Annotated in this window: 102 protein-coding genes and 1 tRNA gene (1 of these 103 running past the window's edge); 77 read left to right on the top strand and 26 right to left on the bottom strand. The window is 71.8% G+C overall.

Annotated features, from left to right (window positions below; all coding sequences use genetic code 11):
• The 4 genes in view from mltG to aroB are tightly spaced (at most 55 nt apart) and all read left to right on the top strand, a layout consistent with a single transcriptional unit that may run on beyond the window.
• A protein-coding gene (gene mltG, locus PIJ49_RS03170; RefSeq protein WP_235426335.1) for an endolytic transglycosylase MltG crosses the window boundary here: on the top strand, nt 1-736 show its 3' portion. The gene continues 854 nt to the left of window position 1, outside the view; the window shows 736 of its 1,590 coding nt (coding positions 855-1,590); the start codon falls outside the window, past its left edge; its stop codon occupies nt 734-736.
• A 55-nt stretch (nt 737-791) separates the two neighbouring features.
• Nucleotides 792-2,027 carry a chorismate synthase gene (gene aroC, locus PIJ49_RS03165; protein ID WP_066658306.1) on the top strand — a complete coding sequence of 412 codons (1,236 nt, stop codon included), beginning with the start codon at nt 792-794 and terminating at the stop codon, nt 2,025-2,027.
• Entirely contained in the window at nt 2,024-2,668 is a 645-nt protein-coding gene (locus tag PIJ49_RS03160) for a shikimate kinase (protein WP_400429041.1), read from the top strand. The genes aroC and PIJ49_RS03160 overlap by 4 nt, the downstream gene beginning before the upstream one ends.
• Complete coding sequence (gene aroB / locus PIJ49_RS03155; protein ID WP_442874590.1) at nt 2,665-3,762, top strand: 3-dehydroquinate synthase; 1,098 nt, start codon at nt 2,665-2,667, stop codon at nt 3,760-3,762. Before PIJ49_RS03160 ends, aroB begins: the two co-directional genes overlap by 4 nt.
• A 20-nt stretch (nt 3,763-3,782) precedes the next feature.
• Here aroB and PIJ49_RS03150 read toward each other — a convergent pair whose 3' ends face one another.
• Complete coding sequence (locus PIJ49_RS03150) at nt 3,783-4,283, bottom strand: hypothetical protein (RefSeq protein ID WP_271825765.1); 501 nt, start codon at nt 4,281-4,283, stop codon at nt 3,783-3,785.
• Between the two features lie 126 nt (nt 4,284-4,409).
• On the opposite strand from PIJ49_RS03150, the gene PIJ49_RS03145 reads away from it, so the two are divergent.
• The 16 genes from PIJ49_RS03145 (at nt 4,410) to PIJ49_RS03070 (ending at nt 23,186) form a co-directional block, all read left to right on the top strand.
• On the top strand, nt 4,410-6,098 hold the full coding sequence (locus PIJ49_RS03145; RefSeq protein ID WP_066654545.1) for an ABC1 kinase family protein: 1,689 nt from the start codon (nt 4,410-4,412) through the stop codon (nt 6,096-6,098).
• A gap of 171 nt (nt 6,099-6,269) precedes the next feature.
• Nucleotides 6,270-6,833: an elongation factor P gene (gene efp, locus PIJ49_RS03140; protein ID WP_058729119.1), complete on the top strand. Its 564-nt coding sequence runs from the start codon at nt 6,270-6,272 to the stop codon at nt 6,831-6,833.
• A gap of 11 nt (nt 6,834-6,844) precedes the next feature.
• Nucleotides 6,845-7,330 (top strand): transcription antitermination factor NusB, encoded by a 486-nt coding sequence (gene nusB / locus PIJ49_RS03135; RefSeq protein ID WP_066654543.1) that lies wholly within the window; start codon nt 6,845-6,847, stop codon nt 7,328-7,330.
• A 57-nt stretch (nt 7,331-7,387) separates the two neighbouring features.
• A complete protein-coding gene (gene pyrR / locus PIJ49_RS03130; RefSeq protein ID WP_066654541.1) occupies nt 7,388-7,981 on the top strand; it encodes a bifunctional pyr operon transcriptional regulator/uracil phosphoribosyltransferase PyrR in 594 nt (197 codons plus the stop codon).
• Nucleotides 7,978-8,940: an aspartate carbamoyltransferase catalytic subunit gene (locus PIJ49_RS03125; RefSeq protein WP_066654539.1), complete on the top strand. Its 963-nt coding sequence runs from the start codon at nt 7,978-7,980 to the stop codon at nt 8,938-8,940. The genes pyrR and PIJ49_RS03125 overlap by 4 nt, the downstream gene beginning before the upstream one ends.
• Complete coding sequence (locus tag PIJ49_RS03120; protein ID WP_271825758.1) at nt 8,937-10,310, top strand: dihydroorotase; 1,374 nt, start codon at nt 8,937-8,939, stop codon at nt 10,308-10,310. The genes PIJ49_RS03125 and PIJ49_RS03120 overlap by 4 nt, the downstream gene beginning before the upstream one ends.
• A 16-nt stretch (nt 10,311-10,326) precedes the next feature.
• Nucleotides 10,327-10,869 (top strand): PH-like domain-containing protein, encoded by a 543-nt coding sequence (locus PIJ49_RS03115; RefSeq protein WP_251155037.1) that lies wholly within the window; start codon nt 10,327-10,329, stop codon nt 10,867-10,869.
• Nucleotides 10,869-12,098 carry a glutamine-hydrolyzing carbamoyl-phosphate synthase small subunit gene (gene carA / locus PIJ49_RS03110; protein ID WP_209682459.1) on the top strand — a complete coding sequence of 410 codons (1,230 nt, stop codon included), beginning with the start codon at nt 10,869-10,871 and terminating at the stop codon, nt 12,096-12,098. The genes PIJ49_RS03115 and carA overlap by 1 nt, the downstream gene beginning before the upstream one ends.
• Nucleotides 12,098-15,376: a carbamoyl-phosphate synthase large subunit gene (gene carB, locus PIJ49_RS03105; protein ID WP_271825756.1), complete on the top strand. Its 3,279-nt coding sequence runs from the start codon at nt 12,098-12,100 to the stop codon at nt 15,374-15,376. The genes carA and carB overlap by 1 nt, the downstream gene beginning before the upstream one ends.
• Nucleotides 15,373-16,257, top strand: coding sequence for an orotidine-5'-phosphate decarboxylase (pyrF, locus tag PIJ49_RS03100; protein WP_081984888.1), 885 nt, complete (start codon nt 15,373-15,375; stop codon nt 16,255-16,257). Before carB ends, pyrF begins: the two co-directional genes overlap by 4 nt.
• Nucleotides 16,258-16,313: 56 nt before the next feature.
• A complete protein-coding gene (gmk, locus tag PIJ49_RS03095) occupies nt 16,314-17,207 on the top strand; it encodes a guanylate kinase (protein ID WP_066658295.1) in 894 nt (297 codons plus the stop codon).
• Nucleotides 17,208-17,322: 115 nt separating this feature from the next.
• Nucleotides 17,323-17,586 carry a DNA-directed RNA polymerase subunit omega gene (gene rpoZ / locus PIJ49_RS03090; protein WP_022906709.1) on the top strand — a complete coding sequence of 88 codons (264 nt, stop codon included), beginning with the start codon at nt 17,323-17,325 and terminating at the stop codon, nt 17,584-17,586.
• A gap of 5 nt (nt 17,587-17,591) precedes the next feature.
• Nucleotides 17,592-18,806 (top strand): methionine adenosyltransferase, encoded by a 1,215-nt coding sequence (gene metK, locus PIJ49_RS03085; RefSeq protein ID WP_271825751.1) that lies wholly within the window; start codon nt 17,592-17,594, stop codon nt 18,804-18,806.
• A 7-nt stretch (nt 18,807-18,813) separates the two neighbouring features.
• Nucleotides 18,814-20,796, top strand: coding sequence for a primosomal protein N' family DNA-binding protein (locus tag PIJ49_RS03080; RefSeq protein WP_271825749.1), 1,983 nt, complete (start codon nt 18,814-18,816; stop codon nt 20,794-20,796).
• Nucleotides 20,797-20,952: 156 nt separating this feature from the next.
• A complete protein-coding gene (gene tdh / locus PIJ49_RS03075; protein ID WP_066658292.1) occupies nt 20,953-22,005 on the top strand; it encodes an L-threonine 3-dehydrogenase in 1,053 nt (350 codons plus the stop codon).
• Entirely contained in the window at nt 22,005-23,186 is a 1,182-nt protein-coding gene (locus PIJ49_RS03070; protein ID WP_271825747.1) for a glycine C-acetyltransferase, read from the top strand. Before tdh ends, PIJ49_RS03070 begins: the two co-directional genes overlap by 1 nt.
• A 94-nt stretch (nt 23,187-23,280) precedes the next feature.
• Here the strand turns inward: PIJ49_RS03070 and PIJ49_RS03065 are convergent, their stop codons facing one another.
• The gene (locus PIJ49_RS03065) at nt 23,281-23,736 is read right to left on the bottom strand and encodes a DUF4383 domain-containing protein (protein ID WP_174234689.1); all 456 of its coding nucleotides are present in this window, start codon (nt 23,734-23,736) and stop codon (nt 23,281-23,283) included.
• A gap of 93 nt (nt 23,737-23,829) precedes the next feature.
• Here PIJ49_RS03065 and PIJ49_RS03060 point away from each other — a divergent pair, with 93 nt between their 5' ends.
• The 19 genes from PIJ49_RS03060 to PIJ49_RS02970 all read left to right on the top strand — a co-directional run bounded on the left by PIJ49_RS03060 (nt 23,830) and on the right by PIJ49_RS02970 (nt 46,547).
• Nucleotides 23,830-24,765, top strand: a complete 936-nt coding sequence (locus PIJ49_RS03060; RefSeq protein ID WP_271825744.1) for a methionyl-tRNA formyltransferase — start codon at nt 23,830-23,832, stop codon at nt 24,763-24,765.
• A complete protein-coding gene (locus PIJ49_RS03055) occupies nt 24,762-26,327 on the top strand; it encodes an RsmB/NOP family class I SAM-dependent RNA methyltransferase (RefSeq protein WP_271825743.1) in 1,566 nt (521 codons plus the stop codon). The genes PIJ49_RS03060 and PIJ49_RS03055 overlap by 4 nt, the downstream gene beginning before the upstream one ends.
• A gap of 207 nt (nt 26,328-26,534) precedes the next feature.
• The gene (locus PIJ49_RS03050) at nt 26,535-27,386 is read left to right on the top strand and encodes an Abi family protein (protein ID WP_271825741.1); all 852 of its coding nucleotides are present in this window, start codon (nt 26,535-26,537) and stop codon (nt 27,384-27,386) included.
• A gap of 9 nt (nt 27,387-27,395) precedes the next feature.
• Nucleotides 27,396-28,055, top strand: a complete 660-nt coding sequence (rpe, locus tag PIJ49_RS03045) for a ribulose-phosphate 3-epimerase (protein WP_066654514.1) — start codon at nt 27,396-27,398, stop codon at nt 28,053-28,055.
• A 92-nt stretch (nt 28,056-28,147) separates the two neighbouring features.
• Nucleotides 28,148-28,411, top strand: coding sequence for a phosphoribosyl-ATP diphosphatase (locus PIJ49_RS03040; protein ID WP_058726551.1), 264 nt, complete (start codon nt 28,148-28,150; stop codon nt 28,409-28,411).
• A gap of 75 nt (nt 28,412-28,486) precedes the next feature.
• Nucleotides 28,487-29,326 (top strand): ATP phosphoribosyltransferase, encoded by an 840-nt coding sequence (gene hisG, locus PIJ49_RS03035; protein WP_066654512.1) that lies wholly within the window; start codon nt 28,487-28,489, stop codon nt 29,324-29,326.
• A 20-nt stretch (nt 29,327-29,346) separates the two neighbouring features.
• Nucleotides 29,347-30,144, top strand: coding sequence for an imidazole glycerol phosphate synthase subunit HisF (gene hisF, locus PIJ49_RS03030; protein ID WP_066658289.1), 798 nt, complete (start codon nt 29,347-29,349; stop codon nt 30,142-30,144).
• A gap of 40 nt (nt 30,145-30,184) precedes the next feature.
• Nucleotides 30,185-30,634 (top strand): phosphoribosyl-AMP cyclohydrolase, encoded by a 450-nt coding sequence (hisI, locus tag PIJ49_RS03025; RefSeq protein ID WP_066654510.1) that lies wholly within the window; start codon nt 30,185-30,187, stop codon nt 30,632-30,634.
• The gene (locus tag PIJ49_RS03020; protein ID WP_066654508.1) at nt 30,631-32,175 is read left to right on the top strand and encodes an anthranilate synthase component I; all 1,545 of its coding nucleotides are present in this window, start codon (nt 30,631-30,633) and stop codon (nt 32,173-32,175) included. The genes hisI and PIJ49_RS03020 overlap by 4 nt, the downstream gene beginning before the upstream one ends.
• A complete protein-coding gene (locus PIJ49_RS03015) occupies nt 32,172-32,876 on the top strand; it encodes a Trp biosynthesis-associated membrane protein (RefSeq protein WP_271825735.1) in 705 nt (234 codons plus the stop codon). The genes PIJ49_RS03020 and PIJ49_RS03015 overlap by 4 nt, the downstream gene beginning before the upstream one ends.
• Entirely contained in the window at nt 32,873-33,112 is a 240-nt protein-coding gene (locus PIJ49_RS03010; RefSeq protein WP_066654504.1) for a DUF6704 family protein, read from the top strand. The genes PIJ49_RS03015 and PIJ49_RS03010 overlap by 4 nt, the downstream gene beginning before the upstream one ends.
• A gap of 13 nt (nt 33,113-33,125) precedes the next feature.
• Nucleotides 33,126-33,926, top strand: coding sequence for an indole-3-glycerol phosphate synthase TrpC (trpC, locus tag PIJ49_RS03005; protein WP_251159794.1), 801 nt, complete (start codon nt 33,126-33,128; stop codon nt 33,924-33,926).
• A gap of 62 nt (nt 33,927-33,988) precedes the next feature.
• Nucleotides 33,989-35,203 carry a tryptophan synthase subunit beta gene (trpB, locus tag PIJ49_RS03000; protein ID WP_066654498.1) on the top strand — a complete coding sequence of 405 codons (1,215 nt, stop codon included), beginning with the start codon at nt 33,989-33,991 and terminating at the stop codon, nt 35,201-35,203.
• Nucleotides 35,200-36,003 carry a tryptophan synthase subunit alpha gene (gene trpA, locus PIJ49_RS02995; protein ID WP_066654497.1) on the top strand — a complete coding sequence of 268 codons (804 nt, stop codon included), beginning with the start codon at nt 35,200-35,202 and terminating at the stop codon, nt 36,001-36,003. The genes trpB and trpA overlap by 4 nt, the downstream gene beginning before the upstream one ends.
• 202 nt (nt 36,004-36,205) lie before the next feature.
• Complete coding sequence (gene lgt / locus PIJ49_RS02990; protein ID WP_081984882.1) at nt 36,206-37,201, top strand: prolipoprotein diacylglyceryl transferase; 996 nt, start codon at nt 36,206-36,208, stop codon at nt 37,199-37,201.
• A gap of 215 nt (nt 37,202-37,416) precedes the next feature.
• A complete protein-coding gene (gene gltB / locus PIJ49_RS02985) occupies nt 37,417-42,024 on the top strand; it encodes a glutamate synthase large subunit (protein ID WP_271825733.1) in 4,608 nt (1,535 codons plus the stop codon).
• Between the two features lie 95 nt (nt 42,025-42,119).
• A complete protein-coding gene (locus tag PIJ49_RS02980; RefSeq protein WP_066654496.1) occupies nt 42,120-43,577 on the top strand; it encodes a glutamate synthase subunit beta in 1,458 nt (485 codons plus the stop codon).
• Nucleotides 43,578-43,716: 139 nt separating this feature from the next.
• Nucleotides 43,717-45,162, top strand: coding sequence for a pyruvate kinase (pyk, locus tag PIJ49_RS02975; protein ID WP_066654495.1), 1,446 nt, complete (start codon nt 43,717-43,719; stop codon nt 45,160-45,162).
• 308 nt (nt 45,163-45,470) lie between these two features.
• Nucleotides 45,471-46,547, top strand: a complete 1,077-nt coding sequence (locus tag PIJ49_RS02970; RefSeq protein ID WP_066654492.1) for a VIT1/CCC1 transporter family protein — start codon at nt 45,471-45,473, stop codon at nt 46,545-46,547.
• Nucleotides 46,548-46,635: 88 nt separating this feature from the next.
• Here PIJ49_RS02970 and PIJ49_RS02965 read toward each other — a convergent pair whose 3' ends face one another.
• Entirely contained in the window at nt 46,636-47,208 is a 573-nt protein-coding gene (locus tag PIJ49_RS02965; protein ID WP_158407755.1) for an HdeD family acid-resistance protein, read from the bottom strand.
• A 223-nt stretch (nt 47,209-47,431) separates the two neighbouring features.
• On the opposite strand from PIJ49_RS02965, the gene exaC reads away from it, so the two are divergent.
• From exaC to PIJ49_RS02950, 3 genes are read left to right on the top strand one after another with little or no spacing between them, the layout of a single operon-like run.
• Entirely contained in the window at nt 47,432-48,973 is a 1,542-nt protein-coding gene (exaC, locus tag PIJ49_RS02960; protein ID WP_271825731.1) for an acetaldehyde dehydrogenase ExaC, read from the top strand.
• On the top strand, nt 48,973-49,386 hold the full coding sequence (locus PIJ49_RS02955) for a DUF779 domain-containing protein (RefSeq protein ID WP_251155023.1): 414 nt from the start codon (nt 48,973-48,975) through the stop codon (nt 49,384-49,386). The genes exaC and PIJ49_RS02955 overlap by 1 nt, the downstream gene beginning before the upstream one ends.
• A 54-nt stretch (nt 49,387-49,440) precedes the next feature.
• On the top strand, nt 49,441-50,649 hold the full coding sequence (locus PIJ49_RS02950; RefSeq protein WP_066654484.1) for a GAF domain-containing protein: 1,209 nt from the start codon (nt 49,441-49,443) through the stop codon (nt 50,647-50,649).
• A gap of 84 nt (nt 50,650-50,733) precedes the next feature.
• Here the strand turns inward: PIJ49_RS02950 and PIJ49_RS02945 are convergent, their stop codons facing one another.
• Nucleotides 50,734-51,258: a hypothetical protein gene (locus PIJ49_RS02945; RefSeq protein ID WP_066654482.1), complete on the bottom strand. Its 525-nt coding sequence runs from the start codon at nt 51,256-51,258 to the stop codon at nt 50,734-50,736.
• 149 nt (nt 51,259-51,407) lie between these two features.
• On the opposite strand from PIJ49_RS02945, the gene PIJ49_RS02940 reads away from it, so the two are divergent.
• The 6 genes from PIJ49_RS02940 (at nt 51,408) to PIJ49_RS02915 (ending at nt 55,912) form a co-directional block, all read left to right on the top strand.
• Nucleotides 51,408-52,091 (top strand): response regulator transcription factor, encoded by a 684-nt coding sequence (locus tag PIJ49_RS02940; protein ID WP_235426333.1) that lies wholly within the window; start codon nt 51,408-51,410, stop codon nt 52,089-52,091.
• A complete protein-coding gene (locus PIJ49_RS02935; RefSeq protein ID WP_271825726.1) occupies nt 52,088-53,683 on the top strand; it encodes a sensor histidine kinase in 1,596 nt (531 codons plus the stop codon). The genes PIJ49_RS02940 and PIJ49_RS02935 overlap by 4 nt, the downstream gene beginning before the upstream one ends.
• Complete coding sequence (locus PIJ49_RS02930; protein WP_066654478.1) at nt 53,680-54,237, top strand: MOSC domain-containing protein; 558 nt, start codon at nt 53,680-53,682, stop codon at nt 54,235-54,237. Before PIJ49_RS02935 ends, PIJ49_RS02930 begins: the two co-directional genes overlap by 4 nt.
• Before the next feature lie 41 nt (nt 54,238-54,278).
• Nucleotides 54,279-54,359 (top strand) — tRNA-Leu (locus tag PIJ49_RS02925).
• Between the two features lie 231 nt (nt 54,360-54,590).
• Nucleotides 54,591-55,196, top strand: coding sequence for an ANTAR domain-containing response regulator (locus PIJ49_RS02920; RefSeq protein WP_022903868.1), 606 nt, complete (start codon nt 54,591-54,593; stop codon nt 55,194-55,196).
• A gap of 245 nt (nt 55,197-55,441) precedes the next feature.
• Entirely contained in the window at nt 55,442-55,912 is a 471-nt protein-coding gene (locus tag PIJ49_RS02915) for a GNAT family N-acetyltransferase (RefSeq protein ID WP_271825723.1), read from the top strand.
• A 4-nt stretch (nt 55,913-55,916) separates the two neighbouring features.
• Here PIJ49_RS02915 and PIJ49_RS02910 read toward each other — a convergent pair whose 3' ends face one another.
• A complete protein-coding gene (locus tag PIJ49_RS02910) occupies nt 55,917-56,342 on the bottom strand; it encodes a PaaI family thioesterase (RefSeq protein ID WP_066658268.1) in 426 nt (141 codons plus the stop codon).
• 55 nt (nt 56,343-56,397) lie between these two features.
• Between PIJ49_RS02910 and polA the strand changes: the two genes are divergently transcribed.
• The 15 genes from polA (at nt 56,398) to PIJ49_RS02835 (ending at nt 77,801) form a co-directional block, all read left to right on the top strand.
• A complete protein-coding gene (gene polA, locus PIJ49_RS02905; RefSeq protein ID WP_251155017.1) occupies nt 56,398-59,070 on the top strand; it encodes a DNA polymerase I in 2,673 nt (890 codons plus the stop codon).
• A 236-nt stretch (nt 59,071-59,306) separates the two neighbouring features.
• The gene (locus PIJ49_RS02900; RefSeq protein WP_271825720.1) at nt 59,307-60,986 is read left to right on the top strand and encodes a DUF885 domain-containing protein; all 1,680 of its coding nucleotides are present in this window, start codon (nt 59,307-59,309) and stop codon (nt 60,984-60,986) included.
• 249 nt (nt 60,987-61,235) lie between these two features.
• Nucleotides 61,236-62,717, top strand: a complete 1,482-nt coding sequence (rpsA, locus tag PIJ49_RS02895) for a 30S ribosomal protein S1 (RefSeq protein WP_271825719.1) — start codon at nt 61,236-61,238, stop codon at nt 62,715-62,717.
• Between the two features lie 89 nt (nt 62,718-62,806).
• Nucleotides 62,807-63,409, top strand: coding sequence for a dephospho-CoA kinase (gene coaE / locus PIJ49_RS02890; protein WP_271825716.1), 603 nt, complete (start codon nt 62,807-62,809; stop codon nt 63,407-63,409).
• 96 nt (nt 63,410-63,505) lie between these two features.
• Complete coding sequence (gene uvrB / locus PIJ49_RS02885) at nt 63,506-65,578, top strand: excinuclease ABC subunit UvrB (RefSeq protein ID WP_066658265.1); 2,073 nt, start codon at nt 63,506-63,508, stop codon at nt 65,576-65,578.
• Nucleotides 65,568-66,491, top strand: a complete 924-nt coding sequence (locus tag PIJ49_RS02880; RefSeq protein WP_271825714.1) for an SDR family NAD(P)-dependent oxidoreductase — start codon at nt 65,568-65,570, stop codon at nt 66,489-66,491. Before uvrB ends, PIJ49_RS02880 begins: the two co-directional genes overlap by 11 nt.
• A 49-nt stretch (nt 66,492-66,540) precedes the next feature.
• Complete coding sequence (gene uvrA / locus PIJ49_RS02875) at nt 66,541-69,576, top strand: excinuclease ABC subunit UvrA (RefSeq protein WP_271825711.1); 3,036 nt, start codon at nt 66,541-66,543, stop codon at nt 69,574-69,576.
• Entirely contained in the window at nt 69,577-71,685 is a 2,109-nt protein-coding gene (gene uvrC, locus PIJ49_RS02870) for an excinuclease ABC subunit UvrC (protein WP_271825709.1), read from the top strand. It begins immediately after the preceding gene.
• 108 nt (nt 71,686-71,793) lie between these two features.
• A complete protein-coding gene (gene rapZ, locus PIJ49_RS02865; RefSeq protein WP_066654437.1) occupies nt 71,794-72,705 on the top strand; it encodes an RNase adapter RapZ in 912 nt (303 codons plus the stop codon).
• A 76-nt stretch (nt 72,706-72,781) separates the two neighbouring features.
• The gene (gene whiA, locus PIJ49_RS02860) at nt 72,782-73,762 is read left to right on the top strand and encodes a DNA-binding protein WhiA (RefSeq protein WP_209682494.1); all 981 of its coding nucleotides are present in this window, start codon (nt 72,782-72,784) and stop codon (nt 73,760-73,762) included.
• A gap of 256 nt (nt 73,763-74,018) precedes the next feature.
• On the top strand, nt 74,019-75,029 hold the full coding sequence (gap, locus tag PIJ49_RS02855; RefSeq protein ID WP_058749583.1) for a type I glyceraldehyde-3-phosphate dehydrogenase: 1,011 nt from the start codon (nt 74,019-74,021) through the stop codon (nt 75,027-75,029).
• The gene (locus tag PIJ49_RS02850) at nt 75,026-76,243 is read left to right on the top strand and encodes a phosphoglycerate kinase (RefSeq protein ID WP_271825705.1); all 1,218 of its coding nucleotides are present in this window, start codon (nt 75,026-75,028) and stop codon (nt 76,241-76,243) included. Before gap ends, PIJ49_RS02850 begins: the two co-directional genes overlap by 4 nt.
• Nucleotides 76,244-76,286: 43 nt before the next feature.
• On the top strand, nt 76,287-77,066 hold the full coding sequence (gene tpiA, locus PIJ49_RS02845) for a triose-phosphate isomerase (RefSeq protein WP_066654426.1): 780 nt from the start codon (nt 76,287-76,289) through the stop codon (nt 77,064-77,066).
• A gap of 120 nt (nt 77,067-77,186) precedes the next feature.
• Nucleotides 77,187-77,438 carry a preprotein translocase subunit SecG gene (secG, locus tag PIJ49_RS02840; RefSeq protein WP_058727797.1) on the top strand — a complete coding sequence of 84 codons (252 nt, stop codon included), beginning with the start codon at nt 77,187-77,189 and terminating at the stop codon, nt 77,436-77,438.
• A 3-nt stretch (nt 77,439-77,441) separates the two neighbouring features.
• A complete protein-coding gene (locus PIJ49_RS02835) occupies nt 77,442-77,801 on the top strand; it encodes an RNA polymerase-binding protein RbpA (protein WP_058727798.1) in 360 nt (119 codons plus the stop codon).
• A 297-nt stretch (nt 77,802-78,098) separates the two neighbouring features.
• Here PIJ49_RS02835 and pgl read toward each other — a convergent pair whose 3' ends face one another.
• The 5 genes from pgl to tkt all read right to left on the bottom strand — a co-directional run bounded on the left by pgl (nt 78,099) and on the right by tkt (nt 85,009).
• Nucleotides 78,099-78,869, bottom strand: coding sequence for a 6-phosphogluconolactonase (gene pgl / locus PIJ49_RS02830; RefSeq protein ID WP_271825699.1), 771 nt, complete (start codon nt 78,867-78,869; stop codon nt 78,099-78,101).
• 106 nt (nt 78,870-78,975) lie between these two features.
• Nucleotides 78,976-79,920, bottom strand: coding sequence for a glucose-6-phosphate dehydrogenase assembly protein OpcA (locus tag PIJ49_RS02825; RefSeq protein ID WP_066654421.1), 945 nt, complete (start codon nt 79,918-79,920; stop codon nt 78,976-78,978).
• On the bottom strand, nt 79,917-81,455 hold the full coding sequence (gene zwf, locus PIJ49_RS02820) for a glucose-6-phosphate dehydrogenase (protein ID WP_271825696.1): 1,539 nt from the start codon (nt 81,453-81,455) through the stop codon (nt 79,917-79,919). The genes PIJ49_RS02825 and zwf overlap by 4 nt, the downstream gene beginning before the upstream one ends.
• A gap of 191 nt (nt 81,456-81,646) precedes the next feature.
• A complete protein-coding gene (gene tal, locus PIJ49_RS02815) occupies nt 81,647-82,759 on the bottom strand; it encodes a transaldolase (protein WP_066654417.1) in 1,113 nt (370 codons plus the stop codon).
• Between the two features lie 156 nt (nt 82,760-82,915).
• The gene (gene tkt, locus PIJ49_RS02810) at nt 82,916-85,009 is read right to left on the bottom strand and encodes a transketolase (RefSeq protein ID WP_209682499.1); all 2,094 of its coding nucleotides are present in this window, start codon (nt 85,007-85,009) and stop codon (nt 82,916-82,918) included.
• 373 nt (nt 85,010-85,382) lie between these two features.
• Here tkt and PIJ49_RS02805 point away from each other — a divergent pair, with 373 nt between their 5' ends.
• A complete protein-coding gene (locus PIJ49_RS02805) occupies nt 85,383-86,327 on the top strand; it encodes a heme o synthase (protein ID WP_066654411.1) in 945 nt (314 codons plus the stop codon).
• A gap of 596 nt (nt 86,328-86,923) precedes the next feature.
• Here the strand turns inward: PIJ49_RS02805 and PIJ49_RS02800 are convergent.
• Complete coding sequence (locus PIJ49_RS02800) at nt 86,924-87,910, bottom strand: COX15/CtaA family protein (RefSeq protein WP_251159784.1); 987 nt, start codon at nt 87,908-87,910, stop codon at nt 86,924-86,926.
• A gap of 250 nt (nt 87,911-88,160) precedes the next feature.
• Between PIJ49_RS02800 and sufB the strand changes: the two genes are divergently transcribed.
• The 5 genes from sufB (at nt 88,161) to PIJ49_RS02775 (ending at nt 92,399) form a co-directional block, all read left to right on the top strand.
• A complete protein-coding gene (gene sufB, locus PIJ49_RS02795; RefSeq protein ID WP_066654410.1) occupies nt 88,161-89,579 on the top strand; it encodes a Fe-S cluster assembly protein SufB in 1,419 nt (472 codons plus the stop codon).
• A complete protein-coding gene (gene sufD / locus PIJ49_RS02790) occupies nt 89,580-90,914 on the top strand; it encodes a Fe-S cluster assembly protein SufD (protein WP_081984872.1) in 1,335 nt (444 codons plus the stop codon).
• The gene (locus PIJ49_RS02785) at nt 90,914-91,240 is read left to right on the top strand and encodes a non-heme iron oxygenase ferredoxin subunit (protein ID WP_081984870.1); all 327 of its coding nucleotides are present in this window, start codon (nt 90,914-90,916) and stop codon (nt 91,238-91,240) included. Before sufD ends, PIJ49_RS02785 begins: the two co-directional genes overlap by 1 nt.
• A gap of 62 nt (nt 91,241-91,302) precedes the next feature.
• On the top strand, nt 91,303-92,070 hold the full coding sequence (sufC, locus tag PIJ49_RS02780; protein ID WP_066654406.1) for a Fe-S cluster assembly ATPase SufC: 768 nt from the start codon (nt 91,303-91,305) through the stop codon (nt 92,068-92,070).
• A complete protein-coding gene (locus PIJ49_RS02775) occupies nt 92,070-92,399 on the top strand; it encodes a metal-sulfur cluster assembly factor (RefSeq protein WP_022902786.1) in 330 nt (109 codons plus the stop codon). Before sufC ends, PIJ49_RS02775 begins: the two co-directional genes overlap by 1 nt.
• A 252-nt stretch (nt 92,400-92,651) precedes the next feature.
• Here PIJ49_RS02775 and PIJ49_RS02770 read toward each other — a convergent pair whose 3' ends face one another.
• Complete coding sequence (locus PIJ49_RS02770; RefSeq protein WP_308301845.1) at nt 92,652-93,293, bottom strand: biotin transporter BioY; 642 nt, start codon at nt 93,291-93,293, stop codon at nt 92,652-92,654.
• Between the two features lie 74 nt (nt 93,294-93,367).
• Between PIJ49_RS02770 and PIJ49_RS02765 the strand changes: the two genes are divergently transcribed.
• Entirely contained in the window at nt 93,368-94,966 is a 1,599-nt protein-coding gene (locus PIJ49_RS02765; protein ID WP_066654400.1) for an ABC-F family ATP-binding cassette domain-containing protein, read from the top strand.
• 134 nt (nt 94,967-95,100) lie between these two features.
• Here the strand turns inward: PIJ49_RS02765 and PIJ49_RS02760 are convergent, their stop codons facing one another.
• Genes PIJ49_RS02760 through PIJ49_RS02750 form a run of 3 tightly spaced genes read right to left on the bottom strand, consistent with a single transcriptional unit; the run spans nt 95,101 to nt 96,856 of the window.
• Nucleotides 95,101-96,060: an SURF1 family cytochrome oxidase biogenesis protein gene (locus PIJ49_RS02760; RefSeq protein WP_271825686.1), complete on the bottom strand. Its 960-nt coding sequence runs from the start codon at nt 96,058-96,060 to the stop codon at nt 95,101-95,103.
• Nucleotides 96,057-96,365: a hypothetical protein gene (locus tag PIJ49_RS02755; protein WP_081985298.1), complete on the bottom strand. Its 309-nt coding sequence runs from the start codon at nt 96,363-96,365 to the stop codon at nt 96,057-96,059. The genes PIJ49_RS02760 and PIJ49_RS02755 overlap by 4 nt, the downstream gene beginning before the upstream one ends.
• On the bottom strand, nt 96,365-96,856 hold the full coding sequence (locus tag PIJ49_RS02750; RefSeq protein ID WP_271825684.1) for a DUF3099 domain-containing protein: 492 nt from the start codon (nt 96,854-96,856) through the stop codon (nt 96,365-96,367). Before PIJ49_RS02750 ends, PIJ49_RS02755 begins: the two co-directional genes overlap by 1 nt.
• 164 nt (nt 96,857-97,020) lie before the next feature.
• Between PIJ49_RS02750 and fabG the strand changes: the two genes are divergently transcribed.
• Nucleotides 97,021-97,734 carry a 3-oxoacyl-ACP reductase FabG gene (gene fabG / locus PIJ49_RS02745; protein ID WP_066654398.1) on the top strand — a complete coding sequence of 238 codons (714 nt, stop codon included), beginning with the start codon at nt 97,021-97,023 and terminating at the stop codon, nt 97,732-97,734.
• Between the two features lie 124 nt (nt 97,735-97,858).
• Here fabG and serB read toward each other — a convergent pair whose 3' ends face one another.
• Both serB and glgC read right to left on the bottom strand, forming a co-directional pair.
• Entirely contained in the window at nt 97,859-98,497 is a 639-nt protein-coding gene (gene serB / locus PIJ49_RS02740; RefSeq protein ID WP_271825682.1) for a phosphoserine phosphatase SerB, read from the bottom strand.
• A gap of 213 nt (nt 98,498-98,710) precedes the next feature.
• Nucleotides 98,711-99,952 carry a glucose-1-phosphate adenylyltransferase gene (glgC, locus tag PIJ49_RS02735; RefSeq protein WP_209682509.1) on the bottom strand — a complete coding sequence of 414 codons (1,242 nt, stop codon included), beginning with the start codon at nt 99,950-99,952 and terminating at the stop codon, nt 98,711-98,713.
• Nucleotides 99,953-99,999: 47 nt separating this feature from the next.
• On the opposite strand from glgC, the gene glgA reads away from it, so the two are divergent.
• From glgA to PIJ49_RS02715, 4 genes are all read left to right on the top strand, one after another.
• Nucleotides 100,000-101,199 carry a glycogen synthase gene (glgA, locus tag PIJ49_RS02730; protein WP_066654393.1) on the top strand — a complete coding sequence of 400 codons (1,200 nt, stop codon included), beginning with the start codon at nt 100,000-100,002 and terminating at the stop codon, nt 101,197-101,199.
• A 9-nt stretch (nt 101,200-101,208) separates the two neighbouring features.
• Nucleotides 101,209-101,991, top strand: coding sequence for an ABC transporter ATP-binding protein (locus PIJ49_RS02725; RefSeq protein ID WP_066654391.1), 783 nt, complete (start codon nt 101,209-101,211; stop codon nt 101,989-101,991).
• 136 nt (nt 101,992-102,127) lie between these two features.
• Nucleotides 102,128-102,376 carry a type B 50S ribosomal protein L31 gene (locus PIJ49_RS02720; RefSeq protein ID WP_022905175.1) on the top strand — a complete coding sequence of 83 codons (249 nt, stop codon included), beginning with the start codon at nt 102,128-102,130 and terminating at the stop codon, nt 102,374-102,376.
• A 488-nt stretch (nt 102,377-102,864) separates the two neighbouring features.
• On the top strand, nt 102,865-103,884 hold the full coding sequence (locus tag PIJ49_RS02715) for a LacI family DNA-binding transcriptional regulator (RefSeq protein ID WP_271825680.1): 1,020 nt from the start codon (nt 102,865-102,867) through the stop codon (nt 103,882-103,884).
• Between the two features lie 166 nt (nt 103,885-104,050).
• On the opposite strand, the gene PIJ49_RS02710 is transcribed toward PIJ49_RS02715, so the two are convergent.
• The 4 genes from PIJ49_RS02710 to PIJ49_RS02695 all read right to left on the bottom strand — a co-directional run bounded on the left by PIJ49_RS02710 (nt 104,051) and on the right by PIJ49_RS02695 (nt 106,789).
• Nucleotides 104,051-104,722, bottom strand: coding sequence for a TrmH family RNA methyltransferase (locus tag PIJ49_RS02710; protein WP_442854643.1), 672 nt, complete (start codon nt 104,720-104,722; stop codon nt 104,051-104,053).
• A gap of 87 nt (nt 104,723-104,809) precedes the next feature.
• The gene (locus PIJ49_RS02705) at nt 104,810-105,121 is read right to left on the bottom strand and encodes a DUF4190 domain-containing protein (protein WP_066652049.1); all 312 of its coding nucleotides are present in this window, start codon (nt 105,119-105,121) and stop codon (nt 104,810-104,812) included.
• 58 nt (nt 105,122-105,179) lie between these two features.
• Nucleotides 105,180-106,046, bottom strand: coding sequence for a DUF3592 domain-containing protein (locus PIJ49_RS02700; protein WP_066652048.1), 867 nt, complete (start codon nt 106,044-106,046; stop codon nt 105,180-105,182).
• On the bottom strand, nt 106,043-106,789 hold the full coding sequence (locus tag PIJ49_RS02695) for a TetR/AcrR family transcriptional regulator (RefSeq protein ID WP_271825677.1): 747 nt from the start codon (nt 106,787-106,789) through the stop codon (nt 106,043-106,045). The genes PIJ49_RS02700 and PIJ49_RS02695 overlap by 4 nt, the downstream gene beginning before the upstream one ends.
• Nucleotides 106,790-106,926: 137 nt before the next feature.
• Here PIJ49_RS02695 and PIJ49_RS02690 point away from each other — a divergent pair, with 137 nt between their 5' ends.
• The gene (locus PIJ49_RS02690; RefSeq protein ID WP_058730132.1) at nt 106,927-107,724 is read left to right on the top strand and encodes an HAD-IIA family hydrolase; all 798 of its coding nucleotides are present in this window, start codon (nt 106,927-106,929) and stop codon (nt 107,722-107,724) included.
• A gap of 19 nt (nt 107,725-107,743) precedes the next feature.
• Here PIJ49_RS02690 and PIJ49_RS02685 read toward each other — a convergent pair whose 3' ends face one another.
• From PIJ49_RS02685 to PIJ49_RS02665, 5 genes are all read right to left on the bottom strand, one after another.
• The gene (locus tag PIJ49_RS02685; protein WP_271825673.1) at nt 107,744-109,195 is read right to left on the bottom strand and encodes a phytoene desaturase family protein; all 1,452 of its coding nucleotides are present in this window, start codon (nt 109,193-109,195) and stop codon (nt 107,744-107,746) included.
• Entirely contained in the window at nt 109,192-110,088 is an 897-nt protein-coding gene (locus PIJ49_RS02680; RefSeq protein ID WP_209684098.1) for a UbiA family prenyltransferase, read from the bottom strand. The genes PIJ49_RS02685 and PIJ49_RS02680 overlap by 4 nt, the downstream gene beginning before the upstream one ends.
• A gap of 29 nt (nt 110,089-110,117) precedes the next feature.
• On the bottom strand, nt 110,118-110,993 hold the full coding sequence (locus tag PIJ49_RS02675; protein WP_271825670.1) for a L,D-transpeptidase: 876 nt from the start codon (nt 110,991-110,993) through the stop codon (nt 110,118-110,120).
• Nucleotides 110,994-111,137: 144 nt separating this feature from the next.
• Nucleotides 111,138-112,913: a phosphatase PAP2 family protein gene (locus PIJ49_RS02670; protein WP_271825667.1), complete on the bottom strand. Its 1,776-nt coding sequence runs from the start codon at nt 112,911-112,913 to the stop codon at nt 111,138-111,140.
• Between the two features lie 237 nt (nt 112,914-113,150).
• The gene (locus PIJ49_RS02665) at nt 113,151-114,032 is read right to left on the bottom strand and encodes a CPBP family intramembrane glutamic endopeptidase (protein ID WP_271825666.1); all 882 of its coding nucleotides are present in this window, start codon (nt 114,030-114,032) and stop codon (nt 113,151-113,153) included.
• Nucleotides 114,033-114,116: 84 nt separating this feature from the next.
• Between PIJ49_RS02665 and PIJ49_RS02660 the strand changes: the two genes are divergently transcribed.
• Complete coding sequence (locus tag PIJ49_RS02660; protein WP_271825663.1) at nt 114,117-114,806, top strand: metal-dependent transcriptional regulator; 690 nt, start codon at nt 114,117-114,119, stop codon at nt 114,804-114,806.
• Nucleotides 114,807-115,343 lie beyond the last annotated feature (537 nt).

The raw sequence follows: 115,343 nt of genomic DNA, 5'->3' as shown, positions 1-115,343 counted from the left end.
GAAGGCCGCGCTCGACGCACTCAAGGACTCCGACAACCGCGTCCAGGCCTCGATCGTGATCCCCGAGGGGACCGCGCTGCAGGACATCGAGGCGGGGATGGTCTCGAAGGCGGGGCTGACCGAGGCCGAGGTCAGTGCAGCGGCGAAGGACGTGCAGGCGTACGGGCTCCCGTCCGGCGTGACGACGCTCGAGGGATGGCTCTTCCCGGCGACGTACCCGATCAACCCCGGGTGGACCGCGAAGCAGTACTTCCAGTCGATGGTCGACACGATGAAGGAGCACCTGGCCGCCGCCGGCGTGGCCGAGGGTGACCAGGAGCGGGTCGTCGTCTTCGCCTCGCTCGTGCAGAAGGAGGCCGGCCTGGCTGCCGACTACCCGAAGGTCGCGCGGGTGTTCCAGAACCGGCTCGACATCGACATGGCGCTGCAGTCGGACGCGACCGTCGCCTACGGGACGGGCAACACGCACAAGGTGACCACGACCGACGAGGAGCGAGCGGACGCGGGCAACGCGTACAACACCTACGTGCACAAGGGTCTGCCCCCGGCACCGATCTCGAACCCCGGCGACCTGGCCATCAAGGCCGTCACGAACATGGCCGACGGGAAGTGGCTCTACTTCGTGACGGTCGACCTCGACACGGGTGAGACCGTCTTCTCGGACACGTACGCGGAGCACCAGGTGGCCGTGAAGCAGTTCCAGGCCTGGCTCCGCGCACACCCCGAGTACCAGTAGGCCCGCGGCGGTCCGGTCGCGTCGCACGACCGGACCCTGTGGGAGGATGGTCGACATGCTTCGTTGGTTGACCGCTGGTGAGTCCCACGGACCCGAACTCATCGCGATGCTCGAGGGCCTGCCCGCGGGCGTCCCGGTGTCGTTCGAGTCCATCCGCGCCGACCTCGCGCGTCGGAAGCTCGGCTACGGGCGCGGGTCGCGGATGAAGTTCGAGCAGGACGAGCTCCACGTCTCGGGCGGGGTCCGCCACGGGTACTCGCTCGGCAGCCCGATCGCCATCCGCATCGGCAACACCGAGTGGCCCAAGTGGGTCGAGGTCATGAGCCCCGAGCCGGTCGAGTCGACCGAGATGTCCCGTGGTCGCAGCGCGCCCCTGACCCGACCGCGTCCCGGACACGCCGACCTGGTCGGCATGCAGAAGTACGGGTTCGACGAGGCCCGACCGATCCTCGAACGCGCGTCCGCTCGCGAGACGGCGGCGCGGGTCGCCCTCGGCGCGGTCGCGAAGTCCTTCCTGGCCGAGCTCGGCATCCGCTCGATCGCGCACACCCTGCAGGTCGGCACCGTCCGCGTGCCCGACGGCACGCCGCTGCCCCTGCCCGACGACGTCGACCGCCTGGACGAGGACCAGCTCCGCTGTGCCGACCCGGAGACCTCCGCGCGGATGGTCACCGAGGTCGAGGCGGCGAAGAAGGACGGCGACACCCTCGGCGGGGTCGTCGAGGTCCTGTTCTACGGCGTCCCGCCGGGGCTCGGCTCCCACGTGCACTGGGACCGTCGTCTCGACGCACGACTCGCCGCGGCGATCATGGGCATCCAGGCGATCAAGGGCGTCGAGGTCGGCGACGGGTTCGCCACCGCGGGACGCCGTGGGTCCGAGGCGCACGACGAGCTGTACCGCGAGGACGGCGAGATCGTCCGGACGAGCGACCGCGCCGGCGGGACCGAGGGCGGCATGTCCACCGGGACGGTGCTCCGTGTCCGCGCGGGCATGAAGCCCATCGCGACCGTGCCGCACGCCCTGCACACCATCGACGTCGCCACCGGCGAGGACGCGGCCGCCCACCACCAGCGCAGCGACGTCTGCGCGGTGCCGGCCTCGGGCGTCGTCGCCGAGGCCATGGTCGCGCTCGTGCTCGCCGATGCCGTGCTCGAGAAGTTCGGCGGCGACAGCCTGACCGAGACGAAGCGCAACCTCGACGCGTACCTGGCGGCCCTGCCGGAGACCCTGCGCACCCGCCGGACGGACGGCGCTGAGTCGCGCGCGGCCGAGCCCACGACCGTCCGGTGAGCGGCGCCGACGCGTCGACCACCGGCGGTCTCGCGGGCACCGGTGCGCCGGTCGTCGTGATCGGGCCGATGGGGGCCGGCAAGTCGAGCGTCGGCAAGCGCGTCGCCAAGGCCCTGGGCGTGCCGTTCACGGACACCGATCGCGTGATCGCGCGGGAGCACGGCCCGATCCCGGGGATCTTCGCCGACCGCGGTGAGCCGGCGTTCCGCGCGCTCGAGGCCGAGGCCGTGCGCGCAGCCGTCGCGACCGGCGGTGTGGTCTCCGTCGGTGGGGGAGCCGTGACGCACCCGGACACCCGTGCTGCGTTGCGTGGCGCCCGGGTCGTGCTGCTCACCGTGTCACCCGAGGCCGTCGCAGCCCGGATCGCGGGGACCGACCGGCCGCTCCTCGCGCAGGGCGGGATCGACGCGTGGCAGACCATCGCCGACGAGCGGGCGGCGACCTACGCCGAGCTCGCACACGCGACGTTCGACACGTCGCGCCGCCCGATGTCGCACGTCGTCCGGGACGTCGTCGCGTGGGTGACCGAGCAGCAGACCGGCTCCGGCGAGGAGCGCACCGGCTCCGCCGAGGAGCGCACCGACTCCGCTGAGGAGCACATCGGCTCCGACCAGGAGCACACCACCGGAGGGACACCGTGACCGCGTCGAACCTGCCCGAGGGCACCACCGAGATCCGGGTCGGCGGCGAGGGCGGGTCCCTCGTCGTGGTCGGCAACGACCTGTCCGGCTCGGTCCCGTCGCTGCTCGGACCCCGCGTTGCGAAGGTGCTCATCGTGCACGCACCGACCCTGGGAGCGCGGGCGAACGAGCTGCGTGCCGTCCTCGTCGAGGCCGGTCTCGACGCACTGATCGCCGAGGTCCCGGACGCCGAGGCCGCCAAGCGCGTCGAGGTCGCCGCGTTCTGCTGGCAGGTCATGGGGCAGGCGGACTTCACCCGGACCGACGCCGTCATCGGGCTCGGCGGGGGAGCCGTCACCGACCTCGCCGGGTTCGTCGCGGCGACGTGGCTCCGCGGGGTGCCGTTCCTGGCGATGCCGACGAGCGTGCTCGGGCTGGTCGACGCGAGCGTCGGCGGCAAGACCGGCATCAACACCAACGAGGGCAAGAACCTGGTCGGGGCGTTCCACCACCCGCGCGCGGTGGTCGCCGACCTCGACCTCGTCCGGACGCTGCCGAGGAACGACGTGCTCACCGGGTTCGCCGAGATCGTGAAGGCCGGCTTCATCGCCGTCCCCGAGATCCTGGACGTCATCGAGGCCGACGTCGCCCGCGTCACCGACCCGACGACGCCCGAGTTCCGCCGCGTGGTCGAGCTCGCGATCGCGCTGAAGGCCGAGGTGGTGTCGGAGGACTTCACCGAGCAGGGGCGTCGGGAGATCCTCAACTACGGGCACACTCTCGGGCACGCGATCGAGCACGCCGAGCGCTACCAGTGGCGACACGGCGCGGCGGTGTCCGTCGGCATGGTGTTCGCCGCGGAGCTCGCCCGGTTGACGGGCCACCTGGACGACGCCACCGTCGACCGGCACCGCTCGATCCTCGAGTCGCTGGAGCTGCCGACGACCTACGGCCTCGGTCGCTGGGAGGGCCTGCTCGCGACGATGCGGCGCGACAAGAAGGCACGAGTGGGCATGCTGCGCTTCATCATCCTCGACGGGGTCGGCAAGCCCGCCACCCTCGAGGGTCCGGAGGACCACCTGCTGTTCACCGCGTACCAGGAGGTCGGCGTCTAGCCCACCGGCGACCGGTCCGGTCAGCGGAGCTTGCGGCGTGTGCGACGCCACCACCACTTGACGCGGAGCGACACGGTGAGGACGTCGGTCCGCTTCCATTCGCGGAACTCGTCGACGGTGGCTCCGTTCACCCACGCGTAGTACTGCTCGCGCCCGTCGAGGTCGAGATCCGGTGCGTCAGGGAGTGGTCTCCGGAGCGGCATCTGATCCGGTCCTTCCGCGATGGTCGTCGTGGTGGGGTCGGGCTGGGCTTCGGCGGCGATGATGCGACGCAGCGCCTGGGTGGCGAGCCGCCGGTCCGGTTCGGACCACCACGCTACGTCTTCGAGTGCCACGAGCACACGTTTCGAGATGTCGTACTCCGGGCTGTCCCGTCGACGAGCGAGCGCCCAGACGAACCGTGTCCAGGCATGGTCGCGGTCCGCGGACCGTCGCGCCTGGAACGCGCCGAACCAGCTGACGACGGCTGCGGCGATCGACGCCGTCGCAGCGATCGCGGCGGTGGTGAGTGCAGTGTCCATGCCACGAGGGTCGTGCAGTGGACCTGACCTGACGCGTCCGGTCAGCCGACCTGTGGGCGGTGAACTGTGCCTCCCGGCTGTGCAGGGACGGGGCAGGCCCGCAGGCCCGGGGAGCAGACTGGGGCGGTGCCCACCCCGCCCCGCCTGAGCGACCTCGGCCAGCAGGACGTCGCCGCCGGCAGCCTGCGTACCCGTGCCCGACGCTTCGCCGAACTCCTGTCGATCGCCCGCCGCCACGAACTGGTGCCGTTCCGACGGCTCGACTTCTCACGCGACCCGGAGACGTCGGACCTGCGGCGGCGGCAGGCCGAGCACCTGCGTCGCGCCCTCGAGGAGGCGGGCGGCGGGTTCGTGAAGATGGGACAGCTCCTGTCGACGCGCGACGACCTGCTGCCGGACGAGTGGACCGAGGGGCTCGCGCACCTGCAGCGCAGCGTCCGCCCCGCCGACGCGGTCGAGGTCGCGGCGCTCCTCGAGGAGGAGCTGGGCGCGCCCGTCGACGAGGTGTTCGCGTCCTTCGACACCGAACCGGTCGCCGCTGCGTCCATCGCGCAGGTGCACCGGGCCACCCTCCGTGACGGCACCGTCGTCGCCGTGAAGGTCCAGCGACCCGGGATCGACGCCGCGGTCCGGCGCGACGTCGACATCGCGCTGCGGGTCGTCAGGTTCCTGGCCCGGACGAGCACCGAGGCACGACAGGTCGGCGTCGCGGACGTCGCGCAGCAGTACGCCGACGACCTCGTGCGGCAGGTGGACTTCACGTCGGAGATGCGGAACCTCACCGCACTGCGTGCGGCGCAGGCGCGGAGCGCCCGACCGGACGCGGTCGCCTACCCCGAGCCGTACCGCGACCTCTCCGGGCGTCGGGTGATGGTGATGGAGTTCCTCGAGGGCGAGACGCTCAGCGCGGTCCGGGCCGCCGGGGGCGGTCAGGACCTCGACGCCCCGATGCGGGCCGTCCTCGACGCCTTCCTCCGGCAGATCGTCTTCGACGGGATCTACCACGCTGACCTGCACCCGGGCAACGTCGTGCTGCTGCCCGACGGCCGTCCGGCCCTGATCGACTTCGGGTCCGTCGGTCGGCTCGACCCGGGCCTGCGGAGCACCGTGCAGGACCTGCTCGCCGGCTACATCCAGGACGACACCGAGCGGATCGCGGACGCGGTGATGCGCATGGCCCCGGTGCGCGACGTCGAGGACGAGCCGGACTTCCGCCGGGACATCGCCGCGTTCGTCGCGGACGAGCTCGGGCCCGGTGCACGGATCGGCGTCGAGACGGTGGACGACGCCGTCGCCGTGTTCGGGCGCTACCGGCTCAAGCCGCCGCCGGACTTCGTCGCCGCGGCCCGCGCGCTGGCGATCTTCGAGGGCACCCTGCGCAGCCTCGCGCCGTCGTTCGACCTGCTCGAGGAGTCCCGCGACCTGGCCAGGCGGCAGATCCGCGACCAGCTCCGACCGCGAGCGGTCCGGGACCTCGCGGTCCGTGAGCTCTTCGGCGTGGTGTCGGCCGCGCGCAAGCTGCCCCGGCGGGTCGACCGGATCACCGAGGCGCTCGAGACCGGCAGGTTCGCGGTGAACATCCGGCTGTTCTCGGACCGGCGGGACCGCGAGGTGGTCTCCGGTCTGGTCCGGCGCGTCCTGCTCGTCCTGCTCGGAGCGGGCGCCGGCGTGCTGGCGATCGTGTACCTCGCCTCGCCGGCGCGGCCGACCGCGGTGCTCTCGACCGGCGCCGCGGGCGGGATCCTGGGCGGTACCGCCGTGGTGCTGCTGGTGTGGGCCGCGATCGACGCGTGGCGGGCTCGACGCCGGCGGTGACCCACGGGTGGCCGGCCGGGCAGCCACGCCGCCGCCCGCACTGCGCCCCGCCCCGGCCGGTCCGTGCCCGTCCGCTACACTCGACGGGGCGTCGGCGCGGGCACACCCCGCCGTCGCCGGGACCGGACGCACGTCCGGGAGACCTTCACAACACCATCGAACGGAAGACCCATGGCGAGTACCACTGACATCAAGAACGGCGCCGTTCTCATCATCGACGGGCAGCTCTGGTCGGTCGTCGAGTTCCAGCACGTGAAGCCGGGCAAGGGCGGCGCCTTCGTCCGCACCAAGCTCAAGAACGTCGTCTCGGGCAAGGTCGTCGACCGCACGTTCAACGCCGGCGCGAAGATCGACACCGCGACCGTGGACCGCCGCGACTACCAGTACCTGTACCAGGACGGCGAGTCCTACGTCTTCATGGACACCGACACGTACGACCAGGTCCCCGTGTCGGAGACCGTCGTCGGCGACGCCAAGAACTACCTGCTCGAGTCCGCCATGGTCACCATCGCGATGAACGAGGGCAACCCGCTGTACATCGAGCTCCCGACGTCGATCGTCACCGAGGTCGAGACCGAGCCGGGCCTGCAGGGCGACCGTTCCTCCGGTGGCACGAAGGACGCGACCATCATCGCGACCGGTCACCGCATCCAGGTGCCGCTGTACCTGGAGAACGGCACCACCGTGAAGATCGACACGCGCGACGGCAGCTTCCTCGGCCGCGTCAACAACTAGGCGCCGACCACATGAGTGCTCGTTCGAAGGCCCGCAAGCGCGCCCTCGACATGCTCTACGTCGCCGAGGTGCGTGAGCTCCCGATCGCGGACGTCCTGGCGACCGAGACGGTACGGCACCTCGACCAGCCCGAGCGCGCCTCGAGCTGGGACTACGCCCGGCAGATCGTCACCGGCATCGACGACGACCGCGCGGCGATCGACAAGGTGATCGTCGAGCACGCGCAGGGGTGGTCCGTCGCCCGCATGCCCGTCCTCGACCGCTGCATCCTCCGGATGGGCGTCTGGGAGCTCCGGTACAACCCGGAGGTCCCGGACGCGGTCGCGATCGCCGAGGCGGTCGAGCTCGCGCAGTCGCTCTCGACGGAGGACTCGGCCGGCTTCGTGAACGGCGTCCTCGGCGCCGTCGCGGGCGGCCGTGCACCGTCCGGTCGGAGCGCCGACGAGGCTGCCGCACCGTCCGGTCGGACTGTCGCGGGGGACCAGGAGTCCGAGTAGGGTTGTCCACGTCAGCATCCTTTAAGTCCGTCCGGTGAGGCGGGGAAGGAGGTCGGCGTGGGCACCAGAACGGTCCTGCAACACCCCGACATCACGCGTGCTCTGACACGCATCGCGCACGAGATCCTCGAGGCCAACCACGGCGCCTCGGACCTCGTGCTCCTGGGCATCCCGACACGGGGTGCCGTCCTGGCCGAGCGGCTCGACCGCGTCCTGGCCGACATCGAACCCGAGTGGGCAGCGGACCGCGACCAGCGGCTCGGCACGCTCGACGTCACGATGCACCGGGACGACCTCGGCCACGGCATCGGTCGTGCGCCGCACCGCACGACGATCCCGACGAGCGGCATCGACGGCAAGGTCGTCGTGCTGGTCGACGACGTGCTCTACTCGGGTCGCACCGTGCGGGCAGCGCTCGACGCCCTGCAGGGCATCGGCCGGCCCCGGGCGGTGCGGCTCGCGGTGCTCGTCGACCGCGGCCACCGCGAACTGCCCATCCGGGCGGACCACGTCGGCAAGAACCTGCCGACGGCCGCCGACGAGCGGGTCACGCTGCGCCTGACCGAGACGGACGGCACCGACGAGGTCGTCATCGAGCAGCACGAGACGCCGCAGCACACGCCGCAGCACGAGCAGGGGGTCGCCCCGTGAAGCACCTGCTCTCCACCGCCGACCTGTCGCGCGCCGAGGCCGTCCGGATCCTCGACGTCGCCGAGGAGATGGCCGAGGTCAACACCCGCGAGGTCCGGAAGCTCCCGGCCCTCCGCGGCAAGACCGTCGTGAACCTGTTCTTCGAGGACTCGACCCGGACCCGCATCTCGTTCGAGGCAGCCGCCAAGCGGCTCTCCGCCGACGTCATCAACTTCGCGGCGAAGGGCTCCAGCGTCTCGAAGGGCGAGTCGCTGAAGGACACCGTGCAGACCCTCGGTGCGATGGGCATCGACGGCATCGTCATGCGCCACCCGGCGTCGGGAGCCCCGCGGGTCCTCGCCGAGGCCGACTGGATCGACGTCCCGGTCGTGAACGCCGGTGACGGGACGCACGAGCACCCGACGCAGGCCCTGCTCGACGCCTTCACGATGCGCCGACGGATCCACGGCACCGACAGCCGCGGCCGGGCGCTCGACGGCGTCCGCGTGGCGATCGTCGGTGACGTCCTGCACAGCCGTGTCGCCCGGAGCAACGCCTGGCTGCTGCGCACGCTCGGTGCCGAGGTGACCTTCGCCGCGCCGCCCACGCTGCTGCCCGCGGTCGACCGTCCGTTCGGCGCCGCCGTGCACCACGACCTGGACGCCGCCCTCGGGGAGGACCCGGACGTCGTGATGCTGCTCCGCATCCAGCAGGAGCGGATGAACGACGCGTTCTTCCCGAACCCGCGCGAGTACACGCGGCACTTCGGCCTGACGGCGGCACGGGCGGCGGCCCTCTCGGAGCGCACGCTGATCATGCACCCGGGCCCGATGAACCGCGGCCTGGAGATCGCCGGCGTCGCCGCCGACGACCCGCGCTCGACCGTCGTCGAGCAGGTCGCCAACGGCGTGTCGGTCCGCATGGCCGTCCTGTACCTCGCCCTGACCGGCGAGCACGAACCGAAGGAGCCCGTCGCATGACCGCCCACCTCATCCGCGGCGCCCAGCTGGTCGACGGCTCGCGTGCCGACATCCGCCTGGAGGGACGACGCATCACCGCGGTCGGCTCCGGTCTCGACACGGTCGGCGCGACGGTCGTGGACGCGGACGGTCTGCTCGCCCTGCCCGGGCTCGTGGACCTCCACACGCACCTCCGTGAGCCCGGCTCCGAGGAGTCGGAGACCGTCCTGACCGGCTCGCGGGCCGCGGCAGCCGGCGGCTTCACCGCGGTGAACGCGATGGCGAACTCGTCGCCGGTCGCCGACACCGCCGGTGTGGTCGAGCAGGTGCAGGCGCTCGGCGACGACGCCGGGTACGTGACGGTCCGCCCGATCGGCGCGGTGTCCCAGGGGCTGCAGGGCACGCACCTGTCCGAGATCGGCGCGATGGCGACCTCGCGCGCCCGGGTCCGGGTGTTCTCGGACGACGGCTCCTGCGTGTCGGACCCGCTCCTCATGCGCCGGGCGCTCGAGTACGTCAAGGGCTTCGGCGGTGTGCTCGCACAGCACGCGCAGGAGCCCCGGCTGACGATCGGCGCGCAGATGAACGAGGGCCGGCTCTCGTCGGAGCTCGGGCTCGCCGGGTGGCCGGCCGTCGCCGAGGAGGCGATCATCGCCCGCGACGTCCTGCTCGCCGACCACGTGGGCGCACGGCTGCACGTCTGCCACGTCTCGACCGCCGGCAGCGTCGAGGTGATCCGCTGGGCGAAGTCCCGCGGCATCGACGTCACCGCCGAGGTCACACCGCACCACCTGACCCTGACCGAGGACCTCATCGCGGGGATCGACGGCGCACCCGGGTACGACGCCCGGTACAAGGTGAACCCACCGTTGCGCTCCCGCGAGGACGTCGACGCGCTGCGCGGAGCACTGGCCGACGGCACGATCGACATCGTCGCGACCGACCACGCGCCGCACACCGCCGAGGCGAAGTGCTGCGAGTGGCCGGCCGCGGCGAACGGCATGGTCGGGCTCGAGTCCGCGCTGAGCGTCGTGCACGCCGCCGTGGTCGAGGACGGCCGGCTCGACTGGGCCGACGTCGCCCGCGTGCTGTCCGAGGCACCGGCGCGCATCGGCCAGGTCGAGGGGCACGGTCAGCGCATCGCCGAGGGTGCCCCCGCCGAGCTGACGCTGTACGACCCCGCGGCGGTGCGGGAGTTCTCGGTCGACGACCTGCACGGCCAGTCGCAGAACTCGCCGTACCTCGGCATGCGGCTGCCCGGCAGGGTGGTCGCGACCTTCCACCACGGCTACCCGACGCTGCTCGACGGCGTGCTCGTCGACACCGAGACCGTCGCCGCGGCCGCAGCCGCGACCCCGTCGGCGCGGTCGACGAAGGCGGCGTCCGCGTGAGCCGGGCGGTGACACGGTGAGCGGCGACGCGCTGCGCTGGCTGACCGGAGCGGCGATCCTGCTCCTGGTGGCCGCGCTGTTCGTCGCGATGGCGCGCACCTGGCGGACCCGGACCCGCGCGCAGACGGCAGCCGTGCCTCCGGTCCCGGTCCCGACCGGGCTGGGACCGGCGGTCGGGTCGTGGGACGGGTTCACGGTCGCGACGACCCGCGCCGACGCGCCGCTCGAGCGGATCACGGCAGGCGGTCTCGGGTTCCGGGGCCGCGGCGGCGTGACCGTGCACGACACCGGCGTGGTCCTGCACCACGCCGGAGCCGAGGACCGGTGGATCGCCGCGACCGCCGTCCGCGGCGCCGACCGGGCCACCGCGGCCATCGACCGCGTGGTCGAACCCGGGGGACTGGTCCGTCTGCGATGGACGGCGACCGGCGCCGCAGCAGCGACGGACCTCGACACCTACTTCCGGTTCCCGGAGGGCGGCGCAGCAGCACTCGCCGCCCTGCAGGGACTGACGACGACGCACGAACACCCGCACACCGCGGGCGAAGGGACGAACTGATGACACGCGAACGGGCCGTACTGGTCCTCGAGGACGGCACCCGCTACGACGGACGGGCGTACGGCGCCCGAGGCCGATCCCTGGGAGAGGTCGTCTTCGCCACCGGCATGACCGGCTACCAGGAGACGCTGACCGACCCGTCCTACGCCGGACAGATCGTGGTGCAGACCGCGCCGCACATCGGCAACACCGGTGTCAACGACGAGGACCCCGAGTCCCGTCGCATCTGGGTCGCCGGGTACGTGGTGCGCGACCCCAGCCGCGTCGTGTCGAACCACCGCGCGAACGCGACGCTGGACGACCACCTGGTGCGCGACGGCATCGTCGGCATCTCCGGGATCGACACGCGCGCGCTCACCCGCCGGATCCGCGACGCCGGCGCCATGAAGGGCGGCGTGTTCAGCGGCGCCGACGCGGACCTGTCCGCCGAGGAGCAGCTCCGGGCCGTGCGCGAGCAGGCCGCGATGACCGGCGCGAGCTTCTCGTCGATCGTGTCGACCCCGGAGACCTACGTGGTCCCCGCCGTCGGCGAGCAGATCGGCCGGCTCGCCGTGCTCGACCTCGGTGTCAAGGCCTCGACCACCCGCTACCTCGCCGAGCGCGGGTTCGAGGTGCACGTCGTGCCGCAGGACATCACGTCCGAGGCGCTGCAGCAGCTCGACCCGGACGCGCTGTTCTACTCGAACGGCCCGGGTGACCCCGCCGCGAGCGACGCGCAGGTGTCCCTGCTGCAGGAGTCCCTGCGGACCGGCCGCCCGTTCTTCGGCATCTGCTTCGGCAACCAGCTCCTCGGTCGCGCGCTCGGCTTCGGCACGTACAAGCTGCCGTTCGGCCACCGCGGCATCAACCAGCCCGTGCTCGACACCGCCACCGGCAAGGTCGAGATCACGAGCCAGAACCACGGCTTCGCGGTCGACGCGCCCCTGGGCGAGGTGCTCGAGTCGCCGGCCGGGTTCGGGCGGGTCGAGGTCTCGCACTACTCCCTGAACGACGACGTGGTCGAGGGCCTCCGCGCGCTCGACGTGCCCGCGTTCAGCGTGCAGTACCACCCCGAGGCGGCGGCCGGCCCGCACGACTCCATGTACCTGTTCGACCGGTTCGCGGACCTGGTCCGTGCGCGACGCGACGGGGAGCCGCTCGACGCGGCGACCGCCACCGCCACGACCCCCGCAGCCGACCCGACGACCGACGCCGGCGCGTCGGCCGCGCAGAACGAAAGCAGCAACTGATGCCGAAGCGCGCAGACATCAACTCCGTCCTCGTCATCGGCTCGGGCCCGATCGTCATCGGTCAGGCCGCCGAGTTCGACTACTCCGGCACCCAGGCGTGCCGCGTGCTCCGCGCCGAGGGCGTCCGGGTCATCCTCGTCAACCCGAACCCGGCGACGATCATGACCGACCCGGACTTCGCCGACGCGACGTACATCGAGCCGATCACCAGCGCCTCGCTCGAGGAGATCATCAAGATCGAGCGTCCGGACGCGGTCCTGCCGACGCTCGGCGGCCAGACGGCGCTCAACGCCGCGATCAAGCTCGACGCCGAGGGCATCCTCGCGAAGTACGACGTCGAGCTCATCGGTGCGAAGGTCGACGCGATCCAGCGCGGCGAGGACCGCCAGCTCTTCAAGGAGCTCGTGCTCGAGTCCGGCGCCGACGTCGCCCGCAGCCACATCGCGCACACGCTGGACGAGGCGAAGGCGTTCGCGCAGGACCTCGGCTACCCGCTCGTCGTCCGGCCGTCCTTCACCATGGGCGGTCTCGGCTCCGGCTTCGCGTACAACGAGGAGGAGCTCGTCCGCTTCGTCGGCGACGGCCTGCAGTCCAGCCCGACCACCGAGGTGCTCCTCGAGGAGTCCATCCTCGGTTGGAAGGAGTACGAGCTCGAGCTGATGCGGGACAACTTCGACAACACGGTCGTGATCTGCTCGATCGAGAACGTCGACCCGGTGGGCGTGCACACGGGTGACTCGATCACCGTCGCCCCCGCGCTGACGCTGACCGACCGTGAGTACCAGAACATGCGGAACATCGGCATCGACATCATCCGTCGCGTCGGTGTCGACACCGGTGGCTGCAACATCCAGTTCGCGGTCGACCCGTCGAACGGGCGCCTGATCGTCATCGAGATGAACCCGCGTGTCTCCCGCTCGTCCGCGCTCGCGTCGAAGGCGACCGGCTTCCCGATCGCGAAGATCGCCGCGAAGCTCGCGATCGGGTACCGCCTCGACGAGATCGAGAACGACATCACCCGGGTGACGCCGGCGAGCTTCGAGCCGACGCTCGACTACGTCGTCGTGAAGACCCCGCGGTTCGCGTTCGAGAAGTTCCCGGCGGCCGACGCCACGCTCACCACGACCATGAAGAGCGTCGGCGAGGCGATGGCCATCGGCCGCAACTACGCAACGGCGCTGCAGAAGTCCCTGCGGAGCCTCGAGAAGCGCGGGTCGAGCTTCCACTGGGACACCCCGGCGGCCGAGCTCGACAAGGACGCGCTGCTGTCGAGGGCCCAGGTGCCGACCGACGGTCGCATCGTGACCGTGCAGCAGGCCCTGGTCGCCGGCGCCACTGCGGACGAGGTGTTCGAGGCCACGAAGATCGACCCGTGGTTCATCGACCAGATCGTCCTCATCAACGAGGTCGCCGACGAGGTGCGTGCGGCGGAGACGCTCGACGCGGACACCCTGCGCTGGGCGAAGGAGCACGGCTTCAGCGACGCCCAGATCGCGTCCCTGCGCGGCATCTCCGAGCAGGAGGCACGCGACGCCCGTCACGCGCTCGGCATCCGCCCGGTCTTCAAGACGGTGGACACCTGCGCCGGTGAGTTCCCGGCCCTCACGCCGTACCACTACTCGTCGTACGACGCGGAGACCGAGGTCGCCCCGAGCGACCGGAAGAAGGTCGTCATCCTCGGCTCCGGCCCGAACCGCATCGGTCAGGGCGTCGAGTTCGACTACTCGTGCGTGCACGCCTCGTTCGCACTGAGCGACGCCGGCTACGAGACGATCATGATCAACTGCAACCCCGAGACGGTCTCCACCGACTACGACACCTCGGACCGGCTCTACTTCGAGCCGCTCACCACCGAGGACGTCCTCGAGGTCATCGAGGCCGAGGCGGCCTCCGGTGAGCTGGTCGGCGTCGTCGTCCAGCTCGGCGGGCAGACCGCCCTCGGCCTGGCGAAGCCCCTCGAGGCCGCCGGCATCCCGATCCTCGGCACGACCCCGAGCGCGATCGACTCCGCCGAGGAGCGTGGCCAGTTCGCCGCGATCCTCGAGCAGGCCGGGCTGCTCGCACCGCGGAACGGCACGGCCCACGACCTCGCGAGCGCGACCGCGGTCGCCGAGGAGATCGGCTACCCGGTCCTCGTCCGCCCGTCCTTCGTGCTCGGCGGACGCGGCATGGAGATCGTCTACGACCCGGCCGCCCTGGCGGACTACTTCGACCGGATGGCCGACCAGGCGATCATCGGTCCGGACCTGCCGCTGCTGGTCGACCGGTTCCTCGACGACGCGGTGGAGATCGACGTCGACGCGCTCTTCGACGGCGAGCGGCTCTACGTCGGCGGCATCATGGAGCACATCGAGGAGGCCGGCATCCACTCCGGCGACTCGGCCTGCACCCTGCCGCCGGTCGGACTCGGCAAGGCGGAGATCCGCGGCGTGGTCGAGGCCACCGAGAAGATCGCCCGCGGCATCGGCGTGCAGGGCCTGCTGAACGTGCAGTTCGCGATCGGTGCGGGCGTGCTCTACGTCCTCGAGGCGAACCCGCGCGCCAGCCGCACGGTCCCGTTCGTGTCGAAGGCACTCGGCATCCCGCTCGCCAAGGCGGCCTCCCGCGTGATGACCGGCACCTCGATCGACGCGCTCGTCGCCGAGGGGATGCTGCCGGAGCGGGACGGCTCCTCGGTGCCGCCGCAGGCACCGGTCGCCGTCAAGGAGGCCGTGCTGCCCTTCCGCCGCTTCCGCACCCACGACGGCCAGGTCGTCGACTCGGTGCTCAGCCCCGAGATGCGCTCCACGGGCGAGGTGATGGGCATCGACCGCGACTTCCCGCGGGCGTTCCTCAAGTCGCAGGACGCCGCGTACGGCGGCCTGCCGACGAGCGGCACGGTCTTCGTGAGCGTCGCGGACACCGACAAGCGCCAGGTCGTCCTGCCCGTGCACCGCCTGCAGCAGCTCGGCTTCACGATCACCGCGACCGAGGGGACCGCCGAGGTCCTGCGCCGCAACGGCATCGAGGTCACCCTGGTCGGCAAGTACAGCGAGGGCGGTGAGAGCGTGGTCGACCTGCTCGCCCGCGACGCGGTCGACATCGTCATCAACACGCCCTCCGGCGCCGCCGGTCGTGCGGACGGCTACGAGATCCGTGCGGCCACGGTCGCCGCGGACAAGCCGCTCTTCACGACGATCGCGCAGCTCGGTGCGGCCGTCGCCGCGATCGAGACGATCGGCACCCCGCTCAGCGCCCGCAGCTTGCAGGACTACGCGCTCGAGCGCGCGACCTGGTGAGCGACGGACGGACGGGAGGCCCGGCCTCCTTCGGTGTCCGCCTCGCCGCCGCCGTGGGGGAGCGTTCCCCCCTGTGCGTCGGCATCGACCCCCACGCCGCCACCCTGGCGGCGTGGGGGCTCGGCCGCGACGAGCAGGGCCTCACCGCCTTCGGCGCGACCCTGGTCGACGCGGCCGCCGGCCGCGCCGCGATCGTGAAGCCGCAGATCGCCTTCTTCGAGGCGGCCGGGGTCCCCGGCTACCGCGCGCTCGACGCGACCCTGCGTCGGGCACGCGATGCGGGCCTCCTGGTCGTCGCCGACGTGAAGCGGGGCGACATCGGCTCGACCGGCGACGACTACGCGCTCGCGTGGCTCGACCGCGACGGGCCGTTCCGGGCGGACGCGATGACGGTCTCGCCGTACCTCGGGTACGGGTCCCTCGCCGGCACGGTCGACGTCGCCCGACGGAACGGTGCGGGCGTCTTCGTGCTCGCGGCGACGAGCAACCCGGAGGCGCGCGTGCTCCAGACGGCCGTGCTCGCCGAGGGGCCGCGTGCCGGACGGTCCGTCGCTGCCGGTATCGTCCTTGCTGTGGCAGACGACAACCGGACCGGCGGCGAGCAGCCGCTCGGGGACGTCGGGCTCGTGCTCGGCGCCACCCTCGACCTCGACGACTTCGGCATCGACGCGGGCGCCATCGGCAACGCGCCGGTGCTCGCCCCGGGCTTCGGTGCCCAGGGTGCCCGGATCGAGGACCTGCGCGCCCGGTACGGTGCGCGGGCCGAGCAGGTCCTGGTGAACGAGTCGCGCGGGTTGCTGACCGACGGCCCGGACGGGGTCGCCGCGCTGGTGCAGGACCGCGTGGACCGCATCCACGCCGCACTCGGGGCCGCCGCGTGACGGACCAGACGCCCACGGACCAGACGCCCGGCTCCGGGACCCCGGACCGCAGCGACCTGCCCGCGCACCGCAACCCGCCGGAGGTCGACCGCGTCGCCGCCGCCCGCGCGGCGGTCGCCGCTCGGCGCGCCCGTGCTGCCGTCAAGGCGCAGGTGGCGTCGGGGGAGCGCAGCGCCCTCGAGGTCGCTCGCGCCGCGTGGTCCGACGCGGACCTGCCCGCCGAGAAGTCGCTGCGCGTGCGCGACCTGCTCACGAGCATGTCCGGGATCGGCCCGGCGCGTGCCGAGGCCGTGATGGGGGAGCTCCGCATCGCCCCGTCGAAGCGGCTCGGCGGGCTCGGCACCCGGCAGCGCTCCGCCCTGGCCGACTGGCTCGCCGCCCGCGGCCGGAAGCGCGGTGCGTCGAAGCTCGTCGTGCTGGCCGGACCGACCGCCGTCGGCAAGGGCACCGTGAGCGCGCACATCCGCGAGCACTTCCCCGACGTGGACCTCAGCGTGTCGGCGACGACCCGGAAGCCCCGCCCGGGCGAGGTCGACGGCGTGCACTACTACTTCGTGGACGACGCCGAGTTCGACCGGATGATCCGGGACCGCGAGCTGCTCGAGTGGGCCGTGGTGCACAACTCCTACCGGTACGGCACGCCACGGCCGCCGATCGACCGCGCGCTCGACGCCGGCGACAAGGTGCTGCTCGAGATCGACCTGCAGGGTGCTCGGCAGGTCCGCGACGCCATGCCCGAGGCCGTGCTCGTGTTCCTGCTGCCGCCGACGTGGGAGGAACTCGTCCGGCGGCTCATCGGTCGCGGGACCGAGTCCGCCGAGGAACAGGCACGCCGACTCGAGACCGCGAAGGTCGAACTGGCCGCGCAGGACGAGTTCGACGTGCGCATCGTGAACTCGGATGTCGGCACCGCGGCACGCGAGGTCGTAGACTTGTTCTCTGCGCCCTGACACGGCGCACCCGCGCGCGCCTCCTCGGCGTCGCGCCCGCGCAGCCCGACCGCGGTCGGGCGGTCCGATCCGGTCGGACCCGCGCCCCACGCACCCGCAGCCGACAGGAGACACCATGGCCAACCCCCAGGGCATCATCGACCCGCCCATCGACGACCTGCTCGCCAAGGTGGAGTCGAAGTACGCGCTCGTCATCTTCGCCTCGAAGCGCGCCCGTCAGATCAATGACTACTACGCCGACCTGCACGAGGGGTCGCTGTTCGACAACGTCGGTCCGCTCGTCGACTCCACGATCGACGACAAGCCGCTGTCCGTTGCTCTGCACGAGATCAACGAGGACAAGCTGACCGTCACCAAGCAGCAGCAGCCCACCGACTGACCCCGGTGAGCGGCACCAACCTGCGCCTCTTCACGTCCGAGTCGGTGACGGAGGGGCACCCCGACAAGATCTGCGACCAGATCTCGGACACGATCCTCGACGCGCTGCTCACGGTCGACCCGCACGCGCGCGTCGCCGTGGAGACGATGGTCACCACCGGGCTCGTGCACGTCGCGGGCGAGGTCACCACGTCCGGCTACGTCGAGATCCCGAAGCTGGTCCGCGACGTCATCACGGGCATCGGGTACAACTCGTCCGAGGTCTCCTTCGACGGCCGCACCTGCGGTGTCGAGGTGTCGATCGGTGCGCAGTCGCCGGACATCGCCCAGGGCGTCGACGAGTCGCTCGACAGCCGGTCCGGTGCGGGCATCGACGAGCTCGACCGCCAGGGCGCCGGCGACCAGGGCATCATGTTCGGCTTCGCGACGAACGAGACGCCCGAGTACATGCCCGTCGCGATCTGGCTCGCGCACCGCCTGGCGGAGCGGCTGGCCGAGGTCCGCAAGAGCGGGCAGCTCGACTACCTCCGCCCGGACGGCAAGACCCAGGTCACCGTCGGCTACGACGGCGTCGTGCCGAAGACCGTCGAGACGGTGGTGCTCTCCACGCAGCACTCGCCCGCGGTCACGCTCGACGAGCTCACCGCGCAGATCACGGAGCACGTCATCCGTCCGGTGCTCGACCTGGTCGACCTCGACTCATCGCACGTCGACGTGATCGTGAACCCGACCGGTCGCTTCGAGATCGGCGGCCCGCAGGGCGACGCCGGACTCACCGGACGCAAGGTCATCGTCGACACGTACGGCGGGGCCTCCCGCCACGGTGGCGGCGCGTTCAGCGGCAAGGACCCGTCGAAGGTCGACCGCTCGGCCGCCTACGCGCTCCGCTGGGTCGCGAAGAACGCCGTCGCCGCGGGGCTCGCGGACCGGCTCGAGGTCCAGGTCGCCTACGCGATCGGCCGCGCGAAGCCCGTCGGTCTGTACGTCGAGTCGTTCGGCACCGGACACGTCGACGACGCCACGATCGAGGCCGCCATCACCGAGGTGTTCGACCTGCGTCCCGCCGCGATCATCCGCGACCTCGACCTGCTCAAGCCCCGGTACGCCCAGACCGCGGCGTACGGCCACTTCGGCCGCGAGCTGCCGGGCTTCACCTGGGAGCAGCTCGACCGCGTCGAGGAGCTCCGCGCCGCAGCAGGACTCGTCACCGCCGCCGTCTAGGCACCGTGTGACCACCGTCGCGCGCGTCGTCCTCGACTCGCCGCTCCCGCAGTTGGACCGTCTGTTCGACTACCGGGTGCCGGCCGAGCTCGAGGACGACTGCGTGCCGGGGGTCCGGGTCAAGGTGCCGCTGCGCACCGGCGCCCGGATGTCCGACGCGTACGTCGTCGAGGTCGTCTCCGAGGGAGACTGGCCGGGGGAGCTCAGTCCCGTCGAACAGGTCGTGTCACCGGTGCCCGTGCTGGCCCCGGAGATCTGGACGCTCGCGCGTGCCGTCGCCGACCGCGCCGCCGGTGTCGCCTCCGACGTGCTCCGGCTCGCCGTGCCGACCCGTCAGGTCCGTGCCGAGAAGGCCTGGCTCGCCCGCGACACCTCGTGGTCACCGCCGACAGTCGAGCCGACCCCGGTGACGGGCTACGCCGAGGGCGTCCTGGAGGCCCTGCTCGCCGACCACGGACGGGCTGCGGTCGACGCCGTGCCCCACCCCGTCGACCTCGGGACCGCCGATGACCCCGTGTGGGTGCCCGGCTGGGCCGCGACGCTCGCACAGGCGGCGTCGCACGTCGTCGCCCGCGAGCAGTCGGCCGTGCTCGCGGTCCCGGACTTCCGCGACGTCACGGACCTCGAACGCGCGCTCCTCGCGGTGCTCCCGCCGGAGCGCGTCGTCCGGTTCGACGCCAAGCAGACGAACGGGCAGCGTGCGAAGGCGCTGCTGCAGGCGCGGACGCACGCCGTCGTGGCGATCGGCAACCGGACCGCGGCGTTCGCACCGGCGTCCGAGCTCGGGCTCGTGGCAATGTGGGACGACGGCGACGCGTCCTTCGTCGAGCCCCGGGCCCCGTACGTGCACACGCGCGACGTCGCCCTCGTGCGGACCGCGCAGTCCGGCGCCGCACTCCTCTTCGTCGCGCACGCCAGGTCGACCGACGTCCAGCGGCTCGTCGAGCTGCACTGGCTCCAGGAGCTCGCGCCGTACCGGGTACCGACGCCGAAGGTGATCCCGACCGCGCAGCAGGCGGGTGCCGAGGGCTTCGCGGCCCAGGCCCGCATCCCCAGCACGGCGTGGCGCGCCGCGCGGGAGGCCAGCCAGCACGGGCCCGTCCTCGTGCAGGTCGCCAACCCGGGCTTCGGCACCGGACTGGTCTGCGCCGACTGCGGGGAACGCGCGCACTGCCGGGTGTGCGGCGGCCCCCTGGGGAGCCCGCACCGGAACGCGACCCCGCAGTGCCGGTTCTGCGGTGCCCTCGCCGTGGGGTTCCGGTGCCCGACGTGCGGCGGCGGGCGGCTCAAGCCCGTCGGGCAGGGGGCCCAGCGGACCGCCGACGAGCTCGGCCGGGCGTTCCCCGGCACCCGGATCGTGGTGGCGGACGGTTCCCGACCGCTCGACGAGGTCCCCGCCCGCCCCGCGGTCGTCGTCGCCACACGCGGCGCGGAGCCGAGCGCGCCGGGCGGGTACGCGTGCGTACTGCTGCTCGACGGCGAACGGCTCCTGGCCCGCGAGGGCCTCCGGGTGCAGGAGGACGTGCTCCGCTTCTGGACGAACGCCGCTGCCAAGGGCGCACCCGGCGCCGAGGTGTACCTCGTCGGCATCGGCGGCAAGCTCGCCACGGCGATGGCCCTCTGGCGGCTCGACGGGCCGGCGCACGACGAGCTCGTCGACCGACGGGCCCTGCACTTCCCGCCGGCCGTCCGGGTGGCGACGCTCACCGGTACGGACGAGGCGGTGACCGAGGCGGTCGAGGCCCTCGGTGACGCGGTGGTCGGGGCGGTGCTCGGGCCGGTTCCGGTACCCGACGACCCGGTGCCCGGGACGGTCCGTGCGATCGTGCGCTTCGCCTACGCGCACGGGGCCGAGGTCGCGGCGACGCTCAAGGCCGAGGTCATCCGTCGTTCGTCGACGCGCCGGGTGCTCCCGGGCGGCAACCGACGTCGCGCGGCGCCGACCCTGCGCGTGCGACTCGACGACGCCGAGCCGTTCACCGAGGTCTGACCCGCCGCGGACGCGCCCACGGAGTCGAGGTGCCGCGACGCGCCGGGCGCGCACCGAGCCTCCCGTCCGTCCGGACGGTGTGCCAGGCTGGTCGGTGGTGGCCACGAGCCGCCGACGACCACACCACACGCACGACGAAGTGACGAGGTGACGCCGATGCGGGCGCTCTGGAAGCCGGACGCCGGTCCGGGACTGATCATGACCGACCGGCCGGTGCCGGTCCCGACCGAGGACGAGGTCCTCGTCCGCGTGCTGCGGACCGGGATCTGCGGGACCGACCTGCACATCGAGCGGTGGGACGACTGGGCCGCGTCGGCCGTGACCGCACCGCTCGTGCCCGGCCACGAGTTCTCCGGCGAGGTCGTCGAGGTCGGCGCCGCCGTGCGTGACGTCGCCGTCGGCGACCTCGTGTCCGGCGAGGGGCACGTCGTCTGCGGCACCTGCCGGAACTGTCGCGCCGGACGTCGGCAGATGTGCATCCGCACGAAGGGGCTCGGCGTGCAGCGCGACGGCGCGTTCGCGGAGTACCTGACGCTGCCGGGCACGAACGTGTGGGTCCACCACGGCCCCGTCGAACCCGAGGTGGGTGCCCTCTTCGACCCGCTCGGCAACGCCGTGCACACCGCGCTCGCGTTCCCCCTGGTCGGCGAGGACGTGCTGGTCACCGGGTGCGGACCGATCGGCCTCATGGCGATCGCGGTGGCCCGACACGCCGGTGCGCGGTTCGTCGTCGGGACGGACGTCAGCACGGAGCGGCTGCGCCTCGCGGAGGGCATGGGCGCCGACCTCGGGGTGGACGTGCGTCACGACGGGGCGGCCACGGTCCGTGCGGCTCAGGAGCGGCTCGGCATGCGTGAGGGCTTCGACGTCGGCTTCGAGATGTCCGGCGCCCCGACCGCGCTGCCCGCGATGGTCGAGAACATGAACCACGGGGGGCGGATCGCGATGCTCGGGCTGCCGAGCGGCCCGATCGCGGTGGACTGGGCCAAGGTCGTCACGCACATGCTCACGGTGAAGGGCATCTACGGCCGTGAGATGTACGAGACGTGGCAGGCGATGAGCTCGATGCTCGCCACGAGTGCGGTCCTGCGCGAGCGCATCGGCTCGATCGTGTCGGCGTGCCACCCGGCGCGCGACTGGGAGACAGCGTTCGCCGCGGCGGCGAGCGCGGACGGCGGCAAGGTCGTCATCGACTGGACGGAGACCTGATGTACGGCGCGATCAAGGACCACCTGGCGACGGAGCTCGCCGGGATCGAGGCCGCGGGGCTGACGAAGCGCGAGCGCGGCATCGCCGGTCCGCAGCGTGCGGCGATCGCGGCGGACGGCACCGACCTGCTCAACTTCTGTGCGAACAACTACCTCGGGCTCGCGGACTCGACCGACCTCGTCGACGCGGCGAAGGACGCCCTCGACCGCTGGGGCTACGGGGTGGCGAGCGTGCGGTTCATCTGTGGCACGCAGGACCTGCACCTCGACCTCGAGCGTCGAGTCGCCGGCTTCCTCGGCACCGAGGCCGCGATCCTGTACTCGTCGTGCTTCGACGCGAACGGTGGGCTGTTCGAGGTGCTGCTCGGCCCGGAGGACGCGATCATCTCCGACGAGCTCAACCACGCGTCGATCATCGACGGCATCCGGCTCTCGAAGGCGCAGCGGTTCCGGTACCGCAACCGCGACACGGCCGACCTGGAGGCGCAGCTCGCCGCCGCATCGTCGGCCCGGTTCCGCGCGGTGGTCACCGACGGCGTCTTCTCCATGGACGGCTCGATCGCGCCGCTCGCCGAGATCTGCGACCTCGCCGAGCGGTACGACGCACTCGTCATCGTCGACGACTCGCACGCCGTCGGGTTCGTCGGCGAGCACGGGCGGGGCACCCCCGAGCTGTGCGGCGTCGCGGACCGCGTCGACGTCTACACCGGCACGTTCGGCAAGGCGCTCGGCGGGGCGTCCGGCGGGTACGTGGCCTCGCGCCGGGAGATCGTCGACCTGCTGCGGCAGCGCTCACGCCCGTACCTGTTCTCGAACTCGCTCGCGCCGGTGATCGCGGCGGGGACCGTCGCGGCGCTCGACCTCGTCGAACGGTCGGACGACGCCCGCGCCCGGCTCGCAGCCAACGCCAGGACGTTCCGGACGCTCATGTCGGACGCGGGCTTCGAGCTGCTGCCGGGGGAGCACCCGATCGTGCCCGTGATGTTCCACGAGGCCGGCCGTACCGCGCGGATCGCGGACGAGTTGCAGGCGCGGGGCGTCTACGTGACGGCGTTCAGCTACCCGGTGGTGCCGCAGGGGAGAGCCCGGATCCGGGTGCAGCTCTCCGCGGCGCACACCGAGGAGCAGGTGCGCCGCTGCGTGGACGCCTTCGTCGGGGCCCGCGCCGCCGTCGACGCCTGACGACCTCCCGCGGAACGCAACGACGGCGGCCGCTCGCAGGGGAGTACCGCTGCGAGGAGCCGCCGACGTTGCGTCCAGCGGGTTCGGCCCCGGGTCAGGCGCCGACCGGACGGCGGCGCTCCCGCGGGAAGACGACGCCGAGCGCGACCATGCCGATCGCGAGCACCAGGTGCAGCCAGTTGTCCGCCCAGTTGAGCGGGACGAAGTTCGCGCCGGACATCGTGCCCGCCGTGAACAGGCCGTAGACCCACAGCACGAAGTAGACGACGCCGCCGATCACGAGGTACATCCGCGACCCCGTCGCCCGGTTCGCCGCGAGGAGGCCGACGACGCCGAACAGCAGGTGCACGATGTTGTGCAGGACCGACACCTGGAAGATCCCGAGCAGCATCGCCATCGAGTGGTGCCCGGCACCGCCGAGGTCGCCGGAGGTCAGCCCCGGCACGAACCCGGCGATCCCGACGAGCAGGAACACGATGCCGACGACGAGCGCGACCTTCTGGATCGACGAGCCGGCGTAGCGGTTGGTGGAGGTGGTGACGTCACTCATGGTCCGGACGTTACCCAGCCCGCTCGCAGTCCGTTCCCGGCCGGCAGCGTCCCGCGCGCGTCGGACACCGTCGGCCGTGGGACGATGGACCCCATGCGTCTCGTCGTCGCCGGCAGCCCCGCTGCGGCCGTCCCCACCCTCCGACGTCTCGCCGCCTCCGACCACGAGATCGCGGCCGTCCTCACCCGACCCCCGACACCCCAGGGTCGGAAGCGTGTCCTCACGCCGACCCCGGTGGCGCAGGTCGCCGAGGAGCTCGGACTGCCCGTCATCGAGGCCACCCGGGTGGACGACGCCGTCACCGCGCAGCTGGTCGAACTGCAGGCCGACCTCGGCGTCATCGTCGCGTACGGTGCGCTCCTCCGTCGTCCCGCCCTGGACGCTCCACGTCTCGGTTGGGTCAACCTGCACTTCTCCGAGCTGCCGGCGTACCGCGGCGCCGCACCCGTCCAGCGTGCCGTGATGGCGGGCGACACCCGGACCGCCGCGACCGTCTTCCAGCTCGTCGAGGCGCTCGACGCCGGTCCCGTGTACGCCGCCGACCCGTTCACGATCGACCCGGACGCCACCAGCGGTGAGGTCCTCGCCGCGATGGCCGAGACCGGAGCGGACACCGTCCTGCGGGTCGTCGACGCCCTGGCCGACGGCAGCGCGGTCGCCACCGAGCAGTCCGGGACGGTGACCCTCGCCCCGAAGCCGACCGCCGACGACGCGCACGTCGCCTTCACGGAGCCGGCCGTGGCCGTCCGTGCCCGCGTCCGCGGTGTGACGCCCGAGCCCGGCGCGTTCGCCCACCTCGGCCAGACGCGGGTGAAGCTGCTCCGCAGCGCGCTCCTGCCGGGAGGCGCGGCCTCCTCCGCCCCGCACCTCGCGCCCGGTGCGCTCGCACTGGTCGAGGGACGACTCCTCGTCGGCACGGCCGACGTCCCGCTCGTGCTCACCGAGGTCCAGCCCGCCGGCAAGAAGGCGATGGACGGCGCCGCGTGGGCACGCGGCCTCGGCTCGCTCGAGGGCGTGGTGCTCTCGTGAGCGCCGCACAGCAGTCCTCCCGGCGGTCGCGCGGCGACCGTCGCCCCCGTCCGACCAGCGCCAGGCGGGTCGCGTTCGACGTGCTCCGCGCGGTGCAGGTCGACGACGCCTACGCGAACCTGCTCCTGCCCACGCGCATCCGTCGCGCCGGTCTGTCCGCCCGCGACGCCGCCTTCGCCACCGAGCTCACCTACGGGTCGATCCGCATGCTCGGCCGCTACGACGCGATCGTCGGGGTCGCATCCGGTCGCCGGGTCGACAACATCGAGTCCGACGTGCTCGACGTGATGCGCCTCGGCGTGCACCAGCTGCTCGGCATGCGCACACCAACGCACGCGGCGGTCTCGGCGACCGTGGAGCTCGCACGCGAGATCGGCGCCCGCCGGGCCACCGGCTTCGTCAACGCGGTCCTGCGCAAGGTCGCCGCGAAGACCGACGACGAGTGGGACGCCCTGGTCACCGAGGGTCGGAGCGGCGACGCGCTGCTGGCCACCCGCTGGTCGCACCCGTCGTGGGTGGTCGCCGCACTCCGTGACGCCCTGGCGGCCGAGCGGTCGCGGGACGAGCTCGCCGCCCTGCTCGCGGCCGACAACGTCGCGCCCCGCGTGCAGCTCGTCGCGCTGCCCGGGCTCGCCACCGACGAGGACGTCCGCACCGCGACGGCGACCGCTGCTGAGGACGGATCCGGAGCGGACGACGGGGCCGGAGCCGACGGCGGGGCCGGAGCCGACGAGCAGCCCCGCACCGACGACGGAGCCGGAGCCGACGACGAGACCGGCACCGCGCCTCCCGGCCGGGTCGCCGGGGCCGACGCCGGCCCGGTGTCCCCGGTCGGCATCCGCGGGACGACCGGCGACCCCGCACGGGTCCCCGGCGTCGCCGCCGGTCGGCTCCGGGTGCAGGACGAGGGGTCGCAGCTCGCGGCCCTCGCCCTCACGCGGTCGTCCGCCGTCCGTCCGGGGGAGCGGTGGCTCGACATGTGCGCCGGGCCCGGGGGCAAGGCCGCGCTCCTCGCCGCCGAGGCCGCCCAGGGCGGAGCGTCCCTGGTCGCCAACGAGCTCGTGCCCGCCCGCGCCGGACTCGTGCGCAAGGCCCTGTCCACCGTGGCGGGTGACGACACCGTCACGGTCGTCGAGGGCGACGGACGGCGCTTCGGCAAGCCGGGCGACGAGCTGTTCGACCGGATCCTGCTCGATGCTCCGTGCACGGGCCTCGGCGCGCTCCGTCGGCGTCCCGAGGCGCGGTGGCGCAAGCAGCCCGAGGACGTCCCCGAGCTCGCGGCGCTGCAGGCCGAGCTGCTCGATGCGGCGGTCCGTGCACTCGCCCCGGGTGGCACGCTCGCGTACGTGACGTGCTCGCCGCACCTGGCCGAGACGCGCGGGCAGGTCGACGCGCTGCTCGAGCGGCACGGCGACGTGCTCGAACAGCTCGACACCGCCGGCGTGGTCCGGTCGGTGGCGGCCCGGGACCCGCAGGTCGCCGACGGTCCGACGGCGCAGCTCTGGCCGCACCGGACCGGCACCGACGCGATGTTCGTCGCACTCTTCCGTCGTCGCCCCTGACCCCTCCCGCAACACGCAACCTCGGCGTCTGCTCGCGGGTTGTCGGCCCAGGAACGATCTGATATGTTGGAGGAACACGACCGGTTCCGCCTGCGAGAGCAGGTCCAGGGCCGGTCCTCTTCGTTCTCGGCCCGGGGGAGGCCCGCTGTGGAACCCAAGCCGTTCCGACCGTACCGAGAGCAGGTGGCACTCCTGCGAGGACGTGGGATGCACGTGCCCGACGAGGACGCCGCCGTCCGCGAACTGCGCCTCGTCAACTACTACCGGCTGAGTGGCTACTGGTACGCGTTCCGCGAGACCACGGGCGGTGCGCGGGGTGATCGCTTCCGCCCGGGGACCCACCTCGAGGACGTCCTCGCGCTCCACCGTTTCGACGAGCGTCTGCGGACGACGGTGTTCGACGCCCTCGCTCCGGTCGAGCTCGCACTGAGAGCCGCGCTGGGGCACGCACTCGGGCGGCTCCACCCGAGCGCCCATCTGCGTCCCGATCTGCTCGGTCCGCTGGCACGCGCCGGCGACGGCCACCGCAACTGGCTGGAGCGGCACCGCGGTGAGGTCGCCAGGAGCCGGGAGGAGTTCGTCGAGCACCACCGGTCCGGGTACGGGGGAGTCCTGCCGGTGTGGGCCGCGGTCGAGGTGATGGACTGGGGGACGGTCTCGAGGCTGCTCGGCTTCGCGCCGCCGAGCGTCCAGACCGAGGTGAGCGGACGGTTCGGTCTCCGAGCACCGCAGCTGACCTCGTGGTTGCGCGCGCTCAACGTGGTGCGCAACGCATGTGCCCACCACGGACGCCTGTTCAACCGCGCGTACGCCATCCGACGGAAGCTGCCCCCGGTCGGCGCCGACCCTTCGTTGGACACCGCACGCGCATCGATGAACCGCACGTACGGGCAGCTCACCCTGGTGCAGTACCTCCGTGTCCGGAGCGGACTGGGGACCGCGACGCAGCTCACCGGTGTCCTGCGCGAGTTCCCGACCGTGCCGCTCGTCCCGTTCTCCGACACGGGAGCCCCGCTGGAGTGGGAGACCGCCGTCTGGACGGGCAGCGGCGCTCGGTAGGGTTGCCGGGTGACGATCCGCATCTCGCCGAGCATCCTGTCCGCCGACTTCGCCAACCTCGAGCGGGAGCTGCACCGCATCGAGAGCGCCGACATGGTGCACGTCGACGTGATGGACAACCACTTCGTGCCGAACCTCACCCTGGGCCTGCCGATCGTGCAGCGCCTGCAGGACGTCTCGCCGGTGCCGCTCGACGTGCACCTCATGATCACCGACGCCGACACCCAGGCGCCGAAGTACGCCGAGACCGGTGCCTCGAGCGTCACGTTCCACCTCGAGGCCGCCGACGACCCGGTGGCGACCGCCGCGGCGATCCGGTCGAACGGTGCCCGCGCCGCCGTCGCCGTGAAGCCCGGCACCCCGATCACGCAGGTGCTCCACCACCTCGACGCGTACGACATGATCCTGCTCATGACCGTCGAGCCCGGGTTCGGCGGGCAGTCGTTCATGCCCTCCGTCATGCCGAAGCTCGCCGACGCCCGTGGCGCAGTCGACGCCTCGGGGCTCGACGTCTGGCTCGAGGTCGACGGCGGCATCGCGGTCGACACCGTGCCCGAGGCGGTCCGCAGCGGCGCCGACACGCTCGTCGCCGGATCCGCCGTCTACGGCGGTGAGCCCGCGCAGCGCATCGCCGACCTGCGCGAGGCGGCTGCGGCGGCACGCGCGTGACCGCCCAGGTGGGCGGCGCGTCGGGGGCGACCGGCGCCTCCCGTCCGGACGGTGCGTCCGGTGCAGCCGCGCAGGACGGTAGCCTGGTCCCCGTGAAGACGTTCGACGACCTGTTCGCGGAGCTGACCGAGAAGGCGCGCACGCGCCCCGAGGGCTCCGGCACCGTCGCCGAACTGGACGCCGGCGTGCACCAGATCGGCAAGAAGATCGTGGAGGAGGCCGCCGAGGTCTGGATGGCGGCCGAGTACGAGGGCGACGAGCGCACCTCGGAGGAGATCTCGCAGCTGATCTACCACCTCCAGGTGCTCATGGTCGCGAAGGGGCTCACCCCGGCGGACGTCTGGCGACATCTGTAGGAACGCGTGTCGCGCTCACCGAGCGCCACCGCGACCCGCAGCCGTCCCGACCTCCAGCAGAAAGCAGACCACCTGATGCTCCGCATCGCCGTGCCCAACAAGGGTTCGCTGTCCGAGACCGCCTCCGAGATGCTCAAGGAGGCCGGGTACGCCGGTCGCCGCGACCCGAAGGCGCTCCACCTCCTCGACGAGCGCAACGGTGTCGAGTTCTTCTTCCTCCGTCCGCGCGACATCGCGACGTACGTCGGCTCCGGCGCACTCGACGTCGGCATCACCGGCCGCGACCTGTTGCTCGACTCCGGGTCGGCGGCGCACGAGGTCGACGCGCTCGGGTTCGCCGACTCGACCTTCCGGTTCGCCGGGACGCCCGGCCGGTTCACCGAGCTGCAGGACCTCGACGGCGTCCGCGTCGCGACGAGCTACCCGGGACTCGTGGGCGAGTTCCTCGCCCGGCACGGGGTGACCGCGACCCTCGTGAAGCTCGACGGCGCCGTCGAGAGCGCCGTGCGCCTCGGTGTCGCGGACGCCGTGGCCGACGTCGTCTCGACCGGCAGCACGCTCCGTGCCGCCGGGCTCGAGATCTTCGGTCCGGTGATCCTCGAGTCGACCGCGCTGCTCATCTCCAACGACGAGCGCATCCCGGGCATCGACGTCCTGCGTCGCCGCCTGCAGGGCGTGCTCGTCGCCCGCGGCTACGTCATGCTCGACTACGACATCCCGACCGACCTGCTGGAGCAGGCCACCGCGGTGGCGTCGGGCATCGAGTCGCCGACGGTCTCCCCGCTGCACGACCGCGACTGGTCGGCCGTCCGCGTGATGATCCCGCGCGAGGACGCGAACCTCATCATGGACGCGCTGTACGACCTCGGTGCGCGCGCCATCCTGGTCAGCCCGATCCACGCCGCACGCCTGTGAACGACGCGGTGCGAGCCGACGTGACCGGACCCGACAGCGGCGCGGCCGGTGTCGCCGGTGGCGTCTCGGTCCGGGTCATCCCGTGCCTCGACGTGTCCGGCGGTCGCGTCGTCAAGGGCGTCAACTTCCTCGACCTGCAGGACGCCGGGGACCCGGTCGAGCTCGCGGCCCGCTACTACGAGCAGGGTGCCGACGAGCTGACCTTCCTCGACGTCGGTGCCACGGTCGAGAACCGCGCGACCATGTTCGAGACGGTGACGCGCACGGCGGAGCAGGTCTTCATCCCGCTCACCGTCGGCGGTGGCGTCCGGAGCGTCGACGACGTCTCCCGCCTGCAGCAGTGCGGCGCGGACAAGATCGGCGTCAACAGCGCGGCGATCGCGCGGCCGGAGCTCGTGAGCGAGATCGCCGACCGCTTCGGCGCGCAGGCGGTGGTGCTGTCGCTCGACGTCAAGCGCTCGGACCGGATGCCCTCCGGTTTCGTCGTCACGACCCACGGCGGACGGACCGAGTCCGACCTCGACGCGATCGCGTGGGCACGCGAGGGCGTCGAGCGCGGCGCGGGCGAGCTGCTCGTCAACTCGATCGACGCGGACGGCACGAAGCACGGCTTCGACCTCGAGCTCATCGCCGCGGTGCGTGCGGTGTCGTCGGTCCCGGTCATCGGCTCGGGAGGCGCCGGTCGCCTCGAGCACTTCGCCCCGGCCGTCGAGGCGGGCGCGGACGCCGTGCTCGCTGCCAGCGTCTTCCACCGGGGCGAGATGACCATCGGGGACGTCAAGGCGGCGCTGCGCGCCGCCGGCCAGCCCGTCCGCTGACACCCCGTCCGCCGACACCCCGCCGTAGGCTAGGAGTCTCATGACCGACAGCACCAGCACCAGCACGGAAGCGGTCCTCGACCGCGCCCGGTTCGGTGCGGACGGCCTGCTCCCCGCAGTCGTGCAGGAGGAGTCCTCGAAGGACGTCCTCATGCTCGGCTGGATGGACCGCGAAGCCCTCCGCCGCACCCTGACCGAGGGCCGCGTGACCTTCTGGTCGCGCTCCCGACAGGAGTACTGGCGCAAGGGCGACACGTCCGGGCACGCGCAGTACGTCCGGGCTGCCGCACTCGACTGCGACGACGACACGCTGCTCGTCACCGTGCAGCAGGTCGGGGCCGCCTGCCACACCGGTGCGCACAGCTGCTTCGAGGTCGACCCGCTCGAGCCCGTGACCGCGACCGCGCCGGTGCAGGCCGCGCCGGCGCAGGCCGGGACGGACGCGACTGACCCGACGTCGGCGACCACGACCGCGGAGGCGATCCGATGACCGGCGCGAGCCGCGCGGAGGAGCCGCGCACGACCTCCCGGCAGGCCTTCGACGACCTGCTCGACGGCCACCGCGTCGTCCCCGTCGTCCGCGCGCTCTACGCCGACAGCGAGACGCCGGTCGGTGTGTACCGCAAGCTGGCGGACGGTCGCCCCGGTTCGTTCCTGCTCGAGTCCGCCGGCCAGGGCGGCCTGTGGTCGCGCTGGTCCTTCGTCGGCGTCCGGAGCTTCGGCGTCCTGACCCAGGACGGCGACCGGGCGTCCTGGATCGACACCGGCATCCCGGCGTCGCGGGCCGTCGGCTCGCTCGACGGCGCCCCCCTCGACGTCCTCGCCCGCCTGCACGACCGGTGGGCGACGCCCCGCGTTCCCGGCACCCCGCCCCTGGTCGGCGGCACGGTCGGGTTCATCGGGTGGGAGGCCGTGCGGCAGCTCGAGCACCTGCCGAACGTGCCCGCGGCCGACTTCGAGGTGCCCGGGCAGGCCCTCGCCTTCGTGTCCGAGCTCGCGGCGCTCGACCACCGCACCGGCCTCGTGCTCCTCGTCGCGAGCGTCCTCAACGACGGCACCGACGACCCGGACACGATGTGGTCCGACGCGCAGTCCCGGCTCGACCGGATGCAGGCGGACCTGGTGCAGCCGAGCGCGGCGACGGTCGCCGAGGCGTTCGAGATCGCCGAGCCGACCCCGCGCCACCGGACGTCGCCGGAGGACTACATGGCCGCGGTCGAGCGGTCCAAGGACTTCATCCGCGACGGTGACGTCTTCCAGGTCGTCGTCTCGCAGCGGTTCGACCACGACGTCACCGCCGACCCGCTCGACGTCTACCGGGTGCTCCGGACACTGAACCCGAGCCCGTACATGTACTTCCTCGCGCTGGCGGACAGCGCCGACGAGCGCTTCTGGATCGTCGGCGCCTCGCCCGAGGCCCTGGTCAAGGTGCAGGACGGGCGGGCGATCACCCACCCGATCGCCGGCTCGCGCCCACGCGGCGCGAGCCCGGTCGAGGACGTCCGCCTGGGTGACGAGCTGTTCGCCGACCCGAAGGAGCGCGCCGAGCACCTCATGCTGGTCGACCTCGCCCGGAACGACCTGCAGAAGGTGTGCGAGCCGGGGACCGTCGCGGTGACCGAGTTCATGACCGTCGAGCGCTTCAGCCACATCATGCACCTGGTGTCGAGCGTCGAGGGATCGGTCCGACCGGGAGCCTCGGCGATCGACGTCTTCCGCGCGACCTTCCCGGCCGGCACCCTGTCGGGGGCACCGAAGCCGCGTGCGCTCGAGATCATCGACGAGCTGGAACCGGCGAAGCGCGGGGCGTACGCGGGCGTGGTCGGCTACTTCGACTTCGCCGGTGACGCCGACCTGGCGATCGCCATCCGTACGGCGCTCATCAAGGACGGGGTCGCACGCGTGCAGGCCGGTGCCGGCCTGGTCGCCGACTCCGACCCGCGCACCGAGCACGAGGAGGCCGTGAACAAGGCGGCCGCCCCGCTGCGCGCGGTCGCGACCGCGAACCGGATGCGCGAGGTGCGCGCGTGACGGCCCGGCGCTCCCGCCCGCTCGTCGTCGTCGCCGGCCTCGCGGTCGCCGGTATCGTGATGCTGTCGTGGACCCAGACGTGGTTCACGGTGCACCTGCACGCCGGCACCGCGGTGGTGCCGCGCGTGGTGGCGGACGGTGCCGCGGTCGTCCCGCAGTACACGGCGCTCGCGATCGCGAGCCTGGCGCTGTTCCTCGCGCTGACGATCGCCGGCCGTGTGCTGCGCGTCGTGCTCGCGGCCGTCGAGGTGCTGCTCGGCATCGCCGTCGTGGCGACCGGCATCGGCGCCCTGGCGGACCCCGTCGCGGCGTCGAAGGGCGCGGTGGGCGAGGTCGCGGGCGTCAGCGACACCGGCGCGGTGCGCCAGGTCGTCGACCGGGTCGACGTCACCGCGTGGCCCGCCGTCGGCATCGCGGGTGGCGTGCTCGCCGTGGTGCTCGGGATCGTCGTGTTCGTGGTGCAGCGGCAGTGGCCCGGGCCGACCCGGAAGTACGCCGCGGCGACCGCCGGGGCCGCCGCCGACGCCCGTGCGGCCGCCCCGACCCAGCGCGACGCGATCAGCGACTGGGACGACCTCAGCGCCGGTGACGACCCGACCGCCGGGGACGGTGCGGTGGGGGAACCGCCCACGACCGACACGGTAGGATCGGATCGGCGCCGATCGGACGACGGCGCCGGAGCAGAACGAGGAGCACCGTGAGCAACACTGAGCCCGCAGAACTCGGCGAAGGCCACTCGCCCGCCGCCTGGACCGCCGTCGTGATCATGCTGATCGGCTTCGCGGCAGGCACGCTGTTCTTCTGGTTCGACCTGGCGTGGGGCGTCTGGGCGTCCGCCGTCGTCGTGGTGATCGGCCTCGTCGTCGGCGCCGTGATGGCGAAGGCCGGCTACGGCGTCAACGGTCCGAAGTACGTCGCCAAGCACCACGCGGAGTAGTCCCGTGCCGAACGTGCTCGAGACCCTCGTCGCGGGCGCGCTCGAGGACGCCGCCGCCCGTCGTGTCGACCGTCCGCTCTCGGACGTCGAGCGCGACCTGGACCGGGTGGCGTCGCCGCTCGACGCCCTCGACTTCCTGTCGCCCGGCGACCGCGTGAAGATCCTCGCCGAGGTCAAGCGCGCGAGCCCGTCGCGCGGCTCCATGGCGCCCATCGAGGACCCGGCCGCCCTCGCCGCCGACTACGAGCGTGGCGGAGCGTCGACGATCAGCGTGCTCACCGAGGGGCGGAAGTTCCTCGGCAGCCTCGCCGACCTCGAGGCGGTGAAGGCGCGCGTGTCGCTGCCGGTGCTCCGCAAGGACTTCATCGCCGACCCGTACCAGGTGCTCGAGGCCCGTGCGGCCGGTGCCGACCTGGTGCTGCTGATCGTGGCGGCGCTGGAGCAGCGACAGCTCGTGGAGCTGCACGAGCTCGCCGAGCAGCTCGGCATGCGCGTGCTCGTCGAGGCCCACTCCGGTGACGAGGTCTCCCGTGGCCTCGACGCCGGCGCGCGGATCCTCGGCGTCAACGCCCGCGACCTCACCGACTTCTCGCTGGACCGCGACCTCTTCGGCTCCCTCGCCGACCGCATCCCCGACGGGGTCGTGCGCGTCGCCGAGTCGGCCGTCGCCGGGCCCGCCGACGTCGCCCACTACCGCGCAGCGGGTGCCGACGTCGTCCTGGTGGGGGAGGCGCTCGTCACGGGCGCGGACCCCGCCACCACCCTCGCGTCGTTCATCGCCGCGGCGGACGGCTCCGGCCGCCCGCGCGCCTGACCGACACCGTCCCACCGGTCGCCCCGCACACCGGGGCGTCCGAACACCCCGGGAGACCCACCGTGACCTCACTCCGTGACCTGCAGGGCCCGTACTTCGGCGACTTCGGCGGACGCTTCGTCCCCGAGTCGCTCGTGCTCGCGCTCGACGAGCTCGAGACCGCCTTCCGCGCGGCCTGGGCGGACCCGGCGTTCCGCGAGGAGCTCGACACGCTCCAGCGCGAGTACACCGGCCGCCCGTCGATCATCACCGAGGCGCCGCGGTTCGCGAAGCACGCCGGTGGTGCCCGGATCATCCTCAAGCGCGAGGACCTCAACCACACCGGTTCGCACAAGATCAACAACGTGCTCGGTCAGGCCCTCGTCGCGAAGCGGCTCGGCAAGACCCGGCTCATCGCCGAGACGGGAGCCGGGCAGCACGGTGTCGCGACGGCCACCGCCGCTGCGCTCTTCGGGATGGACTGCGTCGTGTACATGGGCGCCGTCGACACCGAGCGCCAGGCACTGAACGTGGCGCGGATGCGGCTGCTCGGCGCCGAGGTGATCCCGGTCGAGACGGGGTCGCGCACGCTGAAGGACGCCATCAACGACGCGCTGCGCGACTGGGTGGCGAACGTCGACTCGACGCACTACCTGCTCGGCACCGTCGCAGGGCCGCACCCGTTCCCGGAGATGGTCCGCGAGTTCCACAAGGTGATCGGCGAAGAGGCCCGACAGCAGGTCCTCGACCGCATCGGTCGCCTGCCGGACGCCGTCGCCGCGTGCGTCGGCGGCGGCTCGAACGCGATGGGCATCTTCGAGGCCTTCCTCGACGACGAGTCGGTCCGGTTGCACGGCTTCGAGGCCGGCGGCGACGGCATCGAGACGGGGCGGCACGCCGCGAGCATCTCGCTCGGGCGCACCGGTGTCCTCCAGGGCACGATGTCGTACCTCATGCAGGACGAGGACGGCCAGACCATCGAGAGCCACAGCATCTCGGCGGGCCTCGACTACCCGAGCGTCGGTCCCGAGCACGCCTACCTGGCCTCGATCGGCCGCGCGCAGTACTCGCCGATCACCGACGCCGAGGCGATGGAGGCCTTCCGCCTGCTCGGCCGGACCGAGGGCATCCTGCCGGCCATCGAGTCGGCGCACGCGCTCGCAGGGGCGATCAAGCTGGGCAAGGAGCTCGGCCCCGACGGCGTCGTGCTGGTGTCCCTGTCCGGACGTGGTGACAAGGACGTCGCGTCCGCCAGTCGCTACTTCGGCATCCTCGACGAGAACGCGGTGCAGCTGTGACGAACCCCGGTCCCTCCACCTCGGTCGCGACGACGATCGACACCGCCAACGCCGAGCGCGCCGGAGCCGTCGTCGGGTACCTGCCCGCCGGCTTCCCCGACCTGCAGACGAGCGTGGACGCGGCGGTCGCCCTCGCCGAGAACGGCGTCGACGTCATCGAGCTCGGCCTGCCGTACTCCGACCCGGTGATGGACGGTCCGGTGATCCAGCGCGCCGCGGAGGAGAGCCTGGCGAACGGCTTCCGTGTCGCGCAGGTCTTCGACGCCGTCGACCAGATCACGAGCCGTGTCGACGTGCCCGTGCTCGTCATGACCTACTGGAACCCGGTGCTCCGGTACGGGGTCGACCGGTTCGCCGACGACCTCGTCGCGGCCGGGGCGTCCGGGCTCATCACCCCGGACCTCATCCCGGACGAGGGTCGCGCCTGGATCGACGCCTCCGAGCGCACCGGGCTCGACCGGGTCTTCCTCGCGGCGCCGTCCTCGACGGACACCCGCATGGAGCAGGCGGTCCGCTCCAGCCGCGGCTTCGTCTACGCCGTGTCGACGATGGGCGTCACCGGCGCCCGCGTCGGCGTCGACACCGCCGCCCGCACCGTCGTGTCGCGACTGCGCGACGCCGGTGTGGAGCGCACGTGCGTCGGCCTCGGCATCTCGACGGCAGACCAGGTGCGCGAGGTCCTCGAGTACGCCGACGGGGCGATCGTCGGGTCCGCCTTCGTGCGCGCCCTCGCCGACCTCGGCGTGCAGGGGGTCGCGGACCGCGCGGCCGACCTGACCAGCGGCGCCGCGCGCAGCTGAGGCGAGCACCGGTCCGGACGGGAGGCGCGGTGTCGGTGGGTCGACCGGCGCACCGGCCCCGCGCCTCCCGTGCACCGTGCTCCCAGTTCCCACAGGTCGACCCACCCCGTTCCTGGTCGGCGCGGTTCCCGCGCTACAGTGAGCGGGGCCGACCCTCCAGCGGCACCGCGGCCGTCCAGCACCGAAAGGCGACAGCACCTCCATGCCCCTCCTGAGCATCCCGAGCCCGAGCACCGCGTGGCAGTACTTCGACCTGACCGCCTGGCTGCGCGACGTCTTCGGGTGGTCGCTGCCGCTCGACTTCCGCATCCACGCGTACGCGATCTGCATCCTGCTGGGCATCGTCGCGGCCGTCGTGCTCGCGAACCGGCGGCTCAACGCCCGCGGGGTCGAGCGCTGGATCATCATCGACATCGCGATCTGGGCGGTGCCCGCCGGCATCATCGGCGGTCGGTTGTTCCACGTGTTCAGCCACGTCAGCGACTACTTCGGGCCGGGGCGTGACCCGCTCTCGTTCCTCTACATCTGGGAGGGCGGGCTGGCCATCTTCGGCGCGCTCATCCTCGGGTCGGTCGGTGCGTACATCGGGTGCCGTCAGGTGGGCCTGCGCTTCTCGACCCTGATCGACGCGATCGCTCCCGGCGTCCTGCTCGCCCAGGCGTTCGGTCGCCTTGGCAACTACTTCAACCACGAGCTCTTCGGCATGCCGACGAGCCTGCCGTGGGGGCTCGAGATCGAGTCGTCGAACGCGGCGTTCCCGAAGGGGCTGCCCGAGGGCACCCTGTTCCACCCGACCTTCCTCTACGAGATCATCTGGAACGTCGTGGGCGTCGTCGTGATCCTGCTGCTCGACAAGCGGTTCCGGCTGCAGTGGGGCAAGGTCATGGCGCTCTACCTGATCTGGTACGGCACCGGTCGCTCGGTCCTCGAGTCCATCCGCGTCGACACGAGCGAGACCTTCGCCGGGATCCGCACGAACGTCTGGATGTCCTTCGCCGCGATCCTGCTCGGCATCGTGATCTTCCTCGTGCAGACCCGTCGGCACACCGGCAACGAGCCCAGCCCGTACCTGCCGGGTCGCGAGCCGCGTCGGTCCTCCGATGTAGACTCGGACGACACCTGGTCGGAACACGACGACGACGCTCCGGCGGTCGCCGACGACGCCGATCCGGTCCCAGCAGCAGGCCGCGCGCGGTAACTCCGCGACCGGCAGCACCGGCTCCTCGGACGGCACCCGCCGGCCGCGGGGCACCATCCGAACGGTCGGGTCGCCACGAGCGGCCCCGCCACCTCGCGCGTCGTCTGCGCACCCTCCACGGCGACGCGCACGGGCACCAGGTCCGCCCGCTCGGGCGGAACGCACCACCGGGCCACCGACGTCCCTGTTCCACTCCCTCGTGAGGACGGTTCCCCATGGCGCTCCAGCCAGACCCTGCCCCCCGTTCGACGCGCTCCCTGCAGCCGGCGCACCGACGATTCTCGGCCGTGCCCGAGGCGACCGGTGCGTACGACCCGGCGAACGAGAAGGACGCCTGCGGCCTCGCGATGGTCGCGACGCTCCGCGGTACCGCGGGGCACGACATCGTCGACGCCGCGCTGGGTGCACTCCGGAACCTCGAGCACCGCGGCGCCGTCGGTTCCGACGCGGGCACCGGTGACGGCGCGGGCATCCTGTGCCAGGTGCCGGACGCGTTCCTGCGCGACGAGGTGCCGTTCGACCTGCCCACCGCGGGGGAGTACGCCGTCGGGACGGCCTACCTGCCCGTCGACGAGGACGAGCGCCACGCGGTGAAGGGTGCGGTCGAGCGCCTGGCCCGCGAGGAGGGCCTGAAGGTCCTCGGGTGGCGTGCGGTCCCGGTTCGGCCGGAGGTCCTCGGGACGCTCGCGCGCGCCGCGATGCCCGCGTTCGAGCAGCTGTTCGTCGCCTCCACCCGACACGACGTGCACGGCGCCGCCTGGAGCGGCATCGCCCTCGATCGGCAGGCCTTCCGGCTGCGCAAGCGCGCGGAGCACGGCGTCGAGGTCTACTTCATGTCGCTGTCGAGCCGCACCATGGTCTACAAGGGCATGGTCACGACGCTCCAGCTCGAGCCGTTCTACCCGGACCTCAGCGACGAGCGCTTCGCCTCGAAGCTCGCGATCGTGCACTCGCGCTACTCGACGAACACCTTCCCGTCGTGGCCGCTGGCGCAACCGTTCCGGACGCTCGCCCACAACGGCGAGATCAACACCGTCCGCGGCAACCGGAACTGGATGCGGGCGCGCCAGTCGCAGCTCGAGAGCGAGCTGCTCGGCGACCTCGCACCGTTGCTGCCGATCGTCAGCCCGGGCGCGAGCGACTCGGCGTCGTTCGACGAGACCCTCGAGCTGCTCACGCTGACCGGCCGCAGCCTGCCGCACGCGGTGTCGATGATGGTGCCGGAGGCCTGGGAGAACCAGGTCGGGATGGACCCCGACCTGCGGGCGTTCTACGAGTACCACTCGATGCTCATGGAGCCGTGGGACGGCCCTGCGGCCATCACGTTCACCGACGGCGCGGTCGTCGGCGCGACGCTCGACCGCAACGGCCTGCGTCCCGGGCGATTCCTGGTGACCGACGACGGCCTCATCGTGATGGGCTCGGAGACGGGCGTCATCGACGTGCCGCCGGGCAAGGTCGTCCGCAAGGGCCGCCTGCGTCCGGGTCGGATGTTCGTCGTGGACACCGAGGCCGGGCGGATCATCGAGGACGACGAGGTCAAGCGCGAGCTGGCGACCGCGGGGCCGTGGGCGCAGTGGCTCGACGAGGGGCGCATCAACCTGAGCGACCTTCCGGAGCGCGAGCACATCGTCCACACCCCGGCGTCGGTGACCCGGCGACAGCGCGCGTTCGGCTACACGGAGGAAGAGGTCCGCATCCTCCTCCGCCCGATGGCGCAGACGGGTGCGGAGCCCCTCGGCGCGATGGGCTCGGACACGCCGATCGCCGTGCTCTCCGAGCGCCCGCGCCTGCTGTTCGACTACTTCACGCAGCAGTTCGCGCAGGTGACGAACCCGCCGCTGGACTCGATCCGCGAGCAGGTCATCACCTCGATGGGCATGGGCCTCGGGCCGGAGCGCAACCTGCTGAGCGCCGGGCCCGAGCACGCGAAGCAGATCGTGCTCGACTTCCCGGTGATCGACAACGACGAGCTCGCGAAGATCCAGCACTTCGAGACGGAGTCCGGTCGCCACCTGACGGTGACGATCAAGGGCCTGTACCGCGTCGACGCGGGCAAGAAGGCGATGCAGAAGCGCATCGCCGCGGTCTGCGACGAGGTCGACCAGGCGATCGAGTCGGGCAAGCAGTTCATCGTGCTGTCCGACCGTGACGGCAACGCCGAGCAGGCACCCGTGCCGAGCCTGTTGCTGCTCGCTGCGGTGCACCACCACCTCATCCGCACCGAGCAGCGTATGAAGGTCGGCCTCATCGTCGAGGCCGGCGACGTGCGCGAGGTCCACCACGTCGCGACCCTGATCGGCTACGGCGCCTCGGCGATCAACCCGTACCTGGCCATGGAGACCTGCGAGAACCTCGTGCGCTCGGGGATGATCACCGGGATCACCCCGGAGCAGGCCGTCCGGAACGTCATCAAGGCGCTCGGCAAGGGCGTGCTCAAGATCATGTCGAAGATGGGCATCTCGACGGTGTCCAGCTACGCCGGCGCCCAGGCGTTCGAGGCGGTCGGGCTCAGCCAGGAGTTCGTCGACCGGTACTTCACCGGGACGTCGTCCATCCTCGGTGGCGTCGGGATCGAGGTCATCGCCAAGGAGAACGCCGAGCGGCACGCCCAGGCGTACCCGCAGGACGGCGCCGTGCTGTCGCACGAGCGGCTGCAGACCGGCGGCGAGTACCAGTGGCGCCGTGAGGGTCCGCCGCACCTGTTCAACCCGGACACGGTGTTCCGGCTCCAGCACGCCACCCGTGCCCGCCGGTACGACATCTTCCGCGAGTACTCGCAGGCGGTCGACGACCAGTCCGAGGAGCTCATGACGCTCCGCGGTCTGTTCCGGTTCCGTCACGGCGTCCGGAAGCCGATCGCGTTGGACGAGGTCGAGCCGATCGAGTCGATCGTGCAGCGGTTCAACACCGGCGCGATGTCCTACGGGTCGATCTCACAAGAGGCCCACGAGACCCTCGCGATCGCGATGAACCGCCTCGGTGCGCGCTCGAACACGGGCGAGGGCGGCGAGGACGTCGAGCGTCTGCTCGACCCCGAGCGTCGCAGTGCGATCAAGCAGGTCGCCTCCGGTCGGTTCGGCGTCACGAGCATGTACCTGACACACGCGACCGACATCCAGCTGAAGATGGCGCAGGGCGCGAAGCCGGGCGAGGGCGGGCAGCTGCCGCCGACGAAGGTGTACCCGTGGGTCGCCCGAACGCGGCACGCGACCGCCGGCGTCGGACTCATCTCGCCGCCGCCGCACCACGACATCTACTCGATCGAGGACCTCAAGCAGCTGATCTTCGACGTGAAGCGGGCGAACCCGGCCGCGCGCGTCCACGTGAAGCTCGTGAGCCAGTCCGGCATCGGCGCGGTCGCAGCGGGCGTGACGAAGGCGCTGGCCGACGTCGTGCTCGTGTCGGGCCACGACGGTGGCACCGGCGCGTCCCCGCTCAACTCGCTGAAGCACGCGGGCACCCCGTGGGAGATCGGTCTCGCCGAGACCCAGCAGACCCTGATGCTGAACGGCATGCGCGACCGGGTGGTCGTGCAGGTGGACGGGCAGATGAAGACCGGCCGTGACGTCGTCGTGGCGGCGCTGCTCGGCGCCGAGGAGTACGGCTTCGCGACGGCTCCGCTCGTCGTCGAGGGCTGCATCCTCATGCGCGTCTGCCACCTGGACACGTGCCCGGTCGGCGTCGCGACGCAGAACCCGGAGCTCCGGAAGCGCTTCACGGGCAAGCCGGAGTTCGTCGTCAACTTCTTCGAGTTCATCGCGCAGGAGGTCCGCGAGCTCCTCGCCGAGCTCGGCTTCCGCACGCTGGACGAGGCGATCGGGCAGGTCGACGCGCTCGACACCGACCGTGCCGTCGAGCACTGGAAGGCCTCCGGTCTCGACCTCGCGCCGGTGCTGCACGGACCGGAGTTCGGCCGCGACGAGCCCCGACGCCACCTGCGTGAGCAGGACCACGAGCTCGACGAGCACTTCGACGTGCAGCTCGTCCAGCAGACGGCGGACGTGCTGGAGCACGGTGGTTCCGTCGCGCTCGACCTGCCGATCCGCAACACGGAGCGCGCGGTCGGCACCATGCTCGGCCACGAGGTCACGCTGCGGCACGGCGAGCACGGCCTGCCCGCCGGGTCGATCGACATCACGCTGCGCGGCTCGGCCGGGCAGTCCCTCGGTGCGTTCCTGCCGGCCGGCATCACGCTCCGCCTGGTCGGGGACAGCAACGACTACGTCGGCAAGGGCCTGTCCGGCGGCGCCATCGTCGTCCGTCCGGACACCGAGTCGGCGTTCGAACCGTCGGAGAACGTCATCGCCGGCAACGTCATCGGCTACGGCGCGACCCAGGGCAGCATGTTCATCCGCGGCATCGTGGGCGAGCGCTTCCTCGTCCGCAACTCCGGCGCGACCGCGGTCGTCGAGGGCGTCGGCGACCACGCACTCGAGTACATGACCGGCGGGCTCGCACTGATCCTGGGCGAGACCGGACGCAACCTCGGCGCCGGTATGTCCGGCGGCACCGCGTACGTGCGCGGCCTCCGTCGGGAACACGTGAACGCCGACGCGCTGGCGACCGGTGAGCTGCGGCTCGAGGAACTGGACAGCGCCGACGTCGAGATCGTCACCGACCTGCTCCGGCAGCACCTCGCCGAGACCGGGTCGACCGTGGCCGGCGACCTGCTCGACTCCGGCGACCTCGGCGACTTCGTCAAGGTGCTCCCGCGGGACTACGCCGCCGTGCTCGCGACCCGCCAGCAGGCGGTCGACGAGGGCCTCGACCCCGACGGCACCGTCGTCTGGAACCGCATCCTGGAGGTCACCGGTGGCTGACACGACCCGGGCCGCCGTGCGGACCCCGATCCCGACCGACGCGGACATCCACACCCACACCCCCGTCCAGACCCAGACCGAGCAGGAGGCGAACCATGGCTGACCCGAAGGGCTTCCTCAAGGTGCAGGAGCGCGAGCTCCCGCCCCGCCGTCCCGTGCCCGTGCGCCTCATGGACTGGAAGGAAGTCTACGAGCAGCAGGAGTCCGGTGCCCTGAAGCGACAGGCCGGTCGCTGCATGGACTGCGGCGTCCCCTTCTGCCACCAGGGCTGCCCGCTCGGGAACCTCATCCCGGAGTGGAACGACCTGACCTGGCGCGGTGAGGGTCGACAGGCGATCGAGCGTCTGCACGCGACCAACAACTTCCCGGAGTTCACCGGGAAGCTCTGCCCGGCCCCGTGCGAGGCGTCCTGCGTGCTCGGCATCAACCAGCCGCCGGTCACGATCAAGCAGGTCGAGGTCTCGATCATCGACGAGGCGTACAAGAACGGCTGGGTCACCCCGCACCCGCCGGAGCGCCTGACCGGCAAGACCGTCGCGGTGGTCGGGTCCGGCCCCGCCGGTCTCGCTGCCGCCCAGCAGCTCACGCGCGCCGGGCACACGGTCGCCGTGTACGAGCGCGACGACCGCATCGGCGGCCTGCTGCGCTACGGCATCCCGGACTTCAAGATGGAGAAGCGCCAGATCGACGCGCGCCTCGCCCAGATGCAGGCCGAGGGCACCCGCTTCCGCGCCGGTGTGGAGATCGGCGTCGACATCACCTGGGACGACCTGAAGTCCCGCTACGACGCGGTCGTCGTCGCGACGGGCGCCACGGTGCCGCGCGACCTGCCGATCCCGGGGCGTGACCTCGAGGGCGTCCACTACGCGATGGACTACCTCGTCCAGCAGAACAAGGCGAACGCGGGGACCACCGTCGACAACCAGCTCACCGCCGAGGGCAAGCACGTCGTCGTCATCGGCGGTGGCGACACCGGCGCCGACTGCATCGGCACGGCCCACCGTCAGGGCGCCCTGAGCGTGACGAACCTGGCGATCGGCAAGCAGCCGCCGCTCGAACGTCCGTCCGAGCAGCCGTGGCCGATGTTCCCGACGGTGTTCGAGGTCACGAGCGCCCACGAGGAGGGCGGCGAGCGGCACTTCCTGGCGTCGACCGTCGAGTTCCTCGGCAACGCCGCCGGCGAGGTCCGCGCGCTCCGGGTCGCGGAGACCGAGTACCTCGACGGCCGGCGCGTGCCGAAGGCGGGCACCGAGCGCGAGATCCCCGCCGACCTGGTGCTCATCGCGATGGGCTTCACCGGTCCGGAGACCGACACGATCGAGCCGCAGCTCGGGCTCCCCGCCACGGTGTCGGGCGCGGTCGCCCGCCAGGCCGACTACTCGACGAACGAGCCGGGCGTGTTCGTGGCGGGCGACGCCGGCCGTGGCCAGTCGCTCATCGTCTGGGCCATCGCCGAGGGACGCGCGGCTGCGTCCAAGGTCGACGAGTACCTCGAGGGCTCGACGATCCTGCCGGCGCCCGTCAAGGCCACCGACCGCGCGCTCACGGTCTGACGCCGTGAACGCCCCCGGAACACCGGTCCACCGATGAGCAGCAGGCCACCGGCACTCGATAGGGTGCTGGTGGCCTGCTCTCGTTCCGCGCGGCCCCACAGCGCGGAAACCGGCACCACCCACCACACGAAGGAATCCATTGAGACGCGCAAAGATCGTTTCGACGCTCGGTCCGGCTACGTCGGACTACGAGACCGTCAAGGAGATCATCGAAGCGGGCGTCGACGTCGCCCGCCTCAACCTCAGCCACGGTGACTACAGCGTCCACGAGGCCAACTACGAGAACGTCCGTCGCGCCGCGGAGGACCTCGGCAAGCCGGTCGCGATCCTCGTCGACCTGCAGGGTCCGAAGATCCGTCTGGCGAAGTTCGCCGACGGTCCGCACGAGCTCGCGGTCGGTGACGTCTTCACGATCACGACCGAGGACGTCCCCGGCTCGAAGGAGATCTGCGGCACGACGTTCAAGGGCCTGCCGCAGGACGTCAAGCCCGGTGACCCGCTGCTCATCGACGACGGCCGTGTGCGCCTGCGCGTGCTCGACACCGACGGCGTGCGTGTCCGCACCGAGGTCGTCGTCGCCGGTACGGTCTCGAACAACAAGGGCATCAACCTGCCCGGCGTCGCCGTCAACGTCCCCGCGCTGAGCGAGAAGGACGAGGCGGACCTCCGCTGGGCGATCCGTCAGGGCGCCGACCTCATCGCGCTGTCGTTCGTCCGCAACGCCTCGGACGTCGTCCGCGCCCACGAGATCATGGACGAGGAGGGCAAGCGCCTCCCGATCATCGCCAAGGTCGAGAAGCCGCAGGCCGTCGACGCCCTCGAGGAGATCATCGACGCCTTCGACAGCATCATGGTCGCCCGTGGTGACCTCGGCGTGGAGCTCCCGCTCGAGGCCGTCCCGATCGTGCAGAAGCGCGCCGTCGAGCTGTCCCGCCGCATGGCGAAGCCGGTCATCGTCGCGACGCAGATGCTCGAGTCGATGATCTCGTCGCCGATCCCGACCCGCGCCGAGACCTCCGACGTCGCGAACGCCGTCCTCGACGGCGCGGACGCCGTCATGCTCTCGGGCGAGACCAGCGTCGGCGAGTACCCGGTGCAGACGGTCCGCACCATGGCCCGCATCGTCGAGTCGACCGAGGACCACGGCCTCGAGCGCATCGCGCCGCTCGGCACGAAGCCGCGCACGCTCGGTGGCGCGATCACGCTCGCCGCGGTCGAGATCGCCGAGTTCACCGAGGCGTCGTACCTCTGCGTCTTCACCGAGTCCGGCGACTCGGCCCGCCGCATGTCCCGACTGCGCCACGGCCTGCCCATCATCGCCTTCACCCCGAACGAGGCCACGCGTCGCCGCATGGCGCTCACCTGGGGCGTCCGCTCGTTCCTCGTGGAGCGCAAGACGCACACCGACGAGCTGTTCTCGCAGGTCGACGACGTGCTGCTCGCGAACGGCCTCGCCGCCCCCGGCGACCGGGTCATCGTGACGGCCGGCTCGCCCCCCGGACTCGAGGGTTCGACGAACGACCTGCGCGTGCACCGCGTCGGCGACGCGCACGCCGAGGCGGCTCCCGCCTACGTGCGGGACTGACCCCGGTCACCGCACCCGGTCACCACGCCGACAGGGCGCGGACGGGAGGCACGGCGCGACACCGCGCACGGCCTCCGGTCCGCGCCCTGTCGCGTTGGTCCGCCCCTGCGTCGCGTCGAGTCACCGGCGTGCCGACACGCCGGCGTCGCCGCGAGACGGACCGGAGCGAGCGAGACGCCGTCGGATCCGGCGGCGTCTCGTGGGGACGGCGGCGTCTCGCCCGGTCCGCGGCGGTCTCGACACGCAGGAACCGGCCACCAGCGGTGCGGCGCGACCGCGCGTCGGGCCGAGCGGGCAGGATCGGTGCTGTGAGCCTCCAGGACGACCGCCCCACCGCACCCACCGCAGCGGACGTCCGCCGCTGGCGCCGCTACCTGGCGGACGAGCGGGCGGAGGCCGCGGTCTACCGGAACCTGTCGACCCGCAGGACCGGAGAGGAACGCGAGATCCTCGCCGCACTCGCCGACGCCGAGGGTCGGCACGAGCAGCACTGGCTCGACCTGCTCGGTGACGACGTCGGGCGGCCGCTCCGCGGCAGCCTCCGCACCCGGGTCCTCGCCGCGCTCGCGAAGCGGTTCGGTTCCGTGTTCGTCCTGGCGCTCATGCAGCGTGCCGAGGACCGTTCGCCCTACGCCGACGACGACGACGCGACCGCGCGCATGGCGGCCGACGAGCGGATCCACGGCGAGGTCGTCCGCGGCCTCGCGAACCGCGGGCGCATGCGGTTGTCCGGCACCTTCCGCGCAGCGGTGTTCGGCGCCAACGACGGACTCGTCTCGAACCTCGCGCTGATCATCGGCATCAGTGCCTCGGGCGCCGATCGGCACTTCGTGCTGCTCAGCGGCATCGCCGGGCTGCTCGCCGGCGCGCTGTCCATGGGGGCGGGGGAGTACGTCTCGGTGCGGTCCCAACGCGAGCTGCTCGACGCCTCCGCACCCCACCCCGAGGCCGGGCGCGCGGTGGCCGACCTCGACGTCGACGCGAACGAGCTCGCGCTGGTCTACCGGGCCCGGGGCATGGACGAGGCCGCGGCGCAGGAGCACGCGGCCGAGGTCCTCGGCGGTCGAACGGTCTCGGCAGCCGCCGCGACCGACGACCACGAGGCGGTGGGGAGCGGCACGAGTGCGGCGGTGTCGAGCTTCTGCTTCTTCGCCTCGGGCGCGATCATCCCCGTGCTGCCGTACCTGTTCGGGCTCGAGGGCTGGCCGGCGATCGTGCTCGCGGCCGTGCTGGTCGGCATCGCGCTCCTCGGCACCGGCGCGGTCGTCGGCGTGCTCAGCGGCGCGTCGCCGCTGCGGCGGGCGCTGCGCCAGCTCGCGATCGGCTTCGGCGCTGCCGTCGTGACGTACGGCCTCGGCCTGCTGTTCGGGACGGGCAGCGCGTAGCCGTCACCCGGCCAGGCCTGCTGTTCGGGACCGGCAGCGCGGAGTCGGCACCCGGTCGGCGGTCACCGGTCGTCGGGGCTGGCGACCCTCACCGCCGGTCGGTGCGACCGGTGCCGACCGCCTCACGGCGGACCGCAGCGCGCGGCGGCAGCAGGAGGAGCGCGGCCGCGCCGACGCCGATCAGCGCGATGCCGGAGAACACCGTGAAGACCGACAGCGCGAGCGCCGGCGCGACGAGCACGACCACGCCGCCGATGCACGACAGCAGGCCGCTCACCACGGTCGGCGATCGCGAGGAACCGGGGTGGCCCACGACGGCACCGACGAGCGCGGCGACGCCCTCCACGAGGAACCCCACCCCGGCCAGCACCGCGTAGACGAGGAGCGGGACGGCGGGAGCGAGGAGCGCGACGAGTCCCGCCACCCCGACGAGCCCGCCGACGGCACCCGCCGTCCACCGCCACACCGCGGACGTCCCGTGCCCGCGGACCGCGGCGACCACGCGCATCGTGCCGGCGACCACGAGGTAGACGCCGAAGACGAGGGCGACGAGCACGATCGACGGCGCGGGCCAGACGACGGCCACGATGCCGAGCACGATCGCGACGACGGCCGTGGCGACGACGAACGCACGGAAGGACCGCACGGCGCGAGAGTCCACGGGTGCCCCTTCCGCTCGGTCCGCGAGGACACCGACGGTACCCGGGGGCGGTCGCCGGTGTCCGGGGGAGGCCGCGGGCGCTCTGGGGAGGTCACGGACGCCCGGGGCGGTCGCCGCCGCCCGGGGTCGCCACCCGGCGCAACCGCTTGCAACCCCCGGCGTCGTACCGTCGCCGCAGGTGCTGGACCAGCGCCACCGACAGCGTCGTCGAAAGGTGTCCACCATGACCATCGCAGCATCGCCATCGACCTACGCCGCACCCGGCGAGGACGGGGCGCTCGTCTCCTACCGTTCCCGGTACGACCACTTCATCGGCGGCGAGTACGTCCCGCCCGCCGGCGGCCGGTACTTCGAGAACCCCACGCCGGTGACGGGCAGGGTCTTCACCGAGGTCGCCCGGGGGGACTCGACCGACGTCGACCGGGCGGTGGAGGCCGCCTGGAGGGCCTTCCCCGCCTGGTCGCGCACGAGCGTCGCCGAGCGCGCCGGCATCCTCAACCGGATCGCCGACCGGATGGAGGCGCACCTCGAGGAGCTCGCGGTCGCCGAGACCTGGGAGAACGGCAAGCCGATCCGCGAGACCCTCGGCGCGGACATCCCGCTCGCCGTCGACCACTTCCGCTACTTCGCCGGGGCGATCCGCGCGCAGGAGGGCTCGACGGGGGAGATCGACCACGACACCGTCGCCTACCACTTCCACGAACCGCTCGGCGTCGTCGGGCAGATCATCCCGTGGAACTTCCCGATCCTCATGGCGGTGTGGAAGCTCGCGCCGGCCCTCGCCGCCGGCAACTGCGTCGTGCTCAAGCCCGCGGAGCAGACGCCGGCATCGATCCACGTGCTGGTGGAACTGATCCGCGACCTCGTGCCCGCCGGGGTCCTCAACGTCGTGAACGGGTTCGGCATCGAGGTCGGCGCGCCGCTCGCCCAGCACCCGGACATCCGCAAGGTCGCCTTCACGGGGGAGACCACCACCGGCCGGCTCATCATGCAGTACGCCTCGCAGAACCTGATCCCGGTGACGCTCGAGCTCGGCGGGAAGAGCCCGAACGTGTTCTTCGCCGACGTCGCGCAGGAGCGGGACTCCTTCTACGACAAGGCCCTCGAGGGGTTCGCGTTCTTCAACCTCAACCAGGGCGAGGTCTGCACGTGCCCGTCCCGGGCGTTGGTGGCGCGCGAGATCTACGACGGGTTCGTCGCGGACGGGCTCGACCGGGTGCGCGCGGTCAAGCAGGGACACCCGCTGGACCCGGCGACGATGATCGGCGCGCAGGCGTCGAACGACCAGCTCGAGAAGATCCTGAGCTACATCGACATCGGGAAGCAGGAGGGGGCGAAGCTGCTGACGGGCGGCGAGCGGGCGGACCTCGGCGGTGACCTGTCCGGCGGCTACTACGTGCAGCCCACCGTCTTCGAGGGCGACAACGCCATGCGCATCTTCCAGGAGGAGATCTTCGGCCCCGTGCTCGCGCTCACCAGGTTCGACGGCTACGACGACGCCATCCGGATCGCCAACGACTCCCTCTACGGACTGGGTGCCGGGGTCTGGAGCCGCGAGGCGACGACGCTCTACCGCGCCGGGCGCGACATCCAGGCCGGTCGCGTGTGGTCGAACACCTACCACCAGTACCCGGCCGGAGCGGCGTTCGGCGGGTACAAGCAGTCCGGCATCGGCCGCGAGAACCACAAGATGATGCTCGAGCACTACCAGCAGACGAAGAACCTGCTCGTGTCGTACGCCGACGGTCCGATGGGCTTCTTCTGATGCCCGACCCGGACCGCCCGGCCGCGGCGCGCGTCGCGGTGACGCCGGCTGCGGGGGAGCTCCTGCGCTCCCTCGCCGCTCGGCACGGGCCGCTCATGTTCCACCAGTCCGGCGGCTGCTGCGACGGGTCGAGCCCGATGTGCTACCCGGTCGGGATGTTCCGGACGGGGCCGGCCGACGTGCTCCTCGGTGCGCTCGACGTCGACGGCGCCGGACCCGTCGAGGTCTGGATGTCACGCGCGCAGTTCGAGTACTGGAAGTACACGCACCTGACGATCGACGTGGTCGACGGTCGGGGCGCGGGCTTCTCGCTCGAGGTGCCGGAGGGCAAGCGGTTCCTCACGCGGTCGCGCATGCTCACCGACGACGAGCTCGACGATCTCGGTCTGGTCCCCGCGGACCACCGGACGTAGGCTGGCCCCGTCGACCGCGACGACGCGGCGGACGTCTCGTCACGAGGAGGCCCGATGCGCGCACCCGCGGGGCTGCGTCCGCTCGTCGCCGCGTCCTGGCGTCGTTGTGCCCGGGTCGACCCGGACGACCGGCCGTCGCTGGCGCTGGGGCCCGACGAGCTCGACGCGCTCCGCCGCCACGGGCCGCTCGGGACGGCACTGCCCGTGGTGCGGCGGCTGCTGCTCGACGACGTGCGGTCCGCGGGGTGCGTCGTCGCCGTCACCGACGCCGCCGGGCGTCTCGTCTGGGTCGACGGCGCGCGTCCCGCCCGCAGCGCAGCCGAGGACATGGGCTTCCTGCCGGGTGCGGACTGGGCGGAGGAGCGCGCCGGCACGAGCGCGCCCGGTACGGCCCTGCGGCTCGACCGGGCGGTGCAGATCCACGCGGACGAGCACTGGGCGACCGCCGTCAAGGCCTTCTCGTGCACGGCGGTGCCGCTCCACGACCCGACCGGCGCCGTCGTCGGGGCGCTCGACATCACCGGCGATGCGCGCGCGGTCGAACGCCACACCCTGCCGCTCCTCGTCGCCACGGCCGCGGTGGCCGAGGCGGAACTGGCACTCCGGGCGGTGCAGGGCATCCGCACCCCCGGACCGACCGGGGACGTGCCCCGTGGACGCGGCCGCGGTGCGCCGTGTCCGGCCGTCGGACTGGCCCTCCTCGGCTCGGACACCGCGACACTGACCTCCGACGGGCGCACGGTCCGGCTGTCGGAACGGCACTCGGAGATCCTCGCGGTGCTCGCATCGACGCCCGGCGGCCTCGCGGCGGCGGACCTGGCGGTCGCCGTGTACGGCGACCGCGGTGCCGTCACCACGCTCCGTGCCGAGGTGGTGCGCCTGCGTCGCGTGCTCGCGGCGCACGCCCCCGGTGCGACGGTGACCTCGCGACCGTACCGACTCCAGGGGCTGCGGACGGACGTCGACTCCGTCCTGTCCGCGCTCGACCGCGGGGCGCGCCTCCAGGCCGTCGACCGGTACGTCGGCCCGGTCCTGCCCGGTTCCGTCTCGCCGGGCGTCGACGACCTGCGCGACCGGGTCAGGACGCGGTTCCGTGAGGCGCTCGTCGCCGACGGTGGCGTCGAGGCGCTCCAGGCGTGGGCGCGGACGGCGGACGGCGCCGCCGACGCGCAGGTGCTGCGCGCGCTGCTCGCGGTCCTGCCGCCGCGGTCGCCGCGTCGGTCGGCCCTGGTGGCTGCGATCGAGGCGCTCGACGGATCGTGACGGGCGACCCGGCCCGGCCGGGAGGCACGCCACGCGTCGACCGTCCGGCCGACGACGCGCGCCTCCCGCACCGGGTCGTCCCGCTCAGGACCCGGAGGTCGGTGCCGGGGTGGCGGAGCCGTCCGTGCCGCCGTCCCGGTCCGGCTGCGGCGGCTCCGGGGCGTCCGTGCCCTTCGGCGGCGTGGGTGCGTCGCTCTCCTCCGGCTTCGGCGCGTCGGAGCCCGTGGGCGGCTTCGGGGCGTCCGCGCCCTCCGGCGGGGCGGGGACGGCGCCGTCCTTCGGCTTCGGGGCGTCGCCGGCCGCGGGCGGAGCTGCCACGCAGCCCGGAGCCGGAGCGGCGCCCTCCGCGCCCTTCGCGCCGGGACCGGGGGCACCCTTCGTGCCCGGAGTGGGAGCACCGGAGGGTGCACCACTCGGTGCGCCGCTCGGCGCTCCCGTCGGTGCGCTCGTGGCACTCGGTGCGCCGGAGCCGTCCGCGACGGCAGCGGTGACGCCGAGCCCGCCGAGGAGCAGCGCCGCGGCGGCCGCGGAACCGATCCCCACGCGACGCAGGGTGCGCCGACGGCGGTCGGGCGCGGTGACGGGCTGGTCGTGTCGTTCGTCCTGCATGGTGTGCCTTCCGTGTCGGTGTCGGCGGACCGGGGCGGTCCGGCGACGAGGACGACGGTCGAGCTCGAACCTGAAGCAGGACTGAAGCACAGGCTTCGTCCAGCGTCCTCCATGCTGCTTGCGGGCAGTGCCCACCTACCGTGTCCGCCGTGAACGCACCCGCACGTGTCCTGGTGGTCGAGGACGACGACTCCCTCCGCACCGCCGTGGCCGCGACCCTGCGCGCCGAGGGGTTCGTCGTGACCGAGGCCACCGACGGCCGGGCGATCGCCGAGGACCTCGACCGCGCCGCTCCCGACCTCGTCCTGCTGGACTGGATGCTGCCCGGACCGAGCGGCATCCTGCTCGCGGCACGGATCCGGACGCGGTCGGACGCCGCCGTCGTGATGATGACCGCCCGCGACGAGCTCGACGACCGGCTGCGCGGCTTCGCCGAGGGGGCCGACGACTACGTGGTGAAGCCGTTCGCGATGGCCGAGCTCGTGGCTCGCGTCACGGCCGTGCTCCGCCGCCGCGGTCGGGTCCCGTCGGTGATCGAGGTCGGCGACCTCGTGCTCGACCCGGAGGGCGCGACCGTGCGACGCGCCGGCGTCCTGCTCGACCTGACGGCCACCGAGTTCCGGCTGCTGCGGTTCCTCGCCGAGAGCCGTGGCCGGACCGTCTCCAAGGGGCAGATCACGACGCAGGTGTGGGGCTACGAGGACATCGCGCCGAACCTGGTCGAGGTCCACCTCAGCGCACTCCGCCGCAAGATGGAGGTGCACGGTCCCCGGCTCGTGCACACGGTCCGCGGGCTCGGGTACCGGCTCTCCGTCGACCGGGGCGCGGCGTGACCGCGGTCGACCGACGGCTGCGCACGTCCTCGCTGCGACTGCGGACCGTGGTCGCGGTGCTCGTGCTGCTCGCGGTGCTGCTGGCCGGGCTCGTCGTCGCGGTCGAGGCGGTGCTCGGCGCGCGACTGCGTGCACAGGTCGAGGACCGACTGCGGGACCGGGCTGCCGCCGCTGCCGCACTCGTGGGGGTGCTCGACGCGGACGACCTCGCCGACCGCTTGTCGGCGCAGGGCCTCTCGGTGCGGATCGTGCAGCCCGACGGCGCCGCGGTCGAGGCAGGGCCGACACCCGACCAGCTGCGCTCCGGACCGCCCGACCCCGGGCAGCTCCCGGGTCCGGCGCCGCGCGACCGGTCGTCCTCCAGCGGCTCGACCGGGGCTGCCGACGCCGGTGCAACGGCGTCGTCCGGTGCGACGGCGTCGTCGGGTGCGTCGGCGTCGTCCGGTGCATCGGCGTCCTCCGGTGTGACGGTGGTGTCGTCGCGTGCCAGTGAGGACGACGGCGTGCTCACACTCCGGTCCGTCCTCGACGACGGCACACGCATCACGCTGACCGCCGGCACCCGCGACGTGCAGGAGACCCTGACGCAGCTCGGCTGGGTGATGGGCGGTGCGTCCGCGGTGTTCCTGGGTGTCGCCGTCGTCGGAGTGGTCCTGGTCGTGCGGCGCGCGCTGCGTCCGCTCGACGAGGTCACCGCGACGGCCCGATCGATCGCCGACGGTGACCGTGGTCGGCGGTTGCGCCCTGCCAGGACGGACACCGAGATCGGCCGCGTCGCCGCCGCGTTCGACGAGATGCTCGACGCCGTCGAGGGTGCCGAGGCGCAGGCCGTGGCCGCTGAGGAACGGGTCCGGGGCTTCCTGTCGGACGCCGCACACGAGCTCCGCACGCCCGTCGCCGGCGTCCGCGCAGCGGCGGACACGCTGGTCCGGAGCGGTGGCGACGACCCGGCGACGACCGAGGTGCTCGCGGTGCACGTCGTCCGCCAGGCCGACCGCGCGGCGCGCCTCGTCGACGACATGCTCACGATGGCGCGACTCGACCGGGGGATCGCGCTCGACCGGCGGCCGACCGACCTCGTCCCGTGGCTGCGCGCCGAGGTCGACCGGCTCGAGCTCCGGCTGCCGGGGATCACCATGCACCCCGGACTCCCGACCGAGCCCGTCCCGGTCGAGGTCGACGCCGACCGACTCGCGCAGGTGCTCGGCAACCTCGTCGACAACGCGGCGCGGGCCACGGGCGGGACGGGGACGGTGCGGCTGACCCTCGGCACGGACGCCGACGAGGCGACGCTCGTGGTCGAGGACGACGGGCCCGGCATCCCCGTCGGCGACCGGGAGCGCGTGTTCGACCGGCTCGTCCGACTGGGGGAGTCGCGGGACGTCCGGTCGGGTGGTGCCGGACTCGGCCTGCCGATCGCCCGCGGCATCGCGGTCGCCCACGGTGGCACGCTCGTCCACGACGACGACGGGACGCTCGGCGGCGCGCGGTTCGTGCTCCGCCTGCCCCGCGCGACCCGCGCCGTCGACCCCGGGTCGGGCGCCGACCGGGGTGTCGCTCCGGCCCCGGTGTCTGCCACGATGGGGACGTGAGCGCTCATCAGGAGAACGGACGGATCGTCGCGGTGAGCCGCGACGCCGAGCACCGCTTCAGCAAGCCCGTCGTCGAGGAGATCACCCTCGTCGCGGGGTGGGGCGTCGACGGCGACGCGCACGCCGGGACGACCGTGCAGCACCGCTCCCGCGTCGCCAGGGACCCGTCACAGCCGAACCTGCGGCAGGTCCACCTGCTCCACGCCGAGGTGTTCGACGAGGTCGCCGCCTCCGGGCACACCGTCGTGCCGGGGGACATGGGGGAGAACGTCACGACCCGCGGCGTCGACCTGCTCGGACTGCCGACCGGGGCCCTGCTCCACCTCGGTGACGCGGCCTGTGTGCGCGTGACCGGGCTCCGGAACCCGTGCCAGCAGATCAACGACTTCGACCCGGGGCTGCTGCGCGCGGTCCTCGGCCGAGCGGAGGACGGCACCGTGGAGCGCAAGGGCGGCGTGATGGGCGTCGTCGTGACGGGGGGCATCGTCCGCGCGGGCGACGCCGTCCGGGTCGAGCTGCCCGAGGGAGCGCTGCAACCGCTCGCCCCGGTGTGAGGACCGGGGGCGGGGCCGGGCCCTGCTAGCCTGGAGCCCTCGCGAGTGTGGTGGAACGGTAGACACGGGGCACTCAAAATGCTCTGCCTCACGGCGTGCGGGTTCGAGTCCCGCCACTCGTACAAGGTCGCTCACGGCGTGCGGGGCCGGGCGCACCGAGCGTCCCGCCACTCGTACGAGGTCGCTCACGGCGTGCGGGGCTGGGCGCACCGAGCGTCCCGCCACTCGTACAAGGTCGCTCACGGCGTGCGGGGCCGGGCGCACCGAGCGTCCCGCCACTCGTACAGAAGTTCGTCGAACCGCGCATCCACAGCTGACGGAAGCCACGCGCTCCGTCTAGTAGGCTCTCGGTCGTGAGTGACACAGAAGCAACCCCCGCAGCACCGCGTCGCGTCGTCGTCGCCGAGGACGAGTCGCTCATCCGTCTCGACATCGTCGAGATCCTCCGCGACAACGGGTTCGACGTGGTCGGGGAAGCCGGCGACGGTGAGACCGCCGTCCAGCTCGCGACCGACCTGCGCCCGGACCTCGTCGTCATGGACGTCAAGATGCCCCAGCTCGACGGCATCTCCGCTGCCGAGAAGCTCTCCAAGAACCACATCGCTCCGGTGGTCCTCCTCACGGCGTTCAGCCAGAAGGACCTCGTCGAGCGCGCGACCGAAGCCGGTGCCCTGGCCTACGTCGTGAAGCCCTTCACCCCGAACGACCTGCTCCCCGCGATCGAGATCGCCCTCTCGCGGCACCAGCAGATCATCACGCTCGAGGCCGAGGTCGCCGACCTCGTCGAGCGGTTCGAGACCCGCAAGCTCGTCGACCGCGCCAAGGGCCTGCTCAACGAGAAGATGGGCCTCACCGAGCCCGAGGCGTTCCGCTGGATCCAGAAGGCGTCGATGGATCGTCGTCTGACGATGCACGACGTCGCGAAGGCGATCATCGAGCAGCTCAGCGCCAAGAAGTAACGAGCAACCGCTCGCTCACGCGGACGTCGGTGCACGGGTACGGGCTGACATCGCGCCGGTCGATCGTCACGTGCAACGTCGGACGATGCGCCTCCACCGGATGCGCGCGCATCGTGCGACACCGCACCTGTCGAACGACGCGTTCCGTGTCGGAGACCGCGTGCAGCGGCAGGGCCGCGGCAGAGCGCCGGACGGGAGGCGCGGGTCGGCCCCGCCGCAGCCGCGCCACGTGGCAGGGTGGGGGCATGGACGACGTGGTGATCCGTGCCTCCCGGCCGGAGGACATGCCGACGGTGGCCGACCTGCGCTGGCGCTGGAGCGTGGACGAGGACGGGCGCAGGCCGACGGCGACCCCGGACGAGTACCGCGAGGCGATGACCGCCTTCGCCGACGAGCACGCGGACTCGCACCGGTGTGTCGTCGCGGAGCGCGACGGGGAGGTGCTGGGGATGGCGTGGCTCGCACTGAACGCCCGTCCGCCGGTGCCGCACCGCCCTCGGGGCCGCGTCGCTGCCGAACTGCAGAGCGTCTACGTGCACCCGGACCTCCGCGGAGGCGGCGTGGCGAAGGACCTCGTCGCGGCGCTGCTCGACGTGGCGGACGAGGCCGGCGCGGAGCGCGTGGTGGTGCACTCGAGCGTCGTCGGCGAGACGCTCTACCGTCGGCTCGGGTTCGGCGATGCCCGCCTGCTGCTGCAGCGACCGCCCGAGGACTGAATCGCTAGCGCCGCTCGCGGATCATGTTCGTGATCCGCACGGTGGAGCAGCGTCGGCCCTCGTCGTCGGTGAGCACGATCTCGTGGGTGGTGAGCGTGCCGCCGAGGTGGATCGCCGTGCAGGTCCCCGTGACCCGGCCGCTCGTCGCACTGCGGGAGTGCGACGCACTGAGCTCGATGCCGACCGCGTAGCGGCCTGGCCCGGCGTGCACGTTCGCGGCCATCGACCCGAGGCTCTCGGCGAGCACGACGTACGCTCCGCCGTGCAGCAGCCCGACCGGCTGGCGGTTGCCCTCGACCGGGATCGACCCGACGGCACGCTCCGCGCTCAGCTCGGTGATCTCCATGCCCATCTTCGTGGCGAGCTCGCCCGTGCCGCGGTCGGAGAGTCGCTCGTCGACGGCTCCGGAGGCGGTCGGTTCGTGGGTCACGTCGTCGGTCACGCTCGCGGACTCCCGTGTCGGATGGCGTCGGTAGGCTGTCCGGGTGTCGGACTCCGCAAAGCCTACCCTCATGGTCATCGACGGCCACTCGCTCGCCTTCCGGGCCTTCTACGCACTGCCGGTCGACAGCTTCGTGAACCGCGAGGGGCAGCACACGAACGCCATCCACGGCTTCATCTCGATGCTGCTCATGCTCCTGCAGCGCGAGAAGCCGACCCACCTGGCGGTCGCGTTCGACATCTCCCGCTTCTCCTTCCGCACCCGCGAGTACGAGGACTACAAGGGCACCCGCTCGGAGACCCCGCCCGAGTTCAAGGGCCAGATCCCGCTCCTGCAGCAGGCGCTCGAGGCGATGGGCATCACGACGGTGACGAAGGAGGACTACGAGGCCGACGACATCCTCGCCACCTTCGCGCGACAGGGTGCCGAGCAGGGGTACCAGGTGTACGTGGTCTCGGGTGACCGCGACTCGATCCAGCTCGTCAACGACGACGTCACGCTGCTGTACCCGTCGGTCCGCGGCGTCTCCGAGCTCACGCGCTACGACCGCGACAAGGTGTACGAGCGGTACGGCATCGAGCCGCACCAGTACCCGGACATCGCGGCGCTCGTGGGGGAGACCAGCGACAACCTGATCGGCATCGACAAGGTCGGCGAGAAGACCGCGGTCAAGTGGGTGACCGCGTACGGCTCCCTCGACGGTGTCCTCGAGCACGCCGACGAGATCAAGGGCGTCGTCGGGAACAACCTCCGCGAGCAGAAGGACCGGGCGATCCGGAACCGCAGGCTGAACCGGCTCGTGAACGACGTCGAGCTGCCCGTCGGACCGGCCGACGTCGCCCTCCGCCCGCTGGACGAGCAGGCCGTCCGCGACCTCTTCGCCAAGCTGCAGTTCCGCACGCTGCTCGACCGGGTCTTCAAGGTCGCCGGTACCGGTGAGCCGAGCGAGGCGAGCGATGCTCCCGGCTCGGTCGACAGCGGCGCGCCGACCCCGCCGAAGGTCACCACGGTCATCGACGAAGAGCTCGGGTACTGGCTCGAGCGCAAGGGTGCGAACGACGCCGAGAACGGGTTCGGCGTCGCGGTCGAGGTCATCGACGGCCGGCTCAGCGCGATCGGCATCGCGACCCACGACGACGCCGTCCTGGTGCCCGGCGGCAGCGGCGCGAAGGACTACGAGCAGCTCGCCGCGTGGTTCGCCTCCGACGCCCCGAAGCACTTCCACGACGCCAAGGCCGCCATCAAGGCGCTCGGCACGGTCGGCATCACGGTGCGGGGCATCGCCGGGGACGCCCGCATCACCGGGTGGCTCGCGCAGCCGGGCAAGCAGGGGCAGCCCCTCGCCGACCTCGTGTACCAGGAACTCGGCGAGGAGCTGCCGACCGCCGACCCGAACCAGCTCGTCCCCGAGACCGAACCGGTCAACGTCGGCGTGCACGCCTGGTACGTCCTGCGGGTCGACACCGCGCTGCGCTCCCGCGTCGACGAGTCCTCGCTGCGGGTGCTCGACACGATCGAGCTGCCGCTCGTCCCGGTGCTGGCGGGCATGGAGACCATCGGCGTCGGTATCGACCGCCCGGTCCTGACCGGGCTGTCGCACGACCTGGGGGAGCGCGCCGCCGAGCTCGCGCAGCAGGCCTTCGCCGAGATCGGCCACGAGGTGAACCTCGGCTCGCCGAAGCAGCTGCAGGAGGTCCTGTTCACCGAGCTCGCGATGCCGAAGACCCGCAAGACGAAGACCGGCTTCTCGACCGACGCGGCGAGCCTGGCCGACCTGCAGGAGCAGCACCCGCACCCGTTCCTCGGACTGCTGCTGCAGCACCGCGACGCCACGAAGCTCCGGCAGATCGTCGACACGCTCGACGCCGCGGTCGTCGACGGACGCATCCACACCCGCTACGAGCAGACCGGCACGAGCACCGGCCGGGTCTCGTCGACGGACCCCAACCTGCAGAACATCCCGGTCAAGACCGCCGTGGGTCGCCGCATCCGGTCGGCCTTCGCGGTCGCCGAGCCGTACACGACGCTCGTGACCGCCGACTACTCGCAGATCGAGATGCGCATCATGGCGCACCTGTCCGGCGACCCGGGGCTCATCCAGGCGTTCAACGAGGGCGAGGACCTGCACCGCTTCGTCGGTGCCCGGGTGTTCTCGGTCGAGCCGGCGGACGTCACGCCCGAGATGCGCACGAAGGTGAAGGCGATGTCGTACGGCCTGGCCTACGGCCTCAGCCCGTTCGGCCTGTCGAAGCAGCTCCGCATCGAGCAGTCCGAGGCGCGCACGCTCATGAACGAGTACTTCGCCCGCTTCGGTGCGGTGCGCGACTACCTCCGGGGCGTCGTCGAGCAGGCCCGTGAGGACGGCTACACCGAGACGATCTTCGGTCGCCGGCGTCCGTTCCCGGACCTGAAGAGCCCGAACCGCGTCCTCCGCGAGAACGCCGAGCGCGCCGCGCTGAACGCGCCGATCCAGGGGTCGGCCGCCGACATCATGAAGATCGCGATGCTCGGCGTCGACGAGGACCTCCGCGAGGGATCGCTCGAGTCGCACCTGCTGCTCCAGGTGCACGACGAGCTCATCCTCGAGGTCGCTCCCGGCGAGCAGGAGCGCGTCGAGGAGATCCTGCGCACCCGGATGGGCGCGGCTGCCGAGCTGAGCGTCCCGCTCGACGTGTCGGTCGGCGTCGGCCCGAACTGGGAGTCCGCGGCGCACTGACGCGCGCGGGTCGCGTTGCGAGCACGTCACGGACGGGAGGCGCGGTGCCGGCTGGCACCGTGCCTCCCGTCCGTCGTCCAGACAGCTCGCGCGCCGCGGTCGCGTCGAGACGCCGCGGTTGCGTCGAGACGCCGCCAGATCCGGCGGCGTCTCGCTCACCGGAGGGCGTCTCGTGTCGACGCCCCCGTCCCGCCGTCCGCAGCTCCGCCTGCCGGGCCGCTCGGTAGGGTCGGGGCATGAGCGAAGACCGACCCGTCCGCCAGCCGTCCGCCGTCGACCGCGTCGCCGAGGACTGGGTGTCCACCCTCGTCGACCTCGACCCGACCGTCGCCACGTACATCGGGGTCCCCGGGCGCACCGACGGCTACGGCGACACCTCGCCCGCCGGCGCCGACGCCCTCGCCGACGCCGCACGTTCCGCGCGCCGGGCCCTCGACGCCGCCGAGTCGACGGACGACGTCGACCGGGTGACGAAGACCGACCTCGGAGCGGAGCTCGACCTGGTCGTGGAGTCGCACGAGCGGAAGCTGCACCTGCGGGACCTCAACGTGATCGCGAGCCCCGCGCAGGAGTTCCGCGACGTCCTCGACCTGATGCCGACCGCGACCACCGACGACTGGCGGGACGTCGCGGGGCGCCTGCACGCGCTGCCGGACGCCCTGGAGGGCTACCGCGAGACCCTGCTGCAGGGCACGCGCAAGCAGGTCACGCCCGCCGCGCGCCAGGTCGCACTCATCGCCGAGCAGGCCGCGCGCAACGGTGCCGAGGACGGGTTCTTCCGCCAGCTCGTCGACGGCGCCGCGCTCGAGGGCGGCGCACCGCTGCCCGAGTCGCTCCGCGGCGAGCTGGTGCGCGGCGCCGAGGTCGCGGCGGCCGCGTACCGGTCGTTCGGCGGCTTCCTCGAGCACGAGCTGCTGCCCCTGGCGACCCCGGTCGACGCGGTCGGTCGCGAGGACTACGAGCTGCACTCCCGACGCTTCCTGGGTGCCGTCGTCGACCTCGACGAGACGTACGAGTGGGGCATCGAGGAGCTCGCCCGGATGCGCGACGAGCAGGAGCGCATCGCGGACCGCATCGAGTCCGGCGCCTCGGTGGCGCGCGCGATCGAGGTCCTCGACGCCGACCCCGCCCGCATCCTGCACGGCACCGACGCCCTGCAGCGGTGGATGCAGGAGACCAGTGACGCGTCGATCCGCGCGATGGACGGGGAGTACTTCGACATCGCCGACCCGATCAAGCGCCTGGAGTGCCGGATCGCCCCGACGCAGGAGGGTGGGATCTACTACACCGGCCCCTCCGACGACTTCTCGCGTGCGGGCAGGATGTGGTGGTCGGTGCCGCAGGGCGTCACGGAGTTCGGCACGTGGCGTGAGAAGACGACGGTCTACCACGAGGGCGTGCCCGGTCACCACCTGCAGATCAGCCAGGCGGTCTACAACCGCGGGGAGCTCAACACGTGGCGTCGGCAGCTGGCCGGACCGTCCGGGCACGTCGAGGGCTGGGCCCTCTACGCCGAGCGGCTCATGGAGCAGCTCGGGTTCCTCGACGACGACGGGGACCGCCTCGGCATGCTCGACGGCCAGCGGATGCGGGCGGCCCGCGTGGTGCTCGACATCGGTGTGCACCTGCAGAAGACCAACCCCGACGGCGGTGGCTGGACGTGGGAGTACGCGCTCGACTTCATGGGCCGGAACGTCAACATGGCGCCGGAGTTCGTGCAGTTCGAGGTCGCCCGGTACTTCGGGTGGCCGGGGCAGGCGCCGTCCTACAAGGTCGGGCAGCGCGTCTGGGAGTCGATCCGCGACGAGCTCGCCGCACGCGAGGGCGCCGCGTTCGACCTGAAGGCCTTCCACCACCGGGCGCTCGCACTCGGCGGGGTCGGCCTGGACACGCTCCGGAGCGCGCTGCTCGACTGACGGCGTGACGGGTCGACGGACGGGAGGCGCGTGGCGGGGTCGCCGCGTGCCTCCCGTCCGTCCTCCGGTCACCCCGCGACACGCGACACGCCCGGTTGTGGGGCCCGCGGCCCTGCGGCTAGACTCAATCGGCGCAATCCGCGCCAACCAACCACTGCCATGACGGCTCGCACCGACGTTCGGTGCGGACCAGGGGGTCGCTCCCTCGCCGTCACGGCCCGACTCATGTCCGTTCGGAGCAATCTCTACATGACAACCACCACGACCAAGGCTCCCAAGCAGGTCGCCATCAACGACATCGGCTCGGCTGATGACTTCCTGGCCGAGGTCGAGAAGACCCTCAAGTTCTTCAACGACGGCGATCTGATCTCCGGAACCGTCGTGAAGATCGACCGCGACGAGGTCCTCCTCGACGTCGGCTACAAGACCGAGGGTGTCATCCCCTCGCGCGAGCTCTCGATCAAGCACGACGTCGACCCCAACGAGGTCGTCGAGGTCGGCGACGAGGTCGAGGCCCTGGTCCTCCAGAAGGAGGACAAGGAAGGCCGCCTCATCCTGTCGAAGAAGCGTGCGCAGTACGAGCGTGCGTGGGGCGACGTCGAGAAGATCAAGGAGTCCGACGGCGTTGTGACCGGCACGGTCATCGAGGTCGTCAAGGGCGGTCTCATCGTCGACATCGGCCTCCGTGGCTTCCTCCCGGCCTCGCTCATCGAGCTGCGTCGCGTCCGCGACCTGACCCCGTACCTGGGCCAGGAGCTCGAGGCGAAGATCCTGGAGCTCGACAAGAACCGCAACAACGTGGTCCTCTCGCGCCGCGCCCTGCTCGAGCAGACGCAGTCCGAGTCGCGCACCACCTTCCTCAACAACCTCCACAAGGGCCAGGTCCGCAAGGGCATCGTGTCGTCGATCGTCAACTTCGGTGCGTTCGTCGACCTGGGCGGCGTCGACGGTCTCGTCCACGTCTCCGAGCTCTCCTGGAAGCACATCGAGCACGCCAGCGAGGTCGTCGAGGTCGGTCAGGAAGTCACCGTCGAGATCCTCGAGGTGGACCTGGACCGCGAGCGCGTGTCGCTCTCGCTCAAGGCCACGCAGGAGGACCCGTGGCAGGTCTTCGCCCGCACCCACGCGATCGGTCAGATCGCACCGGGCAAGGTCACGAAGCTCGTGCCGTTCGGTGCCTTCGTCCGCGTCGCCGACGGCATCGAGGGTCTCGTCCACATCTCGGAGCTCTCGAACAAGCACGTCGAGCTCGCCGAGCAGGTCGTCTCCGTCGGTGACGAGGTCTTCGTCAAGATCATCGACATCGACCTCGACCGTCGTCGCATCTCGCTCAGCCTCAAGCAGGCGAACGAGGGCGTGGACCCGGAGGGCACCGAGTTCGACCCGGCGCTCTACGGCATGCCGACCGAGTACGACGACCAGGGCAACTACAAGTACCCCGAGGGCTTCGACCCGGAGACCAACGAGTGGCTCGAGGGCTACGACACCCAGCGCACCGAGTGGGAGGGCCAGTACGCGGCCGCCCAGTCGCGCTGGGAGGCCCACAAGGCGCAGGTCGCGAAGACCATCGCGGACGAGGAGAAGGGTGGCTTCGACCTCCCCGCCTCGGCCTCGAGCTCGTCCTCGTCCTCGTCCTCGTCGACCTTCTCGAGCGAGTCGAACGGTCAGGGCACCCTGGCCGACGACGCCTCGCTCGCGGCGCTCCGCGAGAAGCTCAGCTCGAACAACTGATCGAGCGGGTCGCACGTCCCGGAAGCCCGGTACCCCTGACGGGGTGCCGGGCTTCCGGCGTTCCACGACGTCCTCGGTAGCCTGGACCGGTGCGCATCATCGGTCTGACAGGCGGCATCGCCGCGGGCAAGTCCACCGTCTCCCGTCGCTGGGCGGAGCACGGCGCGGTCGTCGTCGACGCCGACCGGCTCGCGCGGCAGGCGGTCGCTCCGGGCAGCCCCGGGCTCGCCCGTGTCGTGGAACGGTTCGGGACGGGCGTGCTCGCCCCCGACGGCGCGCTCGACCGGGCCGCCCTGGGCAGCATCGTCTTCTCCGACGCCTCGGCGCGGAAGGACCTCGAGGGGATCACCCACCCGGAGGTGTGGCGGCTCGCACGGGGAGCGTTCGACGCTGCCGAGGCCGCTGATCCGGAAGCCGTCGTCGTCTACGACGTCCCGCTCCTCGCCGAGGCCCGGGGGAGTCGGCCGATCCGGTTCGACGCGGTCGTCGTCGTGGACGCCCCTGCGGCGCAGCGGGTCGGACGACTCGTCGAGCACCGGGGCATGCCGCGTGACGAGGCCGAGCGACGTGTGGCGGCCCAGGCGTCGGACGCCGAGCGGCTCGCCCTCGCCGACCACGTCGTCGACGCGACCGGATCGCTCGAGGACACCCTGCGGTCCGCCGACGCGGTGTGGGAGCGCATCGCGTCCTGAACGGGCCCCGCAGGCCCTGGTACCCGCTCAGCTGTGGGCGATCAGGGCCGTCGGGTGTCAGGGGGCGCGACTACCGTTGTCCCCATGGCAGTGTCGATCCAGCCCACCCGGGCGATCCGTCCCTTCGAGGTGATCAGCGAGTACTCGCCGAGCGGTGACCAGCCGGCGGCGATCGCCGAGCTCGCCGGTCGGATCAACGCGGGTGAGACCGACGTCGTGCTGCTCGGCGCGACCGGTACCGGCAAGTCGGCGACCACCGCCTGGCTGATCGAGCAGGTCCAGCGGCCGACGCTCGTGCTCGCGCACAACAAGACCCTGGCCGCGCAGCTGGCGAACGAGTTCCGCGGGCTCCTGCCGAACAACGCGGTCGAGTACTTCGTCTCGTACTACGACTACTACCAGCCCGAGGCGTACGTCCCGCAGACGGACACCTTCATCGAGAAGGACTCGTCGGTCAACGCGGAGGTCGAGCGGCTCCGGCACTCGACGACGAACTCGCTGCTCAGCCGGCGCGACGTCGTGGTGGTGTCGACCGTGTCCTGCATCTACGGCCTCGGCACGCCCGAGCAGTACATGAACGCGTCGATCGCGCTCCACGTCGGTCAGACGATCTCCCGCGACCAGCTCGTGCGCAAGTTCGTCGGCATGCAGTACCAGCGCAACGACGTCGACTTCGCCCGCGGCACCTTCCGCGTCCGCGGCGACACCATCGAGATCATCCCGATGTACGAAGAGCACGCGATCCGCATCGAGATGTTCGGTGACGAGATCGAGGCGCTCACCTCGCTGCACCCGCTGACCGGCAACGTCATCGCGGACCTGCCCGGCGTCTCGATCTTCCCGGCGTCGCACTACGTCGCCGACACCGACGTCATGCACCGGGCGATCGAGCGGATCAAGGACGAGCTGGCCGACCGACTCGCCGAGCTCGAGGGCCAGGGCAAGCTGCTCGAGGCCCAGCGGCTCCGCATGCGCACGACCTTCGACATCGAGATGATGGAGCAGATCGGCTTCTGCTCCGGCATCGAGAACTACTCGCGCCACATGGACGGGCGCGATGCGGGCGAGGCGCCGCACTGCCTCATCGACTACTTCCCGGACGACTTCCTCATCGTGATCGACGAGTCGCACGTGACCGTGCCGCAGATCGGCGCGATGTACGAGGGTGACGCCTCCCGCAAGCGCACGCTCGTGGAGCACGGGTTCCGCCTGCCGAGCGCGCTCGACAACCGACCGTTGACGTGGGAGGAGTTCCTCGAGCGCGTCGGGCAGAAGGTCTACCTGTCGGCGACCCCGGGCAAGTACGAACTCGGCGTCACCGACAGCGTCGTCGAGCAGATCATCCGTCCGACGGGTCTGGTCGACCCCGAGATCGTCGTGAAGCCGAGCGACGGCCAGATCGACGACCTGCTCGAGGAGATCAAGCTGCGCGTCGAGCGTGACGAGCGCGTGCTCGTCACGACCCTGACCAAGCGGATGGCCGAGGAACTCACGGACTTCCTCGGCAACGCCGGCGTCCGCGTGCGGTACCTGCACTCCGACGTCGACACCCTGAAGCGTGTCGAACTGCTGACGGAGCTGCGCCAGGGCGTGTACGACGTGCTCGTCGGCATCAACCTGCTGCGCGAGGGCCTCGACCTGCCCGAGGTGTCCCTCGTGGCGATCCTCGACGCCGACAAGGAGGGGTTCCTGCGGTCGTCGACGTCGCTCATCCAGACGATCGGCCGTGCCGCCCGCAACGTGTCGGGCCAGGTGCTCATGTACGCCGACAAGATCACCGACTCCATGCGCCAGGCGATCGACGAGACCGATCGGCGCCGCGAGAAGCAGGTCGCCTACAACCTCGAGCACGGCATCGACCCGCAGCCCCTCCGCAAGAAGATCGCCGACATCACCGAGGTGCTGCAGCGCGAGAGCGACGACACCAAGGCGCTGCTCGAGGGTCGCCCGGGTTCCGACGGCCGCCGGTCGCCCACGCCGAACCTGCGTCGCGAGGGCATCGCGGGAGAGGGCGCGACCCAGCTCGAGGCGACGATCGCCGACCTCAACGACCAGATGCTGCAGGCCGCGGCCGAGCTGAAGTTCGAGCTGGCGGCACGGCTCCGCGACGAGGTGCAGGACCTGAAGAAGGCGCTGCGACAGATGGAGTCCGCCGGGCATGTCCGCTGACACCTCCGGGACCGCGCGGCGGACGGTCGTCGTCACGGGTGCCAGCGCCGGCCTGGGCTACCACGCAGCCGAGCAGCTCGCGGCACAGGGCCACCGGGTCGTGCTCGCCACGCGGAACCCCGAGCGTGCCGCCGCTGCCGAGCGGAGCATCCGGAAGCACGTCGACGACGCAGCGCTCCTGCACCTGCACCTCGACCTGGCCGACCTCGACAGCGTGCGTGCCGCGGCCGTGCGGCTCCGGGAGCTCGGCCCCGTGCACGCCCTGCTCAACAACGCCGGCGTGGTCGGATCGGCTCGCCCGCAGCGCACCGCGCAGGGCTTCGAACTGCAGGTCGGCACGAACCACCTCGGACACTTCGCCTGGACGGCGCTGGCGCTGCCGGCCCTCGACCAGGACGCCGGGCGTGTGGTGCACCTCGGCTCCATCGCGCACCGCCTCACGACGCTCGACCGGACGGATCCGCTCGCGGTCGGCCGCTACGAGGGCCACCGCCAGTACGCCAGGAGCAAGCTCGCGGTGATGCTGTTCGGCTTCGAGCTCGCGCAGCGGTTGGGTGACGCCGGCTCGCGGGTGCGCAGCGTCGTCGCGCACCCCGGGCTGGCGCTCGACGCCGCCGCCCCGCCCCGACCGGACGTCGCACCGACGCGGTCCGAACCGGCCTGGATGCGGGCGGGCTCGGGCTGGGTGGCGCAGGGCAAGGACGCCGGGGCGCGGCCGCTCGTGCACGCCGCCGTCGGTGAGGACGTCCGCTCGGGGGAGTACTGGGGGCCGGCCGGCCCGCTCCAGTTCGCCGGTCGTCCGGCCCTCGTCCCGGCGCGCCCGCGTGCCCACGACCGCACCGTCGCTGCGCGCCTCTGGACGGCGAGCGAACAGGCGACCGGCGTCGCGTTCGCTCTCGACGCACTCGGCTAGACCGCCACGCCCGGACGGATGTCGGTCCAGCTTCGTAGAATCGTCTGCGATGACCATCACCTCTGACCGCGGAACCGCGACCCCGGGCCGGAACGCCTTCGGCGAGCCTGCAGACCTCCACATCCCCGGCGGGACGGCGCCGCACAGCACCTCGACGCTCAGCGTCCGGGGCGCTCGCGTGCACAACCTCCGCGACGTCGACCTCGAGATCCCTCGGGACTCGCTCGTCGTGTTCACCGGGCTGTCCGGGTCGGGCAAGTCCTCGCTCGCGTTCGACACGATCTTCGCCGAGGGCCAACGGCGCTACGTGGAGTCGCTGTCGGCCTACGCCCGGCAGTTCCTCGGCCAGGTGGACCGGCCCGACGTCGACTTCATCGAGGGCCTGTCGCCGGCGGTCTCGATCGACCAGAAGTCGACGAACCGGAACCCGCGGTCGACCGTGGGCACCATCACCGAGGTCTACGACTACATGCGTCTGCTCTGGGCGCGCATCGGTGTCCCGCACTGCCCCGTCTGCGGCGAGGTGATCAGCAAGCAGAGCGTGCAGCAGATCGCGGACCAGCTCATGGAGTTCGAGACCGGCACGCGCTTCCAGGTCCTCGCGCCGGTCGTCTCCAAGAAGAAGGGCGAGTTCGTCGACCTCTTCCAGGAGCTCGCGGCCTCGGGGTACGCCCGTGCGATCGTCGACGGTGAGCGCATCCAGCTGAGCGACCCGCCCAAGCTCAAGAAGCAGGTCAAGCACGACATCTCGGTGATCGTCGACCGTCTCGTGGCGAGCGACGACATCCTCGGCCGCCTCACCGACTCGCTCGAGACCGCCCTGCGGTTGACGAACGGCACCGTGGCGATCGACCTCGTCGACCACGAGGGGCCCGGCGCGGTCCGGACCTACTCCGAGAACCTGTCCTGCCCGAACAACCACCCGCTCGCGCTCACCGAGATCGAGCCGCGGACCTTCTCGTTCAACGCACCGTTCGGTGCCTGCCCCGAGTGCTCGGGCCTCGGTACCCGCATGTCGGTCGACCCCGACCTGGTGCTCGGCGACCCCGAGGCCTCGCTGCGAGACGGCGTCCTGCTGCCCTGGACGGGCACGAGCGGGCTGTACTCGTACTTCGAGAAGCTCCTCGCGGGTCTCGGCAAGGACCTCGGGTTCGGCCTCGACACCCCGTGGAACCAGCTCGACCCGTCGGTGCAGGCCGCGATCCTGACCGGCAAGGACTTCCAGGTCTCCGTGTCGTGGAAGAACCGTTTCGGCCGCGAGATGCGGTACACGAGCGGGTTCGAGGGCGTCATGCCCTACATCGAGCGCAAGTTCGCCGAGGCCGAGTCGGACTCGCAGCGGCAGCGCTTCCAGGGCTACCTGCGCGAGGTCCCCTGCCCGGTCTGCGACGGCACGCGCCTGAAGCCCGAGGTCCTCGCCGTGACGGTCGAGGGTCGCAGCATCGCCGACGTGACCGACATGTCGCTCGACCAGGCGTACGGCTTCATGGAGGAGCTGACGCTCACCGAGCGTGAGGCGCACATCGCGGCCGCCGTCCTCCGCGAGATCCGCGCGCGGCTCGAGTTCCTGCTCGAGGTCGGCCTGAACTACCTGACCCTCGCACGCGGAGCCGGCGGGCTCTCCGGCGGCGAGGCGCAGCGCATCCGGCTCGCGACGCAGATCGGATCGGGCCTGACGGGCGTGCTCTACGTGCTCGACGAGCCGAGCATCGGCCTGCACCAGCGCGACAACCGTCGGCTCATCGACACGCTCGTCAAGCTCAAGGACCTCGGCAACACCCTCATCGTCGTCGAGCACGACGAGGACACCATCCGCACGGCGGACTGGGTCGTCGACATCGGACCGGGCGCGGGCGTGAACGGCGGCAAGGTCGTGCACTCCGGCTCCTACGAGGGCATCATCGCGAACCGCGAGTCGGTGACCGGTGACTACCTGGCAGGTCGGCGCGCGATCGAGGTGCCCGCCGAGCGACGGAAGATCAACCCGAAGCGCGTCATCAGCGTGCAGGGCGCCCGGGCGAACAACCTCAAGCAGGTCGACGTCGACTTCCCGCTCGGTGTCTTCACCGCGGTGACCGGCGTCAGCGGCTCCGGCAAGTCGACCCTGGTCAACGACATCCTGTACAAGGTGCTCGCGAACCAGCTCAACGGCGCGCGGCACATCGCCGGCAAGCACACCCGCGTGAAGGGCCTCGACCAGCTCGACAAGGTCGTGCACGTCGACCAGGCGCCGATCGGCCGCACCCCGCGGTCCAACCCGGCGACCTACACCGGCGTGTTCGACCGCATCCGGCAGCTCTTCGCCGAGACGCCCGAGGCGAAGGCGCGCGGCTACCAGCCCGGTCGCTTCAGCTTCAACGTCAAGGGCGGCCGCTGCGAGAACTGCTCGGGTGACGGCACGATCAAGATCGAGATGAACTTCCTGCCCGACGTCTACGTGGCGTGCGAGGTCTGCGGCGGTGCGCGGTACAACCGCGAGACGCTGCAGGTGCACTACAAGGGCAAGGACATCTCCGAGGTCCTCGACATGCCGATCAGCGAGGCGGCCGAGTTCTTCGAGCCGATCTCGGCGATCCACCGCTACATGGCGACTCTCGTCGACGTGGGCCTGGGCTACGTGCGCCTCGGGCAGAGCGCGACGACCCTCTCCGGTGGCGAGGCCCAGCGCGTCAAGCTCGCGACGGAACTCCAGCGCCGCTCGAACGGCCGTACGGTCTACGTGCTCGACGAGCCGACGACCGGTCTGCACTTCGAGGACGTCCGGAAGCTGCTGCTCGTGCTGCAGAGCCTGGTCGACAAGGGCAACACCGTGATCACGATCGAGCACAACCTCGACGTGATCAAGTCCGCCGACTGGCTGGTCGACATGGGACCGGAGGGCGGTGCCGGTGGCGGTACGGTCCTGGCCGTCGGCACCCCGGAACACGTGGCCGACGTCCCCGAGAGCCACACCGGTGTCTTCCTGCGCGAGATCTTCGATGCGCAGGACGCCCGTGTCGGCAAGGAGCAGGCGGTCGGTGCGCGTCAGGCCACCCAGAAGCACCAGGGCGGGCAGCAGAGCAAGCAGAAGGCGGGTGCTCGGTAGGTGGCGGACACCGTCTCCTGGCGGCCGAAGGCGGGGGAGATCCCGACCGACCCAGGCGTCTACCGGTGGCGTGACGAGGCCGGTCGGGTGCTCTACGTCGGCAAGGCGAAGAACCTCCGCGCCCGCCTGAGCAACTACTTCGCACCGCTGCCGACCCTCCACGAGCGCACCCGACGCATGGTGCTCACGGCCCGGAGCGTCGAGTGGACCACCGTCGGCTCCGAGATCGAGGCACTGCAGCTCGAGTACACGTGGATCAAGGAGTTCGACCCGCCGTTCAACGTCAAGTTCCGGGACGACAAGTCGTACCCGTACATGGCGATCACCCTGGGCGAGGAGTCGCCGCGGGTGATGGTGACGCGGAACCGGAAGATCAAGGGCGCGAAGTACTTCGGGCCCTACCCGAAGATCTGGGCGGTGCACGACACCATCGACCTGATGATCAAGGTGTTCCCGATCCGCACCTGCTCGGACTCGTCCTACAAGAAGGCGATGCAGACGGGCAAGCCGTGCTTCCCGGGCCAGATCGGCAAGTGCGGTGGACCCTGCTCGCAGAAGGTCACGATCGCCGAGCACCGGGCGATCGTCGAGGAGTTCGTCCGGTTCATGGGCAGCTACGACCGCAGGGTGATCACGACCCTGCGGCAGCGCATGGCCGCGGCCGCCGACGCCATGGACTACGAGCAGGCGGCGCGCTACCGCGACCAGGTCGGTGCCCTCGAAGCGGTGCTCGAGAAGTCGGCGGTGGTCCTCCGGGACTCGGTCGACCTCGACCTGTTCGGTGTGGCCGAGGACGAGCTCGCCGCCGCCGTGCAGCTGTTCTCCGTGCGCGGCGGGCGCATCCGCGGTGTCCGGGGGTGGGTGGTCGACAAGGAGCTCGACATCAGCACCGGTGACCTGGTCGAACAGATCGTCCAGGGCCAGTACGCGACGAGCGACGACGTCCCGCGCGAGGTCGTCGTGCCGGAACTCCCCGAGGACGCCGAGGCCCTGCAGCAGTGGCTCAGCGAGCGACGCGGCGGGCGCGGCACGAAGCTCAGCACGGCCCAGCGGGGCGACCGGGCGGGCCTCGCGCGCACGGCCGCCCAGAACGCCGCGCAGGCGCTCATGCTCTACAAGACGAAGCGCAGCGCCGACTACACGACGCGGTCGGCTGCCCTCGCCGACATCCAGGACGCCCTGGGCATGACCGAGGCCCCCCTGCGGATGGAGTGCTACGACATCTCCCACCTGCAGGGTACGAACGTGGTGGCGTCGATGGTGGTGTTCGAGGACGGGCTCCCGCGCAAGGACCAGTACCGCCGTTACACGATCGCCGAGACGACCGACGACACCGACAGCATGTACCAGGTGCTGTCGCGACGGCTGGCGCGCCTCGACGAGGACGCCGCGGTGCCGGACGTCCCGGACGCCACGAGCGAGGACGTCGTCGAGGGCACGAAGCCGACGAAGCGGTTCGCGTACCGTCCGCAGCTGCTCATCGTCGACGGCGGCCAGCCCCAGGTCCAGGCGGCCAAGCGGGCGATGGACGAGGCCGGCGTGCACGACATCGCCCTGGTGGGCATCGCGAAGCGCCTCGAGGAACTGTGGTTGCCCGACGACGACTTCCCGGTGATCATGCCGCGCAACTCCGAGGCGCTCTTCCTGATCCAGCGGATCCGTGACGAGGCGCACCGGTTCGCGATCACGCACCAGCGGACCCGCCGGAAGCGCGACGTCCGGTCGCAGCTGTCGGAGATCCCCGGGCTCGGCCCGACCCGGGTGAACGCCCTGCTGAAGCACTTCGGGTCGGTCGCGCGCCTGCGTGAGGCGACGGCGGAGCAGATCGCCGAGGTGAACGGCGTCGGGCCGGCCACCGCGGCGGCGGTCGTCACGAAGCTCGCGCAGACGCCCCGCAGCGCGCCGGAGGGGAGCCCGCCCGGAGGAAGCGTGCCGGAGGCGAGCGACGCCGACCCTGCCGGGCGCGCAGCCAGCACCCCCGGTCCGGAGCGGACGACGGACCCGGACGCGCCCGCAGCCGCCGCGGAGGAGCCGAGCCGCGCCTCCCGGCCGGTCGACCCCGTCCGCGTCCCGGACGTCTCCGCCGACGGCCCGTCGCGTCCACGGTGACCGGCCCCGCTCCGAGCGCGGGACGGTAGCCTGGACGCGCAGCCGAGACCCGAAGCCGAGACCTCCCCGGGCCGTGGCCCGGGCCGCCACGACGGAGCCCTCCCACACATGAGCGACACGAGCGACGACCGAACAACCCCGACGTCCGCGTCGCAGCAGCACGACATCCTCATCGTCACCGGCATGTCCGGCGCCGGCCGTTCCACGGTCGGCAAGGCGCTCGAGGACCTCGGCTGGTACGTGGTCGACAACCTCCCGACGCAGATGCTCGGCCCGCTCACCGAGCTCGCGGACCGTGCCGGGGAGAAGATCCCGAAGATCGCGACCGTCGTCGACGTCCGCGGCGGACGGTTCTTCACCGACCCGGAGCAGGCGGTCGAGCAGGTCCGTGCCAGCACCTCCGCCCGGGTCCGGGTGCTCTTCCTCGAGGCGACGGACGCCGTGCTCGTGCGCCGCTTCGAGCAGGTCCGCCGGCCGCACCCGTTGCAGGGCGACGGGACGCTGCTCGACGGCATCGGCCTCGAGCGTTCGCGGCTGTCCGGGCTGCGCGAGGCCTCCGACGTCGTCATCGACACCTCGGACCTGAACATCCACCAGCTCGCCAACGCCGTCACGGAGCGCTTCGCCGACGACCACTTCGTCGGGGTCCAGGTCACGCTCATGAGCTTCGGGTTCAAGTACGGGCTGCCCGCCGACGCCGACATGGTCGCGGACGTGCGGTTCATCCCGAACCCCTACTGGGTGCCGGAACTCCGCCCGCACACCGGCCTCGACGCCCCCGTCTCGGAGTACGTCCTGTCGCAGCCGGGCGCCCGCTCGTTCGTCGAGCGGTACGCTGCCGTGCTCGAGCCCGTGCTGGCGGGATACCAACGCGAGAACAAAAGACACGCTACGATCGCCATCGGCTGTACCGGCGGCAAGCACCGCTCGGTCGCCGTCGTCGCCGAGTTGGCGAACCTCCTCCGCGGGATGTCCGACGTCGCCGTGCGTGTGAAGAACCGAGATCTCGGCCGGGAGTGACCGTTCCTCCGGCCGCTCCACACCCACGTGCGCCGGACCCGCGGACCCCACCAGAGAAAACGTTAGGAATGATGCTGTGCCGTTGACTGCCGAGGTCAAGGACGAACTGGCCAGGGTCGTCGTGAACCGCAACACGGTCCGCGCCGCCGAACTCGCGACCATCCTGCGGTTCGCGGGCGGCCTGCACGTCATCTCGGGCAGGATCGCGGTCGAGGTCGAGCTCGACACCCGGATCATCGTCCACCGCGTGCGCAAGGACCTGGCGGAGCTGTACGGCGTGCGGAGCGAGGCGTCGGTGGGGTCGTCCGCGTCCTCCCGCCGCGGCACCCGCTACCTGGTCCGCGTGCTCGAGGCGGGGGAGACGCTCGCCCGCCAGACCGGGCTCATGGACGCGCGCCGTCGCCCGGTGCGTGGCCTGCCCAACCGTCTGACGACCGGCAACCGCGAGGACCTCGCCGCCATCTGGCGCGGTGCGTTCCTCGCCTCCGGCACGCTGACCGACCCCGGTCGCGCCGCCGCGCTCGAGGTCACCTGCCCGGGCAACGAGGCGGCGATGGCACTGGTCGGTGCCGCCTCGCGCCTCGGGATCGCCGCGAAGGGCCGCGAGGTCCGCGGCGTCCACCGCGTCGTCATCCGCGACGGCGAGGCGATCGGCCAGATGCTCACCGTCATGGGCGCCGCCCGCACCACCGCCGAGTGGGAGGAGATGCGCCAGCGCCGCGAGGTCCGCGCCACAGCCAACCGTCTGGTGAACTTCGACGACGCCAACCTCCGCCGCTCGGCGCAGGCCGCCGTCGCCGCGTGCGCCCGCGTCGAGCGCGCGCTCGAGATCCTCGGTGACGACGTCCCGGACCACCTCAAGTACGCCGGGTCGCTCCGGCTGCAGCACCGTGACGCCTCGCTCGACGAGCTCGGTCAGCACGCCGAGCCGCCGATGACCAAGGACGCGATCGCCGGCCGCATCCGCCGCCTGCTCGCGATGGCCGACAAGAAGGCCGTCGACACCGGCGTGCCGGGGACCGAGGCCAGCGTGCCGGAGGAGCTCGAGGGGGCGTAGCCCCGACCGGCCCCACGACGGACGGGAGGCGCGGTGCCGGCTGGCACCGCGCCTCCTGTCCGTCCGGGGGAGCGTCCACCACCGTCGGCGGGACCGTCCGGACGGACCGTCATCCGGCGCGGGCGCGCAGTGTCCGACTGCTAGGGTCGTTACGGCGACGTTACGGGGCGTATCGTCCACCACACGTGGGTCCGCAGGGCCGCACGACTCCGAAAAGCAGCGCCCCCGGGGCGCTCCACACCCACCAGGAGATCCATTGACCGTCAAGATCGGCATCAACGGCTTCGGCCGCATCGGCCGTAACTTCTTCCGGGCCGCCCTCGCCAAGGGCTCCGACCTCGAGATCGTGGCGGTGAACGACCTCACCGACAACGCGGCCCTCGCGAACCTGCTGAAGTTCGACTCCATCACGGGTCGTCTCGGCGTCTCCGTCGAGCTCGACGGCGACAGCATCGTCGTCGACGGCAAGCCGATCAAGGTCCTCGCGGAGCGCGACCCCGCGAACCTCCCCTGGGGCGAGCTGGGCGTCGACATCGTCATCGAGTCGACCGGCTTCTTCACCAAGGCAGCCGACGCGCAGAAGCACATCGACGCGGGCGCCAAGAAGGTCATCATCTCGGCCCCGGCGACCGGCGACGACGTCACCATCGTCCTCGGCGTCAACGAGGACCAGTACGACCCCGAGAACCACAACATCATCTCGAACGCGTCGTGCACCACGAACAGCCTCGCGCCGCTCGCCAAGGTCTTCCACGACAAGTTCGGCATCGAGCGTGGCCTCATGACGACGGTGCACGCGTACACCGCCGACCAGAACCTGCAGGACGGCCCGCACAAGGACCCGCGTCGTGCCCGCGCCGCGGCGCTCAACATCGTCCCGACCTCGACCGGTGCGGCGAAGGCCATCGGCCTCGTCATGCCCGAGCTCGCCGGCAAGCTCGACGGCTACGCCCTCCGCGTGCCGGTGCCGACCGGTTCGATCACCGACCTCACCCTCGAGACGTCGTCCGAGGTCACCGTCGACGAGATCAACGCCGCCTACAAGGAGGCCGCCGAGGGCCCGCTCAAGGGCATCCTGCTCTACAGCGAGGACCCGCTGGTGTCGACCGACATCACGACGGACCCGCACTCGTCGATCTACGACTCCGGCCTGACCAAGGTCATCGGCAAGCTCGTCAAGATCACCTCGTGGTACGACAACGAGTGGGGCTACTCGAACCGCCTCGTCGACCTGACCGAGTACGTGGGCGAGCGACTCTCGGCATGAGCCTCCGCACCCTCGAGGACCTCGGCGACCTCGCCGGCAAGCGCGTCGTCGTCCGGTGTGACCTGAACGTCCCGCTCAAGGACGGCACGATCACCGACGACGGCCGCGTGCGCGCGTCGCTGGGCACGCTCAACACGCTCGTCAACGCCGGTGCGCGGGTCATCGTGATCTCGCACCTCGGTCGTCCCGACGGCACGCCTGCGCAGGAGTACTCGCTCGCCCTCGTGGCGCAGCGGCTCTCCGAACTGCTCGGCAAGGAGGTCACCTTCGTCGGCGAGACCGTCGGCGACGAGGCGACCGCGGCCGCCGAGGCCCTCGGGGACGGCGACGTCCTGCTGCTCGAGAACCTCCGCTTCAACCCGGAGGAGACCTCGAAGGACGCGTCGGCGCGCACGGCGTTCGCCGAGCGGATCGCCGCCCTCGGTGACGCGTTCGTGTCGGACGGCTTCGGCGTCGTGCACCGCAAGCAGGCCTCCGTGTACGAGCTCGCGGCAGCGCTGCCCAGCGCGGCCGGCTCGCTCATCGAGTCCGAGCTGACGGTGCTCGAGCGGTTGACCAAGGACCCGCAGCGGCCGTACACGGTCGTGCTCGGCGGATCGAAGGTCAGCGACAAGCTCGGTGTCATCGAGCACCTGCTCCCGCAGGTCGACACGCTGTGCATCGGCGGCGGCATGCTCTTCACGTTCCTCGCGGCCCAGGGTCACGGGGTCGCGAAGTCGCTCCTCGAGCAGGATCAGCTCGACACCGTCCGGGCGTACCTCGCCAAGGCGGACGAGCTCGGCGTGACGATCGACCTGCCGACCGACGTCGTGGTGGCCTCCGGGTTCGCTGCGGACGCCGACCACGAGACAGTCGCGGCCGACGCGATCGAGTCCTCGTCGTTCGGCACGGACGGCATCGGCCTCGACATCGGCCCGGAGACCGCGGCGCGCTTCGCGTCGGCGGTGTCCGGCTCGAAGACCGTGTTCTGGAACGGCCCGATGGGCGTGTTCGAGTTCCCGGCGTTCGCAGCAGGCACGAAGACCGTCGCGCAGGCGTTGACCGAGGTCGACGGCCTCGGTGTCGTCGGCGGTGGCGACTCCGCGGCGGCCGTCCGGTCGCTCGGGTTCTCGGACGACCGGTTCGGGCACATCTCGACCGGTGGTGGTGCGAGCCTCGAGTTCCTCGAGGGCAAGTCACTGCCCGGTCTCGAAGCACTGGGGTGGTCCCGATGACCCGCACGCCGTTCATCGCCGGTGACTCCGGGAAGGACGCAGCATGAACCGCCGTCCGTTCATCGCCGGCAACTGGAAGATGAACCTGGACCACCTCCAGGCCATCGCCACCGTGCAGAAGCTCGCGTGGACCCTGAAGGACGCCCGTCACGACCACGACGACGTCGAGGTCGCGGTGTTCCCGCCCTTCACGGACCTCCGCAGCGTGCAGACGCTCATCTCGGCCGACAAGCTCGAGATCCGGTTCGGCGCACAGGACCTGTCCCAGTACGACTCCGGTGCCCACACCGGTGACGTGTCCGGGGCGTTCCTCGCAGCGCTCGACGCGCAGTACGTCATCGTCGGACACTCCGAGCGGCGCACGCTGCACGGCGAGACCGACGAGGTCGTCGCCGCGAAGACCGCCGCTGCAGTCAAGCACGGCCTCGTGCCGGTGGTCTGTGTCGGTGAGACCGGCGAGGAGCGCGAGCAGCGCGGCGCCGGTGTCGTCCCGGTCGAACAGCTCAAGGTCGTCCTCGAGGCCGTGAAGCCGTCCGAGATCGTCGTCGCGTACGAACCGGTCTGGGCGATCGGTTCCGGTCAGGCCGCGACTGCGGAACAGGCCCAGGAGGACTGCGCCGCGCTGCGTCGCGGGATCGCCGAGGCCTGGGGCGACGACCTCGCCGCCAGCACGCGCGTGCTCTACGGCGGTTCGGTGAAGTCGGGCAACATCGCCGGCTTCCTGCGCGAGCCCGACATCGACGGCGCGCTCGTCGGTGGGGCCTCGCTCGACGTGCAGGAGTTCGCGGCGATCGCGCGCTTCCGGCAGCACGTCGGACTCTGATCCATCCTGCTCAGGCCGGCCACGTCCGCGTGGCCGGCCTGAGCCACGCCCGTGCCGGTGTCGGGGCTGCTCACGCGGCCCGCTACACTTGCAGGGCTGACTTCACACGAAAGGTACGTCGTGGCGATACTCTCCGTCGTGCTGCAGGTCCTGCTCGCGATCACGAGCCTCCTGCTCACGCTCCTCATCCTCCTGCACAAGGGCCGCGGTGGCGGTCTCTCCGACATGTTCGGCGGCGGCGTGACGAGCAACCTCGGGGCGTCCGGCGTCGCCGAGCGCAACCTCAACCGCATCACGGTGATCCTCGGTCTGGTCTGGATCGTCTCGATCATCGTGCTCGGTCTCATCAACAAGTTCACGGCAGGGAGCTGAGCCATGGCAACCGGAGGCAGTGCAATCCGAGGGTCCCGCGTCGGCGCGGGTCCGATGGGGGAGCAGGACCGCGGAGTCCAGGCCGAGCGCGTGGCCGTCTCGTACTGGGACGCCCTCGGCAACGAGGTCGTGCGGTACTTCTCGGCGACCCTGCCGGAGGACGAGATCCCGGAGACGGTGGACTCGCCGTCGACGGGTCTGCCGGCCGGCCGCGACAAGGAGAACCCTCCCGTCGTCGCGAAGACCGAGCCCTACAAGACGCACCTCGCGTACGTGAAGGAGCGCCGCACCGAGGAAGAGGCAGCGCAGCTCCTCGAGGACGCGCTGCAGCAGCTCCGGCAGCGTCGCGGTACCGCGAAGTAGCACCTGACTTCAGAAGGCCCCCGCACCGATCCGGTGCGGGGGCCTTCGTCGTCCGCCGGACGTGTCGTCGGTGCCCCTCGGTCCTCCGGTCCTGGCTGTTCCGGTCGCAGGACGTGCCGCGCGCGGTCGTTCGGGTCGCACGACATGCCGTCGGGGTCGGAGGTGAGTGGCAAGTCGTGCGACCGGAAGCGGGCAGGCGACGTCCGCACGGCAGTTGCGCGGACCGACCGGACCACAGACGGATGGGAGGCGCGGTGCCAGCCGGCACCGCGCCTCCCGTCCGCCAGGGGGTCGCGTCTAGTAGGTCGACGCGATGAGGTTCTCGGGGACCTCGCGCGCGGCGTCCTGGTCCACGAAGAACACGGTGCGCTTGCGGCCCTGGACGCCGCCGACGGGGACCTCGTCCACCGCGGCACCGGCCAGCGCGAGGCCGAGCACCGACGCCTTCTCGGCGCCGGACAGGATGACCCACACGCGCTGCGAGGCGTTGATCACCGGGAAGGACAGCGTCAGGCGCTGCGCCGGCGGCTTGGGGGAGTCGTCGACCGTCAGCACGGCACGGTCGGTCACCGCGAGCTGCGGGAACTCGGGGAAGAGCGACGCCGTGTGGCCGTCGGGGCCGACCCCGAGCAGCGTGATGTCGAAGCGGGGCGCGACCGCGCCCTCGGGTGCTGCCTCCTGGAGCTCGCGCTCGTACTGAGCGGCGGCCTCGTCGATGGACAGCCCGGCGTCGGACGGTGCCATCGGGTGGATGTTCGCCTGCGGGATGTCCACGTGCTCGAAGAAGTCCGTCTGCGTGCCGGTGACGTTGCGGTCCGCATCGCCCTCGGCGACCCAGCGCTCGTCGACCCACCACACGTGCACCTTCGACCAGTCCACGCTCTCACGCGCAGGCGACTGCCCGATCGCCGCGAGGACCAGGGTCGACACCGAGCCGCCGCTGATCGCGATGTCCGCGCGCTCCTGCTCGTCCAGCACGTCGATGATCTTCGTGAGGAAGCGAGCGGCGACCGACGCGCCGAGGGACTGCTTGTCCGGGTGCACCAGCACCCGTCGTTCGTTGGTCACGTGTCTCCCGTGTTCGTGGCGGCCGACCGGTGCGACCGCCTTCGGTCCGACCGGGGCGGGCGGCGGTCGTGTCGACCGCCGCCCGGACCCCGGCCGTGTGCGGTGCTCAGCCGGCGATGGACTCGCGCAGCTGGGGCACTCCGTGCTTGACGACGTCTCCGAAGAGGACGTCCGCGTCGAGTCTACGGAGTTCCTCTGCGAGGCAGTCGCGCAGGTTCCGTCGGGGCAGCGACAGGTCGTGCGTCGGCTGCCCGGGCATCGACAGGGTCGCGACGTCGACGAGCGAGCGCTCGAGGTCGATCGTGCCCGAGGCACGCTCGAGCTTGACCCCGTGGATGCCGCTCGACCCGGTGGCCCGCGGCGAGGTGACGACGGACACCGGCACCTGCAGCTGCAGCTGGAGCCACGCGGCGAGCAGGATCGTGGACGGGCTGTCGCTCGCACCGGACACCTCGACGCCGGTGACGGGCTCGTACGGCGGCTGGTCGAGCGCCGCGGCGAGCTGGTTCCGCCAGAGCGTCAGGCGGGTCCACGCGAAGTCGGTGTCACCCGGCACGTAGGACTTCCCGAGCGCCTCGATCGCGCTGTTCGGGTCCTTCTGCGCGGCGGCATCGGTGATGCGACGCTGCGCGATCCGGCCCAGCGCGGACGCTGCCGGCTGCTCCGGAGCGGCCTGCGGCCACCATGCGACGACGGGGGCGTCGGACAGGAGGAGGCCGGTGACCAGGCTCTCCTCGTCCGTCGCGGTCTCGCCGTACGCACGGAGGACGATGACCTCGCTCGCGCCCGCATCGCTGCCGACGCGGATCTGGGCGTCGAGCCGACCGGGGGACTTCGTGTCGCCGTCGTTCTTCGACACGATGATCACCCGCATCGGGTGCTCGCGCGACGCCTGGTTCGCGGCCGAGATCGCCTCCTCCTCGTGCCCGAGGGCGGTCGAGATGATGAGCGTCAGCACGCGGCCGAGGGCGACGGCGCCACCCTCCTCGCGGATGTGGACGAGCTTCTTCTGGATCTTCGAGACCGTGGTGTTCGGCAGGTCGATCTTCATGGACGCCTCCAGGTCCGGCCGTCACGGGCGAGCAGGGCATCGGCGGACGCCGGACCCCACGTGCCGGGACGGTACTGCTCGGGCTGGCCCTGCGTGGCCCAGAACGCCTCGATCGGGTCGAGGATCTTCCACGACAGTTCCACCTCTTGGTGACGGGGGAACAGGGGCGGGTCGCCGAGGAGCACGTCGAGGATGAGTCGCTCGTACGCCTCCGGCGATGCCTCGGTGAACGCGTGTCCGTAGCCGAAGTCCATCGTCACGTCGCGCACCTGGGTGCCGACGCCCGGGACCTTCGAGCCGAAGCGGAGCGTGACGCCCTCGTCCGGCTGGACACGGATGACGAGCGCGTTCTGCCCGAGGGGTGCCTGCGTGTTGCCGTAGACGTCCTCGGGGACGCGCTTGAAGACGATCGCGATCTCGGTCACGCGACGGCCGAGGCGCTTGCCTGCCCGCAGGTAGAACGGGACGCCCTGCCAGCGGCGGGTCGCGATGTCGAGCTTGATCGCCGCGTAGGTCTCGGTCGTGGACTCGGGGTCCATCCCCGCTTCCTCGAGGAAGCCCAGGACCTTCTCGCCGCCCTGCCAGCCACCGTCGTACTGGCCGCGTGCCGTCGCCGTGGCGAGGTCCTCGGGCAGGCGCACGGCGGAGAGCACCTTCTCCTTCTCGGCGCGCAGGTCAGCGGCCTTGAACGAGACGGGTTCCTCCATCGCGGTGAGCGCGAGGAGCTGCAGCAGGTGGTTCTGGATGACGTCGCGCGCTGCGCCGATGCCGTCGTAGTACGCGGCCCGACCGGCGACGCCGATGTCCTCGGCCATCGTGATCTGCACGTGGTCGACGTAGTTCGAGTTCCAGATGGGTTCGTACATCTGGTTCGCGAACCGGAGCGTCAGCAGGTTCTGGACGGTCTCCTTGCCGAGGTAGTGGTCGATGCGGAACACGTCGTCGGGCGCGAAGACGCTCTCGACGATCGCGTTCAGCTCGCGCGCGGTGCGGAGGTCGGAGCCGAACGGCTTCTCGACGACCACGCGGCTCCAGGAGCCCTCGCGCTTCTCGGTCAGTCCGGAGACCTTGAGCTGCTCGGTCACCACGGGGAACATCTTCGGCGGGATGGAGAGGTAGAAGGCGTGGTTGCCGAGCGTGCCGCGCTCCGCGTCGAGCTCGTCGACGGTGCGCTTCAGCTCGAGGAAGGCCTCGGGGTCGTCGAACGAGCCCTGCACGAAGCGGATGCCCTGCTCGAGCTGCTTCCAGACGGCCTCGTCGAAGGGGGTGCGGGAGTGGTCCCGGACCGCGTCGTGCACGAGCTGGGAGAAGTCCTGGTCCTCCCAGTCGCGCCGGGCGAACCCGACGAGTGCGAAGCCCGGGGGCAGGAGCCCTCGGTTCGCCAGGTCGTAGACCGCGGGCATCAGCTTCTTGCGGGACAGGTCGCCCGTCACGCCGAAGATGATGAGGGTGCTGGGCCCCGCGATCCGGTTCAGACGTCGGTCGGTCGGCAACCGGAGCGGGTTGTGCTCCGGGGTGATCGCCACCGGTGACATGAGTGTGGACTCCTTGTGGGTCGAACGGAGACGGCGGAGCGCTGCGCTGCGGGGGCAGCGGCGACTCCGCCGTCGTGGTGGTCAGGTCCGGCCGGGAGGCGCGTCGCGGCTCCGGCGGTCGGGTCCTGACCGGGGGTGCCTGCGTCCGGGGGTCGGTGGTCCCGTCCTCCGGACGCAGGCTCCGGTCGTGCTTACTTGCTGTTCTCGAGCGCGGTCTTCACCGTGTCGACGAGCTCGCCCCAGGAGACGTTGAACTTGTCGACGCCCTCCTTCTCGAGCAGCGCGACGACGTCGTCGTAGTCGACACCGGCGGCAGCGATCTGGTCCATGACCTGCTGCGCGTCGTCGAACGAGCCGGCGATGGCGTCACCGTGGATCTCGCCGTGGTCGAACGTCGCGTCGAGCGTCTTGCCCGGCATGGTGTTGACCGTGTTCGGCGCGGCGAGCTCGGTCACGTAGAGCGTGTCGGGCAGCGACGGGTCCTTGACACCGGTCGAGGCCCACAGCGGGCGCTGCGTGTTGGCGCCGGACTCGAGCAGGCCGAGGGCACGCTCGGTGGCGAACTGCTCGGTCCAGACCTGGTATGCGAGCTGCGCGTTGGCGATGCCGGCCTTCGACTTGAGGGCCTTCGCCTCGTCGGTGCCCGCGGCGTCGAGGCGCTTGTCGATCTCGGAGTCGACACGCGACACGAAGAACGAGGCGACCGAGTGGATCTTCGAGAGGTCGTGGCCCGCGGCCTTGGCCTTCTCGAGGCCACCGAGGTAGGCGTCGATGACGGCGCGGTAGCGCTCGAGCGAGAAGATCAGGGTGACGTTGACCGAGATGCCGGCACCGATGACCTCGGTGATGGCCTCGAGGCCCTCGAGCGTCGCGGGGATCTTGATGAGGACGTTCTCGCGACCGACCTTCTCGAACAGGAACTTGGCCTGCTCGATGGTCTTCTGGGTGTCGTGGGCGAGGCCCGGCTCGACCTCGATCGAGACACGGCCGTCGAAGCCCTTGGTCTCGTCGTAGATCGGCTTGAAGACGTCGGACGCGTTCGCGACGTCCTGCGTGGTGATCTCGAAGATCGCCTCGGTGACGTCGGTGCCCTTCGCCGCGAGCTCCTTGACCTGCGAGTCGTAGCGCTCGCCCTTGGCGAGGGCCGACGCGAAGATCGTCGGGTTCGTGGTGACGCCGACGACGTTCTTCTGCTCGATGAGCTCGGTCAGCTTGCCGGTCTCGAGCAGCTCGCGCGACAGGTCGTCGAGCCAGATGCTGACGCCGACCTCGGAGAGGGCGGCGGTGGGGGTGTTCTCAGCCATGGTTTCTCTTCTTCTTTCGTCGACCGGCCCGGTGCGCGGAGGCGACCAGGGCCGTGTGTGTCGTGGTCTGTGGGCCGGGAGGCGCGGTGGCGGGACCGCCGCGTGCCTCCCGGCAGAGGGGCCGGACCCGGCGTACCGGATCCGGCCCCTCGTGGGTCAGGACGCTGCGATCGATTCCTTGGCGGCGGCGACGACGTGCTCGGTGGTGAAACCGAACTCGGCGAACAGGCGCTGGTAGTCGGCCGATGCACCGAAGTGCTCGATCGACACGCTGCGGCCCTTGTCGCCGACGATGTCGCGCCAGCTCATCGCGATGCCGGCCTCGACCGAGACGCGCGCGGTGACGGCCTTCGGCAGGACCTGCTCGCGGTAGGACTCCGACTGCTCGAAGAACCACTCGAGCGAGGGGGCGCTCACGACGCGGGCGTTGATGCCCTCGCCCTTGAGCTGCTCACGGGCGTCGACCGCGATCTGGACCTCGGAACCGGTCGCGATGAGGATCACGTCCGGGGTGCCGTTCGGCGCCTCGGCCAGGACGTACGCGCCCTTCGCGACGTTCTTCGCCGAGGCGAGCGTCTCGCCGGAGGCGTCGCCCTCGCCACGCTCGAAGACGGGGAGGTTCTGACGGCTCAGCGCGATGCCGGCCGGACGGTCCTTGTGCTTGAGCATCTCGAGCCACGCGTACGACACCTCGTTGGCGTCGGCCGGACGGACGACGTCGAGACCCGGGATCGCACGGAGCGCGGTGATCTGCTCGATCGGCTGGTGCGTCGGGCCGTCCTCGCCCAGGGCGATGGAGTCGTGGGTCCAGACGTAGATCGCCGGCGCCTTCATGAGCGCGGCGAGACGGACCGCCGGACGCATGTAGTCGCTGAAGATGAGGAACGTGCCGCCGAAGGGGCGGGTGTTCCCGTGCAGGACGATGCCGGACAGGATCGAGCCCATCGCGTGCTCGCGGATGCCGAAGTGCAGCACGCGGCCGTACGGGTCGGTGCTCCAGGTCTTCGTCGACGCCTCGGCCGGACCGAAGGACTTCGCGCCCTCGATCGTGGTCAGGTTCGACTCGGCGAGGTCCGCCGAACCGCCCCAGAACTCGGGCATGAGCGGCGCGATGGCGTTGATGACCTTGCCGGAGGCGGCGCGGGTCGAGACGGCCTTCTCGGTGGAGAAGACCGGCAGGGCCTCCTCGAGGCCCTCGGGGAGCTCGCCGGCGTTGATGCGGTCGAGCATCGCCTTCTTCTCCGGGTTGGCCGCAGCCCACGCGTCGAAGGTCTTCGTCCACTCGGCGTGCTCGGCCTGGCCCTTGGTGATCGCACCGCGGGTGTACTCGAGCACCTCCGGGTCGACGTGGAAGGTCTTGTCCGCGTCGAAGCCGAGGACCTCCTTGAGGCCCTTGAGCTCGTCGGCACCGAGCGCCGAACCGTGGATCTTGCCGGAGTTCTGCTTGGTCGGCGACGGCCAACCGATGATCGTCTTGAGGACGATGAGCGACGGCTTGGTCGTCTCGGCCTTGGCGGCCTCGACGGCGCGGTGGAGCTCCTCGACGTCCTCGGAGTACTCGCCGGTCTTCTTCCAGTCGACGTGCTGCACGTGCCAGCCGAGGGCCTCGTAGCGGGCCGCGACGTCCTCGGAGAACGCAATGTCGGTGTCGTCCTCGATCGAGATCTGGTTCGAGTCGTAGAAGACGACCAGGCGACCGAGCTGCTGACGGCCCGCGAGGCTCGCGGCCTCGTTGGTGACGCCCTCCTGCATGTCACCGTCACCGGCGATCACGTAGGTGAAGTGGTCGAAGGGCGACTCGCCGTCGGCGGTCTCCGGGTCGAACAGGCCGCGCTCGAAGCGCTGCGCGTAGCCGAAGCCGACCGCCGAGGCGAGGCCCTGGCCGAGCGGGCCGGTGGTGATCTCGACGCCGTCGGTGTGGCCGTACTCCGGGTGACCCGGGGTCTTCGAGCCCCACTTGCGCAGGTGCTGCAGGTCCTCGAGCTCGAGGCCGTAGCCGTGCAGGTAGAACTGCACGTACTGCAGGATCGAGGCGTGACCGGCGGAGAGGATGAAGCGGTCGCGGCCGATCCAGGTGGAGTCGCTGGGGTCGCGACGCATCACCTTCTGGAAGAGCAGGTGGGCGACCGGCGCGAGGCTCATCGCGGTGCCGGGGTGACCGTTGCCGGCGGCCTCGACCGCGTCGGCGGCGAGGACGCGTGCCGTGTCGACGGCCTTCCGGTCGATGGCGTCCCAGGTGAATTCAGCCACTTGGATGTTGACCCTTCGTTGTTGCGACATGTGCGAGGGCTCGTGCCATCGCACGGACATGATCGCCGTCCCGGGGCCGTGTGTCGTGTCGCCGTCGAGCGGCGGCCGACCGGCTCTTCGCGGCCGACGTCTTCGGGGCACACGATGCGGGAGGGCGTGTCCAGCATAGTGACCACGCACTCAGAAGGTGTCCAGGTGACGACGGTGCCGTGTCGGGCAGCCGGCCCGGTCGGCGAGGCGGGGCATCCTCGCGGCGCCTCGATGGCCTAAACTGGTGTCGACTCGTGTGCATTCCGGGTCGACGCACGCCCCGACGGTGACGGAGCCGCCCACCGAGCGTGCGAGCTGACGCGAACGGACTGAGGTTCCCCTGTTGACTGCCACCGCGACCCGGCCCGACACCGATCGACCCCGCTCGACGCTGTCCCGCAAGGTCCGCGCGTACGTCTCGCTGACGAAGCCCCGGGTCATGGAGCTGCTCCTCGTCACGACCGCTCCGACGATGTTCCTGGCGGAGCGCGGGGTCCCGGACCTCTGGCTCGTGTTCTGGACGATGCTCGGCGGCGCGATGTCGGCAGGGTCGGCCTCGGCGTTCAACTGCTACATCGACCGCGACATCGACCGGCTGATGAAGCGCACCAGCCAGCGCCCCCTGGTCACCGGTGAGCTCTCCGACAAGGAGGCACTGGTGTTCTCGTGGACGCTCGCCGTCCTGTCGACCGCCGTCCTCGGCTTCCTGGTGAACTGGCTGGCCGCCGCGCTCAGCGTCGTCGCGATCCTGATCTACGTCTGCGTCTACACGCTCTGGCTCAAGCGCCGCACCCCGCAGAACATCGTCTGGGGCGGATCCGCCGGGTGCATGCCGGTGCTCATCGGCTGGGCCGGTGTCACCGGGTCGCTGACCTGGGCGCCGATCATCCTCTTCATGGTGATCTTCCTCTGGACGCCGCCGCACTACTGGCCGCTGTCGATGAAGTACCGCGACGACTACGACGCCGCCGACGTGCCGATGCTCGCGGTCGTGCGCGGCCGCACCGTCGTCGGGCTGCAGGTCGTGCTCTACGCCTGGGCGACGCTCGTCTGCTCGCTGCTGCTCATCCCGGTCGCGCACATGGGGCCGCTGTACACGGTCGTCGCCCTGGCCGGGGGCATCTGGTTCGTCGTCGAGTCGCACCGGCTGTACTCGCGGGCGATCCAGCACGTGGAGCAGGTCCAGCCGATGCGGGTGTTCCACAGCTCGATCACGTACCTGACGCTGCTGTTCATCGCGGTGGGCATCGACCCGCTGCTGCCGCAGGTCTTCACCTTCACGATCTAGCCAGGGTTCGTCGCCCGCGCACGGAGCGCCGCCGGTCTGCCGGCGGCGCTCCGTGCGTCGGGGCGCAGCGCGGGCGGTCCCGGGTCGGGCGTTCGCGGGTCGGGTGGGCGCGGCTCGGACACGGGCGCGCGGGGTGCGTGCCCGGGTCGACCCGGGTGGCGCGGGCCGACGCGACAGCTCCGCTGTCGTACGACGACGGGGATGTCGCGGCTGTCCGCCGGCGACGTGGGCTGCACGATGCGCGTGCGCCCTGCGACGATGCCGCTGTCGTACGACGACGGGGATGTCGCAGCAGACGCGCGGCCGCGACCGGGCGTCGGACGGGAGGCGCGGGGCGGGCGGTGCTGCGCCTCCCGTCCGCACCGTGGCCGGTCCGGTGCCGCGGCGCGGGACGGCGGCGTCCGCACGAGACGGTCGCACCTGCGCGAGACGGTGCCGGTTCCGGAGGCGTCCCGCGTGGTCGGAGGCGTCCTGCGCCGACGCCGGCGTCCTGTGCGTGGTCACGGGACCGGAGCCGTGCGGACGACGACGTCCCACGCGTCGGCGCTCGGGACGGAGGCGACGCGTGGGACGTCGGAGGGCGGCGGACGACCGCGTCAGGCGGTGATGCGCTCCCGCGCGGCCTGGCGACCGGCGCTGCCGCGCGTGCTGAGCACGACGACGGTGACCGCACCGACGAGGAGTCCGGCGAGCACCATGTGGGTCCCCACCAGGCCGACCGGCAGGCCCGTGCGCGCCTGGGTCAGGCCGACGGCGATCTGCACGAACTCGACGACGAGCAGGACGAGGGCCCAGCGGCTCGACAGCCGGAGGACGACCGCGCCGACGACGAGCGCCAGTGTCAGTGCGAACAGCGCGTAGGCCGGGATCGCGTGCAGGTGCTCCATCAGCTGCGGGTCGAACCCGGTGCGGTGCAGACGGCCACCGTCGACCGCCTCACTCGCACCCGCGTGCGGCCCGGAGCCCGTGGTCAGGATGCCGACCAGGACGGTGACGACCACCGCGACGACGGTGCCGCGGACCAGGCCGGTGTACCAGCCCGGGACGAGCCGGACCGCGGTGCGCGGACCGTTCATCGAGCGGTACACGAGCGTCGCCGTCACCGCGACGAGCGTCGTCGACACCACGAAGTGCAGTCCGACGACGAACGGGTTGAGGTTCGTGAGGACGCTGAGGCCGCCGATCACCGCCTGCACCGGGATCGCGATGCCCTGGGCGAAGGCGAGCCAGAAGAGCTCGGGGCGCGTGCGGCGCATGCGGACGACGGCGAGGAACATCGCGACCGCGACCACCACCAGCACGAAGGTGAGCAGACGGTTCCCGAACTCGATCACGCCGTGGATCCCCATCTCCGGGGTCGACACGAGCGACTCGGCGGTGCACTTCGGCCACGTCGGGCAGCCGAGGCCGGACGCTGTCAGGCGGACGAGGCCGCCGGTGCCGATCAGCACCACCTCGACGACGAAGGACGCCCAGGCGAGCCAGATCACGCGGGGGTCGACGGCGCGGGGGAGGGACCACCACCGCGGCGTGCGGGTGCCGGGGCGGACGCCCTGCTCGACGGTGGGTCCGACGCGAGTCACGAGGGTGGTGCCTTCCTGTTGTTCCGTGCGGTGAACCTGTAGGATTCGAGGGTTCAGCAGCAGTCAAGTCTAGGCAGGCGCCGGCTCCGAATGGGCCGTGATCGCCGATCGGTCGGACGACTGCGTGGGACCATCGACGTTGCGAGGCAGCAACGCCGTGGGACTCCTGTCGGAGGTCCGCGGTGGAATGGCGTCCGGACGTCACGGGTTGTCCCGACAGACGCTGCCGCGAGAAGGAAACGAGGAGACCATGTCCGACGTGCTCATCGACCGTCCAGAACTCGAAGGGCTCGGCCAGTACGAGTTCGGCTGGTCCGACTCCGACACGGCCGGCGCGTCCGCGCGCCGTGGTCTGTCGGACGAGGTGGTCAGCGACATCTCCGCCCGGAAGAACGAGCCCGAGTGGATGCACAAGCTCCGCCTCAAGGCGCTGACGCTGTTCGACCGCAAGCCCATGCCGTCGTGGGGTGCCGACCTGTCGGACATCGACTTCGACAACATCAAGTACTTCGTGAAGTCCACCGAGAAGCAGGCCCAGACCTGGGAAGAGCTGCCCGAGGACATCCGCAACACCTACGAGCGCCTCGGCATCCCCGAGGCGGAGCGCCAGCGCCTCGTCGCCGGTGTCGCCGCCCAGTACGAGTCCGAGGTCGTCTACCACCAGATCCGCGAGGACCTGGAGCAGCAGGGCGTCATCTTCATGGACACCGACACGGCGCTCCGCGAGCACCCGGAGTTCTTCGAGGAGTACTTCGGCTCGGTGATCCCGGCCGGCGACAACAAGTTCGCCGCGCTGAACACCGCCGTGTGGTCCGGTGGCTCGTTCGTCTACGTCCCGAAGGGCGTGCACGTCGAGATCCCGCTGCAGGCCTACTTCCGGATCAACACCGAGAACATGGGCCAGTTCGAGCGGACGCTGATCATCGCGGACGAGGACTCCTACGTCCACTACATCGAGGGCTGCACGGCGCCGATCTACAAGTCGGACTCGCTGCACTCCGCCGTGGTCGAGATCATCGTGAAGAAGAACGCCCGCGTGCGCTACACGACGATCCAGAACTGGTCGAGCAACGTCTACAACCTCGTCACGAAGCGCGCGATCGCGCACGAGGGCGCGACGATGGAGTGGATCGACGGCAACATCGGGTCGAAGGTCACGATGAAGTACCCGTCGATCTACCTCGCCGGTGAGCACGCCAAGGGCGAGACCCTGTCCGTCGCCTTCGCCGGTCCGGGCCAGCACCAGGACGCCGGCGCGAAGATGATCCACATGGCGCCGTACACGACGTCGTCGATCGTCTCGAAGTCGATCGCCCGTGGCGGCGGCCGCGCCGGCTACCGCGGTGAGGTCCGCGTCGACCCGGCCGCGCACCACGCCGCGAACACGGTCCGCTGTGACGCGCTGCTCGTCGACACGGTGAGCCGCAGCGACACGTACCCGGCGATCGACATCCGCGTCGACGACGTCCAGCTCGGCCACGAGGCCACGGTCTCCCGCGTGAGCGAGGAGCAGCTGTTCTACCTCATGTCGCGCGGCATGCCGGAGGACGAGGCCATGGCCATGATCGTCCGCGGGTTCATCGAGCCCATCGCCCGCGAGCTCCCGATGGAGTACGCGCTCGAACTCAACAAGCTCATCGAGATGAGCATGGAAGGATCCGTCGGCTAGATGTCGAACACCAGCACCAACCCGACACCCACCGACGGGGCCACCCCCGCACCGCGCATCGACCAGCCTGTCGAGCCCTCGGCCGTCGCACAGGGCCAGCAGGCTCCGTCCGCACGCAGCACGCAGGGCACCGACCAGCACGGTGCCCGCGCGCACTCCGACGGCGGCTGGGACGCGAAGGTCCCGGTCCAGACCCGGTCCGAGCGGCCGCAGTCCGGTGACCTCGACGCGTTCCCGCCGGTGACCGGCCGCGAGGTCAACTGGAAGTTCGCGCCGCTCGCGAAGCTCCAGCCGTTGCTCGAGGGTGGCCTCGACGGCTCCGCCTACCCGTTCCTGGCCCGCCAGACCGAGGGGGCCGACGTCGAGTGGGGTCGCAGCGACGACCCGGTCGTCGGCACCGCCGGCCTGCCCGAGGACCGCGCGGCCGCGGCGGCCTGGACCGCCCGCGACGCGGTGCTGAAGGTCACCGTCAAGGCGACCGAGGCGCACGAGTCGATCTCGATCACCCGCTCGGACTTCGGCACGCAGGCCCGCGCGGCGCACACGGTCATCACGGCCGAGCAGCACGCCCAGGGCATCGTCGTCATCGACAACCGCGGGTCGGCGCTCCTCAGCGAGAACGTCGAGATCGTCGTCCGTGACGGCGCACGGCTCACGGTGGTCAGCCTGCAGGACTGGGACGACGACGCGGTGCACGTGTCGACGCAGTTCGCCGAGGTCGGTCGCGACGCCTTCCTCAAGCACGTCGTGGTCTCGCTCGGCGGCGACGTCGTCCGCGTGAACCCCTCGACGCACCTCGGGGCGCAGGGTGCGGACACCGAGATGTACGGCGTGTACTTCGCCGACGCCGGGCAGTACATCGAGCAGCAGGTGTACGTGAACCACGACGCCCCGAACACCCGTGGCCGCGTCAACTACAAGGGCGCACTGCAGGGCGAGGGTGCGCACACGGTCTGGATCGGCGACGTGCTGATCGGGCGCGCCGGCGACGGCACCGACTCGTACGAGCAGAACCGCAACCTGGTGCTCACCGACGGCACGCGCGCGGACAGCATCCCGAACCTCGAGATCGAGACGGGCAACATCGAGGGGGCCGGGCACGCCAGTGCGACCGGACGCTTCGACGACGAGCAGCTCTTCTACCTGCAGGCCCGTGGCATCCCCGAGGAGGAAGCCCGGCGCCTCGTCGTGCTCGGCTTCCTGGTCGAGGTCATCCAGAAGATCGGCGCGCCCGAGCTCGAGGAGCGCCTGATCGCCGCGGTCGAGCAGGAGCTCGCCGACGGCCGGACCGCGGTCGCCGCTGCGGAGCCCGAGGCCGAGCAGGCGGACGCCTGATGGCCGAGAAGGTCTGCGCCGAGTCGGAGATCGCCGTCGACAGCCCGATGCGCGTCGTCGTGGACGGCACCGCCGTGGCGATCGTGAAGGACTCGGCCGGGGCCGTGCACGCGATCGGCGACACCTGCACGCACGGGGACATCTCCCTGGCCGAGGGCTTCGTCGAGGGCGACACACTCGAGTGCTGGGCCCACGGGTCGCGCTTCTCGCTGGCCACCGGCAAGCCGCAGAACTTCCCGGCGTACGAGCCGGTGCCGGTCTTCCGGGTCGAGGTCCGTGACGGCGACGTCTACGTCGACGTGCACGACCCGGTCCCCGTCGACTGAGCGACACCACCACTCTTCCCGCGCGGCTGACGCCGCACAGCAGCTGTAACCGAAGGAACGCAATGTCCACTCTCGAAATCCGCGACCTGCAGGTCTCGATCGACACCGACCAGGGCACCAAGGAGATCCTGAAGGGCGTCGACCTCACCATCAACGAGGGCGAGATCCACGCGATCATGGGGCCGAACGGCTCCGGCAAGTCCACCCTGGCCTACACGATCGCCGGTCACCCGCGCTACAACGTCACCGGCGGCTCGATCACGCTCGACGGCGAGGACGTCCTCGCGATGAGCGTCGACGAGCGCGCCCGCGCCGGCATGTTCCTCGCGATGCAGTACCCGGTCGAGATCCCCGGCGTCACGGTGTCGAACTTCCTCCGTACCGCGAAGACCGCGATCGACGGCGAGGCCCCCGCACTCCGTGGGTGGGTCAAGGACCTGCGCCAGTCGATGGCCGACCTCAAGATGGACTCGTCGTTCGCCGAGCGCAACGTCAACGAGGGCTTCTCCGGCGGCGAGAAGAAGCGCCACGAGATCATGCAGCTCGAGCTCCTCAAGCCGAAGTTCGCCGTGCTCGACGAGACCGACTCCGGCCTCGACGTCGACGCGCTGAAGATCGTGTCCGAGGGCGTCAACCGCGCGAAGGCAGCGACCGGCCTCGGCGTCCTGCTGATCACGCACTACACGCGCATCCTCCGCTACATCAAGCCGGACTTCGTCCACGTGTTCGTCGCGGGCAAGGTCGCCGAGCAGGGTGGTCCGGAGCTGGCCGAGCGCCTCGAGAACGAGGGCTACGACCGCTACGTGCAGGCCGCAGCGGCGGGCAACTGATGATCACCGCACTCTCCCCGGAGAAGTTCGACGAGGTCGTCGAGGGCCTCAAGGAGGTCCAGGACCCGGAGCTCGGCGTCAACATCGTCGACCTCGGCCTCATCTACGACCTCGCGATGGACGACGAGGCGAACGCCCTCGTGATCAGCATGACGCTGACGAGCGCGGGCTGCCCGCTGACCGACGTCATCGAGGGCGACACCGCCAACGCGCTCGACGGCATCGTCGACGCGTTCCGCATCAACTGGGTGTGGATGCCGCCGTGGGGTCCGGAGCGGATCACCGACGACGGACGCGAGATGATGCGCGCGCTCGGTTTCTCGATCTAGCCGCCACGACACACGGACGGGAGGCGCGGTGCCAGCTGGCACCGCGCCTCCCGTCCGTCGTCGGTGCGGTGCGCCCGCCACGCCGAGTGCGCACGATCCGTCACGTTCGACCGGTCCCCGCGACGCCCATCGCCCGCCCGGCGATCGTCGCGCGGCGTGTCGTGCTCGCTCGCGTCGGGAGACAGCAGCCCGGGTCGGAACAGCGACGGGCCCCGCACCAGCAGGTGCGGGGCCCGTCGTCGTGCGGGTGCGTCAGCGGCGGCCGACCAGCTTCCACGCCAGAGGCAGGACACCGGCGGCGATGAGGGCCTTGGCGACGCCACCGACGATGAACGGGTAGAGGCCGGCGGCGAGCACCGACTGGAGGTCGTTCGGCGCGCCGAGCTGACCGAGCACCACCGCGAGCCAGGGCAGGCCCGTGACGAAGGGGACGGCGGTCGCCAGGAGCATCGCGACCGTGGCACGCCCGACCTTCCGGTCCCAGTTCCGGCGGGCGAGCCAGCCGACCAGGCCGGCGGCCGGCACGAAGCCGATGACGTAGCCGAAGCTCGGCGAGGCCAGGGCTGCGAGACCACCGGAGAACTCGGCGAAGAACGGTGCACCCGCGAGGCCCGCGACGGCGTAGACGAGCAGCGACAGCATGCCGCGTCGGGCGCCGAGCGTGGCGCCGACGAGCACGACGGCCAGGGTCTGCCCGGTGATCGGGACCGGCCACATCGGCACCTGGAGCTGTGCCATCGCGGCGGTGAACAGCGCGCCGCCGGCGACCAGGGCGGCGTCGGTGGCGAGCCCCGAGGTGCGAAGACGGTCGGCGAGGACTGCGCGGCGAGCGAACCCGGTGGCGTTCGTCATGGATTCTCCTAGAATGGACTGCTGGTCCCGTTCGAGGACCATCGGTCCCGTCAGCGTAGCGGTGCACCTCCCGCACACGTCGTTGTGCACATCACCAACTGATTGGACGTCCTCCTGTGCTTGCCGTGCACGACCTCGAGATCCGCGTAGGCGCTCGCCTCCTCATGGAGCACGTGTCCTTCCGCGTCGAGAAGGGTGACAAGATCGGGCTCGTCGGGCGCAACGGCGCCGGCAAGACCACGATGACGAAGGCCCTCGCCGGTGAGTCGCAGCCGACCGACGGCAAGATCGAGCGCTCGGGGGAGATCGGCTACCTGCCGCAGGACCCGCGCTCGGGCAACCCCGAGGACACCGCGCGCAAGCGCATCCTCGACGCCCGTGGTCTCGGCGAGCTCGTCGAGGGCATCCGTCAGGCGACGCTGGACATGGCGAGCGACGACGCCGACGTGGCCGAGAAGGCCATGCGGCGGTACAGCCGGCTCGACGACCAGTTCAACGCGCTCGGCGGGTACGCCGCCGAGGCCGAAGCGGCGTCGATCGCATCGAACCTCAAGCTGCCGGACCGCATCCTCGACCAGCAGCTGAAGACGCTGTCGGGTGGCCAGCGGCGGCGCATCGAACTCGCCCGCATCCTGTTCTCGGACGCCGAGACGATGATCCTCGACGAGCCGACGAACCACCTCGACGCCGACTCCGTGGTGTGGCTCCGCGAGCACCTGAAGACCTACCCCGGCGGCGTCATCATCATCTCCCACGACGTGGAGCTGGTGGACGAGGTCGTCAACCGCGTCTTCTACCTCGACGCGAACCGTCAGACCATCGACGTCTACAACATGGGGTGGAAGCTCTACCAGCGGCAGCGCGTGGCCGACGAGGAGCGCCGCCGCAAGGAGCGCGCCGGCGCCGAGAAGAAGGCTGCGACCCTGAAGGACCAGGCCGCCCGCTTCGGCGCGAAGGCATCGAAGGCTGCCGCTGCGCACCAGATGGTCGCGCGCGCGGACAAGCTGCTCGCCGGACTGGAGGACGAGCGCGTCGCCGACCGCGTCGCGAAGATCCGCTTCCCCACGCCGGCACCGTGCGGTCGCACTCCGCTGATGGCCGAGGGGCTGTCGAAGTCGTACGGCTCGCTCGAGATCTTCGCCGGGGTGGACCTGGCGATCGACCGAGGGTCGCGCGTGGTGATCCTCGGTTTCAACGGTGCGGGCAAGACGACGCTGCTCCGGATCCTGGCCGGTGCGGACCGACCGGACACGGGCGAGATCCTGCCCGGGCACGGCCTGCGGATCGGGTACTACGCGCAGGAGCACGAGAACATCGACGTGAACCGCACGGTGATCGAGAACATGGTGTCGGCGTCGACGGACCTCAACGAGACCGAGGCCCGTCGTGTGCTCGGTTCGTTCCTGTTCACCGGCGACGACGGCTACAAGAAGGCCGGCGTCCTGTCCGGTGGCGAGAAGACCCGGCTGTCGCTCGCGATGATCGTCGTGTCGGGCGCGAACGTGCTGCTGCTCGACGAGCCCACGAACAACCTCGACCCGGCGTCGCGCGAGGAGATCCTCAACGCGCTGGCCGGCTTCGAGGGCGCCGTGGTGCTCGTGTCGCACGACGCCGGTGCGGTCGACGCGCTCAACCCCGAGCGGGTGCTGCTGCTGCCGGACGGTACCGAGGACCACTGGAACAAGGACTACGCGGAGCTCATCGAGCTGGCGTAGCGACCCCCTGACGGACGGGCGCGCACCGCTCGACGGCAACGCGGAGCGTTGCGCGGGGCGCGCCGACCGAGCCTGCGAGGGAGGACGGTGCCGGCCGGCACCGCGCCTCCCGTCCGTCCCGGGGTCGCGATCCGTCAGCGGTGCGCGCCGAGCAGCTCGTCCTCGACCTCGTCGTCGGACCTCGGCTTGGCGTCCTTCCGCCGCTGCCGATCGAGGGCACGCTCGCGCTCCTCGGGGTCGTCCTGGTTGAGGTTCCGGTACTCCTGCACCATCACGTAGGCCAGGAAGCCGAATCCCCCGGCGGCGAAGAGGAACCACTGGATGAAGTAGCTGAGGTGCAGACCGGTGTCCGCGGACGGACGGTCCCACCCCAGGGGCCGGGCGTCCGCAGGAGCGGGGGACTCGGAGGCGAGCTGGCCGTACGCGCCCGTCCAGATCGGGGCGTCGACCTTGCCCGCGACGTCGGCGAGCGTCACCGACTGCACCTGGTCGGTGTGCGAGGGGTCGGTGCGGCCGGGGATGCGCGGCTCGCTCTGCTGCAGGCGCGCGATCACCGTCACCTGCCCGCTCGGCGGAGCGGGGACGCCGTCCGGCGCGTCCTGCCGGTTGCCGGTCGGGACCCATCCGCGGTCGACGACGAACGCGCGACCGTCGGCGGTGACGAGCGGCGTGAGGACCTCGAACCCGGGCTGGCCGTTGTGCACGCGGTTGCGGACGAGGAGCTGGTCGTCGACGTCGTACCGACCGGTGACCTCGACCCGGAGCCACTGCTGGTCGTCGGTCCACGACGAGGCCCGGGGGAGCGCCTGGTCGAGCGGCACGGGCGTGTGGTCGTAGTTCTGCGCGATCTGCTCGTTCTGCCGGACGGCCTCGTTGCGCCGGTCCCACTGCCACATCCCGAAGAGCGTGCAGATGATCGCGAAGGCCACGGCGATCGCGAAGTACCCGAGCCAGCGGCGGCTCCGGACGAACCGCCAGCCGACCGTCGGGCCGTCGGTGGTGTCCGCGTGGACGGACCCGGGAGCGGCGTCGCGCTGGAGCTTCGCGGCGTGCTTCCGGCCGTAGCGGGCGCTGGGGTCGAACTCGTCCGTCATCGTCCGGTGCCGCTGGAGCGCACCCCGACGTCGTTCTTCGGGGCGTCCTCCCGCGCACGGACGTCGTCGAGGCTGTCGACGTCCTCGTGCATCCCGGTCACCCGGACCGGGAACGAGCGGGAGCGCAGGTAGTCGGCGAGGAAGTCGCAGTGCTCCTCGCAGGCCGCCCAGATCTTCACGCGGTCGACGGCGTGGATGCGCGGGTTCCGCCAGTTGATCCGCCACTCGGCCGTGTTCGTGCAGCCGGCCCGGGAGCAGACCGGTGTCGCGCCGGGCTCCGTGAAGAGGTCGAACGTCGCCCCCATCAGCGGCGCGTCCGGGACTTCGCGGACCACACACGGGAGCGGTCGCCGTTCCGCTGCCACTCCTCCTGCGCGTGCTGGGCCTGCTCGCGGAGGCGTTCCTGCTCGGCACGGTAGGCCTCGGCCCGGGCGTCCTCCTGCTGCTCGCGGAGGCGGGGGTCGACGGCGTCGTAGAGCTCGATGGCTCCGGCCGGGGCGACGATGTCGCTCTCGGCGTGGTTGCCGGCGTTGGCGAGGATGACCGCGACCCACGGGATGACCGCGGCGAGGACGATCGGGATGACCGCGAGCCAGGTGTGCCAGGTCGTCCACACGAGGACGGCGCCGATGAAGCACACCACGCGCACGGCCATCTGCCAGACGTACTTGGACAGGCGGTGCGCCCGGTCCAGCTCGGGGGAGTCCGGCAGGGACGTGATGCTCTGCGTGGACCCGGAGTGGGTGTGCGTCGCGTGGAACCGGCGCTGCGTCGACTTCATACGGTGTTCTTCCATTCGCCAGGGTCAAGCCTAAGCCCGGACCACCGACAGTTGCCCCGCCGCGCGGGGGACAGCTGCGGGGAACGGCTCCGGTACGCTCGTCCGGGCGTGTCCAGCGGCCCATGGCTCGGCCGTCAGGTCGGCGGACACCGCGTCACCACCACTCGAACGGAGCGATCATGACCACCCCCCGTACCGTCCTCATCACCGGCGGCAACCGCGGCATCGGGCACGCCCTCGCAGCGCGTTTCGTCGCCGCCGGGCACCGGGTCGCCGTGACCTCCCGCAGCGGCCAGGGCGGACCCGAGGGGGCGCTCACCGTCGCCGCGGACATCACCGACTCCGCCTCGGTCGACGCGGCCTTCACGCAGGTCGAGGCCGAGCTCGGGCCGATCGAGGTCCTCGTCGCCAACGCGGGCATCACGAACGACCAGCTCCTGCTCCGCATGTCCGAGGAGGACTTCACGAGCGTCGTCGACACGAACCTGACCGGCACGTTCCGGGTCGTCAAGCGCGCGACCAAGGGGATGATGAAGGCGAAGTTCGGCCGCATCGTGCTCATGTCGAGCGTCGTGGGCGCCTACGGACAGGTCGGTCAGGTCAACTACGCCTCGTCCAAGGCTGCCCTGGTCGGCATGGCCCGCTCGATCACGCGCGAGCTCGGGTCGCGCGGCATCACGGCCAACGTCGTCGCGCCGGGGTTCATCCAGACCGACATGACCGCAGCCCTGCCCGAGGAGCTGCAGGCCGAGTTCAAGAAGCAGATCCCGGCGGCGCGCTACGGCACGGTCGACGACGTCGCCGACGCCACGCTCTTCCTGGCGAGCGACGGTGCCGGGTACGTCTCGGGTGCGGTGATCCCGGTCGACGGCGGTCTCGGGATGGGGCACTAGCCCCGGACACCGACCGGCGGCCCGCTCGGACCGTCCTCGAGACTCGGCTGGGCGGACACGTTCGCGACGTGGAGTCCGCGAACGTGTCCGCGGAGGCGAGACTCGGCTCCGCGGCGCGTGTGGCTCAGCCCCGCAGGCCCAGCGTCGCGAGCACCGCGGACAGGTCGCGGTCGACGACCGCCACGTCCGCCCGCTCGCGCACCAGCGGCTTCGCGTCGAAGGCAACGCCCAGGGCGGCGACACCCATCATGACCAGGTCGTTGGCGCCGTCGCCGACCGCGACCGTGCGCGACAGCGGGACGTCGTCCGCCCCGGCCCACGCACGCAGGGTCTCGGCCTTCGCCTCGGCGTCGACGACGTCACCGAGCACCCGACCGGAGAGCACGCCGTCGACCACCTCGAGACGGTTCGCCCGGCAGTGGTCGAGGCCGAGGCGCGCGGCGAAGGGGTCGAGCACCTCGTGGAAGCCGCCGGACACGACGCCGACCGTGCCGCCTGCGGCGTGGACGCCCCGGACGAGCTCCTCGGCTCCGCGCGTGACGCGGACCGCCTGCTGCGCGCGGGTGCAGACGTCGGCCTGGAGGCCCGCCAGGGTCGCGACCCGCTCCCGGAGGCTCTCGGTGAAGTCGATCTCGCCGCGCATGGCGCGCTCCGTCACCGCCTGCACCTGTGGCCGGGTCCCGGCGTGGTCGGCGAGCAGTTCGATGACCTCGTCCTCGAGCAGCGTGGAGTCGGCATCGAGGACGACGAGGAAGCGTTGCACGGACCAACGGTACCGACAGCAGGAGGCGCGGCCGACGTCTGTGACGTCAGCCGCGCCTCCAGGCCGGTGCGGCGGGGTCAGGCCTCGACGCGGACGCCCTTGCCGACGTCGGTAGGTGCAGCCCGGACTCGGCAACCGTCCCGGACTAAGCCTCGACGCGGACGCCCTTGCCGACGTCGGTAGGTGCAGCCCGGACTCGGCGACCGTCCCGGACTAGGCCTCGACGCGGACGCCCTTGCCGACGACCGTGATGCCGGACTCCGTGACGGTGAAGCCGCGGGCCTCGTCGGTCTCGCGGTCGACGCCGACCTGCGCACCGGGCGCGATGACCACGTCCTTGTCGAGGATCGCGCGGTTCACGACCGACCCGGCGCCGATGGACGCCCGTTCGAACACGATGGAGTCGAGGACCTTCGCGCCCGAGTCGATCCCGCACCACGGACCGATGACGCTGCGCTCCACCTGGGCGCCGGAGAGCAGGCACCCGAGCGCGACGATCGAGTCGACCGTCGAGCCGGTGTTGCCGTTCGCGTCGCGGACGAACTTCGCCGGCGGCAGGTTCGTCTGCTGGTTGAAGATCGGCCAGTCCTGGTTGTACAGGTTGAAGACCGGGACCGGCGCGATGAGGTCCATGTGGGCGTCGAAGAACGAGTCGATCGTCCCCACGTCGCGCCAGTAGTACCGGTCGCGGTCGTTCGAGCCGGGCACGTCGTTGCGCTGCAGGTCGTAGACGCCGGCGTCGCCGCGGGCCACGAAGTCGGGGACGATGTCGCCGCCCATGTCGTGCTTGCTCGACTCGATCTGGCCGTCGCGGAGCACCGCGTCGACGAGGGCGTCGGCGTTGAACACGTAGTTGCCCATCGACGCGAGGATCTCGTCCGGCGAGTCGGCCAGGCCGACGGCGTCCTTCGGCTTCTCGAGGAACGCGTCGATCCTGGTCGGGTCGTCCTGGTCCACCTGGATGACGCCGAACTGGTCCGCGAGGCCGATCGGCTGCCGGATCGCCGCGACCGTGGCACTGCGGCCGGAGGCGATGTGCGCCTCGATCATCTGGTGGAAGTCCATCCGGTAGACGTGGTCCGCACCGACCACGACCACGATGTCCGGGCGCTCGTCGCGGAGCAGGTTGAGGGACTGCAGGATCGCGTCCGCCGAGCCGGCGAACCACCGCTTGCCGAGTCGCTGCTGCGCCGGCACCGACGCGACGTAGGACCCGAGGAGCCCCTCCATGCGCCAGGTCTCGGCCACGTGACGGTCGAGGCTGTGCGACTTGTACTGGGTCAGGACGACGATCTTCTGCAACCCGGAGTTCACGAGGTTGGAGAGCGCGAAGTCGATGAGACGGAAGTTGCCGCCGAACGGGACGGCGGGCTTCGCGCGATCGGCCGTGAGCGGCATGAGCCGCTTGCCCTCGCCGCCGGCGAGGACGATGCCGAATACCTTCTTTGGTGCCATGTGGTTCACAGTAGGCGTCCGGACGGCGAACCCGTTACGTTGAGTCCGTGCGAGTCGATCTACTGACCAGGGAGTATCCGCCGGAGGTCTACGGCGGAGCGGGTGTCCACGTGGCCGAGCTCACGGCTGCGCTGCGGTCGGGGACGGACACGGACGTCCGGGTGCGCGCCTTCGGGGCGTTCCGTGACGAGGAGGGCGTGTGGGCGTACCGCACGCCCGAGGGCCTCGAGGACGCGAACGGCGCGCTCCAGGCGCTCGGTACCGACGTCCGCATCGCCGCCGACGTCGCGGGCGCCGACCTGGTGCACTCCCACACCTGGTACGCCAACGCCGCGGGGCGCATCGCGCAGCTCACCCACGGCATCCCGCACGTGGTCACGGCCCACAGCCTCGAGCCACTGCGCCCGTGGAAGGCCGAGCAGCTCGGGGGCGGCTACCGCCTGTCGAGCTGGATGGAACGTGAGGCGTTCGAGCAGGCCGACGGCGTGATCGCGGTGTCGAAGGCCATGCGGGCGGACATCCTGCGCTCCTACCCGTCCATCGACCCGGCGAAGGTGCACGTCGTCTACAACGGCATCGACATCGACGAGTGGAAGCCGACCGTCGACGAGGACGCCGTGCGCGCGCTCGGCATCGACCCGTCGCGCCGCTCGGTCGTGTTCGTCGGCCGGATCACCCGGCAGAAGGGCCTGCCGTACCTGCTCCGCGCGGTGGCGTCGCTGCCGTCGGACGTGCAGATCGTGCTGTGCGCGGGCGCTCCGGACACGCCGGAGATCATGGCCGAGGTGACCGGACTCGTCGAGTCCCTGCGCGCGGAGCGCGACGGTGTGGTCTGGATCGACCGGATGCTCTCCCACCAGGAGGTCGTGAACGTCCTGTCGTCGGGGACCGTGTTCGTCTGCCCGTCGATCTACGAGCCGCTCGGCATCGTCAACCTCGAGGCCATGGCCTGTGGCATCCCCGTGGTCGGCACGCGCACGGGCGGCATCCCCGAGGTCGTCGCCGACGGGCTGACCGGGCGCATCGTCCCGATCGACCAGGCACAGGACGGCACCGGCACGCCGAACGACCCGGACCGCTTCGTGGCCGACCTCGCCCGGACGCTGGACGAGGTCCTGGCCGACGAGGGGCTCGCCAAGCTCATGGGACGCGCAGGACGCCTCCGCGTCGAGAGCGAGTTCACGTGGGACGCGATCGCGCACCGCACGCGGCAGGTCTACGACGAGGTGCTCGCCCGGAAGCCGTAGGCTGGAGCCATGCCCTCGGTCGTGCGCTTGTCAGACGTCTCCGTGGTCCGCAACGGGGCCACCATCCTCGACGGGATCTCGTGGGAGGTGCAGGACGACGAACGCTGGGTGGTGCTCGGTGCCAACGGCGCCGGCAAGACCACGCTACTGCAGGTGGCCGGTGCCCAGACGTTCCCGACGTCGGGCAGTGTCGAGGTGCTCGGCACCGAGCTCGGCGGCGCGGACCTGTTCGAGCTGCGTCCGCGCATCGGCTTCGCGTCGACCGCCCTCGCCCGCCGGATCCCGGTGACCGAGAAGGTCGTCGACGTCGTGCTCACCGCCGCGTACTCGGTCACCGGTCGCTGGAACGAGGAGTACGAGGAGCTCGACGTCCGCCGCGCCCAGCGTGTGCTCGACGAGTGGGGCCTCGGTGACTTCACCGACCGCACGTTCGGTGAGCTGAGCGACGGCGAGCAGAAGCGCGTGCAGATCGCGCGCGCCGTGATGACCGATCCCGAGGTGCTGTTCCTCGACGAGCCGGCTGCGTCGCTCGACCTCGGTGCGCGCGAGAGCCTGGTGCGCACGCTCGGCGGCTACGCGCAGAGCAGCGACTCGCCGGCGATCGTCATCGTCACCCACCACGTGGAGGAGATCCCCGAGGGCTTCACGCACGCCCTCGTGCTCGCCGACGGTGGGATCCAGGCCGCCGGCCCCATCGACGAGGTCCTGACGGCTCCCACGCTGTCCCAGGCCTTCGGCGTGGAGCTGACCGTGTCGAAGGACGCCGGTCGGTACACGGCGCGCGCGGCCTGACGCTCCCGATCCTGCCCGTCGTCTGGTAACGTGGACGGCTGGCGCACGCCGCAGACTTCCCGCGCGGGGGTCCCGATCGAGTCCGCTCGAACCGGCCGTCCGCGCATCTCCCACCATCTCCAACCGAGGAATCTCCATGAAGACCGACACCCACCCCGAGTACAACGCCATCGTCTTCCGCGACCTGGCCTCCGGTGAGACGTTCCTGACGCGTTCGACCGCGACCAGCGACAAGACCATCGAGCTCGACGGTGCGACCTACCCGGTCATCGACGTCGAGATCTCGTCGGCGTCGCACCCGTTCTACACGGGCAAGCAGCGCATCCTCGACTCGGCCGGTCGCGTCGAGAAGTTCAACCAGCGCTTCAAGGGCTTCAGCAAGTAAGTCTGCGTTCGCGCTCGGACGGGCGGCCCTCCTTCGGGAGGGCCGCCCGTTCTGCGTTGCCCGGACGGTGCTGCCGGGGGTGGGGCGCCGGGTCCGGGTACGGCGCGCTGTGATCGGTGAGAACGCGAGACGCGCCCTGCTGCGGATGCTGTGCCCCGGCACACCGGGGCGCAGCATCCGGGACGGGGCACGACAGTGCACGGGCGGCGCGGGCGCGGCGCGGGCGGCGCTCGGCGCTCGGGGCGGCTCGGCCGTCAGCACAACGAGAAGCACGTCGCGCCACGCGGTTCCGTGGCGCGACGTGCTTCCGGTGGTGCGCGAGCACCCAGCACCACACGCCGCCTCCGCGCCACCTCCGCCCCGCGAGCACGCCGGACACCCCGCGCCCGCCCCACCGCACCCCACCCCCGGTGGCGCACCATGTCCTGACAACCGCTCGAGTCGGGGCCGCTACGATCGAGGGACACCACGACGGGTCGAGGGAGATCATGGGAGACGGCAGGTCCGCCACCGCAGACGGCAAACCGGCGACCATCTACGACGTCGCCGCCCGCGCAGGGGTCTCGAAGTCCCTCGTCTCGCTCGTGCTCCAGCGGTCCCCGAAGGTCAGCGACCAGCGCCGCGAGGCCGTCCTGCGGGCCATCCAGGAACTCGACTACCGCCCGAGCACCGCGGCCGTGTCCCTCGCCGGCACCCGCAGCCGCACGATCGGCGTCGTCCTCGACGACTTCCGCAACCAGTGGTTCGTCGACCTGCTCACCGGCCTGCGCGAGGCGCTGCAGGACCAGGGGCACCGCCTCGTCGTCGCCGACCGCTTCCTCAACACCGGGCTCGACGCCTCACCCGTCGAGGGTTTCCTGTCCATGCGCGTCGAGGGCATCGTCATCGCCGGCGAGCCCGACACCGACCTCGCGATCCCGGCGAGCATGCCCGTCGTCGTCGCCGGCGGTCGTGCGGTGCTGCCCCGCGCCGACACCGTCGCGAACGACGACCGCGCCGGTGGTCGGATGGCCGCCGAGCACCTGCTCGCGCTCGGCCACACGCGCATCGGCTTCGTCGGCGGGCGCTCGGCTGCGTCCGCGGAGCGGCTCACCGGCCTGGAGGCACGGATCACCTCCGCCACGTCGCCCGCCTGGCTCGCCACCCACGTCATGCCCGTGGAACCCACCGAGGAGGCCGGCGCCGAGGCCGTCGGGCACCTGCTCGACGCCCACCCCGACGTCACCGCGGTGTTCGCCGCGAACGACGTCATGGCGCTCGGTGCGATGTCGGGGCTCGCCGCCCGGGGCTTGCGCGTCCCCGAGGACGTGTCGGTGATGGGCTACGACGACACCCCGCTCGCGGCGTCGTCCTACGTCGGCCTGACGAGCATCGACGACCGCAGCGTGGAGATCGGCCGTGGCGCCGGGGAGCGCCTGCTCGCCCGGATCGCCGACCCGACCGCTCCGGCGCAGGAGACCCTGGTCGAGCCCCGGCTCGTCGCCCGCCGCACGACCGCTCCGCGCTGACGCGAGCAAGCCCGCCCGCGCCGCCCGCGCGCACGAGACTCGTCTGAGCGGACACGTTCGCGGCCCCGGCGTCGCGAACGTGTCCGCGGAGCCGAGTCTCGTGCGCAGCCCCGCCGGCCCGGCGGCCCCGGCGGCCCGGCGGCCCCGCGGCCCAGCGGCGAGCGCGTCAGTCCGTGGGCAGGACCGCGTGCTGGACGACCCAGGCGTGCATGACGATCGCCGCCGCGGCCGAGGCGTTGATGCTCCGCGTCGACCCGAACTGCGTGATCTCGAGGTGGGCGTCCGCACCCGCGACGGCCTCGTCGGTGAGCCCGGGTCCCTCCTGCCCGAACAGGAACACGCAGCGCTCCGGGATCGCCGCGGTCTCGATGCGCTCGGCACCCGGGGTGTTGTCGATCGCGACGACCGGTCGTCCCTCCTCGTGCATCGCAGCCAGGAACGCCGCGACGTCCGGGTGGTACCGCACGTGCTGGTACCGGTCGGTGACCATCGCCCCGCGCTTGTTCCAGCGCCGCCGACCGATGACGTGCACGGTGCCGGCGAGGAACGCGTTCGCACTCCGCACGATCGACCCGATGTTGAGGTCGTGCTGCCAGTTCTCGATCGCGACGTCGAAGGCGTGTCTGCGGGTGTCGAGCTCGGCGACGATGGCGTCCATCGACCAGTACCGGAAGCGGTCGACGACGTTGCGGGTGTCCCCGGCGGCGAGCAGCTCCGGGTCGAGCCGGGGGTCCTCCGGCCAGGGCTCGGGGTGCGGCCCGACGCCGTTGGTCGTGGCCTCGTGGGTCGGTGGCAGCGTGGGACCGTCCGGCTGCGCCGGCCCCGTCGACGGGACCAGGGGGTCGGACGGGAGGCGCTCGGTCACGTGACCAGCGTAGGGCGCGTGCCCCGCGCCTCCCGTCCGGCGACCGCCGTCAGCCGACGGTCAGTACGACGTCGGGTACGTGACCGACGGCTCGGACATCGCGACCGCGACGAGCGCGATGAAGAGCACGGCGTAGAAGACCGTGATCACCCCGCCGACGATCACCGCGGCGAGCGCCAGGCCACGGCCGCCCTCGTCACGCTTCTTCGCCTGGGACATCGCGACGAAGCCGAGGACGAACCCGACGATCGGCGCGACGAACGCCGCCACGAGCGCGATGATCGCGAGGGTGTTCGTGCGCTGCGGGGCGGCCGGCGCCGTTGCGTACGGCTGGTACGGGTGCTGCTGGGGCTGGACGTTCTGTTCTGACACGGCTGACGAGCCTAGGAGCGCCGCGTTTTCGTGGAGAAGTGCCAATCTTCGTCCGGCCTCAGGTCGTGCCGGGGCGCAGGAAGTCCTCGGGGTCGTCACCGCTGCCGGTCGTCGTGAAGATGCGCTTGCGGTCGCCGGGGCGGGCCGGGTCGTGGAGCACGGTCACCGTCCCACCGAGCACCGGAGCGGTGCCGTGGGTGAAGCCCTCGGTCCGCTCGACCCAGCGCCGGACGCCGTGCAGGTCCACGAACGAGAAGGTCCACCGCAGCAGCGTGCGCGACGCGTCCGGGGTCGTGCCACCGCTGATCGCGGTGACCTCGCCCGTGGTGCGGCGGCCGTTCGCCAGCACGTCCGTGAGCCGGGCGCGCCGGTTCCCTCGGCCGATCCGCGTGGCACCGCCGGCCACGAGCGCGAGGACGGTCACGACGGTGAGGAGCCCCGGCAGCCACCACACGGCGGTGTACAGGATCCAGCTGCCGACGCCCCACGTCTCGTCGTGCCCGAACGTCGGGTCCACGGCCACGCCGACGCGGTCCGGTGCGGGCCACTGCGTGGTCGTGGCCCACCAGGTGCACGCGGTGGCACCGACGAGCCAGAGCGGCAGCGGCCCGAGCCCGACCAGGTCGGTGGTGCGCCCGGACCACCGGTGGTTCCACCGCGTGTACACGCCGACGGCCACCAGGGTGCCGACGACCGCGCTCGGGGCCGCCCACAGGTGCGTCTCCGGGTCGGGGCTGTCGGAGAAGATGCTGTTGACCGTCATCATCCGGAAGCGCAGGACGAAGTCCGACACCGCGAGTCCACCGATCACCCCCGCGGCGACGACCAGCAGTGCACCGACGACGGTCATCGTCAGGGCGGTGGTCGAGCCGCGGTACCGGGCCTCGCGTTCGCGGCGCGCCTGCTGCGGGTCGACCGTGCTCACGACGCGGTGGTGCCGTGCGTGCGGACGCGGGCCTCGATGCCGGCGGTGATGATCTCGAGGCCCAGGGCGAAGCGGTCGTCGTACGAGTGCTCGCCGAGGATCTCCCCGACCACGCGGTGCCGCTCCGGACGTCCCGCCTCGGAGTCGCCGCGGCCGACCTGCACGCCGGCGTGCCCGACGACGAAGTCGTAGACCACGAAGAACGCGTACATGGCCTCGCGCTCCGGCAGACCCGCCTGCTGCAGCGCCCCGACGACCTTCGCCACGACGGCGTCGGACTCGGTGGAGGCGAGCGGGGCGCGCTGGCTGTGCGACTCGAGCACGAGGGGGTGGGTGCGCATGAGGTCGCGGAAGGTGCAGGCGAAGACGTGGACGACCGAGCGCCAGTCGTCCGGCCAGACGAAGGTGGCCGTGAACTCGTCGACGGTGCGACGGACGAGCTCGGCGTGCAGGTCGTCGAGGCCGCCGATCGTCCGGTGCACGGTCATCGGTGCGACGCCGAGCTTCGCGCCGAGGGCGCGGAAGGAGAGGCGGTCGAGGCCCTCCTCGTTGGCGATGGCGGTGGCGGCGTCGACCACCTGCTGTCGGCTCAGGACGTTGGGGCGACCACGGCGACGGCGGGGTGCGGCGGCGGTGTCGGCCGCCGGCGTCGTCCCGGTGGGGGCGTCGGCCGCTCCCGCGCCGGTACGGTCGTCGGTCGTGGTGCGCGGCTGCGCGGTCGGATTGCCGGGGTCGACGAGCACGGGGAGGCCTCCTTGATCCGGTACGTGTCCCGAAAATCGTAGCCCAAAGCCGAACGCCGGTCGGTGTCCGGTCGGCCAGTCCTCACAGCCGGGTGACCACCGGGTCCGGCGAGCGGCGGCCCCGGTACGCTGGGCCCATGGCGACCCGCGACGAAGTCGAGTGCTGGCTGACCGACATGGACGGCGTGCTCGTCCACGAGAACCAGGCCCTGCCGGGCGCTCCCGAGCTCATCCAGCAGTGGCTGGACGAAGGGACCGAGTTCCTCGTCCTGACGAACAACTCGATCTTCACGCCGCGTGACCTCAGCGCCCGGCTGCGGTGGTCGGGTCTCGAGGTCCCCGAGGAGCGCATCTGGACGTCGGCGCTCGCCACGGCGGACTTCTGCCGCTCGCAGATGCCGGGGGGCTCCGCGTTCGTGATCGGCGAGGCCGGCATGACGACGGCGCTGCACGAGGCCGGCTTCATCATGACCGAGACCGCGCCCGACTACGTCGTCGTCGGTGAGACCCGCAACTACTCGTTCGAGGCGATCACCAAGGCCGTCCGGCTCATCCGCGACGGCGCCCGGTTCATCGTGACGAACCCCGACGCCACCGGGCCCAGTGCCGAGGGGGTCCTGCCGGCGACCGGGGCCATCGCCGCGATGATCGAGAAGGCCACCGGGAAGCAGCCGTACGTCGTCGGCAAGCCGAACCCGATGATGTTCCGCTCGGCGATGAACCGCATCGGGGCCCACTCCGAGAACACGGGCATGATCGGCGACCGCATGGACACCGACGTGCAGGCGGGCATCGAGGCCGGGCTCCACACCGTCCTGGTGATGACCGGCATCAGCGACCAGGCCGAGATCGACCGGTACCCGTTCCGCCCGAGCGAGGTCATCGCCGGCGTGCACGAGCTCGTCCGCGCGGAGCCGATCGAGGTCGAGCTCTAGCGAGGGCGCGAAGGCGCGCTCAGACCGGGTTCGCCCGGAGCAGCCGCTCCGTCGCGATCATCGCTCCGCCCACGACGGCCGGGATCCCGCCGCCGGGGTGCACCGACGCCCCCACCCGCCACAGCCACGGCCGCCAGCGGTCGTTGTACGAGGGGCGGTGGAACGGCCCGCTCTGCCACGGCGGACGGGCCGCCCCGTAGAGCGCCCCGCGCGGTTCTCCCCCGGTGCCGTAGTACTGCGGGTCGAGGACCACGTGGTCGTCGAGCAGGTCGGTGATCGGTCGGTCGAGGCCCAGCGCTGCCGACACCCGGTCGACCTCCCGCCGCACGAAGGGGTGGTCGATCTCGTAGTGCGCCCCGTCCGCGGGTGCGGTCAGCAGCACGCCCACGGTGCCGTGCGGGTTCGGGGAGAGCTCGCCGGCGCGGTAGTGGTTGACGAACACCATCGTGTCCGCCGGCTCGTCGCCCGCCTCGAGGCTCCGGTGCAGTGCGTCCGGCTTCGTCGGCAGCACCACGCTGTGCGTCGCGAGGCCCTCGGGCAGCTCCTCGCGCAGCACGCCGTAGAGCGCGACGGCGGAGCAGGACAGGGCCCGGGGGCGGGGGCGGGGGCGGGAGCGCGGGCGGGGCAGCGCGAACATCGCGGACATCGCGGACGGACCGGACGGACGGGTCAGCGCGGCGAGTCGGTCGGCGTCGAGGGCGCTGACGACCAGGTCGGCGGGGTGATGTGCGGCCTCGGTGGTGACGCCGCCGCGCGCGATGCGGGTGACGGCCTCGCCGGTGCGGACCTCGACGCCGGCGGCCTCGGCGAGTCGCTGCAGCGCGAGCACGACCTCGTAGACGCCGCCGCGGGGCACCCACGCGCCGGTCTCCGCCATGATCGCCGGCATGCTCGCGTAGAGCGCGGGGGTGCGTGCGGGTGAGACCCCTGCGTTGAGGGTGTGGATCGCGATGATCTCGCGCAGCCCGTCCGGCAGCCACGCCAGGCCGTCGAGGTACGCACGCGTGGTGAGCCGCGAGCCGTACACGGAGAGCAGGCGACGGACGGCCGGCAGGGCCGAGCGGTCGAGCGGGTCGGCGAGCAGGAGCCGCGTGACGTCGTCGGCGAGCGGCGCGTGCAGGTCGGCGAAGCGTCGCCACGCCGGGTACCAGGGGTGGTCGGGCGCCACCGGGAGCGCGGTCTCCTCGCCGCCGTGGAAGTACCGGCCGACCTCCGGCATGCGCACCAGGTCGAGGTGCCCGTCCTCGCCGGAACGTCCGCCGAGTCGCCGCAGCAGCTCGTCCCACACCGCCGGGAAGGTGACGAGCGACGGCCCGGTGTCGATCCGGTCCGCCCCGAGCTGGATGCGACGGCTCTTGCCCCCGAGCCGGTCCGACGCCTCGAGCAGGGTCACACGGTGCCCGGCACGGGCGAGCAGGGCGGCGGCGGTGAGGCCACCGATCCCACCTCCGACGACGACGACACGACTCACCGGGCACCTCCGAGCACGATGGACACCAGGAGCAGCACCCCGGCGAAGGACCCCGCGATGTACGGGAAGGCGACCGACAGGCGGTACAGGCGGTGACCGGTCTCCGGCGACGGGGCGCGCAGCAGGCACACGACGAGGACGCCGGCGATGAGCAGGTTGACGGCGGCCACCGGGATGCTCACCACCGCGAACAACACCGTCGACACCACCCACCAGGCGCCGCTCCACAGCGCGGTCCCCCGGGGTCCGAGCCGGACCGCGGTCGTGGTGATGCCCGCGTCACGGTCCTCGACGATGTCCTGCACGGCGTCGAAGGCGTGCTTGGCGACGCTCCAGGCCATCAGTCCCAGCGCGGCGGGCCACGTCGGCTCCTCCTCGAGGGCGAACGGCACGATGACCAGCGGCAGCGCGTACGCCGCGTTGCTCAGCGAGTCGAGGTACGGCCGCGCCTTGAAGCGCACCGGTGGCGCGGAGTAGCAGACGAAGACGACCGCGTAGAGCAGGATCGCGGCGTTCGCGAGCGGCGGCAGCGTCAACAGGAACGCGACGAGGAACGGCACGTTGACCACGGCGACCGCCCAGACGATGAGTCGGACCTCCGACTGCCGGATCCTGGCACCCTCGATGGACCCCTTGCGGGGGTTCGTCGCATCGGTGTCCTGGTCGAAGACGTCGTTGACGCCGTAGATGAGCAGGTTGAACGGCAGCGTCAGCCAGATCAGGATCGGCAGCGCCCGAAGGTCGAACAGCGCTCCGGTGAGCCACACGGCGACCAGCCCCGAGCCGATCGTGTTGATCCACAGGACCGGACGCGAGACGTGCACCAGTCGGCGCACGGTCGCACCGGCCCCGGACCGCAGGGTCCTGGGCAACTGTCCGGTCCCGTCGGTCACCGGCCCGAGCGTACCCGGCGGCGCCCGTGCTACTCCACCGTCACGAGCGTCCCGAGCGGCAGGGCGTCGAGCGCCGCGACCCCCTCCGCGGAGAGCCGCACGCACCCGTGGGACACCGCCCCCGAGGCCGCCGCGTTCCAGTGCAGGCCGATGAGCCCGCCGTCCGAACCGCCGTACGGTTCGTCGGCTGCGCTCGAGTGCAGCGACGTCAGCTGGATCGCGTGGTCGCCCGTCCCTTGCGAGGGGTCGACGTACCGCTGCTCCAGGTACCCCGTCACGCCGGTCGGCGTCGGGGTGTCGGAGGTGCCCACCCCCGCGGGGAAGCTCCGGGTGACCCGTCCGGACGAGGACTTGATGGACACGGTCTGGTCGGCCGTCGAGATGACCACGTGCGACGTCGGTGTCACCTGCTGCACGAGTGCCGTCCGCGGCATCCACGCGGCCGTCTGCGCGGCCGCGTGTCCGTCGGCCGCCGAGGGCAGCTCCCGACGCGCCGGCGTGAGGACGAGCTCCCAGTCCCCCTCGTGCCGCAGTCCCACGACCGTCGTCGACTGGCCGAGGAAGTCGGTGGCCGCGAAGCGCGCGACAGGGCGCTGCCGATCGGACCCGAAGAGCGGTGCGTCGGTGCGGAGGTGGAAGACCTCGGCGGACGACACCGTCCGGTCGACGGGCAGCAGGCCGCCGACCACGGCCGAGTAGCGCGCTTCGGGCAGCGCGGCGAGCGCCGCTGCGGCGACGTCGGGGACGCTCGGCGCCGTGCGCGCCGTGGCCGTGGGGGTGCGGTCCGCCGCGGCGGGGACGGCGTCACCGCCGGTCGCGCCGGTCAGCACCGGGACGGCGATCGCGGCGGCGGCGACCACGACGGCGGCGATGCCGACGGTGGTCCAGGTCTTGGGGTACGGCACGGGGGCCTCCGGTGGTGCGAGGGGGGGTGAGCGGTCAGGGGCGGCGGACGGGAGGCGCGGGGCGGGCCGGTCCCGCGCCTCCCGTCGGGTGGGTGCGGACGGGAGGCACGGGGCGGGCCGGTCCCGCGCCTCCCGTCCGGTGGGTCAGCCGCTGACGACCGGCAGGTGCACGCCGGCGGGGACGGTCCCGGTGGCGCCGGTGCCGCCCGACGTGCCCGCGCCGCCGGTCGAGCCGCCCGCGTTCGACGCCGCGGTCACGGTGATCGCGAGCGGCGTCACGAGCACCGAGACGCCCGACGCGTCGACGAGGTCGAGCGTGTGCGCGCCGACCGGAGCGTCCGCGGGGATCACGACCGAGCCGGTCGCGGTGCCGTCCGGACCGACCGTGAGCGTGCCGACCGTGACCGGGTCGGACCGCAGGACGACCTGCAGGGTGGCGCCGGCGGGGAGTCCGGTGCCGGCGAGGGCGATCGTCTTCCCGGCCTGCACGGAGGTGCCCTCGGGGGCGGTCAGCACGCCGGAGACGACGCGGGCCTGCCCACCGGTCGAGACGACCGTCGCGGTGCCGTCCGCGCCGACGGCGACGGTCGCGCTCGTCGCGGCCGCGAGGTCGAGCCGCTCCCACGAGCCGTTCGCGGAGCCGGACTGGTCGAGGGGGTGACCCGAGGCGATCTCGGTCTGCGCGAGCACCTGCGTGCGCTGCGCGTCGGTCAGGGTCGGGAAGGTCGACAGGAGCAGGTTCGACGCGCCGGTGGGGACCGACGGGGCGAGACCCGCGGTGCCGGTCTGCGCGAAGCCGTAGGTCATGCGCTCGCGGTAGACCTGCACGGCCGAGGCCCGGTCGGTGACGACCTGCGCGGTGCCGCCGGGCATCGCCTGGCCGCCGTAGGGGTCGTCGGTGTAGGGCCGCTCCGCGGCGATGCAGTTCGCGAGGGTGTCGCCGCACGTCGCCTCGAGGTACGCCGTGAGCTGGGCGCGGGCCGGCTCGAGGACCTCGGTGCGGTACTGCGTGTCGGACCAGCGGGCGGCGAGGGCGGCCTCGCCGTCGATGCGTCCACCCATGATGTCGAGCGGGTAGTGGACGCCGAGGACGATGCGGTCGTTGCCGGCCTCGGACGTGCGGGCGAGGATCTCCGGCGCGAGTTCGGGCACGAGCGTGGCGAGGGTGATGCCCGCCTGGTACGCCGTGGTGGTGTGCCCGGACGGGTACGAGCCGCCGGTGCAGATGCCCTTCTGGCCGTAGCCGGCGTCGAGCACGACGTCGTTCGGCGAGAACTCGTGCGTGGTGTCGGTCGTGGCCGGCACCCGCGTGATCGTGAGGTTGCCCTTCGCGTCCGCCCAGGCCGTGCCGGTGCGGTTCGCGGCGAGCGACGACGCGTTCACGGTCGCCGGGTTGCAGCTGGCCGTGTCGTCGCCGGCGGGCAGCGTCGCCGCGGTGTCGGTCGGCAGGTACGGCCGCGGGTAGCTGTAGTGGGCCTTCGCGTCGCCGGTGCCGACGTAGGCGCCGCTCGTACCGTTCGACGAGTTGATGAGCGCGTCGACGAGCGGCAGGTCGCCGTCGTTGCGCCCCTGCACGAACAGCTTGCTCAGCGTCTCGCCGAGCCCCTGCGACACGGTGAAGGACTGGTCGTAGGCGGTGTTCGTCGCGTTGTCGTACTCGGCGTCCTGCAGCGCCCGGAACTGTTGCGCCGTCGTCGCGTGCTGGTTGATCCACGACGTAAGCTGGTCGTTCTTGGCCAGCGTCACCGGGTCGTCCACGGTGCCGTGCAGGTCGTTCTTCCCGCTCGACGTCCAGTACTGGTCGTACCCGCTGAGCAGCGACACCAGGTCGGGCTTGGTGGAGTCGCTCGGGTACGTCGCGGCCTGCGCGGCGAGCGGTGACCCGAGCACGAGTGCGGTCGCGACGGTGGCGACGGTCACGCCGCGGACGGTGGATCTGCGCATGTGGTGGTGGTCGCCCGGGGGCGACGCCCCTTCCTGTTGTACCGGTGTGGCAACAGGGCGAACCTAGGGACGGGTGGTTGCCGGACGGCGAACGGTCCCCCACCCGGGGGTGAACCGGGCCGCAGGCTGTGCGCATTCGCAGCCCGTCGCCCTCGTGGACGAGTCGGCCCGGCGGCACCCGCCGGGCCCGGCACCTGAGCGCGGACGGTCGGGTCAGACGGCGGTCGGGAGGCGCGGCTCGTCCCCCTGCACCGCGGGCGCCCCGACGGGCGGCACCGACCGCCACCGGCGCAGCAGGCGGCGACCCCGGTCGTCCCGCCATGCGACCACGCCGCCGGCGACCACCCCGAGGGCGAGCACCGCGAACGCGAACAGTCCGAGGAGCCCGACGGGCACCATCCGCACCAGGTCCTGCGTCGGCACGGTGGCCGACACCGCGATCGACCCGAAGTCCCAGAAGGCGTGCAGCAGCACGGGCGCGAGCAGGTTCCCGGTGAGCCGGCGGGCGAGGTAGAGCGTCGAGCCGAACGACGCGGCGAAGACGACCTGCACGACGGTCGCACCGACCCCAGCGCCGGCGAGGACGTTGAGGAAGTGCAGCAGCCCGAACAGCACGCACGACGCGATCCACACGCCGAACTCGGGCAGCCGCCGCCGGAGCCCGACGAGCAGCACGCCGCGGGTGAGCAGCTCCTCGAACACCCCCACGAGGAGGACCCCGACCGCGAGCAGCAGGAAGTACCGCACCGGCTGGGCGCCCCACTCGACGAGCGGGAGCCGGGCGACGCACACGGCTGCGATCAACGCCGGGGCCGTGAGCGTCCACCGGAGTGCCGTCCGACGACGGTCGGTGGTCGCGATCGGCCACCAGCCCAGCGCGGTGACGTAGACGCAGAGCACGAACACCGCGATGCCCTCCGGCACCACGAGTGCCCCGAGGACGCCCTCGACGGTCTGCCCGAGCGTGCTGTAGTCGTCGCTCGGCCGCGAGCGCCAGGCGCTGACGGCCGCGAAGGCGACGAGCGGCGCGAGGCCGAGCAGGAGCGACGGGGGCACCGGCCAGCGACGACGTCGGACGGGTGCGGTGGTGGTCACCCGCCGTTTGTACCATTGACGCATGCGCCTGCCCTCCCTGTCCGTCATGGCCCGGAGCGGACACTGCACCACGGCGGTGTCGTGATGCGCCTGCCCTCCCTGTCCGTCATGGCGGAGGACTACGTGAAGCTCGTGTGGAAGTCGACCGAGCGCGGCGGCGAGGGGCTCGCGACGCGGGACATCGCGGCGGCCCTCGGGGTCTCGGCGTCGACGGTGTCGGGGAACCTCCGCAAGCTCGACCGCGACGGCCTCATCGAGCACACCCCCTACTACGGCGTCGTGCTCACCCCGCTCGGGCAGCAGGTCGCCGTGGCGATGGTCCGTCGCCACCGGCTCATCGAGACGTACCTGGTGCAGCGGCTCGGCTACTCGTGGGACGAGGTCCACACCGAGGCCGAGGCGCTCGAGCACGCGGTGTCCGAGACGTTCCTCGAGCGGGTCGACGCCGACCTCGGCCACCCGACGCACGACCCGCACGGTGACCCGATCCCGGCGACGGACGGCTCGGTCCCGTCGTCGGCGGGCACGCTGCTCGGCTCGGTCGAACCCGGTGCCTGCGGGGTCGTGGACCGGGTGTCCGACGACGACCCGGCCCTGCTCCGGTACTTCGACGAGCTCGGGGTCGCACTGGGCACGCACCTGCGCGTCGAGCGGGTCCGCGACTACGCGGGTGTGATCGCCGTCAGCCGGCGGGCTCCCGACGGCGAGGAGTCCCTCGTCGACCTGCCGGCCGCCGCCGCCTCGGCCATCTGGCTCACCCCCGACGCCGACTGACGCCAGCGGCCGGGGCCGCGGCCGCCCGCCGCCCGCTCGCCGAGCGGGCACTTCCTGTCACACTCGGCGGCTCCTGCCGACGGATCCTGCCCGCCCGACGGGACGCGCGCGGCACGTCCTGCCCGTTCGATGCGGCTGGTGCCCACGAACGGACGGGAGGCCCGATGCCAGCCCGCCGCGAGCCTCCCGTCCCACGATTCCCGTCGCACGACATGCCGCTCACCTCCGCCGCCGACGGCACGTCGTGCGACCGGAACGGCCGCCGACGGCACGTCATGCGACCGGAACCGCCGCCGACGGCACGTCGTGCGACCGGAACGGCCGCCGACGGCAGGTCGTGCGACCGGAACCGCCGGCGCGCCCATCGGACGGGAGGCCCGGTGCCAGCCCGCCCCGAGCCTCCCGTCCCACGATTCCCGTCGCACGACATGCCGCTCACCTCCGCCGCCGACGGCGCGTCCTGCGACCTGAACGATCGCCGACGGCACGTCGTGCGACCGGAACGGCCGCCGGCGGCACGTCATGCGACCGGAACCG

Source organism: Curtobacterium uvaldense (genome assembly GCF_028307415.1).
GTDB lineage: Bacteria > Actinomycetota > Actinomycetes > Actinomycetales > Microbacteriaceae > Curtobacterium.
Note: the sequence above shows the minus strand (reverse complement) of the source record. Positions and strands in the feature narration are given on the sequence as shown.

Coding starts and splice junctions, on each gene's coding strand:
- aroC (WP_066658306.1), top strand. CDS start 792: ATGCTTCGTTGGTTGACCGCTGGTGAGTCCCACGGACCCGAACTCATC.
- PIJ49_RS03150 (WP_271825765.1), bottom strand. CDS start 4,283: ATGGACACTGCACTCACCACCGCCGCGATCGCTGCGACGGCGTCGATC.
- efp (WP_058729119.1), top strand. CDS start 6,270: ATGGCGAGTACCACTGACATCAAGAACGGCGCCGTTCTCATCATCGAC.
- nusB (WP_066654543.1), top strand. CDS start 6,845: ATGAGTGCTCGTTCGAAGGCCCGCAAGCGCGCCCTCGACATGCTCTAC.
- PIJ49_RS03120 (WP_271825758.1), top strand. CDS start 8,937: ATGACCGCCCACCTCATCCGCGGCGCCCAGCTGGTCGACGGCTCGCGT.
- carA (WP_209682459.1), top strand. CDS start 10,869: ATGACACGCGAACGGGCCGTACTGGTCCTCGAGGACGGCACCCGCTAC.
- carB (WP_271825756.1), top strand. CDS start 12,098: ATGCCGAAGCGCGCAGACATCAACTCCGTCCTCGTCATCGGCTCGGGC.
- rpoZ (WP_022906709.1), top strand. CDS start 17,323: ATGGCCAACCCCCAGGGCATCATCGACCCGCCCATCGACGACCTGCTC.
- tdh (WP_066658292.1), top strand. CDS start 20,953: ATGCGGGCGCTCTGGAAGCCGGACGCCGGTCCGGGACTGATCATGACC.
- PIJ49_RS03070 (WP_271825747.1), top strand. CDS start 22,005: ATGTACGGCGCGATCAAGGACCACCTGGCGACGGAGCTCGCCGGGATC.
- PIJ49_RS03065 (WP_174234689.1), bottom strand. CDS start 23,736: ATGAGTGACGTCACCACCTCCACCAACCGCTACGCCGGCTCGTCGATC.
- PIJ49_RS03060 (WP_271825744.1), top strand. CDS start 23,830: ATGCGTCTCGTCGTCGCCGGCAGCCCCGCTGCGGCCGTCCCCACCCTC.
- PIJ49_RS03050 (WP_271825741.1), top strand. CDS start 26,535: ATGCACGTGCCCGACGAGGACGCCGCCGTCCGCGAACTGCGCCTCGTC.
- hisG (WP_066654512.1), top strand. CDS start 28,487: ATGCTCCGCATCGCCGTGCCCAACAAGGGTTCGCTGTCCGAGACCGCC.
- hisI (WP_066654510.1), top strand. CDS start 30,185: ATGACCGACAGCACCAGCACCAGCACGGAAGCGGTCCTCGACCGCGCC.
- PIJ49_RS03020 (WP_066654508.1), top strand. CDS start 30,631: ATGACCGGCGCGAGCCGCGCGGAGGAGCCGCGCACGACCTCCCGGCAG.
- lgt (WP_081984882.1), top strand. CDS start 36,206: ATGCCCCTCCTGAGCATCCCGAGCCCGAGCACCGCGTGGCAGTACTTC.
- gltB (WP_271825733.1), top strand. CDS start 37,417: ATGGCGCTCCAGCCAGACCCTGCCCCCCGTTCGACGCGCTCCCTGCAG.
- PIJ49_RS02980 (WP_066654496.1), top strand. CDS start 42,120: ATGGCTGACCCGAAGGGCTTCCTCAAGGTGCAGGAGCGCGAGCTCCCG.
- exaC (WP_271825731.1), top strand. CDS start 47,432: ATGACCATCGCAGCATCGCCATCGACCTACGCCGCACCCGGCGAGGAC.
- PIJ49_RS02955 (WP_251155023.1), top strand. CDS start 48,973: ATGCCCGACCCGGACCGCCCGGCCGCGGCGCGCGTCGCGGTGACGCCG.
- PIJ49_RS02950 (WP_066654484.1), top strand. CDS start 49,441: ATGCGCGCACCCGCGGGGCTGCGTCCGCTCGTCGCCGCGTCCTGGCGT.
- PIJ49_RS02945 (WP_066654482.1), bottom strand. CDS start 51,258: ATGCAGGACGAACGACACGACCAGCCCGTCACCGCGCCCGACCGCCGT.
- PIJ49_RS02915 (WP_271825723.1), top strand. CDS start 55,442: ATGGACGACGTGGTGATCCGTGCCTCCCGGCCGGAGGACATGCCGACG.
- PIJ49_RS02900 (WP_271825720.1), top strand. CDS start 59,307: ATGAGCGAAGACCGACCCGTCCGCCAGCCGTCCGCCGTCGACCGCGTC.
- rpsA (WP_271825719.1), top strand. CDS start 61,236: ATGACAACCACCACGACCAAGGCTCCCAAGCAGGTCGCCATCAACGAC.
- PIJ49_RS02880 (WP_271825714.1), top strand. CDS start 65,568: ATGTCCGCTGACACCTCCGGGACCGCGCGGCGGACGGTCGTCGTCACG.
- uvrA (WP_271825711.1), top strand. CDS start 66,541: ATGACCATCACCTCTGACCGCGGAACCGCGACCCCGGGCCGGAACGCC.
- rapZ (WP_066654437.1), top strand. CDS start 71,794: ATGAGCGACACGAGCGACGACCGAACAACCCCGACGTCCGCGTCGCAG.
- PIJ49_RS02850 (WP_271825705.1), top strand. CDS start 75,026: ATGAGCCTCCGCACCCTCGAGGACCTCGGCGACCTCGCCGGCAAGCGC.
- tpiA (WP_066654426.1), top strand. CDS start 76,287: ATGAACCGCCGTCCGTTCATCGCCGGCAACTGGAAGATGAACCTGGAC.
- PIJ49_RS02835 (WP_058727798.1), top strand. CDS start 77,442: ATGGCAACCGGAGGCAGTGCAATCCGAGGGTCCCGCGTCGGCGCGGGT.
- PIJ49_RS02825 (WP_066654421.1), bottom strand. CDS start 79,920: ATGAAGATCGACCTGCCGAACACCACGGTCTCGAAGATCCAGAAGAAG.
- zwf (WP_271825696.1), bottom strand. CDS start 81,455: ATGTCACCGGTGGCGATCACCCCGGAGCACAACCCGCTCCGGTTGCCG.
- tal (WP_066654417.1), bottom strand. CDS start 82,759: ATGGCTGAGAACACCCCCACCGCCGCCCTCTCCGAGGTCGGCGTCAGC.
- sufB (WP_066654410.1), top strand. CDS start 88,161: ATGTCCGACGTGCTCATCGACCGTCCAGAACTCGAAGGGCTCGGCCAG.
- sufD (WP_081984872.1), top strand. CDS start 89,580: ATGTCGAACACCAGCACCAACCCGACACCCACCGACGGGGCCACCCCC.
- PIJ49_RS02785 (WP_081984870.1), top strand. CDS start 90,914: ATGGCCGAGAAGGTCTGCGCCGAGTCGGAGATCGCCGTCGACAGCCCG.
- sufC (WP_066654406.1), top strand. CDS start 91,303: ATGTCCACTCTCGAAATCCGCGACCTGCAGGTCTCGATCGACACCGAC.
- PIJ49_RS02775 (WP_022902786.1), top strand. CDS start 92,070: ATGATCACCGCACTCTCCCCGGAGAAGTTCGACGAGGTCGTCGAGGGC.
- PIJ49_RS02770 (WP_308301845.1), bottom strand. CDS start 93,293: ATGGTCCTCGAACGGGACCAGCAGTCCATTCTAGGAGAATCCATGACG.
- PIJ49_RS02760 (WP_271825686.1), bottom strand. CDS start 96,060: ATGACGGACGAGTTCGACCCCAGCGCCCGCTACGGCCGGAAGCACGCC.
- PIJ49_RS02755 (WP_081985298.1), bottom strand. CDS start 96,365: ATGGGGGCGACGTTCGACCTCTTCACGGAGCCCGGCGCGACACCGGTC.
- PIJ49_RS02750 (WP_271825684.1), bottom strand. CDS start 96,856: ATGGAAGAACACCGTATGAAGTCGACGCAGCGCCGGTTCCACGCGACG.
- fabG (WP_066654398.1), top strand. CDS start 97,021: ATGACCACCCCCCGTACCGTCCTCATCACCGGCGGCAACCGCGGCATC.
- glgC (WP_209682509.1), bottom strand. CDS start 99,952: ATGGCACCAAAGAAGGTATTCGGCATCGTCCTCGCCGGCGGCGAGGGC.
- PIJ49_RS02725 (WP_066654391.1), top strand. CDS start 101,209: ATGCCCTCGGTCGTGCGCTTGTCAGACGTCTCCGTGGTCCGCAACGGG.
- PIJ49_RS02720 (WP_022905175.1), top strand. CDS start 102,128: ATGAAGACCGACACCCACCCCGAGTACAACGCCATCGTCTTCCGCGAC.
- PIJ49_RS02715 (WP_271825680.1), top strand. CDS start 102,865: ATGGGAGACGGCAGGTCCGCCACCGCAGACGGCAAACCGGCGACCATC.
- PIJ49_RS02690 (WP_058730132.1), top strand. CDS start 106,927: ATGGCGACCCGCGACGAAGTCGAGTGCTGGCTGACCGACATGGACGGC.
- PIJ49_RS02660 (WP_271825663.1), top strand. CDS start 114,117: ATGCGCCTGCCCTCCCTGTCCGTCATGGCGGAGGACTACGTGAAGCTC.